We start from the raw sequence: 94,880 nt of genomic DNA on the forward strand, positions 1-94,880 counted from the left end.
TGGCTTATCTGTTCGTTCGCCTGCCAAGCTCCTTCTTGCCGGATGAAGACCAGGGGGTATTCCTGTCCATGGCTCAGCTACCTGCAGGTGCTACGCAAGAGCGTACCCAGAAGGTGCTGGACGAAATGACGGATTACTATCTGACCAAAGAAAAAGCGAACGTTGAATCGGTATTTGCCGTTAACGGCTTCGGTTTTGCGGGACGCGGTCAGAACACCGGTATTGCCTTCGTGTCGTTAAAAGACTGGAGCGAACGTCCGGGCGAAGAGAACAAAGTCGAGGCAATCACTGCTCGCGCGATGGGTGCGTTCTCGAAAATTAAAGATGCGATGGTCTTCGCCTTTAACCTGCCAGCGATTGTCGAACTGGGTACCGCAACTGGTTTTGACTTCCAGTTGATTGACCAGGGTGGCCTGGGCCATGACAAACTGACCCAGGCACGTAACCAGCTGTTTGGTGAAGTGGCCAAACATCCGGATCTGTTGGTCGGTGTTCGTCCTAACGGCCTGGAAGATACACCGCAGTTCAAGATCGATATCGATCAGGAAAAAGCGCAGGCGCTGGGCGTTTCTATTAGTGATATTAATACAACGCTAGGTGCAGCATGGGGCGGAAGCTACGTGAACGACTTCATCGACCGTGGTCGTGTGAAGAAAGTTTACGTCATGTCTGAAGCGAAATACCGTATGTTGCCGGAAGATATCGGAAACTGGTACGTCCGCGGTAGCGATGGACAAATGGTACCGTTCTCCGCCTTCTCTACCTCTCGTTGGGAATATGGTTCACCGCGTCTGGAACGCTATAACGGTCTGCCTTCCATGGAAATATTAGGCCAGGCCGCTCCGGGTAAAAGTACCGGTGAAGCCATGGCGATGATGGAGCAACTGGCAAGCAAACTGCCGTCCGGTATCGGCTATGACTGGACCGGGATGTCCTATCAGGAACGACTGTCCGGCAACCAGGCTCCTGCCCTGTATGCCATATCACTGATCGTCGTCTTCCTGTGTCTGGCAGCATTGTACGAGAGCTGGTCAATTCCGTTCTCCGTTATGCTGGTGGTTCCGTTGGGGGTTATCGGTGCGTTGCTGGCCGCGACGTTCCGCGGACTGACCAACGACGTTTACTTCCAGGTAGGCCTGCTCACAACCATTGGGTTGTCGGCGAAGAACGCGATACTGATCGTCGAATTCGCCAAAGACTTGATGGATAAAGAGGGTAAAGGTCTGATCGAAGCGACGCTGGACGCGGTGCGCATGCGTTTGCGTCCAATCCTGATGACCTCGCTGGCCTTTATTCTGGGCGTTATGCCGCTGGTTATCAGCTCCGGTGCAGGTAGTGGCGCGCAGAATGCCGTCGGTACCGGCGTAATGGGCGGGATGGTCACGGCAACCGTACTGGCAATCTTCTTTGTTCCAGTGTTCTTTGTGGTGGTTCGCCGCCGCTTTAGCCGCAAGAATGAAGATGTTGAGCACAGCCACCCGGTTGATCACCATTGATTCATCGCTAATGAAAAGGCCGCGCAAGCGGCCTTTTTTCTGTCAAAATCATAAAATACACTTATTGTGATAACGTTTATTTTCGGTTGGGTGAATAAGCGATATAATCCCTTTAGGCTTAAAGGCTATTCTTAAAATTCCTTGAGGTTTCTTATTTACTTTAATAAATATTAAGATTAATCCTAGCCACTCATCGACATTGTTAGAGGTTGTCTTTGATTACTAAAGCTAAACCCGTTAACCTGATGATTGCCCGAACAATAAGGAAGTTGTTCCATTTCGAATACCCACATTTATCAGGTAGAATGAAAAAAGGGTGCGGCATCATATTTTGGCACAATTGTAATTTTTCGTGATATGACGATGAAATCTTTTTTAGAGTAGATTATAGTTAAATCATCAAGCGTCACGGGCAAGTTCCAGGTAGTTTGTTGTATCCACCCCGAAGGTGTTCGGTTAGTTTAAACCACTAAGAAGGGGATGCGTTATGGACGAGTACTCACCCAAAAGACATGATATCGCACAGCTTAAATTTCTCTGTGAAACCCTGTATCATGACTGTCTTGCAAACCTTGAACAAAGCAACCATGGCTGGGTTAATGACCCAACCTCAGCAACCAGCCTGCAGCTCAACGAACTGATAGAGCATATTGCAACCTTCGCACTTAATTATAAAATTAAGTACAATGAGGACAATAAGCTGGTCGCACAGATTGATGAATACCTGGATGACACTTTTATGTTGTTCAGTAATTATGGTATTAATACGCAGGATTTGCAGAAATGGCGAAAGTCCGGAAATCGACTGTTTCGCTGTTTTGTCAATGCCACCAGGGCTAATCCTGTCAGTTTGTCTTGTTAAAAATTATTACAATCATAGGTAAGAGTTATGTCTGATAAACCATTAACTAAAACAGATTATTTGATGCGCCTGCGACGTTGCCAGACAATTGACACGCTTGAGCGTGTTATTGAGAAAAATAAATATGAATTGTCCGATAACGAACTGGCTGTATTTTACTCAGCAGCAGATCATCGCCTTGCTGAATTGACGATGAATAAACTCTACGACAAGATCCCAACTTCCGTTTGGAAATTTATTCGCTAATCGCTCACGAGGTTAAGTCAGGTATTGCAGTACATTTGTCTGACTGACCGCTTCCTCGTTTATACAACTATTATTTAATTCAAATCACGTGATTGCGATCACAACGAAGTGACGGGAACGGTCCCTTTATACGCATTACACTTTACTGTATTGCGATGAGTCATCCGCGAACCGCAAAAGCCGTAGTGGGCAGTAATCCTGCGCGGATCATCAAAACGCTACGCACTCAAATGTAACTGTTATGCTAAATTGTGGTTAATCTGTTACTTTTTTCAGGCACGGTCCCCTTTTAAAATAGGCCGATCCTACCTGAATATTGAAGACATCACGAAGGCAAGAGATGACAGAAATACAGCGCCTGCTCACCGAAACAATTGATGATTTAAATACTCGCGAGAAGCGTGATAACAGACCGCGTTTTAGCATTAGCTTCATTCGCAAGTATCCGGGGCTGTTTATCGGCATGTATGTCGCATGGTTTGCCACGCTGGCGGTCATGCTGCAATCAGAAACGCTGGTCGATTCGGTGTGGCTGTTGGTGGTACTGTTTGTCATCCTCAACGGTTTTTTCTTTTTTGACGTCGCGCCACGTTACCGTTTTGAAGATATTGACGTGCTGGACTTTAGAGTCTGCTATAACGGCGAATGGTACAACACGCGCTTTGTTCCTCCGAGCCTCATCGAAACCATACTGCATTCACCACAGGTGGAGAACGAACATAAAGCACAACTGCAAAAAATGATGGCACGTAAAGGCGAACTCTCTTTCTATGATGTCTTCACGCTAACCCGCGCAGAGGCCAGCCAGTAATCTCCCCGCCCGCGAATAAAAAAGTGCGTACCCTCTGGCACGCACTTGGCTCCCTGAAATGTTGGTAAAATAACTAACGCCTTTTCTTCCTACCCTGTACCGCTTTAAATCGCGGATTTGTTTTGCAGATAACATACAAACGCCCTTTGCGTTTGACTATCTGACAGTCAGGGTGGCGCTGTTTGGCGCTACGAAGTGAATTAAGAACCTGCATGTTAACCTCGCTTAGCGCCAATAAAACGACCAAAACGTTTCTGGAAGCGCGCTGCGCTGCCTTCGTTGTCGAACGTCTTTTGTTTTCCGGTGTAGTACGGGTGCGATTTAGAAGAGATATCAAGAGTCACGTACGGATACGTTTCTCCCTCAAACTCAATCTCACGTTCCGTTTTGATGGTTGAACCAACCTTAAAGTATTCATTGGCACTGGTGTCGTGGAACACCACTGTACGATAAAAGGGATGGATATCTGGCTTCATAGCAACCTCAATTGTTACAATATAACATAACACATAAGGTACACCACTCTCGCCCCTGTCTCAACCTGATTTATACTGTGGATAATTTATTCAGGAAATATCCCCCCTAAATATATGATGTCATTCGAATAGATTTTTCACTTTCGGATATACTTTCCCTACGCTGTGTAAATAAGGATATCACTGTGACAACACGACATTTGATAGGCCTGGTGACCGGAATATTGATTCTGTCTATCCTTGTGCCAGTAGGTTTAAGCCTGTGGCTGGCATATCGTCAGGTCGAAACCAAATTTTTTGCAGAGCTTGATTCTTACACCAGCCGGGTCGCTTTGCGCACGGAAAGAGTGGGCGAGCAGGCGAAAAAAGCATTACGCAAAATTGAAACCTTTCAGGGAGAACCTTGCGGGGAGGAACATTTGCTGGAAATGCGTCGATTGTCATACAGCTATCGCTATATTCAGGAAGTGCTGTACCTCAAGGGCAACGTTCCACAATGCTCCTCTCTTGAGAAAAAAAGTCGCGCTGTCGCCTTCCCTCCCCCAATGAAAATTACGCAGGATGGTTATCGTGCCTGGTTAACCACGGAAAACGATTTGGGGATCCAGCAGTTTATGGCTGCATTAGGCAGCGAACATTATGTGGTGATGGTCGATCCTGGCACGTTCATTGACGTTGTTCCGTTCGGTTCATGGCCGATTGATGTCGCCATTATTGGTGCCGACAAAAATAGGATCGTCACCAGTAGTGGTAGACTTCCCACAGATATTTTGCAGAATCTTCAACAAGATAATGACACTTTCCATTTGCAAAAGGAGGGGGTTATTTACAATGCCCGCCCCTTCCCTGAGTTAGGTATCACTGTCGTAAGCTGGGCATCAACACTACCGCTGCAAAAAATATGGCATCGCCAGGCGCTTATCTGGCTCCCGGCGGGAATTCTTATCGGTCTGCTGACCGCCGCCTTTGTTCTGCGTATTTTACGTCGTTTGCAGTCTCCCCATCATCAGTTGCAGGAAGCCATCCAACGCCGGGAAATTAAGGTGTACTATCAGCCGATCATTTCTCTTCGTACCGGGAAAGTGGTAGGCGCCGAAGCGCTCGCCCGTTGGCCACAATCCGATGGAAGTTTTCTCTCGCCAGAAATTTTCGTCGCGCTGGCACAGCAGACCGGACTGACAACGCCACTCACCCGCCTGATTATCGAAAGTGTATTTGACGATCTGGGCAAATGGCTGCATCACCATCCAGAGCAGCACATCTCGATCAATCTTGAAGCAGACAATCTGACGTCAGAAACGCTGCCGGGTCTGCTCAGCCGTAAGGTGAATCACTGGCAGATAAAACCGTCGCAAATTGCCCTCGAACTCACAGAGCGCGCCTTTGCCGATCCCAAAACAAGCGGTCCTTTCATCGCCAAATACCGTAAAGCAGGTCATTCTATTTATATTGATGATTTTGGCACCGGCTATTCCAGCCTCAGTTATTTACAGGACCTGGATGTCGACATTCTGAAGATCGACAAATCGTTCGTGGATGCGTTGGAATATAACAACGTGACGCCGCATATTATCGAGATCGCGAAAACGCTGAAGCTGGAAATGGTGGCTGAAGGTATCGAGACTAAAAATCAAGAAGACTGGCTACGACAGCACGGCGTGCAGTATGGTCAGGGCTGGCTATACAGCAAGGCATTGCCGAAGGCGGAGTTTATCCTGTGGTCGGAGAAACGACTGTAACTAATATCTAAAAATGTTGAGATGGCTGGCGGCACGCCGCACAGCCAGTCACATCAGTTATCCATAATGGGCGAGAATCCACCGTAGATCATGCGCTTGCCATCAAAGGGCATCGATTCGCCAAATTCCTTCATTCGGGGATCGGACATCATCTTTTGATTCGCCGCGTCACGGACTTCTTTTGAAGGATACTCAATCCAGCTGAATACCACTTCTTCATGATCCTGCGCTTTTACCGCCATGCGAAAATCGGTCAATTTGCCGTCAGGGACATCGTCTGCCCAGCATTCCACCACGCGCAATGCACCGAACTCCTTGAAAAGCGGCGCCGCTTTTGCCGCCATCGCGATATACGCCTCCTTGTTTTCAGCGGGTACCGCAACCACAAAACCATCGACATACTTCATGAGAAAAGCCTCCGAAGTTTACTGCGCGGCAAGCGGATTCCGGCCGCGTCAGTCGAGATTAAGTTTAGTCGTCAGCTCGCAATCATGCCGTAGGTTCATTCCGAACCCGAATGCGCGACTGCGGCTGATGCCGAAACCACGGCAGGCAAAACTGAATTAGCGGACCAATTGCCAGTGCATACAACACCGTACCAACACCCAGAGTTCCTCCAAGTAGCCAACCGATGAGCAACACCGACACTTCGATGGCAGTACGAATTCGCCTTACCGGCCAACCAGTACGCGCGTGAATACCGGTCATCAAACCGTCACGCGGGCCTGCGCCAAAACCCGCACCGATATACAGGCTGGTTGCTAAAGCATTCAGTACCACTGCAGACACTAACAGTCCGCTGCGGGCGAACAAGGATTCAAATCCTGGGATCACCATCAGAGCCACATCTGCCGCCAGCCCGATCATAATGACATTACTCAATGTGCCAAACCCCGGACGCTGGCGTAGCGGTATCCATGCCACCAAAACCAACACGCCCACAGCAATAATCACCAAGCCAATGTTCATCGACAACAGATTTGCCACGCCCAGATGAAAGACATTCCAGGGGTCAGCCCCTAAATCCGCACGCACAAACATCGCAGTCGACACGCCGTAAAGCGTCAGCCCGATAAACAATTGCAGTAAACGACGCAGCATGCTTTTTTCCTCTTCCCTTGCAGATAGCGTCCATATTCACCGCAATTGGCGCTATGATTAATGACCAGTTTCCAAAAAGTGGACTGCTATGTCATCTCGCCGTTACGGAAGTCAGTCTCTTCAACGCCTGCTAGGGCACTGGCAGGAGACCCCCTCACGCACCCCAATCTGGCGACAGCTGGCTGAAGCCCTGCGTCTGCTAATACTGGATGGTCGGCTGGCACTCGGTAGCCGACTGCCCGGCGAGCGCGAACTTGCTACGGTGTTAGAAGTCAGTCGAACAACCATCGCCAGCGCAATGGCGCGACTGCGTGAGGAGGGGTATCTGGAAAGCCGCCAGGGTAGTGGCTCACGGGTGATCCTGCCGGATCATATTCGCCATGTACCGACGCGTACCGGCACCGGTACCGCGCTCGATATGTCCACAGCCGCACTCAGCGCCGGTCCCGAAATTCATCAGGCTTACCAGCAGGCGCTACTTGCCATGCCGCAACATCTGTTAAGCTCCGGATATCTGCCTCAGGGGCTGCCGTCTTTGCGTGAATCCATTGCCCGGCATTATTGTGAACGCGGATTACCCACTCAGTCGGATGAGATAATGGTAGTGAATGGCGCAGTCAGCGGACTGGCGCTAATCCTACGATTACTTACCGGTCCTGGCGATCGCGTGGTAGTCGATCATCCCACTTACCCGCTCGCCATTGCGGCTATTCAGGGGGCCTCCTGTCGACCAGTGGGGGTGTCGCTGCCCGAGCAAGGGTGGGATACCGCAGGACTTGTCGCAACTATCGCGCAAACCGCCCCGCGCATGGCCTACCTGATGCCGGATTTTCACAATCCTACCGGACGCTGTATGGACGCCGCCACACGTCAGGTTGTAGCCGATATCGCCGCCAGGACACACACCACGCTGGTGGTGGACGAAACCATGGTCAACCTGTGGTATGACGCCCCTCCACCGCCACCGCTCGCCGCATTCAATCACGATGCGCCCATCATTATGTTGGGATCTGCCGGTAAAAGTTTCTGGGGAGGATTACGTCTGGGATGGGTGCGCGCGCCGTCACGGACCATTGCCGCGCTGGTACAAACCCGCGACACATTTGATTTAGGTTCCCCAGTGCTGGAACAGCTCGCTACCGGCTGGCTGTTGGATAACGCCATGCAGTTTCTCCCGGACAGAAGACAGTTACTCACCGCCAGACGTGACCAATGCAGCGCCCTGATGAAATCACATTTCCCGGAATGGCAATTTACCCAACCGCAGGGTGGGTTATCTTTCTGGGTTGAATTACCCGATACGCTGGCGACGCTGTTTGCCACTCGCGCCGAAAGTGCCGGTATTCAACTAGGTACCGGAACGCGCTTCGGTTTAGCGGGTGCATTCGATCGTTTCTTACGCATGCCCTTCGCACTGCCGGATGACACAATGCGCTCCGCGTTCAGAACATTGCAGCCAATTTGGGACAATCTGCGTTCACAGGCAAGTCATGGAAAAATACGCAAAATAATCTAAGTGACGAGTCACAGGACTCATCATTGATTGCCACAACTCTCGGGTGAATCCTGGCAATATTACTGCTGGCGAGGAACTGGGAATCCTTTCAGGGAAATAATAAAATTCTCGCCGTCTTTCTTAATTTTTGCTCCGGCATCACACCAGTCAGAAGCAATACGGAAGAACTCATCACTGCCGACATTCCAGCTCAGGCGCACATGCTTTACATAGCCGGAACGCAGTAATTCACAGGCTTCGCCATAATTACAGGCGGTTGAGAGCGGTTGTTGTTTCATTTTTTCTTCTTCAGTAATCTACGCAATGCTTTGATTTCTTTAGGAGTCAGCGCTTCAACTACGGATTCTTCCGTATGCTGGCTGTCAATCTCTTCTGCACAGGCTCCCGCCTCTTCAACTGCGGTAAATGCGATAAGCAGCAACTTTTGTGTGCTGATGCTTAGATTTTCATTATTTACTTCAGCGTAATGACGAAGTTTCTCTTTTAGCGTTTCATCTATTTTGACATTTAATACTGCGGTCGACATCGTGATAAATCCTTGTGGTCAGCCAAAGCACGCCAGACACAACACGCACGTCCAGGCGGCGCGAACAAGACAGTAGCAACGGCAAATAACATCCCAGAAACACATTGACAGCATTTGATGACAAAATAATGACAGTACGATGACAAGAAAACGAAGAGAAAGAGGAAGTGAAAGAGGAAGTGAAAGAGGAAGTGAAAGAGGAAGTGAAAGAGATTGCCAGACGGCAGAATTGGGTGGGGGCCCTGCCAGCTACATCCCGGCACACACGTCATCTGCCTTGGCTGCTTCCTTCCGGACCTGACCTGGTAAACAGAGTAGTGTTGCGGGAGAACCAACAGAGCCCCCATTGAGAGCGTTGTTAACCAACGCGCAGGCGCATTATCACTGCTGTACCCTGTAATTGCAACCCATCCAGCACCGGATGCTGTTTTCTTGTGCAATGCGGCTTCACTCACCCGCCATTCCAGATTATGCTGAAGGATTAGCGCAGGAATAAACGATGGATATACAAGACTCTTTTCCCCAACGCGTCTGGCAAATCGTCGCCGCCATCCCCGAAGGATTCGTGACCACCTATGGTGATGTCGCCAGGCTTGCCGGATCGCCACGTGCAGCACGCCAGGTCGGTGGCGTGCTCAAACGGCTTCCCGAAGGAAGTACCCTGCCCTGGTATCGTGTCGTCAATCGCCATGGTGCTATATCGCTGACCGGGCCGGATTTACAACGCCAGCGTCAGGCATTGCTGGCTGAAGGTGTGATGGTTTCGGGAAGTGGGCAAATCGATTTACAACGTTATCGCTGGGTGTATTAACCCTCCCCTGACGGAGAGGGTTATGCCAGCTTAGTACTGCGTAGGGGCAGGAACGGCTGAAGACGGATTCACCTGCGTGGGAGACGTTGACGGCACCGTAGTCACCGGGCCACCGCTGGTCTGAACCGGAACTTCCGTATGCTGAACAGGAACCAACGTCAGATCGGCCTTAGTACCGCCCTGGTTGATGACCGGCTGCACGGTATCCGTAATAAACACCAGTTTGTCATTCACCATAATGGCCGCACTCAACAAAATACGGGCGTTCGGCTGAATATCTGCCGGGTTAAATGGCAGCACGAAGCTGAATGGTGCCTGCTTACCTTCAGTACGAACCGCTTTTTGCGACAGGACTTTTGACGGGGCATCCGCCAGTGAAGCATCCGACAGCGTGACGGTCAGTACGGCATCCGGTGGCAGAGCTACTTTCTGGCGGATCCACACCGTACCAGAAACATTCGGCTGTTGAATTTTTGACTGTGTGTCAGCAATTGACGTATTAGGGCTTGGCGCAGGTGTCTGAATATCTGCACTTTTATCAGCACAAGCCGCCAGAGCGACCGCAACTGCTAAACCACTTACCATGTGCACGAGTTTCATTAAATTCTCCTTATCATCAATGCACCAGCGAGAACTTTCCTCGCCAGAAGAGTGGTTAACAAAAACATAACGTGATTAAGTGTGGCACAAACCACCTATTTTTGCCTGTATTCGACCGATTATTCAGACAATTGCACCCATCGGACCACTTTCAAAATTGCGTTATACTCTGCCTACTTTGCTGCGACATCGATCTTACCTGGAGAGCACCTATGAGTCTGGCACTAAAAAATCTGCTGACATTGTTGAATTTGGAAAAAATTGAAGAAGGACTCTTTCGCGGCCAAAGTGAAGACTTAGGGTTACGTCAGGTTTTTGGCGGGCAGGTCGTCGGACAGGCGCTGTATGCCGCTAAAGAAACCGTACCAGAAGAACGCCTGGTACACTCCTTTCACAGCTATTTTTTACGTCCCGGCGATAGCCAGAAACCGATAATCTACGATGTCGAAGTGCTGCGCGATGGTAATAGCTTCAGCGCACGTCGCATTGCGGCTATCCAGAATGGAAAACCCATTTTCTACATGACAGCCTCTTTTCAGGCGCCGGAAGAGGGCTTTGAACATCAGAAAAACATGCCACACGCGCCGGGACCTGATGAACTGAAATCCGAAACCGAAATTGCCCGCTCAGTAGCACATCTGCTGCCGCCGCTGTTGAAAGAGAAATTTATCAATGACCGTCCGCTGGAAGTACGTCCGGTGGAGTTTCATAACCCGCTCAAAGGCCATGTTGCAGACCCAACTCGCCAGGTGTGGATCCGCGCCAACGGTACAGTGCAGGACGATCTGCGCGTGTATCAGTATCTGCTGGGCTACGCCTCTGACCTGAACTTCCTGCCCGTGGCACTACAGCCGTATGGGATTGGTTTTCTGGAGAAAGGGATTCAGATAGCCACTATCGACCATTCGATGTGGTTCCATCGTCCTTTCAATATCAATGAGTGGTTGCTGTATAACGTGGAAAGCACCTCCGCCTCAGGCGCCCGGGGCTTTGTGCGCGGGGAGTTTTATACTCAGGACGGCGTGCTGGTTGCCTCTACCGTACAGGAAGGGGTGATGCGCAATCGCAACTGATGTCTTATCCGGCCTACAGACTACATCTGTCGTAGGCCGGATAAGCGTTTAGCGCCATCCGGCAGAGTGAAATATCAAGCGTTGTAGGCGTTTTCACCGTGGCTGTTAACATCCAGCCCTTCGCGCTCCTGTTCTTCCGGCACGCGCAGCCCTACCGTCATATCCGCCAGCTTATAGCCGATAAAGGCCACCACACCGGACCAGACAATGGTAATCGCCACGCTTTCCAACTGTACCAGCACCTGATGCCCCATGGTCACTCCCTCAGCAAAGCCCACGCCGCCCAGCGAACTGGCAGCGAACACCCCGGTCAGGATACAACCGATGATGCCGCAAACGCCGTGCACACCGAATACATCGCACGGATCATCAACACGCAGAAAACGTTTCAGCATCGTCACGCCCCACAGCCCCGCCAGACCAGCAATCGCGCCGATGATCAACGCCCCACCAACACCGATGTAACCACAGGCAGGTGTCACGCCAACCAGGCCCGCAATAGCACCTGAACATGCGCCCAGCAGCGACGGTTTGCCGCGCAGTGCCCACTCACCGAAGATCCAGCCGAGAATGGCCGCCGCGGTCGCCACTACGGTATTCACAAAGGCCAGCGCGGCGATTTCATTAGCCGTCCCTGCAGAACCGGCGTTAAAACCAAACCAGCCGATGTAGAGAATTGCAGTCCCGGTAAAGACCATCGGCAGGTTATGCGGCTTGAAAGCCTCTTTGCCAAAACCCACACGTTTGCCAATCAGATAAGCGCCCACCAGCCCGGCTATAGCGGCGTTGATATGCACCACCGTCCCGCCCGCGAAATCCAGCGCGCCATGGGAAGCCAGCAGACCACCGCCCCAGACCATATGAGCAATCGGAATATAGGACAGCGTCAGCCATACCACTACGAAAATCAGTACTGCAGAGAAGCGAATACGTTCAGCCAGCGCACCAACAATAAGTCCAACGGTGATGCAGGCAAACGACCCCTGAAACGCAACGTGAATGTACTGGTAGAAGCTCCCCGTTACCGCCGTCAGTGCAATATTTTTCAGCATCACCCAGTTGAAGTTGCCAAAGAAGCCATTCCCCTCGCCAAAGGCCAGCGAGTAGCCATACACCACCCATAAAATGCAGACCAGTGCGAACGTCACCGTGACCTGCGTCAGCATCGACAGGACGTTCTTGCCGCGAATCAAACCGCCGTAAAACAGCGCGATACCCGGAATCGTCATAAACAGCACCAGCGCGGTGCATATCATCATAAAGGCGTTATCGGCTTTATCCGCGACGGCTGGCGCTGCCATCGCCAGTCCCGGCAGCAGCGCCAGTGAAGCGATACCTGTTTTCATCGTTGCTATCTTCATTTTTTGGTTTCCTATCACTGTGTGCCAGAAGTTACAGTGCGGCTTCGTCGGCTTCGCCGGTACGAATACGAATCACACGTTGCAGCTCGGCGACAAAAATTTTGCCGTCGCCAATTTTTCCGGTGTAGGCCGACTTGCTGATGACATCGATCACCTCATCAAGTTGATCGTCGGCAATCGCCACATCAATCTTCACCTTCGGTAAAAAATTGACGCTATATTCGGCTCCCCGGTACAGCTCGGCATGGCCTTTCTGTCGACCAAAGCCCTTCACTTCGGTGACGGTCAGCCCCTGAATACCAATAGACGACAGTGCTTCACGGACGTCTTCCAGTTTGAACGGTTTGATTACCACGGTAACCAGCTTCATAGATCCCCTCCAGTCAGAATTCAGTAGTGGCTGCAGATACACAGGATGAATATTGCAAGGGATGTGCCAGGAATGAAAAACGCGGGATGATTCAGGCTCGCAGGGCGCGGCCGGAGTGGAAAAAGAAAAAACGCACTATAACGGTGCATAGTGCGTTACATTTTTGCACCAGATTGTTGATGCTTCTCATACCGATTTTGCCGTAGGCCGAATAAGCGCAGCACCATCAGGCAATAACGGAATCCTCATGTACGCTGGCCGCCAGCTCTTCACCCGCCAACTGCAGCTGATACATTTGCCAGTAACGCCCTTGCGCCGCCAGTAATTGCTGATGCGTACCGCGCTCAACGGCCTGCCCCCGGTGCAGCACCAGAATGGTGTCCGCGTCCACAATCGTGGAGAGTCGATGGGCAATCACCACCAGCGTAGTGTGTTCGCGCACAGCCGCCAGCGCCTGCTGAATGGCCTGCTCCGTGCCGGAGTCAATGCTGGCGGTAGCTTCATCCAGAATAAGTACCTGCGGCGTTTCGACCAGAACCCGCGCCAATGCCAGCAGCTGTTTCTGCCCCACGGACAAATTATTGCCCTGTTCGCCCAGTCGGGTATGAATACCATCGCTCAGGCCACGCGCCAGCTCAGCCAGCTGTACGGTCTCCAGCGCCTGCCAAACTCGCTCTTCAGAAATATCACGGCCCAGCGTGACGTTAGCCAGGAAAGTATCCGCCATCACCACCGGGTCCTGCTGCACCATCGCTACGCCCTGACGCAAGACACGATGGCTCAACGAGGAGAGCGGCCGCCCGTCGAGACGGATCTCCCCTTGCGTCAGCGGATAGTAGCCCATCATCAGGCTGGCGAGCGTACTCTTGCCACTACCGGTATGCCCAACCAACGCCACAAAACTGCGCGAAGGAATGGACAGGCTGATATTTTGCAACACCAAATTGTCATCGCGATAAGCAAACGACACGTTATCAACATCGATGCAGCCACTCTTCAGCGGTTGGTCATCGTCACCGTAATGTTGACGAGGCCCATCCATCAGCTCGAAGACGCGCTCACCAGCGACAACCGCCTGCTGCAGCATGGATTGTTGGGTCGTCAGCTCAATCAGCGGCTCGTTCAAACGCCCGAGATAACTAATAAACGCATACAGCACGCCAACCTCAATGGACGATCCAGACGTCACGCTAAACAACATCAGTAAACCGCAGAGGATCAGGGCAGAAAACAGGCTCAGCAACGGACGCAGCAAAAAACCGTCCAGCCGCAGGGTCTGCATGCGTGCCATGTAGTGCGAGCGGCTAGCTTCGCCCATTCGCTCACCAAAGCGCGCCTGTTGGCGGAACTGTTGGATCACACTCATACCGTTAATGACTTCGTTGAAGCCATCGTTAATATCGGCCAAATAGGTGCGAACACGGCGCACAATCGGGGTGCTGTAGCGCTGATAAATCACCATCACCACCATCACCGCCGGAAATATGGCCATCGCCACCAGCGCCATGCGCCATTCAAGGCTAAACATCGCCACCAGCATGGCGCCAATTAAGGCCGCACTGCGCAGCACTGTTGCCACCACTGTCACATACAGGTCACGGATCACTTCGGTGTCGTTGGTTACGCGAGAGATAAGCTGCCCGACAGGCTGGGTGTCAAATTCACTCAACGGCTGGCGCAGCGCAGCATCCATAACATCCGTGCGTAGCTGTTGCACCACACCGACAGCAGCCTGGTTAAATAACAACGACTGCGCATAGTGCAAGCCCGCCGCCAGCAATTGTAGACCGACATAAGCCGCAGCCAGACCGGCCACCATCGCCAGTGGAAGGTTATTTTTCGCCACCATATTATCGATAAAGTAGCTTATCAGCAGCGGGCCGCTGACTTCCGCAGCCGCCGCCACCCAGAGCATCACCACCGCGATGGCCAGCGGTTTTCGCCACGGTGAACCATAGCGCAGCAGCCGTTTCAGCGTCGGCCATAATTGCCCAAAACTACGCATTCGCCGCCTCCTCATTTAACGCAGGGGCATCAGACAGCGCCGCTTCCAGTTGCTGATAGCGATACATATCGCGATACCATCCCGATTCCTGGACCAGCGTGTCATGGTCGCCACGCTGGGCAATATGTCCGTGCTGCATCACGATAATCTCGCTGGCTTCTGTCAGCGCCGACAAGCGGTGGGCGCTGATAATAACCGTTCTTCCCTCGCCCCACTGGCGCAGGTTATGCAGGATCTGATGTTCGGTACGGCCGTCTACCGCCGACAGCGCATCGTCAAGAATCAGAATTTCCGCATTAAGCAGCAGCGCGCGCGCAATAGAAATTCGCTGTTTTTGCCCGCCCGAGAGCATCACACCGCGCTCGCCCACTTCGGTGTCATATCCCTGCGGCAAACGTAAAATATCCTCATGCACGCTGGCGAGGCGCGCCACATGTTCGATTTCGGCCTGCGTCGCCTGCGGGCGTCCAAGCGCAATGTTGTTGGCGACAGTGTCCGAAAACAGGAACGGCGTCTGGCTAACAACCGCCAGCCGGCTGCGCCAGCTATCAAGCTGCAAGCGTGTCAGCGGAATATCATGAAAGCGAACGTCGCCATAAGTAACATCAAAGTGGCGCTGGATCAGCGATAAAATGGTACTTTTCCCGGCACCGGTCGGCCCGCAAATGCCCAGCATCTGTCCAGGCTTAAGCTGAAAGTTGACGTTTTCCAGCGTCGGGTGCGCCGTCAGCGGGTAGCTGAATTCACGAATCACAACCGCCAGTTCCCCGCGTCCTTCCGGCACCGGCTCGGTGCCATCGTTGACCACGGGGGCTTCAGCCAGCATGGCGCGAATGCGGCTATAGGCAGCACTACCGCGTTCAACGATGTTAAACATCCACGCCAGCGCCAGCATTGGCCAAATCATCAGCCCGAGATACATCATAAAGCTGGTCAGCTGACCGAGCGTCAGCGAACCGTGAACCACCATCCAGCTTCCGCCGCCAATCGCTAACAGGTTCGCCATACCGATGGCGATATAGATTGTTGGGTCAAAACGGGCGTCAATGCGCGCGACGCGCATATTTTTCTTACCGGTATCTTCTGCATCTGCGGCAAATAAGGCTGACTGCCGGTCCTCCAGTCCAAAAGCTTTAATCATGCGAATACTGGTCAGACTCTCCTGGGTACGATTATTAAGGCCGGAGAACGCCGCCTGCGCCAGCTTAAAGCGGTTATGAAGACGATCGCCGTAACGTTTGATCATCAACGCCATCACCGGCATCGGTAGCAGGGCAAACAGCGTCAGCTGCCAGCTGATTTGTGTAGACATCACGATCAGCACCGCACAGCCCATCACCAGCGAGTCCACCAGGGTCAGCACGCCTTCCCCGGCGGCAAACACCACCCGGTCAACGTCGTTGGTGGCGCGCGCCATAAGATCACCCGTGCGATGACGCAGGTAAAATTCAGGATGTTGACGGCTCAGTTGGCGGTAATAATCTTCACGCAGCTCAACCGCCAGCTGATAGGATGCGCCAAACAGCAGTACGCGCCAGACGTAGCGTAGCAAATAGACCACCACTGCAATCAGGGCGATCGTGCCAACCCACATTAACAGGCGTTCGGTTGTGAAACGCTGAGCGGTGACGCCATCCACAATAATGCCGACCACTTTTGGCGGAATAAGTTGAAGGATAGCGATGATGATAAGCAGGGCCACAGCCCCGAGGTAGCGACGCCACTCCCGGCGAAAGTACCAGCTTAATTGAGCAAATAATCGCACGCGTTATGTCCTGACATGATTTCCGACAATGAGCGCCGGGAGAATTATTCAATAGGTAGAGCAGTTGTGTATTTAATCTGTTCCATCGCAAAGCTTGAAGTGACGTCCGACAGCCCCGGTACACTGTTCACCAATCGTTTGTAGAAGTCATCGTAGCGTTTCATATCCGCGACCTGAACCCGCATCAGGTAGTCATACTCCCCGGCCATGCGCCAGAACCCCAGAACTTCTGGCATCCCGGTAACTTCGGTCACAAAGCGACAGTACCATTCACTGCTGTGATGCTGCGTTTTGATCAGCACAAAGGCGGTTAGCCCCAGCCCAAGTTTTTCGGGGTCCAGCAGCGCGACTTTGCCAAGCAGAACGCCGTCATCCTCAAGCCGCTTGAGTCGTTTCCAGCAGGGGGTGGTTGTCAGATTAACGGCATCCGCGAGTGCCTGCAAAGAAAGGGTGCAATCCTGTTGCAGCAAGCCGAGCAGCTTGCGGTCAATTTTGTCTAACATATCCACTCCACAGAGAAGAATTTTCTCCCTACATTCTATTTTAAAGGCTAAATGGCAACAATTTTTTCCGTGCTTTTCGCTACTCTAGGCACAAAATGACAAATGGATATTAATGATGAATAGCTCCTGGGTTAAAAACGCCATCAATGAAATCAATGCGGATTATCAACGCTCCGCAGACACCCATCTTATCCGCCTGTCACTTCCGGCGTTCCCAGGTATTCAGCTGTACCTGAAAGATGAAAGTACACATCCGACCGGTAGCCTGAAACATCGACTGGCGCGTTCACTGTTCCTGTACGGACTGTGCAATGGCTGGATCAAAGAAGGCACCACCATCATTGAATCATCTTCCGGCTCTACGGCGGTTTCTGAAGCCTATTTCGCCCGCCTGCTGGGGCTGCCGTTTATCGCCGTCATGCCGTCTTGCACGGCAAAACGCAAAGTTGAACAGATTGAGTTTTACGGCGGTCGCTGCCATTTCGTGGAAAGCGCCTGCGAAATTTATGCCGCGTCTGAACAGCTGGCCCGTGAGCTCAACGGCCATTACATGGACCAGTTCACCTACGCCGAGCGCGCCACCGACTGGCGCGGCAATAACAATATTGCCGACAGTATCTTCCGCCAGATGTCATGTGAGCCACATCCCGTTCCCCGCCACATTGTGATGAGTGCCGGAACCGGCGGCACGTCAGCAACCATTGGGCGCTACATTCGCTGCCAGGGTTATGACACCAGGCTGATGGTAGTAGACCCGGAAAACTCTGTTTTTCTACCATACTGGCAGGCGCGTGATGCCACATTACGCAGCCCGGTGGGCAGTAAAATCGAAGGTATCGGTCGCCCGCGCGTCGAGCCGTCTTTCATTCCTGACGTGGTTGATGAAATGCTGCGCGTGCCGGATGCCGCCAGCGTCGCCACCGCACACTGGCTGGAAACACAGTTGGGTCGCAAAGTCGGCGCGTCAACCGGGACCAATATGTGGGGTACACTGCAACTTGCCGCTCGTATGCGTGAAGCCAGAGAAACGGGCTCGCTGGTAACACTGCTGTGCGACAGCGGCGAACGTTACCTTGAGACCTACTACAACCCAGAGTGGGTCAATGCGCATATTGGCGATTTGACACCATGGAAAGCGGAAATCTCCCGACTGCTGAATACCCAGTAATCCAGCAAAAAAAAAGCCAGACCTAATGGTCTGGCTTGCTGGAAGGGATCTCTCATTCGGGGGAATAAGGTAGATGCGGATTATCCAGCCAATGTGTTAAAAAGTGCGATACCGCCTGATTGCGACAATGTCCAATCACCGGTAAATCAGGAAGCTCAGCAATTAATTGCGGCATGGCGTTGCCCATAATCAAACCTCGCCCCACGCTGCCCAGCATCTCGCGATCGTTCATCGCGTCACCAAATGCCATACACTCGGCCATTGAAAAACCTAAATGGTCGCTCAGTACCGCCAGCGCAGAGCCTTTGTTACAACCCAACGGCAGCACTTCAAGACAGTCTACGGCGGAAAAACAGAGATTTGCCTGCTCACCCAGCGCCTCATTCAATTGAATGCGCAGGCGGATCAGGTCGTCATGATCGCCGCAGAAGCAGATCTTCGTCACTTGATGCGCGGGGATACGTTTCACATCCACGATCTGATAACGGAATCCGCTGTACACATGCGCCTTGAGGATCTCCGGGATCTCCTGCCTGGTGAACCAGCCATTGTCATTAAAGACATGCATGCTGGCCTGGGTATCCCACTTCTGATGCAGGACGGTATCTGCTGCCTCGGGTGCCAGATCCTGACGATGCAGTACGTCCCCTTCCAGCGAATGAATACGCGTCCCGTTACCCGTTATCAAAAATGCGTCCAGCGAGAGGGTCCCTAAGATATGACGCATCTCCAGCACATGGCGGCCAGTGGCAAACGTCAGCGTGATGTCACGTTCACGCAAGCGCGCCAGGGTAGAGAGCGTTTCATCACCTAAATGGTGATTCGGCATCAACAGGGTGCCATCCATATCAAATGCAGCCAGACGAGCCATTTCTTTCTCCACACTGTGACGCGGTTAACTTGTGGTTCAGTATCACCTGAGATATACGGAAGTAATAGTGAATAGATAAAACGAATTGTTCCGGGTTTATTTTGCCCGAAGGATGAAGTGCAAATGCGACTTTTGAATCGATTGAATCAGTACCAACGCCTCTGGCAGCCCTCAAACGGAGAGCCGCAGTCGGTCACCGTCGGCGAACTGGCTGAGCGCTGTTTTTGCAGCGAGCGCCATGTCCGTACGCTGCTGCGCCAGGCACAGGAAGCGGGTTGGCTGTTATGGGAAGCACGCTCAGGACGCGGGAAACGGGGGCAACTGCGCTTTTTGGTCACGCCCGACTCACTGCGCAATACGATGATGGAGCAGGCACTGCAAAAGGGAGAGCAGCGTAGCGTGCTTGAACTGGCGCAACTGGCCCCCGGAGAATTAAGAACGCTGCTGCAGCCGTTTATGGGCGGCCAGTGGCAAAACGATACGCCAACCCTACGTATTCCCTACTACCGCCCACTTGATCCCCTCCGCCCCGGCTTTCTCCCCGGCCGCGCCGAGCAGCATCTGGCCGGGCAAGTCTTCTCCGGACTGACCCGTTTTGACAGTACGACCCAACGCCCCTGCGGCGATTTGGCCCACCACTGGGATATCTCTGCCGATGGCCTGCGCTGGGATTTCTATATTCGCTCTACGCTGCACTGGCATAACGGCGACGCGCTAAGCACCACACAGCTACATCAACGCCTACAGCGACTACTGGACCTGCCCGCGCTCAATACGTTATTTATCAGCGTGAAGCATATTGAGGTGACACATCCTCAATGCCTGACGTTTATTTTACATCGACCCGACTTCTGGCTGGCACACCGTCTGGCCAGCTACAGCAGTCATCTGGCGCACCCGGAACAGCCGCTCGTCGGTACCGGCCCGTTTCGGCTGACGCAGTTTACCCCTGAACTGGTACGCATTGAGAGCCATGATCACTATCACCTTAGCCACCCGCTGCTGAAAGCCATTGAATTTTGGATAACACCGCAGCTTTTCGACCAAGATCTGGGTACCAGCTGCCGCCATCCGGTGCAAATTGCGATTGGCAAACCTGAGGAGCTACCGATGCTGAGCCAGGTCAGTAGCGGGATCAGCCTCGGATTTTGTTATTTAACACTCAGGAAAAGCGCACGACTGAACACGCTACAGGCGCGTAGGTTGGTCAATATAATTCACCGCTCTTCCCTGTTACAGACACTTGAGGTAGAAGAAAATCTCATTACCCCAAGCAATGCGCTGCTGCCAGGATGGACCATTCCAAAGTGGGATGAGCTGGATGAAGTTGCCCTGCCGGAAAAACTGACGCTGGTCTATCACCTACCGGTAGAACTGCACGCCATGGCTGAACAGCTTCGTCAGGCACTAGCGCTACTAGGATGCGAGTTAACGCTGATTTTTCACAATGCCAAAAACTGGGACGGCAACCATCCTCTGGCCCAGGCCGATCTGATGATGGGTGACAGGCTGATTGGCGAGGCGCCGGAATACACGCTTGAACAGTGGCTACGCTGCGATCAGCTCTGGCCGCATGTTCTGGATGCCCCGGCATTCTCTCATTTGCAGGCCACGCTGGATGCGCTGCAAATTCAGGCAGACGAGAACCATCGTCACGCGGCGTTACAGCAGGTTTTCGCCGGCCTGATGAATGACGCCACGCTGACGCCGCTGTTTAATTACCATTACCGCATTAGCGCCCCGCCGGGCGTTAATGGCGTACGGCTCAATCCCAGAGGCTGGTTTGAGTTCGCTGAAGCCTGGCTGCCACCACCTTCATCATGAAGAAGCTGGTCGACGGCACGTCCAAACGCTACCATAGAGTTTTCGTTATTTGTCAGGAAAAGCCATGAAACGTGCCGTTGTTGTATTTAGTGGAGGTCAGGACTCCACCACCTGTCTGGCGCAAGCGCTACATCAATATGATGAAGTGCACTGCGTGACCTTTGATTATGGTCAGCGCCATCGCGCTGAGATTGATGTCGCACGTGACCTGGCTTTAAAACTGGGCGCACGCGCGCACAAAGTTCTCGATGTCACTCTACTTAGCGAACTGGCAGTCAGCAGCCTGACCCGCGATAATATTCCGGTACCGGATTACGAGCCGGACGCAAACGGCATTCCCAATACCTTTGTGCCAGGACGTAATATTTTATTCTTAACGCTGACGGCGATTTACGCATATCAGGTGCAAGCGGAAGCGGTCATTACCGGCGTTTGCGAGACCGATTTCTCCGGTTACCCCGATTGTCGCGATGAGTTTGTCAAAGCGCTGAATCATGCCGTGAATTTGGGCATGGCAAAAGATATCCGCTTTGAAACCCCACTGATGTGGCTTGATAAAGCCGAAACATGGGCGCTGGCCGACTACTGGGGCAAGCTGGCTCTGGTTCGTGAAGAGACGCTAACCTGCTATAACGGCATTAAGGGCGACGGTTGCGGCCAGTGTGCTGCCTGTAACCTGCGGGCCAAGGGTCTGAACCATTACCTGGCGGATAAACCGTCAGTGATGGCGGCCATGAAGCAGAAAACCGGATTAAAGTAATTTGCCGCGGTGATAGTGCCGGATGGGACGTTAATGTGTCTTATCCGGCCTACAAATCCGCATCATTTGCAGGCCTGATAGTTTGCAGGCCCGGCAATCTTCCCTTACTGCACCATCTGCTCCAGCTTTTCGCGCAACTCCCCTTCCAGCGGCAGCGCCTTCTGCGTTTTTAAATCGATACAGACGAAGGTAATCAACGCATCGGCCACTACCTGCCCTTCCGGCTCTAACGTGATGGTCTGGTTTAATACGCCACTTTTGCCATTTAACTGTTGTACCTGGCTGGTGACGGTCAACAGGTCACTCAGCACGGCGGGACGACGGTAGTTGATGTTAATATTAACCACCACAAACGCGATGTTGTGCGCGGTCATCCACTGAAAGCTGTCACTGTTTTCCAGACCGTCCCAGCGGGCCTCTTCCAGAAACTCGAGGTAGCGGGCATTGTTAACATGCTGATAGACATCGAGATGAAAACCACGAACTTTGATTTGTGTTTGCATAACGCAGGAACCCTAATTTGTTTTTATAGGAATAGACTTCAGGATAAGGAGGTCATAACTGGTATGACCTCTACAGTCTGGCAAATTTTCAGCGCTCTGCAAGTTATTAAAGTGTTAAAACAGCCAGGTTACGCTCCACCAGTGAACTGCCCATTCCCGGTACCTGTTTTAAGTCATCGACAGTTTTAAACGGCCCGTACTCCTCCCGATAGCTCACTATCGCCTGCGCTTTCTTTAGCCCAACACCATTCATGACCCGCGCTAAATCCTCCGCCGACGCGGTATTGATGCTTACCCTGGTGCCTTCATCATCACTGCCTTTTGTTGGTGCCGTCGCTTTGCTATGCGCCGCGCCCGCGCCTTCTGCTTTGGTCTGGACCGCCTGGCTTTTGGCGCCCGGTTCGGCAGCCAGAGCGCTTTGGCTCACGCCTGCACAGGTTAATGAAAGGGTGATCAGCAGTGCTTTGATTCCATGTTTCATACTGTTTTCTCCTTGTTTGTTAACAGTGGAATCACGATAGCGAGCTGGAGAACGGCAGACAAATGGCAAAATTCAAAAATGGAAAAGGCCGCGAAAGCGGCCTTTGGTGTATACAACTTTTTGCAATTTTTTGCGAAGCGTCTCGATTATTGCTGCTGTTCCAGCGCGTCACCGACTTTAATTTTTGCCGCTTTACGCAGGTTGCTCATCAGCGCTTCGAAGACAATCTGTGCGTTGTTCTGAGTAATCCCCTGAACCATCGCTTTCTTCTGCTCTTCTGGCATTGAACCGGCTTTCACCGCGTCGAGTGCCAGCAAAACAACGTTGCCCTGCATATCGTTCGCTACGCCGTAGCTCGGCTTGTCTTTCGCCGGCAGCGCCAGACCAAATGCCGCCTGACTCAGCGGATCCTGACCAGTACGGCTCAGGGTTTTCGCTTCACCAAAACTCAGGCCAGCTGCTTTCATCGCTTCATCGCCTTTACCGGATTTCAGCTCAGCCAGCAATTTGTCGGCATCCAGCTTCGCTTGCTGCTCTGCTTTATTGTGCTTAACAAGCGCGGTTACTTGATCTTTCACCTCAGCCAGCGGCTTAACGGCTTCAGCTTTATGCTCTGCAATACGCAGCACAAACGCGCGATCGCCATCCACGGTGATGATGTCAGAGTTGCTGCCCGGAGTGCCATTCTCACCAACCAGACCACCATTGAAAATGATGTCTGAAACAGGTTTGAAATTCAGCTCTTCCGGCAGGCTGTCACGACTAAACCAGCCCGTTTCAACAGCTTTCATACCTGCAGCCTGCTCCGCACCCGCCAGGGATTCGTTGTCGTTGCTCGCCGCATCGCTGACTTTCTGCTGCAGGGCGTAGTATGCGTCCAGCGCTTTTTCCTGCTTCACTTTCGCCGCAATCTCGTCACGCGCTTCGCTCAGCGGTTTAACCTGCGCTGGCTGGACATCATCCAAACGTGCCACGAGGAAACCAACAGAAGACTTAATCACGCCTGACAGCTGGCCTTTTTCTTTCAGACCCGCATTCTTCAGCTCTTCTGGTGTGGTGGATTCTTCCAGCCATCCCATATCACCGCCGTTACGGGCAGAGATAATGTCGGCGGATTTTTCCTTCGCCAGGGCAGCAAAATCGCCACCTTTGTTCAGCGCATCCAGTATCGCTTTGGCTTCATCTTCCGTTTTGGTCTGAATGATGCTGTAACGGTTACGCTGCGGCTGAGTGAACTGATCCTGATGCTGGTCATAATAAGACTGAATATCCGCATCGCTGGCCGTTTCCTGCATGGCAGCAGCATCCAGCTTGATGTAGCTCACGCGGAACTGCTCGGGCATCATAAAGTGGTTTTTGTTCTGCTCGTAGTAGCTGGCAACTTCCTGCTCGGTCACCGACTGCTTTGCCGCAAGCGCGTTGACGTCAATGGTCGCTTCACGCACGATACGCTGCTGTGCGACCAGCGCCGCCAGCTCGTCCGTTTCACCCTTCAGCATAAAATCTGTCCCGGCGACACCGTTGATCAGTTGCTGAGTAGTCAGTTGGTTACGCAGCGCCTGAGCATACTGGTCCGCGGTCATTCCCATCTGATTAACAATCGCGTTATAGCGGTTGTTATCAAATTTACCGTCAACCTGGAATGCAGGCGTGGAGAAGATAGCCTGCTTAACCTGCTCATCGCTGATGTTGAGTTTCAGTTCGCGAGAGTATTGGTCCAACAGAGCTTCATCTACCAGACGATTCAGCACCTGCTGACGCAGCGTTTTCATGTAGCCTTCATTCGCCGCTAGCTCAGAATACTGGTCGCCCAGTTGCTGCTGCATGCGATTACGTTCACTGTTGAACGCATTTTCGAACTGCCCGCGGCTGATCTCCTGGCCATTCACTTTGGCGGCGTAGTTATTGCCCCCGCCAATCAGGTAACCACTCACGCCGGTCAAAATGAACGACACGATAATGATACCGAAAATAATCTTGAGCACGAGACTGTTAGCAGCCGTGCGTAAGCTGTCCATCATGGTGTAACCACACTCCGCTGTAGATGACTATACACATTATCCTTTAAGCTGCCTCCGCGTTGGCTACAACAACGGCGACAAGGAATTAGAGTATATATGCTTCACGCAGCATAGCGTTTCCTGAACGCTGCGCACAAAGGTCTATTGTGACAAGAAACAGGGGCGATTGTCAGCACACAACACGTAGAAAGTCCCGGAATCACAAATAAAAAAGGCACATCTGTTGATGCGCCCTTGTACTTAGTCACATCCCCATAGGGGGAATCGCTTAGTTTACCGCGTCTTTCAGTGCTTTACCTGCACGGAAACCCGGTACTTTAGCCGCGGCAATGGTGATCTCTTTACCAGTTTGCGGGTTGCGACCAGTACGGGCAGCACGCTCTTTAACGGCAAAAGTACCAAAACCTACCAGCGCTACGTCATCACCTTCTTTCAGGGATTCGGTAACAGAAGCAATAATTGCATCTAACGCACGTCCAGCCGCAGCTTTGGAGATATCAGCCCCTGCAGCAATTTTGTCGATCAGTTGAGATTTATTCACTCTTCTCTTCCTCTTTATAATTTATATCGCACCTGAATCCTTCAAAGTGCGAACGCGCAGCAGTTATATCAGGCCTGCCATGCCCTTACAACACCCGTTAATGATGGCAAGCCTAATCCGTCATCTAAATTAGCTATACAAAAAAAGGCTGGCAAGTCCGAAATGGCCTGCCAGCCCTGTTTTTATTAGTGCTCTTTGCGCGAGGTCACTATTTTGCCGTCACAACCTGCATTCCGGACGGTTCATTTTGCAGCGCCAGAGTCAGAACTTCCTCAATGCGTTTCACCGGATGGATGTCCAGATCGGCGAGAACGTTATCCGGCATCTCTTCCAGGTCACGTTTGTTTTCATCAGGAATTAAGACCGTTTTGATACCACCACGGTGTGCTGCCAACAGCTTTTCTTTCAAACCACCAATTGGCAGAACCTGACCCCGCAGGGTGATCTCGCCGGTCATGGCAACATCCGCACGAACCGGGTTACCGGTCAGACACGACACCAGCGCGGTACACATGGCAATACCTGCACTTGGGCCGTCTTTCGGCGTTGCCCCTTCCGGTACGTGAACGTGGATGTCACGTTTTTCATAAAAGTCCGGATTAATACCCAGTTTTTCCGCACGTGCGCGTACCACGGTCAGCGCTGCCTGAATAGATTCCTGCATCACCTCCCCCAGAGAACCGGTATAGGTCAGCTTGCCTTTACCCGGTACGCAGGCGGTTTCAATGGTCAGCAGATCGCCGCCCACTTCCGTCCACGCCAGACCGGTGACCTGACCCACGCGGTTTTCGCTGTCCGCACGGCCGTAGTCAAAGCGCTGCACACCCAGATAGTCGTGCAGGTTATCGCCATTAATATCAATATGTTTCAGTGATTTATCAAGCAATAGCTGCTTAACCGCTTTACGGCACAGTTTGGAGATTTCACGCTCCAGACTACGCACACCTGCTTCACGGGTGTAGTAACGAATAATGCCCACAATGGCGCTATCGTCGACCGTCAGTTCACCTTTTTTCAGCGCGTTACGCTCAATCTGTTTTGGCAACAGGTGACGTTTAGCTATGTTTAGCTTCTCGTCTTCGGTATAACCGGACAGACGGATCACTTCCATACGATCCAGCAACGGAGCCGGAATGTTCATGGAGTTTGAAGTCGCAACAAACATCACGTCACTGAGATCGTAGTCCACTTCCAGGTAGTGATCGCTGAACGCCACGTTCTGTTCGGGATCCAGCACTTCTAGCAGTGCGGAAGCCGGATCGCCACGCATGTCGGAAGACATTTTGTCGATCTCATCGAGCAGGAACAGCGGGTTTTTAACGCCCACTTTAGCCATTTTCTGGATCAATTTGCCCGGCATTGAACCGATATAGGTCCGGCGGTGACCACGGATTTCCGCTTCGTCACGTACGCCACCCAGCGCCATACGGATGTATTTACGCCCGGTCGCTTTGGCGATGGACTGCCCCAGAGAGGTTTTACCCACCCCCGGCGGCCCTACCAGACACAGGATCGGCCCCTTGATTTTGTTGACTCGGCTTTGAACCGCAAGATACTCAAGAATACGATCTTTCACGCGTTCCAGACCATAATGGTCGGTATCAAGGATCTCCTGCGCCTGACGCAGGTCTTTTTTGACCTTGCTACGCGCGTTCCAAGGTACCTGCACCATCCAGTCGATATAGCCACGTACCACGGTCGCTTCTGCCGACATCGGAGACATCATTTTCAGCTTCTGCAGTTCTGCTTCCGCTTTCTCTTTTGCCTCTTTCGGCATTTTCGCCGCGTCGATTTTACGCTTCAGCGCTTCGTTTTCATCCGGTGCGTCGTCCATCTCGCCGAGCTCTTTCTGAATGGCTTTCATTTGCTCATTCAGATAGTACTCACGCTGGGACTTCTCCATCTGCTTTTTCACACGGTTGCGAATACGCTTCTCGACCTGCAGCAGATCGATTTCAGATTCCATCATCGCCATCAGATATTCCAGACGTTCGTTAACGTCGGACATCTCCAGCACGGACTGCTTGTCCGCCAGTTTTAGCGGCATGTGCGCAGCGATGGTGTCCGCCAGACGTGCAGGATCGTCAATGCTATTAAGCGACGTCAGCACTTCTGGTGGGATTTTCTTGTTCAGCTTGATGTAGCCTTCGAACTGGCTGATTGCGGTACGCACCAGCACTTCCTGTTCGCGCTCATCAATGGCCGGCGAATCAAGGTACTCCGCTTTCGCAGAGAAATGCTCGCCGTTATCAGATAGCGCAGAAATACGCGCGCGCTGTAACCCCTCGACCAGCACCTTTACGGTGCCGTCAGGCAGTTTCAGCATCTGCAAAATAGAGGCCACGGTCCCGACGGTGAAAAGATCGTTTACACCCGGCTCATCCGTTGACGCTTCTTTCTGTGCGACCAGCATGATTTTCTTATCATGGTCCATGGCCGCTTCCAGACAACGGATAGATTTTTCCCGCCCTACAAATAAGGGTATGACCATGTGCGGATAAACCACCACATCGCGCAACGGCAATACGGGGATTTCAATGCGTTCAGAACGCTCAGGATTCATAGAGCTCTCTCTTAGTTTAGTGTCCGCCAGGTAATCAGATGGTATTGCTGTGCTTCTTCTTACCACCTTTAACATGTATGTCAGTATATGGGGATGTTTCCCACACATTCAACGCCATGTTTACGGAAAAATAAAAGGGGAGATAAAATCCCCCCTTTTTGATTAACCGATTGTATAAATTGGTTAATTATTCGCCAGATGCCTGCTGTGCTTCCGGCTTACCGTAAATCAATAATGGCTTACTCTGACCACCGATAACGGACTCGTCGATGACCACTTTTTCGACATCGTCCATAGAAGGCAGATCGTACATGGTATCGAGCAGTGCTGCTTCTACGATAGAACGCAGACCGCGCGCACCGGTTTTACGCGCCATCGCTTTTTTGGCGATAGCATCCAGCGCTTCGTCACGGAATTCCAGATCCACGCCTTCAAGATTGAACAGCGCCTGATACTGCTTGGTCAGGGCGTTTTTCGGCTCTTTCAGGATTTGGATCAGCGCGTCTTCGCTCAGTTCGGTCAGCGTTGCCACCACCGGCAGACGCCCGATGAATTCAGGGATTAGACCAAATTTGATCAGATCTTCCGGCTCAACTTGCGACAGCAGTTCACCTTCGCTGGCTTTATCGGACTGGGCTTTTACCGTCGCGCCAAAACCAATGCCTGAGCCGGTTTCAACACGGTTAGCAATCACCTTATCCAGACCGGCAAATGCGCCGCCACAGATAAACAAGATCTTAGAGGTATCAACCTGCAAGAACTCCTGCTGCGGATGTTTACGTCCGCCCTGCGGTGGCACAGCGGCAACCGTACCTTCTATCAGTTTCAACAGCGCTTGCTGTACGCCTTCGCCGGAAACATCACGCGTGATGGACGGGTTGTCTGATTTACGCGAGATCTTGTCGATCTCATCAATATAGACAATACCGCGCTGCGCTTTCTGTACGTCGTAATCGCACTTCTGCAACAATTTCTGAATGATGTTTTCAACGTCCTCACCCACATAACCCGCTTCAGTCAGGGTGGTGGCGTCAGCCATAGTGAACGGAACGTCCAGCAGGCGCGCCAGCGTTTCAGCCAGCAGCGTTTTACCGGAACCCGTAGGGCCGATCAGCAGGATGTTACTTTTGCCCAACTCGACGCCATTGCTGGTATCGCCGTTGCGCAGACGTTTGTAATGGTTGTATACCGCGACCGCCAGCACTTTCTTCGCCTGCTCCTGACCGATAACGTAATCGTCCAGGTGGTTGCGAATTTCATGTGGCGTCGGCAACGCACTGCGTTCACGATGCGGTGCGACTTCCTTAATCTCTTCGCGAATGATGTCATTACATAAATCAACACATTCGTCGCAGATATACACGGATGGTCCGGCAATCAGCTTGCGCACTTCATGCTGGCTTTTGCCGCAAAAAGAGCAGTACAACAATTTGCCCGAGCCATCTTTGCGTTTATCTGTCATGGGTCAAAACCTCTTCTTTGTTCTTTGTGCCGCACACGACGACGCAAATGCCATTCACAGGCGCAAGCCGCTTGTCAGCGTTGTGCCGCCCTTCATTAGTATATACACAAAATCATTCGAGCTACATCGAGGCGGCAACTAAGCGACTCCCCAGGCGCTTACATAAGTAAGTAACTGGGGGGAGCGCTGGCAGCCAACAAAGAGGTAGCGTTAAGGATGAAGTGTATAGCGACACACTTGCGTCCTGGGCATCAATTACGATGGGTCAAAATCGAGTCAACCAGACCGTACTCTACTGCTTCAGAAGCAGAGAGGAAGCGATCGCGCTCGGTGTCACGTTCAATCTGCTCAAGCGATTGACCCGTATGATGCGCCATGAGTTCATTCATGCGCCCTTTCACTTTAAGAATTTCACGGGCATGAATTTCAATATCCGTTGCCTGGCCCTGGTAACCGCCCAGAGGCTGGTGGATCATGACGCGAGAGTTAGGCAGGCAGAAACGTTTATCTTTTGCCCCTGCAGTCAACAGGAACGCACCCATTGAGCACGCCTGGCCCATACAAATGGTGCTGACATCAGGCTTAATAAACTGCATGGTGTCATAGATAGACATCCCTGCTGTAATTACCCCACCCGGGGAGTTGATGTACAGGTAGATATCTTTTTCCGGGTTTTCCGCTTCCAGGAACAGCATCTGCGCCACGATCAGGTTAGCCATATGGTCTTCGACCTGGCCGGTCAGAAAAATGACGCGTTCCTTAAGTAGACGAGAATAGATATCAAAAGAGCGCTCGCCACGTGAGGTCTGTTCAATGACCATCGGCACCAGCGCCATATGGGGTGCAAAGTTATCTCGTTCGCCGCTGTATGACATTTCCGTCTCCTGGATAAAATTTGAAAAAACCTGCTGTGCTGATTGTAACCTTATGGACGGATTATCAGCTAGTCCCTCAGTAATGGGTACGACATCGCCATAATTCAAGCATAACAATCTTTTGTTGTAACGCTAACACTGAAACGCTGTTTTCGCACCCTTCCCATGCAAAATGCGTGACAAAAAAAAACCCGCCACCGGAAGGTGACGGGCTTATGTGCGAATTTCGTGCTAAAAACGCGACGAATTACGCCTGCTGGTTCATCAGTTCGTTGAAGGTAGTGGCTTTTTCAGTCACTTTTGCCTTCGCCAGAACCGCTTCAACAGCCTGCTCTTCCAGAGCGACGTTACGCATGTTTTCCATCAGCTCTTTGTTCTTGCTGTAGAATTCAACCACTTCTTTCGGATCTTCGTAAGCAGAAGCCATCTCTTCGATCAGGCCTTTTACGCGTTCTTCGTCAGCTTTCAGCTCATTGGTACGAATCACTTCGCCCAGCAGCAGGCCAACAACAACGCGACGCTTAGCCTGTTCTTCGAACAGTTCACGCGGCAGTTCCAGAGCTTGTTTCTCGTTGCCACCGAAACGCTGTGCAGCCTGACGACGCAGAACGTCGATTTCGTTGTCAATCATGGCAACAGGAACGTCGATGTCATTCGCTTTTACCAGACCTTCGATCGCCTGAGACTTAACGCGGTTACGCACGGCGCCTTTCAGCTCGCGTTCCATGTTTTTACGCACTTCAGCACGCAGACCGGCAACAGAACCATCTTCCACGCCGAAACGCTTGATGAATTCTTCAGTCAGTTCCGGCAGTTCACGTTCTTCAACTTTCTTCAGGTTGATAACGAATTTAGCCGCTTTACCTTTCAGGTTTTCAGCGTGGTAGTCTTCCGGGAAGGTCACTTCGATAGTGAATTCTTCGCCAGCTTTATGACCTTTAACACCTTCTTCGAAGCCCGGGATCATACGACCCTGGCCCATCGCCAGTACGAAGTCAGACGCTTTGCCGCCTTCGAACTCTTCGCCGTCTACGGAACCGGTGAAGTCGATGGTGACACGGTCTTCTGCATCAGCAGCGCCGTCTTTATCTTTCCAGGTCGCCTGCTGCTTACGCAGAGTGTCCAGCATGACGTCAACGTCAGCGTCGGTGACTTCAACAACCGGTTTTTCAACTTCGATTGCGTCCAGACCCTTCAGCTCTACTTCCGGGTAAACTTCAAATTCTACCGCGTAAGTAAAATCTTCACCCAGTTTGTATTCGCCCGGAACGTAGTTCGGAGAACCAGCCGGATTAATTTTTTCTTTGATGATTGCATCAACGAAGTGACGGCTCATCAGGTCGCCCAGAACGTCCTGGCGAACAGAAGCGCCATAACGCTGAGCAACAACATTCATCGGTACTTTTCCCTTGCGAAAGCCGTCAATACGCACTTTCTTCGCTACGTTGACCAGCTCGCTTTTCACAGCGGTCTCGATGCTGTCAGCAGCGATAGTAATCGTTACACGGCGGCCAAGGCCTTGAGTGGTTTCAACTGAAACTTGCATCTTGTTACCTCAAAAAATCACAGTGCTCGGTCAACTCTTCTCCGCAAGCACAGGTTGTTGGCTTCGCGGAACCGGGATGTTCTCAAAATCAATCACATTCCCTGTCGTCAGAATCATCCCGAAGACATTCCGAAAAATAAGACGCGCATTATAGCGGCATCACTTTTATGAGTCGAGAACGGTTATCGCGCGTTGCTGCGGCTTTTTTCACAATTCCCGGCTAATTTTTGTCTGAATACTGTACGCCTGGCTCAGAATTCAGACAAAACAAAACGGCCCGCAGGCCGTTTTCACATAATCTGTAGCAACATACTGGAAAAGCGCCGGTTGTTGCAAATCCGTTTTTCTACGCGATGCTGCCCGCCCCACGACAAGGAGGCGATGCAAAAATCGTGTCTTGCAATGCGTCCCACTCCTTAACAGTGTAGGTATGCAGGGCTAAGGCATGTACAGTTGTGGAAAGTTCCGCCGTTAACGTACTGTAAATCATCCGATGACGATTAAGAAAACGTTCACCAGTAAAGCGATCGCTGACCAGCACAACCTTAAAGTGGCTTTCAGAACCTGCCGGAACATTGTGACGATAGCTTTCATCCACAACTTCGAGGAACACGGGTTGGAACGCTGCCCTTAATTTTTCTTCTATTTGCTCACGAATCATCATGAAATTTTTCCTCCGACAACGCTGAGATGTCACCCATCCCTTTAAATACTAGCCGCTTTTACCGTTTCCATTACACCTTAGCAACAAAAAATTAGCGTTTATCTGATTTTCTCAGCCAAACGAATGAAGTTCACTGATTCACCCGTTGGTTTTATTGCATAAAGTCCATTTATGGTCTCAACAAAGTAGATAAACGGACAACACGATGAATTAACATGCGTTACCCACTTCCCCTCGTCGCAGGCGATGTTATGATGGCGGGAATTTTCTCTAACCATAAAATGTAGATCCACTGAGAACCCTGGCATGTTTAAAAAAATCCTCTTTCCGTTAGTCGCGCTGTTTATGTTAGCTGGATGCGCAACGCCACCGACCACCATTGACGTTTCGCCAAAAATTACCCTTCCACAGCAGGATCCGAGCCTGATGGGTGTGACGGTGAGCATTAATGGAGCCGATCAGCGTCAGGATCAGGCACTGGCCAAAGTCACCCGCGACAACCAATTGGTGACTCTGACCGCATCCCGCGATCTGCGTTTCCTGCTGCAAGAAGTGCTGGAAAAACAGATGACCGCGCGCGGTTATATGATTGGTCCAAACGGTGCAGTTAACCTGCAAATCATTGTTAGCCAGCTGTTCGCTGACGTGTCTCAGGGTAGCGTACGCTATAACATCGCCACCAAAGCAGACATCGCCATTATTGCGACCGCAGCCAACGGCAACAAGATGACCAAAAACTACCGCGCAAGCTATTCTGTTGAAGGTGCACTGCAGGCCTCAAACAAAAATATTGCCGATGCCGTTAACAGCGTCCTGACCGACACCATCGCTGATATGTCTCAGGACACCAGCGTTCACGATTTCATCAAGCAGAACGCACGTTAATTTCTGCCCTTATGGCCCGGCGCACGTCGGGCCTAAAGACGCCATGTCCAGTCACTACTTACGTATTTTTCAGCAACCGAAGTCAGCAATTCTGCTGATGCTGGGTTTTGCTTCCGGTTTACCGCTCGCACTGACCTCCGGTACGCTTCAGGCGTGGATGACGGTCGAGAACATCGATCTTAAAACTATCGGCTTCTTTTCTCTGGTCGGTCAGGCCTACGTCTTTAAGTTCCTCTGGTCCCCAGTGATGGACCGCTACACACCGCCATTTTTGGGTCGACGTCGCGGCTGGCTGCTGACCACGCAGATTTTGCTGCTGATTTCTATTGCTGCAATGGGTTTTCTGGAGCCCGGCACTCAGTTGCGATGGATGGCAGCACTGGCGGTAGTCATCGCCTTTTGCTCAGCGTCGCAGGATATCGTCTTTGATGCCTGGAAAACGGATGTTTTACCCGCCGAAGAACGCGGCACCGGCGCGGCCATCAGCGTGCTCGGCTACCGCTTAGGGATGCTGGTTTCCGGTGGGCTGGCGCTGTGGATGGCCGATCGCTGGCTTGGCTGGCAGGGTATGTACTGGCTGATGGCGGCCCTGCTGATACCGTGTATTATCGCCACCCTGTTAGCGCCCGAACCCACAGATGCGATTCCGGTCCCTAAAACGCTGGAACAAGCTGTTGCCGCGCCACTGCGCGATTTCTTTGGCCGTAACAACGCCTGGTTAATCCTGCTGCTGATTGTGTTATATAAACTTGGCGATGCCTTCGCCATGAGCCTGACCACCACGTTTTTAATTCGCGGCGTCGGATTTGACGCCGGTGAAGTTGGGGTGGTCAATAAAACGCTGGGGCTGCTGGCGACAATTGTTGGCGCACTGTACGGCGGGATCCTGATGCAACGCCTGTCTCTGTTTCGCGCATTGCTGATTTTCGGCATTTTGCAGGGCGCATCGAACGCGGGTTACTGGTTGCTCTCCATTACCGACAAACATATGTTTAGCATGGGTGCGGCGGTATTCTTCGAAAACCTGTGCGGCGGCATGGGGACAGCAGCATTTGTCGCTCTGCTGATGACGCTGTGTAATAAATCCTTCTCCGCAACACAGTTTGCCCTGCTCTCCGCGCTTTCCGCGGTTGGACGCGTTTATGTCGGTCCGGTGGCAGGCTGGTTTGTCGAAGCACACGGTTGGCCCACGTTTTATCTGTTCTCCGTCTTTGCTGCGATCCCAGGCCTTATTCTGCTGCTGGTTTGTCGCCAGACGCTGGAACATAGCTGGCAAAACGAAAGCTTTATCCCACGCACAGAGTTTCGCGGTGCCTACAACCTGGCATTGATGACGCTGGTGGCGGGCTGTTGTTTGCTGGTGGTCTGGCTGTTACTGCTGACAATGAACGCCCTGGACTACACTCACTTCTCGTTCCTGCCGGAACTGCTTGAAGTTGCGGTCGTGGTCGCCGTCTGCGGTGTGGTATTCGGTGGATTGCTGGATTATCTGGCGCTGCGTAAAACGCGTCTGGCGTGATGTTGCATATTTATGCTCTAAATAATTCGAGTTACGGGACAAAAGGCGTGAGCGTTTTGAACAGCGCTTGTGCTGGCCCCGTAGGGGAGAGGCCGAAAGGCCGAATCACGCGGCGACGCAGCAAATCCCCAGGAGCTTACATAAGTAAGTGACTGGGGTGAGCGAGGACAAATTCGTCGGGAACGAATTTGAACGCTGTTCACAGCGCCCGTAAGGGTGAGGCCCAGGATGGGCCGAGTTATTGCCAACACACCCGTAGCTTGAAGTATGACGAGCATATTTGGCCGTTGTAATAACCCTGCGTAATTATAACGGCTAAATAAACAACACTTAGTAAAAATATTATTTGTTGTTTTGTGCGCCATAGATTTCGGAAATTATTGACGCCTTTTATAAATTCTATTTTCCTTACTCGATTCAGCCAGTACGATTCTATTTTTTGTTCTTTATTTGTCCTTTTATTGATAATCAATTGTTAATTAATTGTTTTATTTTTGCATTGGTTATACCAATTGACCTCCACACTGCCCCCGCGCGTCCGCTTTCGTTATAACGTGGTGTTGCAACAGGTTCTTAAAGTCAATGCGGCATATATTGCAACATATGTGACATGCACGGCAGAACCCAGTAACACAGATCCAATGATGTTTACAGTAATGTAACCTTCCCGTAAAATGCCCTCACACTTTAAACGCCACCCGGTCCCGTGGAATTGAGGTCGTTAAATGAGACTCAGGAAATACAATAAAAGTTTGGGATGGTTGTCATTAATTGCAGGCACTGCATTACTCAGTGGCTGTAATTCTGCGCTGCTTGACCCTAAAGGACAGATTGGCCTGGAGCAACGTTCATTGATACTGACGGCATTTGGCCTGATGTTGATCGTCGTTATTCCTGCCATCTTGATGGCTGTTGGTTTTGCCTGGAAGTACCGTGCAAGCAATAAAGATGCGAAGTACAGCCCGAACTGGTCACACTCCAATAAAGTGGAAGCTGTGGTCTGGACGGTGCCTATCTTAATCATCATTTTCCTTGCCGTGCTGACCTGGAAAACCACACACGCGCTTGAGCCAAGCAAGCCGCTGGCGCATGACGAGAAGCCCATTACCATCGAAGTGGTTTCCATGGACTGGAAATGGTTCTTCATCTATCCGGAACAGGGTATCGCTACCGTGAATGAAATCGCCTTCCCGGCGAACACTCCGGTTGAATTCAAAGTGACATCCAACTCCGTGATGAACTCCTTCTTCATCCCGCGTTTGGGTAGCCAGATTTATGCCATGGCCGGTATGCAGACTCGACTGCATCTGATCGCCAACGAAGCCGGTACTTATGATGGTATCTCCGCAAGCTACAGCGGACCAGGTTTCTCCGGCATGAAGTTCAAGGCTATTGCAACAAAGGACCGCGCCGAATTCGACCAATGGGTTGCTAAAGCTAAACAGTCCACGAACACCATGAGTGACATGGCTGCGTTCGAGAAAGTGGCTGTACCAAGCGAATACAACCAGGTGGAATATTTCTCCAACGTGAAACCGGATTTGTTTAAAGACGTTATTAACAAATTTATGGCTCACGGTAAGAGCATGGACATGGCCAAACCAGAAGGTGAGCACAGCGCACACGAAGGAATGGAAGGCATGGACATGAGCCACGCGGAATCCGCGAACTCAAGGGGCTGAGGAAGAATACGATGTTCGGAAAATTGACACTGGATGCAGTCCCGTTCCATGAACCAATCGTCATGGTTACGATCGCTGCCATTATCATCGGTGGGGCGGCCTTACTGGGCCTCATTACTTACTTCGGTAAGTGGACCTACCTGTGGAAAGAGTGGCTGACTTCGGTTGACCACAAACGCCTTGGCATCATGTATGTCATCGTCGCCATCGTCATGTTGATTCGTGGCTTTGCTGACGCCATCATGATGCGTAGTCAGCAGGCGCTGGCGTCAGCAGGTGAAGCGGGCTTCCTGCCTCCTCACCACTACGACCAGATCTTCACGGCTCACGGCGTGATCATGATCTTCTTCGTCGCCATGCCATTTGTTATCGGTCTGATGAACCTGGTGGTTCCGCTGCAGATCGGCGCACGTGACGTTGCCTTCCCCTTCCTGAACAACCTGAGCTTCTGGTTCACCGTTGTCGGCGTTATCCTGGTTAACCTGTCTCTGGGCGTAGGTGAATTCGCACAGACCGGCTGGCTGGCCTATCCGCCGCTCTCGGGAATAGAGTACAGCCCAAGCGTTGGGGTTGATTATTGGATATGGGCGGTGCAGTTGTCCGGTATAGGTACAACCTTAACCGGTATCAACTTCTTTGTGACCATCATCAAGATGCGTGCACCGGGTATGACGATGTTCAAGATGCCGGTATTTACCTGGGCATCTCTGTGCGCCAACATCCTGATTATCGCCTCTTTCCCAATCTTGACGGTTACCGTCGCGTTGCTAACCCTGGATCGCTATCTGGGCACCCATTTCTTTACCAACGATATGGGCGGCAACATGATGATGTACATCAACCTGATTTGGGCCTGGGGCCATCCGGAAGTGTACATTCTGATTCTGCCAGTCTTCGGGGTGTTCTCCGAAATCGCAGCGACCTTCTCGCGTAAACGCCTGTTTGGCTACACCTCGCTGGTGTGGGCAACCGTGTGTATCACCGTTCTGTCGTTCGTTGTTTGGCTGCACCACTTCTTCACTATGGGTGCAGGCGCTAACGTTAACGCCTTCTTCGGTATTACCACCATGATTATCGCCATCCCGACCGGGGTGAAGATCTTCAACTGGCTGTTCACCATGTATCAGGGCCGTATCGTATTCCACTCAGCGATGCTGTGGACGATTGGCTTCATCGTGACCTTCTCAGTCGGCGGTATGACCGGTGTACTGCTGGCGGTTCCGGGTGCAGACTTCGTACTACACAACAGCCTGTTCCTGATTGCGCACTTCCACAACGTTATCATCGGCGGCGTGGTATTTGGTTGCTTCGCTGGCATGACCTACTGGTGGCCAAAAGCGTTTGGCTACACGCTGAACGAAACCTGGGGCAAACGCGCATTCTGGTTGTGGATCATCGGCTTCTTCGTGGCATTTATGCCGCTGTACGTGCTGGGCTTTATGGGTATGACCCGTCGTCTCAGCCAGCAGATTGACCCGCAGTTCCATCCGATGCTGGTCGTTGCTGCCTGCGGTGCCGCGCTGATTGCACTGGGTATCCTGTGCCAGCTGATTCAGATCTACGTGTCTATTCGCGACCGCGAGCAGAACCGTGACCTGACCGGTGACCCGTGGGGTGGTCGTACGCTGGAGTGGGCAACCTCTTCCCCGCCTCCGTTCTACAACTTTGCCGTTGTGCCACACGTTCACGAGCGTGATGCCTTCTGGGAAATGAAAGAAAAAGGCGAAGCGTATAAGCAACCTACGCACTATGAAGAGATTCATATGCCGAAGAACAGCGGCGCCGGTATCGTCATTACCGCCTTCGCGACACTGTTTGGTTTCGCCATGATCTGGCATATCTGGTGGCTGGCAATTGCAAGCTTCGCAGGCATGATTATCAGCTGGATCGTGAAAAGCTTTGATGAAGACGTGGATTACTACGTGCCGGTCCCGGAAGTCGAAAAACTGGAAAATCAGCATTTCGATGAGATTACTAAGGCAGGGCTGAAAAATGGCAACTGATACTTTAGCGCACGCGAATGCCCACGCGCACGAACACGGGCACCACGATGCAGGTCAGAACAAAATCTTCGGATTTTGGGTCTACCTGATGAGCGACTGCATTCTGTTCTCTATTCTGTTTGCAACCTATGCCGTTCTGGTGAACGGCACCGCAGGTGGCCCAACAGGTAAGGACATTTTTGAGCTGCCGTTCGTACTGGTAGAGACCTTCCTGCTGTTATTCAGCTCCATTACTTACGGCATGGCGGCGATCGCCATGTACAAGAACAACAAGAGCCAGGTGATTTCCTGGCTGGCGTTGACCTTCTTGTTCGGTGCCGGATTCATCGGGATGGAAATCTATGAATTCCATCACCTGATTGTTAACGATATGGGCCCGGATCGTAGCGGCTTCCTGTCGGCGTTCTTCGCGCTGGTTGGTACGCACGGTCTGCACGTCACTTCCGGTCTTATCTGGATGGCGGTGCTGATGGTGCAAGTTGCCCGTCGCGGCCTGACCAGCACTAACCGTACCCGCATCATGTGCCTGAGCCTGTTCTGGCACTTCCTGGATGTGGTGTGGATCTGCGTGTTCACTGTTGTTTATCTGATGGGGGCGATGTAATGAGTCATTCAAACGTGAGCGGCGGCGCATCCCATGGCAGCGTAAAAACCTATATGACAGGTTTTATCCTGTCGGTAATCCTGACGGTTATTCCGTTCTGGATGGTGATGACAGGTTCTGCCTCTCCTGCCGTTATTCTGGGGACTATCCTCATTATGGCAGTGGTACAGATACTGGTTCACCTGGTGTGCTTCCTGCACATGAATAGCAAATCTGATGAAGGTTGGAACATGACGGCCTTTGTCTTTACTGTGCTAATCATCGCCATTCTGGTTGTGGGCTCCATCTGGATTATGTGGAACCTGAACTACAACATGATGATGCACTAAGAGCGGCGATTATGATGTTTAAGCAATACCTGCAAGTAACGAAACCAGGCATCATCTTTGGCAACCTGATCTCGGTGATTGGTGGATTCCTGCTGGCCTCTAAAGGCAGCATTGATTATCCCCTGTTTATCTACACGTTGGTTGGGGTGTCACTGGTTGTGGCGTCGGGTTGTGTATTTAACAACTACATCGACAGGGATATCGACAGGAAGATGGAGAGGACCAAAAACCGCGTGCTGGTTAAAGGTCTGATTTCTCCTGCGGTCTCGCTGGTATACGCCACCTTGCTGGGTATTGCTGGCTTTATGCTGCTGTGGTTTGGCGCGAACCCTCTGGCCTGCTGGCTGGGGGTGATGGGCTTCGTGGTCTATGTTGGCGTGTACAGCCTGTATATGAAACGCCACTCGGTCTACGGTACGCTGATTGGTTCACTCTCCGGCGCAGCGCCGCCGGTGATTGGCTACTGCGCCGTGACGGGAAGTTTTGACAGCGGTGCGCTGATTCTGCTGGCTATTTTCAGCCTGTGGCAGATGCCGCACTCTTACGCCATCGCGATTTTCCGTTTCAAGGATTATCAGGCTGCCAACATCCCGGTTTTACCGGTGGTGAAAGGTATTTCGGTCGCGAAAAACCATATCACGCTGTACATCGTAGCGTTTGCTATCGCCACGTTGATGCTAACCCTGGGCGGCTATGCAGGTTATAAATACCTGATTGTTGCTGCGGCGGTGAGCGTCTGGTGGTTGGGCATGGCGCTGCGCGGATATAAAGTGGAAGATGACAGAGTCTGGGCGCGCAAGCTGTTCGGTTTCTCCATCATCGCCATTACCGCGCTTTCCGTGATGATGTCCGTCGACTTTATGGTGCCAAACTCGCAGAACCTGCTGACTTACGTCTGGTAAAATCTGCTCATACTATAAAGGGTGCTTCGGCACCCTTTTTTATTTGTCGTGTTGCTATCCCCCCTCCCCTCACAACCACAACATTTGTTAATGAAGCGCATATTTACCCCGCCCGCATACCGCTTTACACTAGGCGCGAAATTAATACAGAGGTGGGAATGAACGATTATAAAATGACGCCCGGTGAGTTGCGCGCCACCTGGGGTTTAGGGACCGTATTCTCGTTGCGCATGCTTGGCATGTTTATGGTCCTGCCGGTTCTGACTACCTATGGCATGGCGCTGCAGGGCGCCAGCGAAGCGCTGATCGGGCTTGCCATCGGCATTTATGGTCTGGCACAGGCTGTCTTCCAGATCCCTTTCGGCTTGCTATCCGACCGCATCGGGCGCAAACCGCTTATCGTCGGCGGGCTGGCGATATTCGTTTTCGGTAGCGTGATCGCCGCGCTCTCGGACTCTATCTGGGGAATTATACTCGGACGTGCACTGCAGGGTTCCGGGGCGATTGCCGCCGCGGTGATGGCGCTGCTGTCTGACTTAACCCGCGAACAGAACCGCACAAAAGCGATGGCGTTTATTGGTGTCAGCTTTGGTATCACCTTCGCCATTGCCATGGTGCTTGGGCCGATCGTTACCCACGCGCTGGGATTACACGCGCTGTTCTGGATGATCGCCGCACTGGCAACCACCGGTATCGTACTGACCATTTGGGTGGTTCCCAATAGCACCACCCACGTGCTGAACCGCGAATCGGGCATGGTCAAAGGCAGCTTCAGTAAAGTCCTGGCGGAGCCTAAACTGCTGAAGCTCAATTTTGGCATCATGTGCCTGCATATTTTACTGATGTCCACTTTCGTCGCCCTGCCAGGCCAGCTGGCAAAAGCGGGCTTTCCCGCCGCCGAACACTGGAAGATTTATCTGGTGACGATGCTGCTGTCCTTTGTTTCCGTGGTGCCGTTCATCATCTATGCCGAAGTAAAACGCCGGATGAAGCGGGTATTCCTCTCGTGTGTGGTGCTGATCCTGGCTGCTGAGATTGTCCTGTGGAGCGCTAACATTCGTTTCTGGGGGCTGATTGCAGGCGTTCAGCTCTTCTTCCTCGCCTTTAACCTGATGGAAGCACTTCTCCCCTCGCTCATCAGCAAAGAATCTCCGGCGGGTTATAAAGGAACGGCGATGGGCGTTTACTCCACCAGCCAGTTCCTCGGTGTCGCCATCGGTGGTTCGCTGGGCGGTTGGGTGGTCGAAATGTTTGATGGTCAGGCGGTATTTTTGGCAGGCACATTGTTGGCTGCAATCTGGCTACTGGTGGCCAGCACTATGAAAGAACCGCCGTATGTCAGCAGCCTGCGCGTGGAGATCCCCCCTGAGATCGCCGCAGATGACACACTAAAACAGCGCCTGCAGGCAAAAGAGGGCGTGAGTGAGGTGTTAATTGTGGCAAAAGAGCATTCTGCCTATGTGAAAATCGACAGCAAAGTGACTAATCGATTTGAAATTGAGCAGGCGATAAGCCAGGCGTGAGGATTGCCGGATGGCGACTATCGCCTTATCCGGCCTACAAATAGCATGTGCGATCGGTAGGCCTGATAAGCGTAGCGCCATCAGGCAGAACGGCTTAGTCGCGGAAGTTCTTGAACTGGAACGGCTGGCCGAGATCGCCGCCTCGCACCAGCGCCATGACGGATTGCAAATCGTCACGCGCCTTGCCGGTCACTCGAATTTCTTCGCCCTGAATCTGCGCCTGCACCTTCAGTTTGCTGTCTTTAATCAGCTTGACGATTTTTTTCTGTACCGCACTTTCAATGCCCTGCTTCAGCTTCGCTTCCACAAACCAGGTTTTCCCGCTGTGGGTAAAAGTTTCCGGTACGTCGAGCGACGTCCCTTCAATCCCGCGCTTCAGCAGCTTGGCGCGCAAAATATCCAGCAACTGATTAACCTGGAAATCAGACTCACTCAGCACCTTAATGGTCTTATTTGCTTCGTTCAGCTCAAAAGTGGCCTCAACGCCACGAAAATCGAAGCGTGACTCCACTTCGCGGCTCGCATTATCGACCGCATTACGCGCTTCCTGAAGATCAACTTCAGAAACAATATCGAAAGATGGCATCTTTTCCTCTCCCTTCGTTTTTGATGCGAAGCATAATACCTGCAAAGTTACTCAACAGACAGCGCTATACTAGGCTGTATCCCCTAATTGTACGTGGCATTGGTAGCGGCGAACAATAAATGGGATGCAGACGATATGGATTAACACCTGGTGCTGTTGCAGGTGAGGAGGATGAATGAAAATTACCGTACTGGGATGCGGAGCCTTAGGGCAGCTTTGGCTTACAGCGCTGAGCAAACATGGACATGAGGTTCAAGGGTGGCTACGCGTGCCACAACCTTATTGCAGCGTTAATTTGATTGACACGGATGGATCGGTTTTTAATGAATCCCTGACGGCAAACGACCCCGATTTTTTGGCAAAAAGCGATCTGTTACTGGTGACACTGAAAGCCTGGCAGGTTTCTGATGCAGTAAAAAGTCTGGCAACAATCCTGCCTAAAACCTCCCCTATTCTGTTAATTCACAACGGAATGGGCACCGTTGATGAGCTGCAAAGCATTGCACAACCACTGTTGATAGGCACCACCACGCATGCTGCACGCCGTGATGGCAACGTCATTATCCATGTGGCGAAAGGAACAACACGCATCGGCCCGGCACGTGAACAGGATGGTGATTTCAGCTATCTGGCTGAGGACCTGCAAGAAGTGCTGCCTGACGTTGCCTGGCACGATAACATCCGTGCGGAACTGTGGCGTAAGCTGGCGGTCAATTGCGTCATTAACCCGCTTACCGCTCTGTGGAACTGCCAAAACGGCGAACTGCGCCAGCATCCTGAAAAAATAGCGCTCATCTGTCAGGAAGTGGCGGCGGTTATTGAACGCGAAGGCCACCATACATCCGTGGATGATTTACGCTATTATGTTGAGCAAGTAATTGACAGCACAGCAGAAAATATCTCATCCATGCTGCAGGACATCCGTGCTCTGCGCCATACTGAGATAGACTATATTACCGGTTATTTGTTGAAACGCGCGCGTGCGCACGGCATCGCCGTTCCGGAAAATGCCCAGTTATTTGAAATGGTGAAGCGAAAGGAGAGTGAGTATGAGCGCTCAAGCACTGGTTTGTCTCGCCCCTGGTAGTGAAGAGACCGAAGCGGTCACCACTATCGATCTGCTGGTTCGCGGCGGGATCCAGGTGACGACCGCCAGCGTCGCCAGCGATGGCAACCTGACGATTATTTGCTCACGCGGTGTCAAACTGCTGGCAGATGCGCCGCTGGTGGAAGTCGCCGACGGCGATTACGACATTATCGTGCTACCTGGTGGCATTAAAGGTGCGGAGTGTTTTCGCGACAGCCCGCTGCTAATTGAAACCGTAAAACAGTTTCACTGCTCCGGCCGCATTGTGGCGGCAATTTGTGCCGCTGCCGCTACCGTACTGGTACCGCATGATATTTTCCCACTCGGTAACATGACCGGCTTCCCGGCGCTGAAGGACAAAATCCCTGCCGATCAGTGGCAGGATAAGCGCGTCGTCTGGGACCCTCGCGTTAACCTGTTGACTAGCCAGGGACCAGGGACGTCTATCGATTTTGGTTTAAAAATAATTGATCTGCTGGTGGGGCGCGAAAAAGCCCACGAGGTGGCGTCACAACTGGTGATACCCGCAGGAATTTATAACTACTACGAGTAACGCGTCAGGCCACTCCTCTAAAAGGAACCGTTATGAAAGGATATCTGAGTGGAGTGGCTTTACTGCTCCTTTCCAGCACCACCGCCGCAACCCAGCTTGGGGTTAAGAGCCTTGAGTATCACTATCCCGGCAGCACAGAGATGCAGTATCGCGTGCCTTGGTTTTCCTCAGCGGATAATCCAAAGGTTGCAAAACGCATTAACGATTATATTTTCGCAAGCTTCATTAATCAGTTACCGGGTAATAATCCGCAGGCGACAGTGAATAAGTTTGCGAAATCAGAGATGAATGCCACCGCAAACCTTGACTATACGGTTGAGTATCGCGATGCCAAGGTTCTGACCCTTAACATGTTTATCGAAGGCTGCGGGGCCTATTGCGAGTCGTACAATGTGCCAATGAGCTTCGACTTAGCCAACGGCGCAGCAATTACCCTCAACGATCTCTTTTCCCGGCCCACAATCGCCGAATTAAACACGCGTATCAGAAAAGATATCCGCAGCCAAATCGATGTCTTTGTTGCGGCGCATAAATCGCGGACGCCGGAGCAAATAAAAGAAGAAAAAGGCGAGGATTTTAACTATGCCGACTTCTACGCCTCATGCGCCACCTGGACCGACGGTTTGTATTACATCGACAAATTCTCCCTGCAAAAAGAGCAGTTGCTCTTCCTGAACGGACGCTGTAGCAACCACGCCAGTCGTGCGCTCGACGAGTTGGGTGATTTCACCACGAAAATCCCGACCGCAGAACTGCAAAATCAGCTCACGCCGTATGGCCAGTATCTGACTGGCGCAAAGGGTACAACACCGGTTGAGCCCGCGCCCGGTATCGACGGCAAGGTGATGTACGGCACACTGGGAAAAAGCCTGCGTATCGTGCTGAAGGTGGACTGCAAATACGGTGATTCTTTTGAAGGGGCTTACTACTACCAGAAATTTGGCGCACCGATTGAATTAACCGGCAAGTGCGACACTGCAAACAATCAACATTATGAACTGAAGACGTCGGCTGCTGAACACGCGCAAGAGAAGATAACGCTGGAATTAAAAGATGGTGCCTATCAGGGCGTCTGGGAATCGAACGGGAAGACGCTCCCCGTTAGATTTGAATAACGCTTTCGCACAACATTGCCGGATGGCGGTGTAAACACCTTATCAGGCCTACAAAGACGTACAGCTTGTAGGCCTGATAAGCGCAGCGCCATCAGGCAAAAGTTACTACGGGCGATACACTTTCACGTTTTCAAAGCCCTGCTCGCGCAGATACAGCGCTTGCAGGCGGCTCATCACCCCACGTTCACACCACAGCAGCCAGGTTTTATTCTGGTCTAAATCGCCAAAGTGGGTGCTCAGCTTGTAGAACGGCAGGGGAACCACGTCCACGCCTTCCACTTTCAGCGGCTTATCATCCTGTTCATCCACAGAGCGAATGTCGAGAATCACGTCGTTGGGACCAAAACCGCTCACGGTTTCGACTTCCACCACGGTCTGCTCGGTCTGCTGAGCGATATCGCGGATATCGATATTGTTGGCTTCTTCCACCACTTTATCGAGGATGGCGAAGTCGAAGTTTTCTTCTTCGGCTTCAATCTTCGCTTTAATGGCTTTTACCGTCGGGCTTTTTGAGATCACACCGCAGTATTCCGGCATGGTACGGGCAAAATCTTCGGTACCGATTTCACGCGCCAGATTAATGATGTGTTCTTTATCGTGCGAGATCAGCGGACGCAGGATCAGGGTATCTGATACGTTATCGATCAAACGCAGGTTAGTCAGCGTCTGGCTGGAGACCTGCCCCAGCGCTTCACCGGTCACCAACGCCTGGACGCCGTAGCGCTCGGCCACCTTAGACGCCGCGCGAACCATCATGCGCTTGAGGACCACGCCCATCTGACCGTCGTCAACTTTCTCGAGGATTTCACCCACCACAGGTTCAAAGTTGATGGCGACAAAACGTACGCGATGCGAACTCCCGAAGCGGTTCCACAGATAATGCGCCACCTGACGAACACCGATTTCGTGCGCCGCACCGCCGAGGTTAAAGAAGCAGTAGTGCACACGACAGCCGCGACGCATCAGCATATAGCTGGAAACGCCGGAATCAAAACCGCCGGAAATCAGCGACAGAACGTCTTCCTGGGTGCCAATCGGATAGCCGCCAATTCCCTCGTAGCGACCTTTCACCAGCAGCAGTCGGTCGTTTTCGATTTCAAGATTGACGGTCACATCAGGCTTGGTCAGCTTCACACGCGCGGATTCAATGTGCTGATTCAGTCCACCGCCAACATAACGTTCCACTTCAATGGAGCTAAACTCATGCTTACCGCGGCGCTTCACGCGCACGCAGAAGGTTTTGCCTTCCAGCTGATCGCGGTACTGCACCAGCGCTTTCTCGAAAATATCGTGCATATCGGTAAACGGCACGTCTTCTACTTCGAGAATATGGTGAATACCCGGAATGCGGGTCAGCGCGTCACGAATATCCAGACGCTGGGTTTCATCTTTGGCGCGAACCTCAACGTGGTCCCAGTGGCGGACGACGGCAAGGTCTTCATCATAGTGTTTTAAAACGTTACGGATGTTCCCTGTCAGAATTTTTATAAAGCGCAAACGCACAGATTGGCTTTTGATGGTGATTTCTGGGAACAATTTAATGATAAACTTCATGGCGGCAATGGTTCTTTGGCAAGTCTGAACGACTTGTAATGGGAAAAATACAGCAGCCCATACCCTGCGGCTGCATCCAGGCGCGCAAGTATACCACCATCATGGTCATCCTGTGCACATCGCCTTACTATTGCGCGTTATTTGATAATTGCTCTAAGTCCGTTACCATGGCTTGGGCTGAAAATATTGAGAGTCAGACATTCATTATGCCGAAGAAAAATGAAGCGCCCGCCAGCTTTGAAACAGCGCTGAGCGAGCTGGAACAGATTGTTACCCGTCTGGAAAGTGGCGACCTGCCGCTGGAAGAGGCGCTGAACGAATTCGAACGTGGCGTACAGCTGGCGCGTCAGGGACAGGTTAAGTTGCAACAGGCTGAACAGCGCGTGCAAATCCTGCTGTCAGAAACTGAAGACGCCGCCCTCACGCCTTTTACACCGGATAATGAGTAAATGGATTTTACGCAGCAGCTACAGGCTTGCGTTGAGCAGGCCAACCAGGCACTGAGCCGTTTTATCGCGCCACTGCCCTTTCAGAACACTCCCGTGGTCGAAACCATGCAATATGGCGCATTATTAGGCGGTAAACGTCTGCGCCCGTTCCTGGTATACGCGACCGGTCAAATGTTTGGCGTCAGCCTGAGTACGCTCGACGCTCCCGCCGCGGCGGTTGAGTGCATCCACGCCTATTCGCTGATGCACGACGATTTACCCGCAATGGACGACGACGATCTGCGACGCGGCCTGCCGACCTGCCATGTTAAGTTTGGCGAGGCGAATGCAATTTTAGCCGGTGATGCGCTGCAAACGCTGGCGTTTTCCATAATCAGCGACGCGCCAATGCCCGAGGTTGCTGACCGTGATCGCATTGCCATGATCTCCGAGCTGGCCCGGGCCAGCGGAATCGCCGGTATGTGTGGCGGTCAGGCGCTGGATTTGGCGGCTGAAGGCTTCCAGGTTGAGCTGGACGCGCTGGAGAAAATCCATCGACATAAAACCGGGGCCTTGATTCGCGCCGCCGTTCGTCTGGGGGCGTTAAGTGCCGGAGATAGAGGGCGAAACGTCCTGCCGATACTCGACAAATACGCTGAAAGCATCGGTCTGGCGTTCCAGGTTCAGGATGACATACTGGATGTGGTAGGCGATACTGCAACATTGGGTAAACGTCAGGGTGCCGACCAGCAGCTTGGCAAAAGTACCTATCCTGCACTTCTGGGTCTTGAGCAAGCCCGGAATAAAGCCCGGGATTTAATCGAGGATGCCCGCCAGTCGCTCAGTCTGCTGGCCGCACAATCACTCGATACCTCGGCACTGGAAGCGCTAGCGGACTACATAATCCAGCGTGATAAATAAACCAACATATCCGATGAGCTTGCGATGAGTTTTGATATAGCCAAATACCCGACCCTGGCGCTGGTCGACTCCACTCAGGAGTTACGCCTGCTACCAAAAGAGAGCCTGCCCAAGCTTTGCGACGAACTGCGCCGCTATTTGCTCGACAGCGTGAGCCGTTCCAGCGGGCATTTCGCCTCCGGTCTGGGCACGGTTGAGCTGACCGTCGCGCTGCACTACGTCTACAACACTCCGTTTGACCAGTTAATCTGGGATGTGGGGCACCAGGCGTACCCGCACAAAATTCTGACGGGACGTCGCGATAAAATCGGCACCATCCGCCAGAAAGGCGGCCTGCATCCGTTCCCCTGGCGCGGCGAGAGCGAGTATGACGTTTTAAGCGTCGGACACTCCTCCACCTCCATCAGCGCCGGTATTGGCATTGCTGTTGCCGCCGAGAAAGAAGGCAAAGAGCGCCGTACCGTTTGCGTGATTGGCGACGGGGCCATCACTGCCGGCATGGCGTTTGAAGCCATGAACCACGCGGGTGATATTAAGCCCGATATGCTGGTTATCCTGAACGACAACGAAATGTCGATTTCAGAAAACGTCGGCGCGCTGAACAACCACCTGGCGCAGTTGCTCTCCGGCAAACTGTATTCCTCATTGCGTGAAGGCGGAAAGAAAGTCTTCTCCGGCGTACCGCCGATTAAAGAACTGCTTAAACGTACCGAAGAACACATTAAAGGCATGGTGGTGCCGGGCACGCTGTTTGAGGAATTGGGCTTTAACTACATTGGCCCGGTAGACGGTCACGACGTGCTGGGGCTTATCACTACGCTGAAGAACATGCGCGACCTTAAAGGCCCGCAGTTCCTGCACATCATGACCAAAAAAGGTCGTGGCTATGAGCCTGCAGAAAAAGACCCAATCACGTTCCATGCGGTACCCAAATTCGATCCTTCCAGCGGATGTCTGCCGAAAAGCAGCGGCGGCCTGCCGAGCTACTCCAAAATCTTCGGCGACTGGCTGTGCGAAACGGCGGCCAAAGACAACAAGCTGATGGCGATCACCCCGGCCATGCGCGAAGGCTCCGGTATGGTGGAGTTTTCACGTAAATTCCCGGACCGCTACTTCGACGTGGCGATTGCCGAGCAGCACGCGGTCACCTTTGCTGCCGGACTGGCAATTGGCGGCTATAAACCGGTGGTCGCTATTTATTCCACCTTCCTGCAACGCGCTTACGATCAGGTGCTGCATGATGTCGCCATTCAGAAACTGCCGGTCCTGTTCGCCGTGGATCGCGCGGGGATCGTGGGCGCAGATGGACAAACCCACCAGGGCGCGTTCGATCTCTCCTTCCTGCGCTGCATCCCGGAGATGGTCATTATGACCCCGAGCGATGAAAACGAATGCCGCCAGATGCTGTTTACCGGTTATCACTACGCTAACGGCCCGGCCGTGGTGCGCTACCCGCGCGGTAATGCGGTTGGTGTTGAGCTGACCCCGCTGGAAAAATTACCTATTGGTAAAGGCATCGTGAAGCGTCACGGGACAAAAGTGGCAATCCTTAACTTCGGCACCCTGATGCCTGAAGCCGCTCAGGTTGCGGAGTCGCTGAACGCCACGCTGGTCGATATGCGCTTTGTCAAACCACTGGACGAAACGTTGATTCTGGAGATGGCGGCCCGCCACGAGGTGCTGGTTACTCTTGAAGAAAACGCCATTATGGGCGGCGCGGGCAGCGGCGTAAACGAAGTGCTGATGGCGCATCGTAAACCGGTCCCGGTGCTTAACATTGGCCTGCCTGACTTCTTCATCCCGCAGGGGACGCAGGACGAAGCGCGCGCCGATCTCGGTCTTGATGCCGCCGGTATTGATGCCAAAATCAAGGCCTGGCTGGCATAATCCCCTCCCCGCTCCTGCTATGCTTAATGATTAACACGCTAAGCAGGAGCGGAATATGCAATACAACCTCTTAGGAAAAACTGACCTTCGGGTCTCTCGCCTTTGTCTGGGCTGCATGACGTTTGGCGAGCCCAATCGCGGCAACCACGCCTGGACGTTGCCGGAAGAAAGCAGTCGCCCAATAATTAAACACGCTCTTGAAGGTGGCATTAACTTTTTTGATACTGCCAACAGCTACTCCGCCGGCAGCAGTGAAGAAATTGTCGGTCGCGCCCTGCGTGACTTCGCTCGCCGCGACGAGGTGGTGGTCGCCACCAAAGTTTTTCATCAGGTAGAGGATTTAGCGGAAGGTTTATCCCGGGCGCAAATCCTGCGTTCTATCGACGATAGCCTGACTCGCCTTGGCATGGACTATGTCGATATCCTGCAAATTCATCGCTGGGATTACAACACGCCTGTGGAAGAAACTCTGGAAGCGCTTAATGACGTGGTGAAGTCCGGTAAAGCACGCTATATCGGCGCCTCCTCGATGCACGCCTCCCAGTTTGCGCAGGCGCTGGCCTTGCAGAAACAACACGGCTGGGCGCAATTTGTCAGCATGCAGGATCACTACAACCTTATCTATCGTGAAGAAGAACGCGAAATGCTGCCGCTGTGCTATCAGGAAGGCGTGGCGGTGATCCCATGGAGCCCGCTGGCACGGGGACGTCTGACGCGCCCCTGGGGAGAAACGACCGCGCGCGTTGTGTCGGATGAAGTCGGCAAAAATCTGTACCGCGAGAGCGATGAAAACGACGCGAGAATAGCGGAACGGTTAACCGGGGTGAGTGAGGAAATCGGCGCCTCGCGCGCACAAGTGGCGCTGGCGTGGCTGCTGAGCAAACCGGGCGTCGCCGCACCCATAATTGGTGCCTCGCGTGAAGAACAGCTGGACGAGTTGCTCAACGCAGTCGATTTAACGCTAAAACCGGAACAGATTGCCGAACTGGAAACGCCGTACAAACAGCATCCGGTGGTGGGATTTAAATAAATCTGGTATTGCCCGATAGCGCTGCGCTTATCGGGCCTACAACAGAAGCCTGGAAAGGGTTAAATAATGCCAAGCGGCCAGTGATGCCCAATAAAGTAGAGGATCCCTGCGGAAAGTATCCCCGCCACAATATCGTCGATCATAATCCCCGTACCGCCATGCACATTACGATCGAACCAGCGGATCGGCCAGGGCTTCCACATATCCAGAATGCGGAAAATCACAAATCCGGCGGCGACCCACTGCCAGTCGAGTGTCGGCAGGGCCATCAGGGTTATCCACATTCCGACAAACTCGTCCCAGACGATACTGCCATGATCGTGTACGCCCATATCTTTCGCCGTTTGATGGCACAGATAGACACCGATACAAATAGCCAGCATGACAACCAGTGAATACAGCTGCCACGGCAGAAACGTCATCACATACCAAAATGGGATCGCCGCCAGCGATCCCATCGTTCCGGGTATAATTGGACTTAATCCGCTGCCGAATCCGGTGGCCAACAGGTGCCACGGATTACGCATACTCAAACGGCTTTTTGCGACATCTTTTTTAAGGCGCAGCAAAATGGTCATATCCTTTCCAGTCAAACGTGACGGGCTTACCGTCACGCGTAAAGTGCATCCCTTCCACGTCCGCACTCATCTGCCCGATACAGGTAAATGATGCGCCAAGATGCCCCAGCGCGACGTCCAGTGCACCACGATTTATTTCCGGTACGGTAAAGCATAACTCATAATCTTCACCGCCCGAAAGCGCCCAGCGCAGCGCCTGCTCCGGCTCAACGTGTTGGGAAAATGCCGTGGAATACGGTAACGCATCGACATTAACGCGCGCGCCACAGCCGCTGGCATTGACGATATGCCCGAGATCGGAAATCAGACCGTCGGAAAGATCGATCGCCGCACTGGCCAGGTCGCGCAGGGCCTGCCCCTGCAAAATACGCGGCGTGGGGCGCAGGTGACGCTTAAGCAGATAGTCCGCGTCTTTGGCATCTGTTACCTGCAATCGGTTTTGCAGAATAGCCAAACCGGCAGCGCTGTCGCCCGGCGTACCGGTAACGTAAATCCAGTCACCCGGCTTCGCACCTGAGCGTTTTAAGGCCCGCCCGACCGGGACGTAGCCATGGATACCCAACGTCATCGACAATGGCCCACGCGTGGTATCACCGCCAATCAGCTGCATATCATAGTAATTGAGGAGTTCAAACAGGCTATCACTGAAGGCTTCAAGCCAGGATTCATCAACGTCAGGTAACGTGAGCGCCAGCGTCAGCCATGCCGGATCAGCCCCCATCGCCGCCAGATCGCTTAAATTAACCGCCAGCGCTTTCCAGGCCAGGTCCGTTGGATCAATATCAGGAAGGAAGTGATTGCCTGCCACCAGCGTATCGGTACTGATCGCCAGCGTTTGTTTTTCAGGGATATTCAGGAGTGCGCAATCGTCACCAATGCCGGTTTCGACGTCAAGACGAGAGCTTCTAACACGGTCAAAATAACGGGCAATCAGGGAGAATTCGCCGCATGCCATACGTTATGCCTCAGCAGGAAAAAAGAAAAGGCCGGCGACAGCGGAAAAAAATTCCGCCATCTTGCCGGCCTGGCGATCACTTTTTGTTGGGGCGAATCGCAGGTGCTGCTTTATCCAGTACGCCGTTGACGAACTTATGACTATCTTCGGCACCGAAGGTTTTCGCCAGTTCAATCGCTTCGTTGATGGCCACTTTATACGGCACATCACTACGTTTAGACAGTTCAAACAGTGCAATACGCAGTACGGCTTTCTCTACCTGACCCAGCTCTTCCAGCAGACGAGACAGGTAAGGCTTCATCAGTCCATCCAGGTACGCGCTGTTAGTCGCCACCCCGGACAGCAGTTCACGGAAATACAGAACGTCGACATCTTTCACGTCCTGTTCCGCCAGGAACTGGTATTCAACATCAGAGATGTCGTTCTGGGACAACTGCCAGGAATAGAGCGCCTGGACGGCACACTCACGGGCGCGGCGACGAGCAGCAGGTTTCACGGATTTCCCCTTACAAAAATCAGGCCTTAATGGCTTTCAATACATTAATCATTTCAAGCGCGGTCAGTGCAGCTTCTGCGCCTTTGTTACCGGCTTTCGTGCCAGCACGTTCGATGGCTTGTTCAATACTTTCGGTTGTCAGAACACCGAAGGCTACCGGAATACCACTGTCCTGAGCGACATGCGCCAGACCATTGCTAGCTCCGCCAGCCACATATTCGAAGTGAGCGGTACCGCCACGGATAACCGTACCCAGCGCAATCACCGCGTCATATTTACCGGTTTTCGCTAGTGCGTCAGCCGCCAACGGCAGCTCATACGCGCCTGGAACCCAAACGACGGTAATGTTTTCATCTTTAACCTGACCAATACGCTTCAGGGCGTCAATCGCACCTTCCAGCAGGCTGTCATTGATAAAGTTGTTGAAACGCGCGATGGTGATGGCGACGCGAGCGTCCGGAGTAGCAACGTTAGCTTCAATAATGTTCATATTCTTCCTTCGGATTCACTAGACCCCGCAGGGGGGCGGATTTTATCATAATAATCTGTGCGCTGCTTCCCTTTCGAACCGGGAGATCATGCGCTCACTAAATGCAGGCAAAGGTCCGGACCTACATGGCGTATCTCGTTGAATTTGAAATGGGGGACATCGGCCAGTTTCTCAAGGCCTGGCAGTACACATAATCCTCGCGCGTCACTGCCTAACAGTTTAGGCGCAACATAGACGATTAGCTCATCCACCACCCCAGCCTGCAATAATGCGCCCGCAAGCGTTGGACCAGCCTCAACCCAAATGCTGTTAATTTGCTGCTTGCCCAGTTGCATCATCAACACCACCAGATCCAGATTCCCGTTATGCTCCGGCACATTCAGCGTGCGAACGCTCTCCGGCCAGATACGCGAATCGTCGCTGCTGCGAGCAATCCAGGTTTCTCCCGGCTGCTGCACAATACTATGTTCAGGAGTGACCTGGTTTTGACGATCGAGAACAATGCGGATTGGCTGACGCAGGTTTTCCTGTGGATACAGCGCCTGGGTCGATTCATCAAGCTCCGCCCAACGGACGGTAAGCTTAGGGTCGTCAGCCAGCACCGTGGCGCTGCTGGTTAAAATAGCATGGCTTTGTGCACGCAGGCGCTGAACGTCGCGCCGCGCCTGTGGTGAGGTAATCCACTGGCTTTCACCGCTGGCCATCGCCGTACGACCGTCGAGCGATGCGCCGAGCTTAAGCTGTACATACGGAAATCCGGTACGCATCCGCTTGAGAAAGCCCTTATTCAGCTGTTCGACGTCGTTCATCATCATGCCGTGGCTGACGTCAATGCCCGCCTGCTGCAAACGATAAAGTCCGCGCCCCGCCACCTGCGGGTTAGGATCCTGCATCGCGGCAACAACACGCGTCACGCCCGCGGCAATCAGCGCGTCACAGCACGGCGGCGTACGCCCGTGATGGCTGCACGGCTCAAGCGTCACGTAAGCTGTAGCCCCCTGCGCTTTAATTCCGGCCATACGCAGCGCATGGACCTCGGCATGGGGCTCACCCGCACGGTGATGATATCCTTCACCGACGATTTCCCCGTCTTTAACAATGACACACCCAACATTAGGATTGGGGTGAGTGGTAAAGCGTCCGCGCGCAGCGAGCTTCAGCGCACGCGCCATGTATAACTCATCCTGCATGGCTTAATCCTGTAGGCGAGCGATCTCTTCGCCAAATTCTTTGATATCTTCGAAGCTCCGGTAGACCGAAGCAAAACGGATGTAGGCCACTTTATCGAGCTTTTTCAGTTGCTCCATCACCAGATTTCCGATCATTTTACTCGGAACCTCGCGCTCGCCCGTCCCACGCAGCTGTGATTTTATATGGTTTAGCGCCATTTCAACGTCATCTGCGCTAACCGGCCGTTTCTCAAGCGCTCTGAGCATGCCGCTGCGCAACTTCTCTTCATTAAAAGGCTCACGCACGTCGTTGCTTTTCACAACGCGTGGCATAACCAGCTCAGCCACTTCAAAAGTGGTAAAACGTTCATTACAGACCAGACACTGCCGGCGGCGGCGTACTGAAGAGCCCTCGCCGACAAGACGAGAGTCAATTACCTTAGTGTCTACGGCGAAACAGAATGGGCAATGCATACGGCGTCCTGTACCTCAGTGGTTAACTGATATCTATTTTACCCTGAACTGGCGTGACAACAAAGGCGGAGCGTTTTTGAGACAAAGGATCGATGCCTTCATGCTCTGTGCACACTACCATTATGCTATCGCGACAATGAAGGAAGTAATCACAATGACAAGACGTTACCTAAGAATTCTCCTGGTGGGAAGCCTCTTTAGCCTTAGTGCCTGCGCGCAGCAAGCCGAAGTACGTCAGATGCATCAAAGCGTTAACACACTGAGCAAAGAGATGACGCAGCTCAATCAGGAAACGGTAAAAATTACGCAACAAAATATGTTGAATGCGAAATCCACTCGTGGCGTCTACTTATTACCCGGTTCTAAAACCCCGGCCCGCCTGAATAGCCAGATTGGCACACTGCGCATGTCACTGGTAAATATTGCACCAAATGCAGACGGCACGCGCCTGACACTGCGTATTCAGGGGGAATCCGACACACCGTTACCGGCATTTAGCGCTACCGTAGAGTACGGACAAATTCAGGGAACCACGGACAACTACCAGGAAGTGAACGTGAAGAATGAATTGATCAATGCTCCGGCTAGTCTTCTGGCCCCCAGCGACGTAGACATTCCGCTGCAGCTTAATGGCTTGTCAGCCGATCAACTCGGTTTTGTACGCATCCATGACATCCAACCTGTGACCCAATAAACTTTTTCGCGGAACGTTTTGTGCGTTCCGCAACACCCTTCTCCGTTATTTTGTTACTTCACTTACATCACCGAGATCTTTGGTAAAACTTGGCAACATTCACCGGAGCCAGTACAATTCGCCGCCTAAAGTACGCAAACGTGAACGCAATCGATTACGTAAATGATAGAACTGTGAAACAAGACATATTTTTGTGAACAATGATTTTTATAATAGGCTCCGAAGAATTACGAAATATTTAGAAACGCAAATTGCGTCTTTTTCACTCCCGAAAGGGATTTCAAACAGTGGCATACATATGAAAAAAACATTACTTGCAGCCAGTGCAGTGCTGGCGCTCTCCTCGTCTTTCACTGCCAACGCAGCTGAAAATGACAAACCACAATACCTGTCCGACTGGTGGCACCAGAGTGTTAACGTCGTCGGTAGCTACCACACCCGTTTCGGACCGCAGATCCGTAACGATACCTACCTGGAATATGAAGCTTTCGCTAAAAAAGACTGGTTTGACTTCTATGGTTACATGGATGCGCCGGTATTCTTCGGTGGTAACACCGATGCGAAGGGTATCTGGAACCACGGCTCCCCGCTGTTTATGGAAATCGAACCGCGTTTCTCCATCGACAAACTGACCGGTACAGACCTGAGCTTTGGTCCGTTCAAAGAGTGGTATTTCGCGAACAACTACATCTACGACATGGGTCGTAACAAAGATGGTCGCCAGAGCACCTGGTATATGGGTCTGGGTACCGATATCGACACCGGCCTGCCGATGAGCCTGTCCATGAACGTGTACGCCAAGTACCAGTGGCAGAACTACGGTGCCGCGAACGAAAACGAATGGGACGGCTACCGTTTCAAAGTGAAATACTTTGTCCCGATTACCGAACTGTGGGGCGGTAACCTGAGCTATATCGGCTTCACCAACTTTGACTGGGGCTCCGATCTCGGTGACAAAGACTTCACTGATGTAAATGGCAAGAAAGCACGTACCAACGATTCGATCGCCTCCAGCCACATTCTGGCGCTGAACTACGATCATTGGCACTATTCTGTTGTTGCCCGTTACTGGCATAACGGCGGCCAGTGGAAAGATAACGCGGACGTGGTCTTTATGAACGAAAACATCCGTTCTACCGGTTGGGGTGGTTACTTTGTTGTAGGTTACAACTTCTAAATTGAGGTTGGTTGTCGCCGGATGGCGCTATGCTTATCCGGCCTACCTATACGCAAGTATGTAGATAGGTACCTGAACATTCGTCCTACACAAGCCAGCTTAATTGCTGGCTTTTTTATGCCTGGTCCACGTAAAGCTGCGGGCAACAGGCAAAAAAAATCCCGACCTTGCGATCGGGATTCCAGTGTAACGCTCTGCGTGGTTACGGCAGAATGGACGGCTGATCCGCCCCTTCTTTCTCAACTTTCTGCTGCAGCATGTGTTCACGCTTCATACCCAGCTTCAGCGCCAGCGCAGATGCCACGTAGATAGACGACGCGGTACCGATGGACACACCGATAAGCATGGTCAGCGAGAAGCCTTCTAACACCGGACCACCGAAGAGGTACAGCATCAGAATAACCATCAGCGTGGTACCGGAGGTAATCAACGTACGGTGCAACGTCTGGGTCAGCGACACGTTAAAGATTTCATAAGGCGTCCCGCGACGGATTTTGCGGAAGTTCTCACGAATACGGTCAGAAACCACGATGCTGTCGTTTAGCGAGTAACCGATGACCGACATCAATGATGCAACGATAGTCAGGTCAATCTCGATATGGAACAACGAGAGTATACCCGCAGTAATGATAACATCGTGCGCCAGCGAGATAACTACGCCCGCCGCCAGTCGCCACTCAAAGCGGAAACCGACGTACACCAAAATGGATAGCAACGCTACCATCAGCGCCATCGCGCCGGTTTGCGCCAGATCGGCACCTACGCTAGGCCCGACGAATTCGATACGCTTGACAGCAGCATTCTGGTCGGTGGCTTCGTTAATGACGCTCAACACCTTGCTACCCAGCACCTGCCCACCGTTTTCACCTTCGGTTGGCGGCATACGTACCATAATGTCGTGGCTGCTACCGAAGTTCTGCAGAAGCGGCTCAACAAAGCCCGCTTTCTCCAGCGCATCGCGCATCACGTCCATTTCTGCCGGTTTTTCCAGCGTGATTTCAATCACCGTACCACCGGTGAAATCAAGACCCCAGTTAAACCCGCGTACGCCCATCACCACGATGGCCGCAATCAGCAGGAAACCAGAGATGCCGAAAGCCCAGTAGTCCCAGCGCATAAAGTCGATGACTTTACGGCCGTGGTTCAATTGTTCAACAGTATATTCCTGTGCCACTTCGCACTCCTCAGATTGACAGCTTTTTGACGCGCTTGCCGCCATACAACAGGTTTACGATGGCACGTGTCCCGACGATCGCGGTAAACATCGACGTCGCCACACCAATACCGGTAGTAATCGCGAACCCTTTAATTGCCCCGGTACCGACTGCATACAGGATCAGAACTTTAATCAGCGTCGTAATGTTCGCATCGAAGATGGAACTGAATGCGCCCGCATAACCTTCGTTGATCGCCTGCTGAATCGAACGTCCGTTACTCAACTCTTCTTTAATACGTTCGTTGATCAGTACGTTAGCATCGACCGCTACGGCAAGGGTTAAGACGATCCCCGCGATACCCGGCATACTTAGCGTAGCGCCCGGCAGCAGCGACATGATACCGACAATCAGTACCAGGTTCGCAATCAGCGCGCTGGTCGCAATCAGACCAAACTTCTTGTAGAAGAAGATCATAAACAGAATAGAAACAGCCAGACCAGCCAGACACGCTTCCAGACCCTGCTTGATGTTCTGCATACCCAGAGTCGGGCCGATAGTGCGCTCTTCAACAATCTGAATCGGCGCAATCAACGCACCGGCACGCAGCAGCAGCGAAAGCTGACGCGCTTCGTTCGGGTTGTTGATACCGGTGATACGGAAGCTGTTGCCCAGACGAGACTGGATGTTAGCGATGTTAATCACTTCTTCCTGTTTCACCAGCACGGCACGACCGTTAGCATCTTTCTTACCGCTGTCTTTGTACTCCACGAACAAGGTCGCCATCGGCTTGCCGATGTTGTCCTTGGTGAAGTTGGACATGATGTTACCACCTGCGCTATCCAGCGAAATGTTAACCTGCGGCTGATTGTATTCGTCCTGGCTGGAAGTGGAGTCGGTGATATGGTCACCGGTCAGGATCACGCGTTTGTACAGTACAACCGGCTGTCCTTCGCGAGACTGTTTCACTTCCGAGTCACCCGGTACACGCCCGGATGCCGCCGCAGACTGGTCCACGTTGGTGTTTACCAGACGGAACTCCAGCGTCGCGGTTGCGCCAAGAATCTCTTTCGCACGCGCGGTGTCCTGAATCCCCGGCAGTTCGACCACAATGCGGTCGGCACCCTGACGTTGAACAACCGGCTCAGCCACACCCAGTTGGTTAACACGATTACGCAGAATATTGATGTTCTGCTGTACCGCGTACTCACGGGCTTCGCTCAGACGCGCATCGGTCATCACCGCACGCAGTGCATTGCTGCCCTGGCTGGAAATAACCAGATCCTGATGACGCTTGCTCAGATAAGAGATCGCGTCGTCACGCGCTTTACCATCACGGAAAGTGATGCTCAGACCGTAGTTGTCTTCTTTACGAACGGTAGTATAGGGGATGCCTTTTTCACGCAGGTCGCTGCGCAGGCTATCGATATTTTGTTCCTGCAGTTTACCCAGCGCGGTGTCCATATCCACTTCCATCAGGAAGTGAACGCCGCCACGCAGATCAAGACCGAGTTTCATCGGTTCTGCGTGAATAGCAGCCAGCCAGCGAGGTGTTGCCGGAGCAAGGTTAAGCGCCACGACGTATTGATCACCCAGCACGCCCAGCAGCACTTCACGCGCGCGCAATTGGGTATCGGTGGAGTCGAAGCGCGCAAGAATAGCGCCCTCTTCCAGAGCCACAGACTTAGGTGTGATTTTTTCTTCTTGTAACGTTTTCTGGACCTGGATCAGCGTTTGCTCACTGGCGGCGGCACCGCGCACGCCAGTGATTTGAACAGCCGGATCCTCACCATACAGGTTGGGAAGTGCGTAAAGCAGGCCGACGATAATCACGACGACCAGCATGATGTACTTCCACAAAGGATAACGGTTTAACACGGCAGTTCCCTTTGGGAAAACGAAAGATTACAGCGCCTTCATGGTGCCTTTCGGCAGAACGGCAGCTACGAAGTCACGTTTGATAACCACTTCAGTGGTGTCGTTCAGTGCGATAGAGATGTAGCCAGTTTCTGCTACTTTAGTCACACGACCAACCAGACCACCATTCGTCAGGACTTCATCACCTTTGGCAATGGAGCTCATCAGGTTTTTATGTTCTTTGGTACGCTTTTGCTGTGGACGCAGGATCATGAAATAGAAAATCAGACCAAACACCACCAGCATCAGAATCAGAGACATCGGGCTGCCCTGCGCCGGAGCACCTGTTGCCGCTACCGCATCAGAAATAAAAAAGCTCATTCAAATTCCCTCATTATTAAAATTAATCAACGTTCACAGGTGGAACAGGTCGACCCTGACGTTGGTAAAAATCGGCCACGAAGCTCTCTAATTTACCCTCTTCAATAGCCTTGCGTAAACCCGCCATCAAGCGTTGGTAGTAGCGAAGGTTATGAATGGTATTGAGTCGCGCGCCCAATATTTCGTTGCAACGGTCAAGATGATGCAAGTAAGCGCGTGAATAATTGCGACAGGTGTAACAATCGCACTCAGCATCGAGTGGACTGGTGTCGCTTTTATGTTTCGCGTTACGAATTTTTACCACGCCGTCAGTCACAAACAAATGGCCATTACGGGCATTTCGCGTTGGCATCACACAGTCAAACATATCGATACCACGACGTACGCCTTCAACCAGATCTTCCGGTTTGCCGACGCCCATCAGGTAGCGAGGTTTATCTGCCGGAATTTGCGGGCAAACATGTTCCAGAATACGGTGCATGTCTTCTTTCGGTTCGCCCACAGCCAAACCGCCGACAGCGTAGCCATCAAAGCCTATATCTACCAGACCTTTAACAGAGATATCACGTAAATCTTCGTAAACGCTGCCCTGAATGATGCCAAAAAGCGCATTTTTGTTGCCGAGGCTATCAAAACGGTCACGGCTACGCTGCGCCCAACGCAATGACATCTCCATAGAGCGTTTAGCATAGTCCCAGTCAGCCGGATACGGTGTACATTCGTCGAAAATCATCACGATATCGGAACCGAGATCGTATTGAATCTCCATCGATTTCTCAGGATCGAGGAAAATCGGATCGCCGTTGATCGGGTTGCGGAAATGCACACCCTGCTCGGTAATCTTACGGATATCGCCCAGGCTGAATACCTGGAAACCACCGGAATCGGTGAGGATCGGGCCTTTCCACTGCATGAAGTCATGCAAATCACCATGCAGCTTCATGATTTCCTGACCTGGGCGTAGCCACAGGTGGAAGGTGTTGCCGAGAATAATTTGTGCGCCGGTGGCTTCAACTTCTTCCGGCGTCATGCCTTTCACCGTACCGTAGGTACCGACAGGCATAAAAGCTGGCGTTTCCACTACGCCACGATCAAAAACCAGACGTCCGCGGCGAGCGCGACCGTCTGTGGTATCCAGTTCAAATTTCATCTTAACTCCTGCGTCAGAAAAACAGTCCGACGTAAAATACTCATGCCGGGAACTTACTCCCCGACACGCTCAGAAATAGCCTGCGGATTGTACGTGATAAACATCGCATCACCGTAACTAAAAAAGCGATATTCCGCTTTTACCGCTTCATGATAGGCGTTCATGGTGTTTTTATAACCCGCAAACGCCGAAACCAACATAATCAATGTCGATTCAGGGAGATGGAAGTTGGTTACCAGCGCATCGATGACGTTGTACTGATAGCCCGGGTAGATAAAGATTTGCGTATCCCCGAAGAACGGTTCAATCAGATCGTTTTTCGCCGCCTGCGCCGCGCTCTCCAGCGAACGAACTGAGGTCGTCCCTACCGCGATCACGCGATTACCACGCGCTTTCGCCGCCAGTACCGCATCGACCACGTCCTGCGGAACTTCCGCATATTCGGAATGCATGATGTGATCTTCAATGGTGTCTACGCGCACCGGCTGGAAAGTACCTGCGCCGACGTGCAGCGTCACAAACGCCATCTCAATGCCTTTTTCTCGTAGTTTTGCCAGCAACTGATCGTCAAAGTGCAGACCGGCGGTCGGTGCCGCCACGGCACCTGGTTTTTCGCTGTATACGGTCTGGTACAGTTCGCGGTCGGCGTCTTCATCCGGGCGGTCGATATACGGCGGCAGCGGCATATGGCCGATGGCGTTGAGGATATCCAGTACGCTGCGTTCATCATCAAACGCCACTTCAAACAGCGCGTCATGACGCGCAACCATGGTCGCTTTAATGCTTTCATCGTCGCCCAACAACAGCTCAGCACCCGGCTTCGGCGCTTTGGATGCGCGAATATGTGCCAGAATACGTTTGTCATCAAGCATGCGCTCAACCAGCACTTCAATCTTGCCGCCGCTGGCTTTACGCCCAAACAGACGGGCCGGGATCACGCGGGTATTGTTAAAGACCAGAAGATCTCCGGGGTTGAGCTTGTCGAGCAAATCGGTGAAAGTACCGTGCGTCAGCGCGCCCGTTGGCCCATCCAGTGACAGCAAGCGGCAGCTACTGCGCTCTGCTTGCGGATAGTGGGCAATCAGGGATTCAGGAAGTTCAAAGGTGAAATCGGTAACGCGCATGACACTGACTCAGACTAAAATAAGAGGCGGGTAGTCTAGTGCCGGGGCGCTTTCCCTGCAACCTTTACCCCGCTTTTGGACAGATAATCGATAATGAATTTTCTTGCACATTTACATCTGGCGCATTTAGCCGACAGCTCACTCTCCGGCAACCTGCTGGCGGATTTTGTTCGCGGAAACCCGGCATCCAGTTTTGCACCTGAAGTGGTGGACGGTATTTTCATGCACCGTCGAATTGATGTCATGACCGACAACCTGCCAGAAGTCAGTGAAGCCAAAGAGTGGTTTCGCAGCGAAACACGCCGTGTCGCGCCGATTACGCTCGACGTAATGTGGGATCACTTTTTATCTCGTCACTGGGCAGAAATCTCGCCGGATTTCCCGTTGACCGACTTTGTCCGCTACGCCCACACCCAGGTTGCCACTATCTTGCCAGAATCGCCGCCGCGCTTTGTCAATCTGAACAATTATATGTGGTCAGAGAAATGGCTGGAGCGCTATCAGTATATGGATTTTATCCAGGATGTGCTCAATGGCATGGCCAGCCGCCGTCCGCGCCTCGATGCCCTGCGCGACTCGTGGTATGACCTGGACAGGCATTATGATGCGCTGGAAGAACGTTTCTGGCGTTTTTACCCGCAGATGATGGAACAGGCCCGCCGTAAAGCACTTTGATCGCCCGACAACACTGGGCCGGATAAGGTGACGCCACCATCCGGCAAAACATTGATAGCCAAAACCTGTCTCATTGATTGTCAGCGCCTCTTTGTCTTATTCCCGAACACTCTCTATACTGGCCCGCGTTGCGTTCCACAAAACCCTTAACTTTGCAGGAGAATTATATGGTACTGGTAACTCGTCAGGCTCCGGATTTCACAGCAGCTGCGGTACTGGGTAGCGGTGAGATTGTTGATAACTTCAACTTCAAACAGCATACCAACGGTAAAACCACCGTTCTGTTCTTCTGGCCGATGGACTTCACCTTCGTTTGCCCGTCTGAACTGATTGCGTTCGACAAACGTTACGAAGAATTCCAGAAGCGCGGCGTTGAAGTGGTTGGCGTTTCTTTTGACTCTGAATTTGTCCATAACGCATGGCGTAACACCCCTGTCGACAAAGGCGGCATCGGTGCAGTGAAATACGCAATGGTTGCTGACATCAAGCGCGAAATCCAGAAAGCTTACGGCATCGAGCACCCGGAAGCGGGCGTTGCTCTGCGCGGTTCTTTCCTGATCGACGCGAACGGCGTTGTTCGCCACCAGGTGGTTAACGATCTGCCGCTGGGTCGTAACATCGACGAAATGCTGCGTATGGTTGACGCGCTGCAGTTCCACGAAGAGCACGGCGACGTTTGCCCTGCACAGTGGGAAAAAGGAAAAGAAGGTATGAACGCATCTCCGGACGGCGTGGCAAAATACCTGACCGAAAACGTCTCCAGCCTGTAATTGGCATGAATTGAACAAGGCCCGCAAACGCGGGCCTTTTTTTATCTCAATGGCCCGACCACACCGACGCTGAGATTGCAGGCAACGTCAGTACATCGCCCATGACCTGGCCTTTGCCCTCTTCGTGCCGCCACTGCGCGACATTGAGCAACGGCGACGACGGCAGCACCACTTCACAGGCGTGTCCCCGGTTAATCGCCACCAGTACGCGTTGCTGGTTAAGCACCCGAACAAATACCACCACGTTATCCTCGGCGTAAATTACCTGACAGCCGCCGTGGCGTAGCGCCTTGCTGTGATGACGTAATTTCGCCAACCGCTGGTACAACGCCAGCAGTTGGCCGTCCTGTTGATCCTTCTGCCACGGGAACGGTTTACGGCAGAACGGATCATTATTCCCATCCAGCCCCACTTCATCACCGTAGTAAATACACGGCACGCCAGGCCACGTAAACAGCCACACCACCGCCAGTGGCAGGCGCGCAACATCTTTGCCCAGTAAAGATTTAAAACGGGCGGTATCGTGGCTGTCGAGCTGGTTGAACATACGCAACTGCTGCTGATGCGACAATCCCGCACGGTAGTTATCCATCCACGCCATGCACGTTTGAGCATCAATAGACTGCGGATCGTAAGAGATGTCGGTGTTAGCGAGAAATCCCCAGAGCGGGAAGGTAAATCCACGGTAGTTCATGGCGGCATCTTCAGCATCGGCCTGCAGCCACTGGCGCGCATCGCCAAAGTGTTCACCGACCACATAGGCTTCTGGCTGCGTTTCTTTCGCCGCCCGGGTGATCCCGGCCACATGCTGCAGATTATTGCGCGCTCCACCAGCTTCTCCCAGCATGTGCACCACATCAAGCCGCCAGCCGTCCATGCTCCACGGCGCTTTTAACCAGTGACGGACAATGCTGTCCTCGCCGCGATAAATTTCATTCACCAGACTTTCCGAGGCAAAGTCCAGCTTCGGCAGGCTGGCGTAACCCAGCCAGTCCAGCGCGACGCCGTCGTCAGAGAAATGGTACCAGCTGCGCCAGGGCGAGTCCGGGTTATGACATGCCCCGTTAGTTCCCTGATGATGCCTGTCGAACCAGGCGTGCGAATCGCCGCTATGATTGAATACGCCATCCAACACCAGGCGCATTCCCTGTTGCTGCGTGTTATGCCGCAGGCGTAATAGCGCCCTGTCGCCACCAAACCGGGGGTCAACATGGCGATAATCTTCGGTATCGTATTTATGCACGCTCGGTGCGGTAAACACCGGGTTCAGATACAGTGCCGTTACCCCTAAGCTTTTCAGGTACGGCAGCTTCTCGCTGATCCCGTCCAAATCACCACCATAGAACGTCGAGCCTCCGGCCTGTGCGTTCAGCGGTTCGTCCCAGTCGCGCTGCACAATATCGTGCCCGGCCGCGTGGTGGTAATAGACGTTATCCTTTTCTGTGTCGCGCGACTGGCTGCGGGCAAAGCGGTCCGGGAAAATCTGATAGAAAACCTGGTCGGCCACCCATTGCGGGCCGTTGTCTGGCACATCCACAGCAAACTGTTCCAGCCGCGCGGGAGGAAATCGGCTGAACCCTTGCGGGGTAAACCACAGCTGGCGATCGAGCCACAGCAGCTTAAAGCTATAGCGTCGACGAGGCTGGCCGCTGGAGAGACAGATTGCCGCTCGCCACGCGGTCACGCCAGGCTGTGGCTGACTGCGCTGCTTATGCATGCAAAGCGAGATCTCTTCGTTATCATTTTCTGCGCGTAACGTGACCCGCTGGGGTGGATTGTCCCCTGACAGCCAGAGCGTAATCGTCAGATTATCGTTGTTTTGCTTAACAAATGGGGCAACCGGAAGGTGCCAGGCGTTCAACATCACGTATCCCCTTTGATGAAAATGAAGCCACCTTGCCATAGGAAAGTTAAGGATCACTCATCATCTTAACGTTTATTGGGGGAGGAGTTCGGGGGAGGAGAAAATGCCGGGAGGCGCAAGCCTTACCCGGCAAAAAAATTACTGTGCTTCAGCCAGTTGACGCTCGCGGCGGCGTTTGAACACCCACCCCAACAGCAGCAGGGCAATCCACGCAAAACCAACGTACAGTGAAATACGGGTATCTGGATGGTAGCCAATAAGCCCGATGATAAAGACCAGGAAAATCAGGCCAATCACCGTCGTGACCACACCGCCCGGCACTTTAAACGTCAGGGCTTTAACCTCTTCCGGCGGCAGACGACGACGGAAAGCAATCTGCGACAGCAGGATCATAATCCACACCCACACCGTAGCAAACGTCGCCAGTGAGGCGATGACCAGGAAGATATTCTCCGGCATGATGTAGTTGAGATACACCGCAAACAGCAGGGCAATGGTCATCACCATCACCGTCACCCACGGCACGCCGCGACGCGAGGTTTTGGCGAACATTTTCGGTGCACTTCCCTGCTCCGCCATGCCATGCAGCATACGGCCTACGCCAAATACGTCAGAGTTGATCGCCGACAGCGAGGCGGTCAGCACCACAAAGTTAAGAATACCCGCAGCAAAGGTAATACCCATATGCTGGAACGTCAGGACGAACGGGCTACCGTCGGTGCCCACCTGGTTCCACGGGTAAATAGACATAATGACAAACAGCGTGCCCACGTAAAAGACGAGGATTCGCATCGGCACGGAGTTAATCGCACGCGGGATGGACTCCTGCGGATTCTTCGCTTCACCGGCAGTAATACCGATGATTTCAATGCCACCATAGGCAAACATCACCATTTGCAGCGACATGATCATGCCCAGCCAGCCGTTACTGAAGAACCCACCGTTGCTCCACAAGTTATGGATGCCGGTTGGTTGCCCACCGTTGCCGATCCCCCAAATGATGATGCCGAAACCGGCGACAATCATAATGATGATGGTGGCAACCTTGAAGAAGGAGAACCAGAACTCAAGTTCACCGAACACCTTCACGCTCATCAGGTTGATGGCGCAGATGATCAACACTACGCTCAGGACCCAAATCCAGTGCGGAACCGCCGGGAACCAGACGCCCATGTAAATCCCGAAGGCAGTCACGTCGGCAATGGCGACAATCAGGATTTCAAAACAGTAGGTCCAGCCGGTAATGTAGCCAGCCAACGGCCCGAGGTTTTCCTGCGCATAGCGCGAGAATGAGCTAGCTGCCGGGTTATGAACGGACATTTCGCCCAGCGCGCGCATGATAATGTACGCCGCCGCGCCACCGATAATATAGGCCAGCAACACGCTCGGCCCTGCCATTTTGATGGCATCGGCTGAGCCATAGAACAGCCCGGTACCAATTGCCGAACCTAATGCCATAAAGCGGATGTGCCGGGTGCTCAGCCCACGCTTTAGCTTGTTATTACTTTCCATCGATTCCTAACCTGTTTACACAATAAAAAAACCACGGGGCCATATTAATAGCCCCGTGGTTAAAACTTATTGTCAGTGATATTAGTGTGCGCTGGAGGTCACTTGTCGACCTGCTGCACGGTCCCAAATAACGGCCAGGACTACCATCACGACTGTTGGCATCAACCACGCCAGCCCTTGCTCCGCCAGCGGTAAACGCTGGGTCCAGGCCGGTAAGACATCGCCAATTGCAGAAGCTTTAATGCCATCAAGGATACCAAAAATCAGGCTGATAAACATCGCAGGTGCAATGACGCGGGAAGAATTATGCCACCATGAGCGGGTAAAGCTTAATACAACCAGTGCGATACAGGGTGGATAGATAGCCGTCAGAACCGGAATCGAGATCTGAATCAGGTGGCTCAGACCCAAGTTTGACACCACCATCGAGAAGCCGCCGAGGATAAACACCAGCGTACGGTAGGACAGCGGAACATACTGCGCGAAGAATTCAGCGCACGCACAAGTCAGGCCAACCGCCGTCACCAGACAGGCGATGAAAATCAGTGCGGCCAGCAGCAGGCTACCAGCACCACCGAAGGTGTGCTGAACATACGCATGCAGAATTGCCGCGCCGTTAGCAGACTGATCGACCAGAACCGCACTGTCTGAACCCAGACGGAACAACGCGAGGTACAGCAGCGTTAAGCCGACACCGGCCATCAAACCCGCCCAAACGGTATAGCGCGTCAGCAGACGTGCTTCGGTGACGCCACGCGAACGAGCGGCGTTGACAATAACAATGCCAAAGACCATCGCGCCCAGCGTATCCATCGTCAGATACCCGTTCACGAAGCCGTTCGAAAACGCAGCGGTTTGATAGGCTTCCATCGCATTGCTGATCGGACCGGCAGGCCAGATAATCGCGGCAACAGACAGCACAACCAGCGCAAGGATTTTCAGCGGGGCAAGGAAATTCCCCACGGTATCCAGCAGTTTGCCCGGATAGAGCGACACCAGGATAACAATCGCGAAATAGACCACGCTGTAGATAAACAGCGGCAGCGCGGAATCACCGGTCAGCGGGGCAATTCCCACTTCAAAGGAGACAGTCGCGGTACGCGGAGTAGCAAATAACGGTCCGACGGCCAAATAGCAGACGGTAGCCAGCACTAAACCAGCCACTTTACCGATCGGGGTGCTCAAACTATCTACACCACCACCGACTTTCGCCAGAGCCACAACGGTCAGGACCGGCAGGCCAACAGCGGTAATCAGAAAGCCAAAAGCCGCAGTCCAGACGTGCTCGCCGGCCTGCAAGCCAACCATTGGAGGGAAAATAATATTACCTGCACCAACGAACAGTGCAAATGTCATAAATCCCAGTGCGATGATATCGCGTGATTTTAACTGATGGGTCATAAAGTCTTACTGCCTGTGGATGTGGTGTTGTAAACGTTTAATTTGTGCCTTTCCCTGAGGGACGATACAGCGGCATTTTTAATCAATTCCAGCGGGAAATTCTCCCGTCCTGGCGCGGCGAAGAATAGTTTTTCGATTTACCGCGTAAATGCAGTCGGTATGACAGCACATGGTGCGCAATTTAAACGCTTATAACGTTTTAAAGCAAGGTGGGATCTAAAAACCAGAACAATATAGCAATATGAAAAACACGGCCAGCACAAAACACCATTTCATGGAAAAAGGTATGGGTAATAATGCGAACAAAAAACAACCAGACGTCGTAAAATTCATGATGTCAGTATTGACCACAATGAAAAAGCCAGCTTTCGCTGGCTTTTGGAAAGATAATCTTACGAATACGCGTCAGTCGTTACTTTTGGCAACTAAACGTTCCGCCAGCACAAAGCTAAACCGCGTCCCTTTGCCTGGCGTACTCTCGATATTCAATCGGCTGTCGTGATGATTTAAAGCATGCTTCACAATCGCCAACCCGAGTCCACTACCGCCCGTTTGCCGCGATCGCGCTTTATCCACGCGATAAAAACGTTCGGTCAAACGAGGGATGTGCTCAGGTGCAATACCCGGCCCGTTATCTTCCACGCTGAATTCCGCCCCCGGAGTCGCCCGCTGCCAGCGCACGGTAATGTGCGTTCCTGCCGGCGTGTGGTTCACCGCGTTATAGATAAGATTCGAGATTGCGCTACGCAGTTGCTCTTCATTGCCCATCACGTTCAGGCGATTATCCACGTCAAAGGTAAACGTGTGTTTATTCTGACTCAGCGTTTGCGCCTCGTGTTCCACGACACGCAGTATCATCGGCACATCCACTTTTTCATTCTGCGGCAGCGTCGGTGCGGCCTCAATTCTCGACAGCGTCAGCAGTTGCTTCACCAGCCCTTCCATACGCTGCGTTTGCTCACGCATGGTATGCAGTGCTTTTTCTCGCGTCGCCCCTTCCAGCGGATGCTCCTGCATCATTTCAAGATAACCCTGCAGCACCGTTAGCGGCGTGCGCAACTCATGACTGGCATTAGCGAAGAAATTACGCCGCAACCCTTCAAGTTGGTGCATCTGAGTGACATCGCGCGCGACCATCAGCAGCTGCTTATCGGTATACGGCATGACCCTAATTTCCAGATGCCGTCCGGTATTAAGCACCAAATTGATCGGTCGGCTAAAGTCGCGTGTTTTCAGGTATAAGGTAAATTCCGGGTAGCGGAGCAGGTTAAGAATGTTTTGCCCGCTATCGTCCGGCCAACGTAATCCCAGGACCTGCTGCGCTAAGCCGTTACACCAGAAAATACCGCCTTCTTCAGTGGTCAGTACCACCGCATCGGGCAACGATTCTGCCCCGCTGCGAAAACGTTTAATCAGATTCCCCAGTTCACGGCGGCGTTTTTTGTTACGCAGCTGCATTTGATGCAGACCGTAGAGCAACGGTTCCCAACTGCCGCGCCCTGGCGGAGGCGTCATACTCCTGTCGACCCATAACCACCAGGACAAACGCAGTAAATTCCAGAAATGCCAGATAAGCAGACCCGTTACCGATGCCAGTAAAAACCACGGCAGGTAACCGAAAAAAGCACTAAGGATAAACGCCGGTATGCAGCAGAGTATCAGCTCCAGTACCAGCCTTTTCCATGACAGCCGTTCAAGCAAACGTCACACTCCATTTAGTACCAGACCCATTAGGCTATTTTACTTGCCATTTTGAACCTGGGCAGTGCTCGCAATCCTCACGTACTGCGTGTACGCTGCGGTTGCTGTGCGCTGTCCGCGTCCAAACTGGCGGCGACAACTACGCCTACTGGCCTGGCACTTATTTTGTCAGTCAGAAATTCTTGTTAATCAGAAGCGGGTTGAAAAACGGTATCCCGTTCCGCGTACCGTCTGCACCATGCGATCGTGTCCGCTGTGTTCCAGCGCCTTACGCAAGCGACGGATATGCACATCGACCGTCCGGTCTTCCACGTACACATTGGTGCCCCAGACATGATTGAGTAGTTGTTCGCGGCTATAGACGCGCTCAGGATGGGTCATAAAGAAATGCAGCAGTTTAAACTCGGTTGGCCCCATATCCAACGGAGCCTCGCCAGTCATCACACGGTGCGAGGTGGGATCAAGGCTCAGCCCCTGCATCTCAATGACTTCCTCAACCGCCATTGGCGAAATACGACGCAGCACGGCTTTAATACGCGCCACCAGTTCCTTGGGAGAAAACGGCTTGGTGATATAGTCATCCGCACCAGTTTCCAGCCCACGCACGCGGTCTTCCTCTTCGCCTCTTGCCGTCAGCATCATGACGGGGATGTCCCGCGTCATCGCCTCACGCTTGAGGTGTTTGATGAACTGCAGACCCGAGCCGCCGGGAAGCATCCAGTCAAGCAGGATCAGATCCGGCCAGGGTTCATTGAGTTGATTCACCGCACTGTCATAGTCTTCGGCTTCTACAGGTTGGAACCCGTTTTGCTCGAGCACGAAGCAGACCATTTCACGAATTGGAGCTTCATCTTCTACGACCAGAATACGTCTCGCCATGATTTGCCCTGTTTTTAATTAAATCGTTTAGCATCAATACGGTGCCATTATGCGTCAGATTTATGACAGTTTTATGAAAAAGATAGCCCAGGTTTAACGAAGGTTGTTGAATTATGACAGCCCGGAAACAAGATATTCGCACCGTTGCAAGGGTATAATCCTCCTCATTGCTTTTTCGTCATGGAACTCTTATGCGCATCCTTCACACCTCTGACTGGCATCTGGGCCAAAACTTCTACAGCAAGAGCCGCGCTGCCGAGCATCAGGCCTTCCTTGACTGGCTGCTGGAGACCGCACAATCCCATCAGGTGGATGCCATTATTGTGGCAGGCGATATTTTTGATACCGGCTCACCGCCGAGCTATGCCCGCGAGATTTACAACCGCTTTGTCGTCAACTTGCAGCAAACAGGCTGCCATCTGGTGGTGCTGGCAGGCAATCACGACTCCGTCGCCACGCTTAATGAATCGCGCGATATTTTGGCGTTTCTGAACACCACGGTGGTCGCCAGCGCCGGACATACGCCGCAAATACTAAAACGCCGCGACGGTTCGCCGGGCGCCGTACTGTGCCCGATTCCCTTTTTACGCCCGCGCGACATTATCACCAGTCAGGCGGGACTCACCGGCAGCGAAAAACAACAGCATCTGCTGGGGGCGATTACCGACTATTACCATCAGCAGTATCAGGACGCCTGTAAACTACGCGGCGAACTGAATCTGCCGATCATTGCAACCGGCCACCTGACGACCGTCGGCGCCAGTAAAAGTGACGCGGTGCGTGACATTTATATTGGCACGCTGGATGCTTTTCCAGCACAAAACTTCCCGCCCGCGGATTACATCGCGCTGGGACATATTCACCGGGCGCAGGTCATCGGCGGAACAGAACATATTCGCTACTGTGGCTCACCGATTGCGCTCAGCTTTGACGAGTGCGGCAAAAACAAATGCGTTCATCTGGTGAGCTTTGAAGAGGGCAAACTTCACGCCATCGACAACCTTAGCGTGCCGGTAACGCAACCACTGGCGGTATTAAAAGGTGATTTAGCCGCTATTACCGCCCAGCTTGAGCAGTGGCGCGGCGTAGAGCAGCAACCGCCCGTCTGGTTGGATATCGAAATCACCACCGACGATTACCTGCACGACATGCAGCGCAAGATCCAGGCACTGACGGAAGACCTGCCGGTAGAAGTCTTGCTGGTGCGCCGCAGTCGGGAACAGCGCGAGCGTATTATGGCCAATGAGCGGCGTGAAACGCTGAGCGAACTGAGCGTGACGGAAGTATTTGACCGACGCCTGGCGCTGGAAGAACTGGAAGAGCCGCAGCGTGAACGTCTTAATCAGCTGTTTAGTGAGACATTACAGACGCTTGCCGGGGAGGCTGACGCATGAAAATTCTTAGCCTGCGCCTGAAAAACCTGAACTCCCTGAAAGGGGAATGGAAAGTCGACTTCACGGCAGAACCTTTTGCCAGCAACGGTCTGTTCGCCATCACCGGGCCTACGGGTGCCGGAAAAACCACCCTGCTGGATGCGATTTGTCTTGCGCTGTACCACGAAACGCCGCGCCTGAATACCGTATCACAGTCGCAAAACGACCTGATGACCCGCGACACCGCCGAGTGTCTGGCAGAGGTCGAGTTCGAAGTTAAAGGCGAGGCCTACCGCGCGTTCTGGAGCCAGAACCGGGCACGCAATCAGCCGGACGGTAATTTGCAGGTCCCGCGCGTGGAGCTTGCCCGCTGCGCGGACGGAAAAATCCTCGCCGATAAAGTCAAAGACAAACTGGACATGACCGCCACGCTCACCGGGCTGGATTACGGACGGTTCACCCGTTCAATGCTGCTGTCGCAGGGGCAATTCGCCGCCTTTCTTAACGCCAAGCCGAAGGAACGCGCCGAGCTACTGGAAGAACTGACCGGCACCGAAATTTACGGACAGATTTCGGCAATGGTGTTTGAAAAACACAAAGCGGCGCGCACCGAACTGGATAAACTGCAGGCACAGGCCAGCGGTGTTTCGCTGTTGGCCACCGAACAGGTGCAATCCCTTACGGAACGTTTGCAGGTACTTACTGACGAAGAAAAACAACAGCTTGCCAGCCAACAAAATCAGCAACAGCACCTCAACTGGCTAACCCGGCAAAATGAGCTACAGGCAGAAATAAACCGTCATCAACAGGCGCTACAGGCCGCACAGCAGGCACAAGAACGCGCGCAGCCGCAGCTGGCAGCGCTCAGTCTGGCGCAACCTGCAAGGGCGTTACGTCCGCAGTGGGAGCGGATTCAAGAACAATCTACTACCCTGGCGCGTACACACCAGAAGATTGAAGAAGTGAATACTCGCTTACAAAGCAGCATAACGCTGCGTGGGCGCATCCGCCAGCAGGCACAAAAACAGTCTGCTATCATGCTTGCCGAGCAGCAGACGCTCAGTAGCTGGCTGAACAAACATGACCGTTTCCGCTTATGGAACAGTGAACTGGCAGGATGGCGCGCGTTATTGGCCCAACAATCAGACGCCAAAACCCAGCTACGCCAATGGCAGCAGTTGCGGGAGAACGACACGCATAAGCTGAACGCTCTTCCACATCCGTCGCTAACGCTTACCGCAGAAGAAGTAGCAGAAGCGCTGGCACAACACGCCCGACATCGCCCGTTACGCCAGCGTTTGAGCACCCTACATGGACATATTGCGCCGAAGCAAAAGCAGTTAGCTCAGTTGCACGTCACCCTCCTGCAACGCCAGAAGGAACAGACCCAGCGTAACGCTGCACTGGCAGAAAAACGTCAGCGCTATAAAGAAAAAAATCAGCAACTTGCCGATGTAAAAACGATTTGCGAGCAGGAAGCCCGTATCAAAGATCTGGAAAACCATCGGGCATTATTGCAATCAGGACAACCTTGCCCGCTATGCGGCTCCACCGCACATCCGGCAATTGAGCGCTATCAAACGCTGGAACTGAGCGTGAATCAGACGCGGCGTGAAGCACTGGAAAAAGAGGTCAAAACGCTGGCCGATGAGGGTTCAACGCTACGCGGGCAGCTTGAGGCGATAACGCAGCAGCTACAGCGCGAAGAGAGTGACGCGCAGAGGCTTTCTCAGGAGGAGCAAGCACTTACTCAAGAGTGGCAAACGGTGGCCGCCAGCCTCAACATTACGCTACAACCACAGGATGACATCACCCCCTGGCTTGCCGCTCAGGAAGAGCACGAGCAGCAACTTCACCAGTTGAGCCTGCGTCATGCCCTACAGGCACAAATCACCGCGCATACAGAACAGATTACTCAGATCCAGCAGCATATTGACCAGCGTCAGGCCACGCTAACCGCCGAGTTAACCCGTCATGGTCTGTCTCTTCCGGCCGAGGATGAAGTCGCCTCATGGCTGAGTGAACGGGCGAACGAAGCGCAAATGTGGCAACAGCGTCAGAACGAACTGACCGAGTTACAGGCCCGAATATCCCAGCTTGCGCCAGTGCTGGAAACGCTGCCAGAATCCGATGCGCTTTCTGAAAACATTGAGAATTTGTCGCTGGAAAACTGGCGGCAGGTGCACGACGATTGCCTCTCTTTACAGGGGCAATGGCAAACCCTACAGCAGCAGCAGGCGCAGGAGGTTCAGCGCGCCGCAGAAATTCAGGCGCAGTTTGATGCAGCGCTGCAGGTCAGCATCTTTGAGAATCGTGACGCTTTCCTTGCGGCCCTGCTGGATGAAGAGGCTTTCAACCGCCTTGAGCAGCTAAAACAGTTGCTGGAAAGTCAGTTGCAGCAGGCGCAAACGTTGCTGGACCAATCGACGCAAGCGCTGACGAGCCATCAGCAACAGCTGCCTGCCGGCGCAGATCTCACCCTGACTCCGGAACATCTTCGCGATGCGCTGGCACAACTGACACAACAACTGCGGGACAACACCACCCGTCAGGGAGAAATTCGCCAGCAACTCAGACAGGATGCCGAAAATCGCCAGCAGCAGCAGGCCCTGATGCAAGCGATCGAAACGGTCTCACAGCAAGTCGAAGACTGGGGCTATCTGAATGCGCTGATTGGCTCGAAAGAAGGGGATAAATTCCGCAAATTTGCCCAAGGGCTGACGCTGGATAACCTGGTATGGCTGGCTAACAACCAGCTGACCCGCCTGCACAGTCGCTATCTGCTGCAGCGAAAAGCCAGTGAAGCACTGGAACTGGAGGTGGTTGATACCTGGCAGGCCGACGCCGTTCGCGATACCCGCACGCTGTCCGGCGGCGAAAGCTTCCTGGTGAGTCTTGCGCTGGCGCTGGCGCTGTCCGATCTGGTCAGTCACAAAACTCGCATTGACTCCCTGTTCCTCGACGAGGGTTTTGGCACGCTGGACAGCGAAACGCTGGATACCGCGCTGGACGCTCTGGATGCGCTGAATGCTACCGGGAAAACCATTGGTGTGATAAGCCACGTCGAAGCCATGAAAGAGCGTATTCCGGTACAGATCAAGGTGAAGAAAATCAACGGGCTGGGTTATAGCAAGCTCGACAGGATGTTTGCGGTGGAATAGTCGAAGACGGATGCGGTTTCCCAGGACGGATACGTGTCAGCGCCATCCGGCTCCGTACTTAGCACGATAGTGTATAGACAAAGACGGATATGAAATGGCATTTCATTTCACTTATCCGCAAGCTATGTTTTTATTGGCGGCGATCGTTCGCCGCGGTGGCGCACATCCTGCGCCGTTATTGCTGGCAGGTAGTATGAAAAAAGTAATTTTCTCTTTAGCCCTCGGCACGTTTGGCCTGGGCATGGCCGAATTTGGCATCATGGGTGTGTTAACCGAGCTGGCGCGGGATGTGGGGATTTCAATTCCTGCGGCAGGCCACATGATTTCGTTTTACGCATTCGGCGTAGTGCTGGGTGCGCCGATTATTGCAATCTTTTCCAACCGCTTTTCGCTGAAGCATATTCTGCTGTTTCTGGTCACGTTGTGTGTAATAGGCAATGCCATCTTCACCCTATCCTCATCCTATTTTATGCTGGCGGTCGGCAGGCTGGTTTCCGGTTTTCCGCACGGAGCATTTTTTGGCGTCGGCGCCATTATTCTGACTAAACTCGCACGTCCAGGAAAAGTCACCGCCGCCGTTGCAGGAATGATCAGTGGGATGACCGTCGCCAACCTGATTGGCATTCCCGTTGGCACCTGGCTGAGCCAGACATTTAGCTGGCGCTACACTTTCCTGTTGATTGCCGTTTTTAATATCGCAGTTATCATGTCGATTGCCTTCTGGGTGCCCAACATCAGTGACGAAGCCAAAGGCAAACTGCGCGAACAATTTCACTTTCTGAAAAGCCCGGCTCCGTGGCTTATTTTCTCCGCTACGATGTTTGGCAACGCCGGAGTGTTTGCCTGGTTTAGCTATGTGAAGCCGTACATGATGTATATCTCCGGTTTTTCCGAAGCGCTGATGACCTTTATCATGATGCTGGCTGGATTGGGAATGGTGCTGGGCAACCTACTGAGCGGGCGGATCTCGGGCCGCTATACGCCGCTGCGTATCGCGGTAGTGACCGACTTCGTGATTGTGCTGGCTCTGTTGATGCTGTTTTTCGTCGGCGATATGAAAGCTGCGTCGCTGACCTTCGCGTTTATTTGCTGCGCGGGCCTGTTTGCACTGTCAGCCCCGCTACAAATTTTGCTGCTGCAAAATGCGAAAGGCGGCGAACTGCTGGGTGCCGCCGGTGGACAAATGGCCTTTAACCTCGGTAGCGCGGTTGGCGCATACTGCGGAGGCATGATGCTGACACTGGGTTTTTCCTACAACTACGTGACTCTTCCGGCGGCCCTGCTGTCGTTTTCCGCGATGTCGTCGCTGCTGCTGTATGGGCGTCTAATGCGAAAGCAAAGCACAACAGCCTCTTATCCGACCTACGGGCATGAATCGTAGGTCAGATAAGCGCCATTCCGCATAGCAATAATTACACCTGTGGCCACAGCCAGGCTGCACCGCGTACCCCGCTGGAGTCACCGTGCAGCGCTTTGCGAACAGGCGTTTCACACTCACCACCAAAGACAAACTGTTTAATCAATGACGGAACGGTCTGATACAACCTGTCGACATTGCTCATCCCACCGCCCAGCACGATGACATCCGGGTCAAGGATATTCACCACATGGGCCAACGATTTTGCCAGGCGTAATTCATAGCGCTGTAGCGCCTGCTCCGCCAGCGCATCCCCTTCGCTCACCAGACTAATAATTTCACTGCCCTTCAGCGGGTTACCGCTCAGGCGATGATAATCCGTGGCGAATCCCGTCCCGGAGATGAAGGTTTCAATGCAGCCTTGCTTTCCGCAATAGCAAGGTACTTCCTGCCGGTAACGCAACTCATCTTCATCCATCCACGGCAGCGGGTTATGTCCCCACTCACCCGCGGTACCGTTGCCGCCTGCATGTGCCCGACCATTGAACGCCACGCCGGAACCACAGCCGGTGCCGATAATCACCGCGAACACCGTTTGCGCGCCCGCAGCAGCGCCGTCTACCGCTTCAGAGACAGCCAGGCAGTTGGCGTCGTTGGCCAGACGAACTTCCCGGCTCAGACGCACGCTTAAGTCTTTGTCAAAAGGCTGACCGTTGAGCCAGGTCGAGTTGGCATTCTTCACCACGCCGGTGTAGGGGGAAATCGATCCGGGGATCCCCATACCAACGGTTCCGGTCTGTCCGGTGGCTTTTTCCGCCATCTCCACCAGTGCAGCAATGGTTTCTATAGTTTGCCGATAATCATCACGTGGCGTGGGCAGGCGATGACGAAAAAGTTGCTCCCCCGCATCACTAAGCGCGATAACCTCTGTTTTGGTGCCACCTAAATCGATTCCTATACGCACACGCTGGTCCTCATTTTTTGGGAATATCAACAGAGTAGAGGCGAGCATGGCGTTAGGCAATGCACGCCCGCCGACAATTCGTTATTATGCCCGCTGAATTTAACGACAAGGCCGTGGAAATTATCATGCTGTGGTTCAAAAATTTAATGGTTTACCGTCTTAGCCGCGATGTTTCTTTGCGCGCCGAAGAGATGGAAAAACAGCTTGCCTCAATGACGTTTACCCCTTGTGGTAGCCAGGATATGGCAAAAATGGGCTGGGTTCCGCCGATGGGATCGCACAGCGATGCATTGACGCACTCTAACAACGGCCAAATTATTATCTGCGCCCGCAAAGAAGAAAAAATTCTGCCGTCGCCGGTGATCAAGCAGGCACTGGAAGCCAAAATCTTCAAGCTGGAAGCCGAACAGGGTCGCAAACTCAAGAAGACCGAGAAAGACTCACTGAAAGATGAAGTGTTGCACTCATTGCTGCCGCGTGCCTTTAGCCGCTTTAGCCAGACAATGATGTGGATAGACACCGTTAATGATTTGATCATCGTCGACTGTGCGAGCGCCAAGAAAGCGGAAGATACGCTGGCGCTGCTGCGTAAAAGCCTCGGCTCACTGCCGGTGGTCCCGCTGACGCTGGAAAACCCGATAGAGCTCACGCTCACCGAATGGGTCCGTTCCGGCACCACGGCGCAGGGATTCCAGTTACTGGATGAAGCCGAACTGAAAGCCATGCTGGAAGACGGTGGCGTGATCCGGGCGAAGAAACAGGACCTGGTGAGTGATGAGATTGCCGTGCACATTGAGGCCGGAAAAGTCGTCACCAAGCTGGCTCTCGACTGGCAGCAGCGCATTCAGTTTCTGATGTGCGACGATGGCTCGATTAAGCGTCTGAAGTTCAGCGATGAGCTGCGCGACCAGAACGAAGATATCGACAGAGAAGATTACGGCCAGCGTTTTGATGCCGATTTCATCCTGATGACCGGTGAACTGGCGGCGTTGATTAAAAGCCTGGTGGAAGGTTTAGGCGGCGAAGCGCAGCGCTAAGCTATTCCGTAGTGCCGGATAGCGCCGCAAGCGGCTTATCCGGCACTCTACCATTACAGGTAACGGCAAAGATAGGATGTAGGCTCAGCTACTTGCAGATGAAACTCACTGTGCCCGGGCACGTTAAACACCTGCCCTGCAGCATACACTTTCCACTCAGTTTCGCCCGGCAGCAACACATTCAATGCCCCGCTAACCACCGTCATCTCTTCAGGTGCCGCAGTGCTAAAGGTATATTCGCCTTCCACCATCACGCCAACGCTGGCGCGGCCAGTACTACTGCTGGTAAAACCAATCGATTTTACTTTGCCGGAAAAGTATTCGTTACTTTGAAGCATACCGCTGGCCCTGTCTCGTTATTAAGTTAACAACCAATATAGGGGGCTGACGTTCCACCTGTCACGCAAAATTACGCCAGCAGTTCTGAAGCCAGTCTCGCTATCAGGACATTCGACAGCAGCACCGGAACATCGAGTGATTGTTGCAGTACATCACGATGACGCTGATTAAACCCTAAACAGTCGAGCATAATCACGTCGGCCCCTTGCTCAAGAAGTTGTTTCCCGGCATCAATCAGTTGTTGTTCAGAGCCGTCAATGGGATTCGCCAGCGCATAGACCGGCGGCGTTTGTAATACCTGCCATTTTTTCGACTGGGCTTCCAGCAATTCAGCCACCGGGACAATCACCCCAACCTGATGCCCGTCGACAATCGACGCCACCAGAGGGGGAATAATACGTAAGGGCTCCAGCAGGATGCCGTTTCGGATTGTCAGACGGGTGATGACCGCAGTGCTCATCAGTAAAATGACATCAAAACCCTGGTTGTCCAGCACCTCAACAATGCCTTGCAATGCACGTTCTACTTTCTGGCGCGAGACATGCGCCAGCTGATGGTCGCTAAGCAGAGTTAATAGTGCATCGTCGCCCGGTGAGACGGCGTACTCGGCCATCACCTCTTCCCGTCGCATCTGCCCCAGCAGGCTATGGTGGGTAATGTGTTGTTCATCGATATATTCCGTCAGGAGCGGTAATACCTCACGCATCGGCACAACGCCAATCGTGAGGATAGCCAACGACGTACTCATGTGTTGCTCCACCGTCTTCTTACTTTGCTGTAAATTCCCGGACAAATGCCAGGCACTGACCTGCGTTACGAATGCCCAAAAGCGTAGCAGTAGATAAGCAGCCCAGTGTGTAAAGATTCCAAATCATTCCAGTAGTTTATTGTTATCATTTACTTTTCAATTTTCGCGCCATCCGATGATGTGCGCAAAATGTGATGCAGACAGCGTCTGACCTCAGGTTTTCTGCGGGTCTTCATAGCGTTTTTTGGCATCCATCGCTTCCTGCGCAGATGGATGCTCGCTAATCAACGAATTCGGTTTGGGGTGGTCAGCGCGGAGTTGATACCAGGTTACTGTCTGGCCTGGCGTGCCTTTTTCAACAGTAACAATGGTCGCTTTTCGTGGATAAGGGGGTTTTGTCGGCATAGCGCGTCCTTTTGACTGGATGAGCGTTAAGTATAGACCCCACCCTGTAATCGCGGCGCCGAATGCGACATTATCGCCAGAATATCGGCCACAACCAGTGAGGGTTCAAGGGTTGCATCAACGATAAAGTGCGCTGCTGCGCGATACAGTTCGTCGCGCTGTTCAAGCACCTCTTGCACCTCTTCGGTTAACGGCTTACCGGTTAAGGTCGGGCGCAATCCCTCTTCAGGTGCCGCTTCCAGGCGATTCACCAGAACCGATACCGGTGCACTTAAATAAATAACCGTGCCGTTATTTCGCATGTAGTGACGATTATATTCAGTAAGAATAATGCCGCCGCCGGTCGCAATAACCGTTGAAGGGGCGGTCACGGCCTGCAGAGCGGTCGTTTCCTGAGCACGAAATCCTTCCCATCCTTCTCTCTCAACGATCTCGGCGACGGTCATTTGCACATGTGATTGCAGCCAGCGATCGGTATCAACAAACTGGAAGTCGATAGCTTTCGCCAGCGCCATACCGGTTGTTGTCTTACCACACCCCCGCGGGCCAACAAGAAAAAGAGGTTGCGTCATCGCAGAAATTCCCCAGAGAGCCGCCCACGAGCGGGATCTGATGCTGTTAAAGTTATAATCATACCATCAAACTAGTACATCACCAAAATGTAAAGAATAAATTCCACCCCAGACTTAAAAGCCCATTAAGCCTTACTATAACAAGATTTCACAACGATGAAAGTGTAAAAAATAAATTACATTTGTTATTTTCTGCGCTGAACTTCCAGCCACCACTTATCCAGTTCAGCGGCAAAATGCTGCCTGTCACGCGGAGAGAGCGTGTCCGGGCCTCCGGTCTGGATCCCACTGGCACGTAGCGTATCCATAAAATCGCGCATCGTCAGACGTTCACGGATGGTCGCTTCGGTATAGCGTTCGCCTCGCGGATTCAGCGCTGCAGCCCCTTTCTCGATGACTTCAGAGGCCAGAGGGATATCAGCCGTTATCACCAAATCACCAGCGCTACACTGGCGCACAATCTCGTTGTCGGCAACATCAAACCCGGCGGGGACACGTAATGTACGGATAAAACGCGAAGGTGGCACGCGCAAACTCTGATTGGCGACCAAAATCAGCGGCATCTGCATACGCTCAGAGGCCCGATACAAAATATCTTTAATCACATTCGGACACGCATCCGCATCCACCCATATTGTCATAACACCTCCAGGTTACTGTGCAATCGTGCATTGTCTCGTGCTTTTACTTTCCGGCAAAGTGCTGTTTCTCCTTCTGAACACATCCATTCCGCGCTAAGCTTAACCTTCCCAGGTATACCCTAAGTAATTCAAAAGTATGACGGGTATAAAACAATGAATATCACGCATAGGGAGTGACAAGATGGACAAGAAAATTGGTTTTATTGGCTGCGGCAATATGGGCAAAGCCATTCTTGGAGGTATGATCGCCAGCGGTCAGGTTCTCCCCGGACAAATCTGGGTCTATACCCCCTCTCCTGATAAAGTCGCCGCGCTGCACGACCAGTACGGTATTAATGCCGCACAGTCAGCGCAAGAAGTCGCCCAAATTGCCGATATCGTCTTCGGTGCCGTGAAACCTGGCATCATGGTTAAGGTGCTGAGTGAAATCACCTCCAGCCTGAACAAAGACTCATTGGTCGTCTCTATTGCCGCTGGCGTCACGCTCGATCAGCTTGCCCGCGCCCTGGGCCATGACCGTAAAATTATCCGCGCGATGCCCAATACGCCGTCGCTGGTCAATGCGGGCATGACCTCCGTAACGCCAAACGCGCTGGTGACGCCAGAAGATACGGCTGATGTTTTAAATATTTTCCGCTGCTTTGGCGAAGCCGAAGTGATTGCGGAATCGATGATTCACCCGGTCGTCGGTGTCAGCGGTTCCGCACCGGCATACGTGTTTATGTTTATCGAAGCCATGGCAGATGCGGCCGTACAAGGTGGAATGCCCCGCGCGCAGGCCTATAAATTCGCCGCGCAGGCGGTAATGGGATCAGCCAAAATGGTACTCGAAACGGGGAAACATCCCGGAGAGCTGAAGGATATGGTGTGCTCGCCTGGCGGAACAACCATTGAAGCGGTGCGTGTCCTGGAAGCGCGCGGTTTCCGTTCTTCAGTCATTGAAGCGATGGTTAAGTGCATGGAGCAATCAGAAAAACTCAGCAAATCCTGAGTGGGCAACCGGACGTCAGGCCGCCGCTTCAGTGCGGTTACGTCCGGAATTCTTTGCTTTGTAAAGGGCCATATCCGCTGATTTCAACCATTCTCGATAATGTTCCGTATCTGAGGTCAGGGACGCAACGCCAACGCTGATACGCAGTGCAACCTGCGGGGCGCAGGACAATCTCAACAGGCTGAGTCGTTCGTGGACACGAGACATGGCGGCGATAGCGCTGGCCGCAGGTGTACCGCACATAATCACAGCAAACTCATCACCACCAAAGCGCCCGATCACATCGCTGCCGCGCAGCGTCATCTGGAGCTGACGCGTCAGCGCCACAATAGCCTCATCGCCAACGTCATGGCCCCAGGTATCATTGATACTCTTGAAGTGGTCGATATCGATAATCAGTAACGTGGCTTCGCGCTGGTGACGACGACAATTATCAAATTCATTGCGCAGTAAAAGCTCCCAATGGCGTCGGTTATACACACCGGTCATACCATCCCGCGTGCTCATCACCTGCAACCGACGCTTGTGCTCGGCCAACTTGATGACCGTCTGGTAGCTCACCCAGGCAAACAGTATCGGATACAACACCAACACCGGCAGAGACAGTAGCACGCTCACCTGCGTACTGTTGAGCGCCACCGGGATGTCCGTCAGTTGCAGGGTGACCAGACATGAGACAATCGTCAACACCAGACCGGCGATGAATAACCGTATTCCGCCTGCACCCATCAGGTTGATACAGATAATCATCAGTAGAGCCGTCGACGGTAGCAGGTTTACTCCCATCAGCCCTATCCACATTCCCGAGAGAATCGCATCGGCTTTTAAGTTGGTGAATTCGCTATGCATCGGGTCATCTGCTTTGCCCGCCAGCTGCCATGCCAGATGCGGCCAGACAAAGGCCCATCCCACCAGTAAAAGCCACCAACCTCCGGTGATCGGCTGCGACACCAGGACCGACGCGATAGGGAAAAACATTCCGCCCAGTCCCACCGCGCGCGGCAGCCTGATCCGTCGGGCAAATCGCAGTCCGGAACGCTGATGGTCATTTTGATGAAGCGATAAAAAGGCTTCACTCGGGACGACCTTTTTTTGATAGAAATTTTCATCATTCATCGTATTTAGGAACATTCTGAAACAAATTTCCCAAATTATAGAAAGGGGGTCGTGCGCGGGAGTATGATATTTCGGGTGAGCGAATTTCGCTGCTCACCCTTATGTACTACGCAATTACGCTGATTTTTTCAGGCAGGCACTCATAAATTTATTGCGATCGTCGCCTTTCAGCGACTGCTCCGTTGCCTGAACATTACATTCACGCATCTTCTGTTGCTGTGGCGTCAGGCTCTTTTCCTCAGGGGCCGATTTACTGTTTTTCAGGCAATCGCTCATATAGGTCTTGCGCGCATCCCCTTTTAAGGTTTGCGCTGTCGCCTGCTGGTTGCAAGTGGTCATCCGTTGTTGTTGCGGGGTTAGCGTCTTCTCGGCAGCGCCGGCGGTAGTTAAAAAAAGCAGACCAAATAGCAACGTCATGACTAATGATATTTTCATAGCACCTTCCTTTTCTGAACGACGAGACACAGATAAGTCTGGCTGCTAACGACAAAAAAACCACCCGACAGCAAAAGTAATGCCACCGGGCGTGTGCTTATTTCAGCCCTAAGGCTGATTTCATGGTGTAGAACAGATCGGTCTGGTCAGTCAGACCAACCACATTCGCCGCATGCGGCCCATAGGCAGCAATACGCAGTTGGCTGCCCGTATGCTCCTGAGACTCCTCTTCGGAGTTGCCGTAGCTGATGACCATCACCGCGCCGTCTTTGGTATTCAGCGCCTGAGTCAGGCCGGGTGCTTTGGTATCCGGCGCCACAATCTGGCTGGCATGCGCGTGGTCAGCGGTCACCACCACCAGCGTATTACCCTCTTTCTTTGCAAAGGCCAGCGCTCGCTGTACGGCCTCATCCAGATCGACCGTTTCACCAATCTGCCCGCACGGATTAGCGGCGTGATCCTGTTTATCGATGGACGCGCCTTCCACCTGCAGGAAGAAGCCTTTTTCATTTTGGCTTAACAGCTCAATCGCTTTATCCGTCATCTGTGCCAGTGTCGGCACCGTGTCGTTACGTTTGGCGTTTGGCGTACAGGTCACAGTCGGCTTATCAATATTGCCATGATAAGAGGCTTTCGGTCCTTCCCAACGCACCGGCATGTTACCTTCAGAGAACAACCCCAGCAGCGGTTTATCCTGGCTGGCGTCAGTAATCGCCGCAAGCGATGCGGCGTCGCTCACCAACTGATAGCCGCGTATCTGCGCCTGCTCACGCAGCGTCTTACCCTGCCATTCACCTGCAGCAGCGGTTTCAGCAAACGTTTTTGCCCCGCCTCCTAGCGTAACGTCAGCACGAGCATTCAATAATTGTTCGGTGATTGACCCTTTGCCGCCGTTTTCCAGCGCATTAGTCGGGCATTTTTCACGGGTCACGCTCGGACCGTAGCATTTACGTGACGTCACATGCGCAACCAGCGCAGCTGGAGTGGCATCCTGTAATTCAGCGGTAGAAACATTGCCTGTCGCCAGGCCTGCAGCTTTTGCCATTTCCAGAATCGTGGTGTGATCTTTTTCATGGATATCAACGCCCAGCGCACCATTATAGGATTTAACCCCGGTGGTCCACGCCGTGGCAGAAGCCGCAGAATCGGTCACATAATCGGGTTTACCCGTTTTTTTATCCAGGGAATAGTGGGTGTATTGCCCGGTCAGGGGTAACGCATCAATCCCTTTAAAAAAGCCGCCCGCGCCTTCGGCATAATTTCGCGCTGCGGTAATTTCTGAGTCACCCATACCATCACCGATCAGCAAAATAATATTTTTAGCCGGTTTATCAATCAGTGAATCACGCAGAGCGGCCGTTTGATCGCTGGTTAATCGGCGAGCGCCACCCGGCGCTGTGATATCACCCTGAGCAGCACGATTATCCATCACCGGCACAGCAGATGATTCTGCATAAATAACCGGGGTAAACAGCAAAGGTAACAGGGCAATAGCAAGTGCGCTTTGTTTCACTTTATTTTCTCCATGTATAAATACGGTAAAATTAAAACAAAGCGACTATAAGTATTTGATGTGACACTTTTATGATGATTTATCGTCGTGCGGTCCCACAGAGACCTCAATACGCTTTTGGCACCCTCTCACCAACATCATGCAAGGTTGTTAAACAGGCTGGCATGCGGCTTACACCGGCCAGTGCGCCCTCAAGATGACGAATAAATATTTGCTGCTCATGCTTCGCCATCGTATGCATCATCTCCATGATGACGCGCTCTAAGGTTTCTACCTGAGCGGCGAGGTCCTGTGACTCTTCTTCTTTTTGGGCAAGTTTAAGTAACAACTCAGTGACGAGATTTTTCATTTGCGTATTCCCTTAACAAAATATGGGTCACGGTAGCATTATGGCTCTCAACTGCCTAGTGGATGAAAGTTGTATTTTTAACAGAAATAAAACGTTTTGCGAAAACAATCACACCACAAAATAAGATGAATTAGGTATTACGACAGAATTATTCAATATAAAAGAGTGAAGAGATTAATAATCACTCAAAAATATAATACAAACTTATGGATTAACACCACTGGCAATCAACGGTGTTAATCCGACATTCAACGTGCGCGACGCCGACGTCGCAATGCGACAGCCAACTGCCAGATGTTAATCAACACAATGCTCGCAGTCGCGATAAACACCCAGCGAAAACCGGCCATTGCCGACACAGTTGCTCCCATCAATGGTCCCGCGACATTGCCAAGATACATAAACGACTGGTTATAGCCAAAAATACGCCCGGTAATCTGGTCGCTGGAGTATTTCACCAACAGCGTCTGCACGGCGGGAAGCATCGCGCCATCGGCAAAGCCAAGCAGGAAACGCAATACTCCCAACTGCAACGGCGTTGTGACCCAGGACATGGCGAAAAACAGCACCACGGCAAAGATAAGCGTCGCCATGAGGATCCGTTCAGTTCCCACCCGATCGCCTAATTTGCCCAATCGAGGGGCTGAAATCAGCGCCGATATCCCAGGTACTGAGGCAATCAGCCCGCTGAGAAAGGCAATATTGCTGCTGTCTGGCACCATCGATTTGATAAACAACGCCAGAATGGGGCCAATAGAACCATTACACAACTGGATAACCATGGTGGTAAAGAACAGGCTAATCACCAGTGCCGGATAAGGGAGAGAGGCGAACACAGCTTTGCCGCTTAAACGTTCACTTTTTTTAATCGTCGGGCGCACGCCCTCTTTAATGAAGAACAGCGTGACCAGGAAACTGACCACCAGCAACCCGGCGGTAATACAGAATACCGCACGCAAGCCCACATGGTCGGCGATAAAACCACCCATCAGCGGTCCGCCAATCACCCCGCTAATCTGTGCCGTAGAGAGCGTACTCAGTGCCCAGCCGCTGCGCTCGCGTGGAACTTGCGACGCCACCAGCGCCATTGCATTGGGGATGTATCCCGACGTTAACCCCATCACACCGCGCAGCAGGAAAAGCTGCCAGACATTGGTGGCAAAGGCCTGCAATAAAATCGCAATCGCCATCCCGAGAGAAGCGCGCAGCAGCATTAGCTTACGCCCTTTACGATCGGCTAAACTGCCCCACATCGGCGAAACAATGGCAGAAATCAGAAACGTAACGCTAAACGTTAACCCGGACCACATCGACAGAGCTTCATGCGAGGTCACCCCGAGCTGGGAGACATAGAGTGGTAAAAAAGGCAGGATTTGGCTGATCGCCAGTCCGGTAAAAAAGCACCCGAACCAAACGGAAATAAGGTTAACTCTCCAGGATTCCATAGGGACTCATAACGATAAGTAGCTGAAAACTGCGAGCAGCTTAACAAATTACGTATCCGGACAAGCATCCAGAGGTGCGATACCTCACAGTTTAGTATTTTATCTCCCCGCTCATCATATTTGTGATATTCATCACACATAAGCCCTATTTATTACAGGGGAATATGCTTCGAGCATCCTCCACAGACTCGCTCATTTTCTTCCCTTCTATACGCGTGAAAACATTCTGCCAGAAGCCGAGGAATCCTGCGTTTTGTCGTGGTAATGTATGTGCTTTGCATTCAAGGAATGGGTTTTTAAGATGGCAAAGTTGCGGGTAGGAATCGTATTTGGTGGTAAATCGGCAGAACATGAAGTGTCATTGCAATCGGCAAAAAATATTGTCGATGCCATCGATAAGACTCGCTTTGATGTTGTGCTGTTAGGTATTGATAAACAAGGGCAATGGCACGTCAGCGATGCCGGTAGCTATCTGCTTAACGCCAACGACCCGGCGCGTATTGCGCTGCGTCCTTCGGCAACCAGCCTGGCGCAGGTACCAGGAAAGCAAGAACACCAGTTGATTGATGCGCACAACGGTCAGCCGCTGCCGACAGTCGATGTTATTTTCCCTATTGTGCACGGTACGCTGGGTGAAGATGGTTCCCTGCAAGGTATGCTGCGCGTGGCGAATCTACCGTTCGTCGGTTCCGACGTGCTGGGCTCAGCAGCATGCATGGATAAAGACGTGACTAAGCGTCTGTTGCGCGACGCCGGGTTAAACATCGCGCCATTTATTACGCTCACCCGCGCTAATCGTAATAGCATCACCTTCGCTGAAGTTGAATCGCGCCTGGGCTTGCCGCTGTTCGTTAAGCCGGCTAATCAGGGATCGTCCGTTGGCGTCAGTAAAGTCACCAATGAAGCCCAATACGATCAGGCCGTAGCGCTGGCATTTGAATTCGATCATAAAGTGGTAGTGGAACAAGGGATCGTCGGCCGTGAGATCGAATGTGCAGTGTTGGGGAACGATCATCCGCAGGCCAGTACCTGTGGCGAGATCGTTCTGAACAGTGATTTTTACGCCTATGACACCAAATACATTGACGATAACGGCGCCAAAGTAGTGGTTCCGGCAGCTATTTCACCGGAGATTAACGACAAGATCCGCGAGATAGCGATCCAGGCTTACCAGGCGCTGGGTTGTGCTGGCATGGCTCGTGTGGATGTGTTCTTAACCGCAGAAAATGACGTAGTGATCAATGAGATCAACACGCTGCCAGGCTTCACGAATATTAGTATGTATCCAAAACTGTGGCAGGCGAGCGGCTTAGGTTATACCGATCTGATCACCCGTCTTATCGAACTGGCGCTGGAGCGTCACGCGGCAAACAGCGCGCTGAAAACCAGTATGTAAAATCCGCCAGGATGCCCGATAGCTATCGGGCATCCTGCGTTTCATCATCTTCCACGCGACGACGAATAATCAGCCCGGCCAGCCAAAAGCTAATCACCCAGGTAACCAGCCCCACCGCATAGGTTTGCCACCCCTTTGCTTCAAATCCCAGTAAGCCCACCACACCATTGAGAATAAAGATAAGCCCAATGGCAAACGCGTAATAATGCCAGTCGCGGCGAAGTTTTACAGGCAGGTTCATAACAGCTCCGGAGGAATCACAACATCATAAAGACGCATCCTCGCACATTTATCTCTGGCGGTCTGTGCCGTATGCGGAATTTCTTAAATGTAATTAAATTTCACTTAAGGTTACACGTTTGTGACGAGGAACATAAAAGCAGAATCCAGGAATAATCCCTGGCCGAAATTACCATCATTCTGATATTGACAACCCCGAACACCTGTCAGACTCACTGTCAGTTACTGGCATTATGTCAAGAAAAGCAGGTTGTTTCTGGAGGTCTCTCATGGCTGATTTTACGCTCTCAAAATTCCCGTTTAAGGGCAAGCATCGGGATCCCTCCTCTCTGACCGGAAATATTATCTACGCCGTCTTCGTGCTGTTTTGCTTTTGGGTCGGGGCGCAGGTGTTAACCCTGCTGGCTCACGCGCCCGGCATTTATGAACAGCTGATGCAACTGCAAATGCAGGAAAGCGGACGCCCGCGGATCGAAATTGGTTTAGGCGTCGGAACGATTTTTGGTTTGATTCCCTTCCTGGGTGGCGGCCTGATCCTTGGTGCCATTGTGACCTTATTACGCTGGCGACAGCGCCATCATAAAGATGACTGACCCATACATTTCGCCCGCCGCTCATCCACCCGTTTCGCAAACCACGCGGTGGTCAAATTACGGGTGATCTTTGGACTCTCAAGCTGAATGCCCGGCAGCATTTCACGGGGTAACGTTTTACCTGTTTTTGCTTCCGCCAGCCTATACACATTCTCGTATAACGCCGTATCTTCAAATGCGAGGCTGTCACCTTTTTGCAACTGACGGTGGATATCACTCTCGCTCATCTCCAGCTTCCCGGCCAGCTTACGTACAGCCAGCTCTGTTTTCCCCGGATCATCGCTGTCGTAACGAATCAAATCACCGTCCAGCGCCAGCTTCACGCCGCTGGCTTTACTCACCGCATTCTGGAAGGCCGCATTACGACTGGCATACCAGCCCGCATTAAAATCAGCAAAGCGGAAGACAGGCGCGCTGTAATTCGCCGGATAATTCAGCAAATGATACGTTCCAAACCACAGCCCACCACGGCGGGTAAACACTTCCTGACGCACCGTCCCCGTCATTTTCCACGGATAGCCTGAGGCGTGCTGTTCAGCAAACGCGATACTGACCTGCATCGGACCGCCGGTATGCACCGGATTAAGCGATCCGAACAGCGTCTGCCCCATCGGCACCATGTTGATAAAATCATCAAAGATGGCGCTAAGCTGCTTTTCTGTCTTTACCGAATCCAGACGCTCGCTGTAGCTTTTCCCGGTCGGCGAGTTAATCTTCAACGCGGTATGCACCACAAACAGCGGAATATGCATGCGCTCAGCGCGGCGGTCGATCTCTTTCCAGGCAATTTTATTTAAACCAGGCACAGCTGGGTCCGCCTGATAGTTGGACTCCTGCTGCGCCACAGCCAGTACCGAACAGACATTCTCGACCGTCGGTGCCAGCTTCTGGCTTGCAAACGTCTTCGCCAGATCCTGCGCCCAGGCATCTCTGTCCTTCACGCTGGCAGGCATTTTCTGACGCACCACGCTCGCCACATCGACGGCTTTTTCCCCTTTTTTTAACGGCTGCGAAGGTTGGCTACTGCATCCCACCAGCACCAACGCCGCCAGACAAGACCAGGGGTAAAGACGGGAAACCGTCGACATAACATCACCTTTTGTTAGCTAAGAGTATGAGTCACTGGCTGAATCTCCTGACCATCCAGCTCTCTTTCGAAGCTGCGTAGACGCTTATAGATAGACATTAATTCAACTAACGTCGTCCAGGAGTTAATCAGATACTGGAACGATCCGCGCACCTGACCAAATACGTTAGTGATTTGCGTCATCAGACCGAGCGTAATCGTACCGGCAACAATTGACGGAAACAGCAGGAACAAACCGAAAACGTTATCCACCTGCAAGTACAGAATACGGGCGATATTAAAGTACATATAGTGAAAATAGAGGCGGAAATAATTCTGACGCACCGCGTGAAACAGCTCACGGACAGTCGGTGGCGTTGCGCGATTAGCATCATCTTCGCCGTAGACCAGTTCTTTACGGTAAGCGGCTTCCACGCGCTGGTTTTTGAACTCCAGTCCCGGGAGTTTGATCCCCACGACGGCCAGTAAGCCGGTCCCCATCAGTGACCAGACAATGGCCGCAATCACCAGACCATAAGGAATATGACCGACAATCGGCAAGTCAGGAACATGTGCAGACAGCGTGACCAGCACCGGCAAGAAGGCAATCAGCGTCATAATCGCGTTGATAAAACTAACGCCCATATCCTCCAGCGTGGAGGCAAAACGCATGGTATCTTCCTGCACACGCTGCGCGGCACCTTCGATGTGACGCAGATGCTGCCAGTGCGCCATATAATGTTCGTTCATCGCAGTACGCCAGCGGAACACATAATGGCTGACGAAGAAATTGTTCATCACGCCGATCACCACGGCAATCAACGCAATACCCAGGAAAATCCCCACTTCATGATAGAACTGCTCAATCTTCACCTTATGTGGGGCGCTCAGTGCAGTTTGAATCAGATCGTAGAATGGGGCATACCAGGCGTTGACGGCGACCCCGACTTCAACCAAAAACCAGGTCACGAAGATAATCAGCGACGTGCCCAGTATGGACCAATACTGCCAACGATGCGGACAGTAGATAAACCAGAACGCGGCGAACAGCCCGACGCAGAGAAGGTAATACGCATAAAAAATCAGGTAGTCCAGCGACCAGAATCGGGCGGCGCTGATAGGAACATCAGCCGATGCGCCGGTGATATGTGCAACCCAGGCTCCCCCACCTGCCTGCCAGAATACAACTGCGACCAGTGCCCAAATAAATGCCGAAATAAAGAACGGTCCCGGCTTTGGGAAAAAAGACTTAAACATAGTGCTCTCCTGCTAACTTCTTATCGTTATGACGACTGCTGTGCATTTGCCAGCGTGCAAACGATGGCAAGACGGCTAACGCCCAATAAACACATGCTGAAACCGACAATTGTGACCAGAACCGGCGTGCTTAGTTCGCTACCCGCTCAGAAGAATTGTTTCTATGGTTTTCATACCTGACAGCGTTCCGGCATGTTCAGATTATCGCAGCGTGAGATCACAAAAGCGAACATCCAATCCAGGGGAAAAGGTAACGTTTACTCATCGTTACGTTTTTCACACTATGATTGGCGTAATAGCACTTTGCAATATGCCGATGAGTAGTATAAATACGCATACGCACGTCATCCTTTTTTACTACCCCTAACTCATGGACACCACCGTTGAAACGTAGTCTGCTTTTTTCTGCCGCGCTGTGTGCGGCGTCATTGACATCTGTCCAGGCGGCACAGCCTATAACCGATCCGGTCTTCGCCTCTGATATTGTCGATCGTTATGCCGATCATATCTTCTACGGCAGCGGAGCTACGGGAATGGCGCTCGTGGTCATTGATGGTAATCAGCGCGTATTTCGTAGCTTTGGCGAAACACGCCCCGGCAATAATGTTCATCCGCAGCTGGATTCGGTGATCCGCATCGCCTCAATTACCAAATTAATGACCAGCGAAATGTTGGTGAAATTGCTCGATCAGGGCACGGTAAAACTGAACGATCCATTGAGTAAATATGCACCACCCGGTGCACGAGTCCCAACCTGGCAAGGAACACCTATCACGCTGGTGAATCTGGCGACTCATACCAGTGCTCTGCCCCGCGAACAGCCAGGCGGTGCGGCAAAACGCCCGGTATTTGTCTGGCCAACGCGCGAGCAGCGCTGGAGCTACCTCTCAACCGCCACACTGAAAGCTGCTCCCGGATCGCAGGCCTCCTACTCGAATCTGGCGTTCGATCTACTGGCCGATGCGCTGGCCGCCGCGTCCGGTAAGCCTTATCAACAGCTGTTTGAAGAGAAAATAACCCGACCGCTTGGGATGAAAGACACCACATTCACACCTTCACCCGATCAGTGTAAGCGCCTGATGGTCGCCGAAAAAGGGGCCAGCCCGTGTAACAATACGCTGGCGGCGATGGGTAGCGGCGGTGTCTATTCGACGCCTGGCGATATGATGCGCTGGATGCAGCAGTATCTCTCATCGGACTTTTATCATCGTAGCCAGCAGGCTGACCGAATGCAGACGCTGATTTACCAGCGTACACAGTTAACAAAAGTAATTGGCATGGACGTGCCAGGCAAAGCCGATGCGTTGGGCCTGGGCTGGGTTTATATGGCACCAAAAAATGGCCACCCGGGAATTATTCAAAAAACCGGTGGAGGTGGTGGATTCATTACCTATATGGCAATGATCCCACAGAAAAACGTGGGGGCCTTTATTGTCGTTACCCGTTCTCCGCTAACCCGATTTACCAATATGAGCGATGGTATCAACGATTTGGTGAGTGAATTGAGCGGAAACAAACCTCAGGTTATCCCCGCATCCTGATTTAATACTCAAAAGGCAAACGGTTAATATTCAACAGTTTGCCTTTATTCATTTCAATGTAGCCGCCTTTACGCAGTGCCGCGAGAACTTCTGCGACGACAGAGCGTGAAATACGTGTACGTTGGTGAATATAGTTCATAACTCCAACACGAGAACGCAGTAAGTCATCCCATTTCATCATGGATATCAGCGTGGCACGGATTTGATCGTAGGAGTTATTACCTATTAATTGCAGATCGCGTATTTCAAGCATGCTGTGCTGCCAGGCTAACCAGCTAAAGGCTTCGCGCCATAGCTGACATTGTTCAATTATGCTAATCGTTTTGGATGCCGGAAGATGGTAACCCGTACAATGACTTTCAGTTATTAATTTATATTTAACATCTGTTTTCATCACTACATCAGCAAGCCCCATAATAAACGGCGCCTGTGTGATGCCAACCAGTATATTATCTCCCCACATCAGAGAAATAACACCTTTTAAAATAACAAAAGTCTCATCTTTATTTACATCACCGGAGTATATTACTTGTTTTTCATTTTCATATTCAAAACGTTCACCATATTTTGACAAACATTTATCCAACTTACCAAATTCCAGAAAAGGCTTATCTACAGATAACATTTACGCATTCCTTGCATAAAAGCCCGTCAAATCCTTGACGGGCATACTTAGATTAAAATACCGGTTT

At 52.4% G+C, this 94,880-nt stretch carries 93 protein-coding genes and 1 other RNA gene (1 of these 94 only partly in view); 38 read left to right on the forward strand and 56 right to left on the reverse strand.

Annotation, left to right across the window (positions count from 1 at the left end):
• The 4 genes from acrB to IMQ48_RS06545 form a co-directional block, all read left to right on the forward strand.
• Window positions 1-1,496: the final stretch of an efflux RND transporter permease AcrB gene (gene acrB, locus IMQ48_RS06530; RefSeq protein WP_196208370.1), read on the forward strand. 1,654 nt of this gene lie to the left of the window's left edge; 1,496 of the gene's 3,150 nt are visible here — the last part of the coding sequence; the start codon falls outside the window, past its left edge; it ends in the stop codon at window positions 1,494-1,496.
• Between the two features lie 487 nt (window positions 1,497-1,983).
• Window positions 1,984-2,358, forward strand: coding sequence for an Hha toxicity modulator TomB (gene tomB / locus IMQ48_RS06535; RefSeq protein WP_196208371.1), 375 nt, complete (start codon window positions 1,984-1,986; stop codon window positions 2,356-2,358).
• 27 nt (window positions 2,359-2,385) lie between these two features.
• Window positions 2,386-2,604 carry an HHA domain-containing protein gene (locus IMQ48_RS06540; protein WP_002892050.1) on the forward strand — a complete coding sequence of 73 codons (219 nt, stop codon included), beginning with the start codon at window positions 2,386-2,388 and terminating at the stop codon, window positions 2,602-2,604.
• Between the two features lie 340 nt (window positions 2,605-2,944).
• Window positions 2,945-3,415, forward strand: a complete 471-nt coding sequence (locus IMQ48_RS06545; protein WP_196208372.1) for a YlaC family protein — start codon at window positions 2,945-2,947, stop codon at window positions 3,413-3,415.
• Window positions 3,416-3,488: 73 nt separating this feature from the next.
• Here the strand turns inward: IMQ48_RS06545 and ykgO are convergent, their stop codons facing one another.
• Complete coding sequence (gene ykgO, locus IMQ48_RS06550; RefSeq protein WP_005125190.1) at window positions 3,489-3,629, reverse strand: type B 50S ribosomal protein L36; 141 nt, start codon at window positions 3,627-3,629, stop codon at window positions 3,489-3,491.
• Between the two features lies 1 nt (window position 3,630).
• Window positions 3,631-3,891: a type B 50S ribosomal protein L31 gene (locus tag IMQ48_RS06555; protein WP_196208373.1), complete on the reverse strand. Its 261-nt coding sequence runs from the start codon at window positions 3,889-3,891 to the stop codon at window positions 3,631-3,633.
• 185 nt (window positions 3,892-4,076) lie between these two features.
• On the opposite strand from IMQ48_RS06555, the gene IMQ48_RS06560 reads away from it, so the two are divergent.
• Entirely contained in the window at window positions 4,077-5,630 is a 1,554-nt protein-coding gene (locus IMQ48_RS06560; RefSeq protein WP_196208374.1) for an EAL domain-containing protein, read from the forward strand.
• Between the two features lie 53 nt (window positions 5,631-5,683).
• Here IMQ48_RS06560 and IMQ48_RS06565 read toward each other — a convergent pair whose 3' ends face one another.
• Window positions 5,684-6,037, reverse strand: coding sequence for a DUF1428 domain-containing protein (locus IMQ48_RS06565; protein ID WP_196208375.1), 354 nt, complete (start codon window positions 6,035-6,037; stop codon window positions 5,684-5,686).
• A gap of 82 nt (window positions 6,038-6,119) precedes the next feature.
• A complete protein-coding gene (locus IMQ48_RS06570; protein ID WP_196208376.1) occupies window positions 6,120-6,731 on the reverse strand; it encodes a YitT family protein in 612 nt (203 codons plus the stop codon).
• 88 nt (window positions 6,732-6,819) lie between these two features.
• On the opposite strand from IMQ48_RS06570, the gene IMQ48_RS06575 reads away from it, so the two are divergent.
• A complete protein-coding gene (locus IMQ48_RS06575) occupies window positions 6,820-8,247 on the forward strand; it encodes a PLP-dependent aminotransferase family protein (protein ID WP_196208377.1) in 1,428 nt (475 codons plus the stop codon).
• A gap of 59 nt (window positions 8,248-8,306) precedes the next feature.
• Here IMQ48_RS06575 and IMQ48_RS06580 read toward each other — a convergent pair whose 3' ends face one another.
• The 3 genes from IMQ48_RS06580 to ffs all read right to left on the reverse strand — a co-directional run bounded on the left by IMQ48_RS06580 (window position 8,307) and on the right by ffs (window position 9,110).
• The gene (locus IMQ48_RS06580) at window positions 8,307-8,525 is read right to left on the reverse strand and encodes a hypothetical protein (protein ID WP_196208378.1); all 219 of its coding nucleotides are present in this window, start codon (window positions 8,523-8,525) and stop codon (window positions 8,307-8,309) included.
• Window positions 8,522-8,773 (reverse strand): hypothetical protein, encoded by a 252-nt coding sequence (locus IMQ48_RS06585; RefSeq protein WP_196208379.1) that lies wholly within the window; start codon window positions 8,771-8,773, stop codon window positions 8,522-8,524. Before IMQ48_RS06585 ends, IMQ48_RS06580 begins: the two co-directional genes overlap by 4 nt.
• 240 nt (window positions 8,774-9,013) lie before the next feature.
• Window positions 9,014-9,110, reverse strand: an RNA gene (gene ffs / locus IMQ48_RS06590) — signal recognition particle sRNA small type.
• A gap of 162 nt (window positions 9,111-9,272) precedes the next feature.
• On the opposite strand from ffs, the gene IMQ48_RS06595 reads away from it, so the two are divergent.
• On the forward strand, window positions 9,273-9,584 hold the full coding sequence (locus tag IMQ48_RS06595; RefSeq protein ID WP_196208380.1) for an MGMT family protein: 312 nt from the start codon (window positions 9,273-9,275) through the stop codon (window positions 9,582-9,584).
• Between the two features lie 30 nt (window positions 9,585-9,614).
• On the opposite strand, the gene IMQ48_RS06600 is transcribed toward IMQ48_RS06595, so the two are convergent.
• Window positions 9,615-10,184, reverse strand: coding sequence for a YbaY family lipoprotein (locus IMQ48_RS06600; RefSeq protein ID WP_196208381.1), 570 nt, complete (start codon window positions 10,182-10,184; stop codon window positions 9,615-9,617).
• A gap of 212 nt (window positions 10,185-10,396) precedes the next feature.
• On the opposite strand from IMQ48_RS06600, the gene tesB reads away from it, so the two are divergent.
• Window positions 10,397-11,257 (forward strand): acyl-CoA thioesterase II, encoded by an 861-nt coding sequence (gene tesB, locus IMQ48_RS06605; RefSeq protein WP_196208382.1) that lies wholly within the window; start codon window positions 10,397-10,399, stop codon window positions 11,255-11,257.
• A 74-nt stretch (window positions 11,258-11,331) separates the two neighbouring features.
• Here the strand turns inward: tesB and amtB are convergent, their stop codons facing one another.
• From amtB to decR, 5 genes are all read right to left on the reverse strand, one after another.
• Window positions 11,332-12,618 (reverse strand): ammonium transporter AmtB, encoded by a 1,287-nt coding sequence (gene amtB / locus IMQ48_RS06610; RefSeq protein ID WP_196208383.1) that lies wholly within the window; start codon window positions 12,616-12,618, stop codon window positions 11,332-11,334.
• A gap of 31 nt (window positions 12,619-12,649) precedes the next feature.
• A complete protein-coding gene (gene glnK / locus IMQ48_RS06615; RefSeq protein ID WP_096758051.1) occupies window positions 12,650-12,988 on the reverse strand; it encodes a P-II family nitrogen regulator in 339 nt (112 codons plus the stop codon).
• Window positions 12,989-13,214: 226 nt separating this feature from the next.
• Window positions 13,215-14,993, reverse strand: a complete 1,779-nt coding sequence (locus IMQ48_RS06620) for a SmdB family multidrug efflux ABC transporter permease/ATP-binding protein (protein WP_196208384.1) — start codon at window positions 14,991-14,993, stop codon at window positions 13,215-13,217.
• Window positions 14,986-16,758 carry a SmdA family multidrug ABC transporter permease/ATP-binding protein gene (locus tag IMQ48_RS06625; protein ID WP_196208385.1) on the reverse strand — a complete coding sequence of 591 codons (1,773 nt, stop codon included), beginning with the start codon at window positions 16,756-16,758 and terminating at the stop codon, window positions 14,986-14,988. The genes IMQ48_RS06620 and IMQ48_RS06625 overlap by 8 nt, the downstream gene beginning before the upstream one ends.
• 44 nt (window positions 16,759-16,802) lie before the next feature.
• A complete protein-coding gene (gene decR, locus IMQ48_RS06630; protein ID WP_045440577.1) occupies window positions 16,803-17,261 on the reverse strand; it encodes a DNA-binding transcriptional regulator DecR in 459 nt (152 codons plus the stop codon).
• Between the two features lie 112 nt (window positions 17,262-17,373).
• Here decR and IMQ48_RS06635 point away from each other — a divergent pair, with 112 nt between their 5' ends.
• Window positions 17,374-18,429, forward strand: coding sequence for a PLP-dependent cysteine synthase family protein (locus tag IMQ48_RS06635; RefSeq protein ID WP_230326301.1), 1,056 nt, complete (start codon window positions 17,374-17,376; stop codon window positions 18,427-18,429).
• A gap of 52 nt (window positions 18,430-18,481) precedes the next feature.
• On the opposite strand, the gene cof is transcribed toward IMQ48_RS06635, so the two are convergent.
• Window positions 18,482-19,300, reverse strand: a complete 819-nt coding sequence (gene cof, locus IMQ48_RS06640; RefSeq protein WP_196208386.1) for an HMP-PP phosphatase — start codon at window positions 19,298-19,300, stop codon at window positions 18,482-18,484.
• Window positions 19,301-19,423: 123 nt separating this feature from the next.
• Here cof and IMQ48_RS06645 point away from each other — a divergent pair, with 123 nt between their 5' ends.
• Together IMQ48_RS06645 and queC are read left to right on the forward strand one after the other, a co-directional pair.
• On the forward strand, window positions 19,424-21,124 hold the full coding sequence (locus IMQ48_RS06645) for an SgrR family transcriptional regulator (protein ID WP_196208387.1): 1,701 nt from the start codon (window positions 19,424-19,426) through the stop codon (window positions 21,122-21,124).
• A gap of 64 nt (window positions 21,125-21,188) precedes the next feature.
• Complete coding sequence (queC, locus tag IMQ48_RS06650; RefSeq protein ID WP_196208388.1) at window positions 21,189-21,884, forward strand: 7-cyano-7-deazaguanine synthase QueC; 696 nt, start codon at window positions 21,189-21,191, stop codon at window positions 21,882-21,884.
• Window positions 21,885-21,988: 104 nt separating this feature from the next.
• Here the strand turns inward: queC and IMQ48_RS06655 are convergent, their stop codons facing one another.
• The 9 genes from IMQ48_RS06655 to bolA form a co-directional block, all read right to left on the reverse strand.
• On the reverse strand, window positions 21,989-22,387 hold the full coding sequence (locus tag IMQ48_RS06655) for a YbgC/FadM family acyl-CoA thioesterase (protein ID WP_196208389.1): 399 nt from the start codon (window positions 22,385-22,387) through the stop codon (window positions 21,989-21,991).
• Between the two features lie 106 nt (window positions 22,388-22,493).
• Window positions 22,494-22,868 (reverse strand): helix-hairpin-helix domain-containing protein, encoded by a 375-nt coding sequence (locus IMQ48_RS06660; protein WP_196208390.1) that lies wholly within the window; start codon window positions 22,866-22,868, stop codon window positions 22,494-22,496.
• A gap of 146 nt (window positions 22,869-23,014) precedes the next feature.
• Window positions 23,015-24,889 (reverse strand): peptidylprolyl isomerase, encoded by a 1,875-nt coding sequence (gene ppiD / locus IMQ48_RS06665; RefSeq protein WP_196208391.1) that lies wholly within the window; start codon window positions 24,887-24,889, stop codon window positions 23,015-23,017.
• A gap of 268 nt (window positions 24,890-25,157) precedes the next feature.
• The gene (hupB, locus tag IMQ48_RS06670) at window positions 25,158-25,448 is read right to left on the reverse strand and encodes a nucleoid-associated protein HU-beta (RefSeq protein ID WP_219352570.1); all 291 of its coding nucleotides are present in this window, start codon (window positions 25,446-25,448) and stop codon (window positions 25,158-25,160) included.
• A gap of 190 nt (window positions 25,449-25,638) precedes the next feature.
• Window positions 25,639-27,993, reverse strand: a complete 2,355-nt coding sequence (gene lon / locus IMQ48_RS06675; protein WP_196208392.1) for an endopeptidase La — start codon at window positions 27,991-27,993, stop codon at window positions 25,639-25,641.
• A gap of 187 nt (window positions 27,994-28,180) precedes the next feature.
• Window positions 28,181-29,455 carry an ATP-dependent protease ATP-binding subunit ClpX gene (gene clpX, locus IMQ48_RS06680; RefSeq protein WP_196208393.1) on the reverse strand — a complete coding sequence of 425 codons (1,275 nt, stop codon included), beginning with the start codon at window positions 29,453-29,455 and terminating at the stop codon, window positions 28,181-28,183.
• A gap of 251 nt (window positions 29,456-29,706) precedes the next feature.
• A complete protein-coding gene (clpP, locus tag IMQ48_RS06685; RefSeq protein ID WP_096758064.1) occupies window positions 29,707-30,330 on the reverse strand; it encodes an ATP-dependent Clp endopeptidase proteolytic subunit ClpP in 624 nt (207 codons plus the stop codon).
• Between the two features lie 247 nt (window positions 30,331-30,577).
• A complete protein-coding gene (gene tig, locus IMQ48_RS06690) occupies window positions 30,578-31,876 on the reverse strand; it encodes a trigger factor (RefSeq protein ID WP_196208394.1) in 1,299 nt (432 codons plus the stop codon).
• Window positions 31,877-32,222: 346 nt separating this feature from the next.
• A complete protein-coding gene (bolA, locus tag IMQ48_RS06695; protein WP_196208395.1) occupies window positions 32,223-32,540 on the reverse strand; it encodes a transcriptional regulator BolA in 318 nt (105 codons plus the stop codon).
• 306 nt (window positions 32,541-32,846) lie between these two features.
• On the opposite strand from bolA, the gene IMQ48_RS06700 reads away from it, so the two are divergent.
• The 8 genes from IMQ48_RS06700 (at window position 32,847) to IMQ48_RS06735 (ending at window position 41,987) form a co-directional block, all read left to right on the forward strand.
• Window positions 32,847-33,425, forward strand: a complete 579-nt coding sequence (locus tag IMQ48_RS06700; protein ID WP_196208396.1) for a lipoprotein — start codon at window positions 32,847-32,849, stop codon at window positions 33,423-33,425.
• A 43-nt stretch (window positions 33,426-33,468) separates the two neighbouring features.
• Complete coding sequence (gene ampG / locus IMQ48_RS06705) at window positions 33,469-34,944, forward strand: muropeptide MFS transporter AmpG (RefSeq protein WP_196208397.1); 1,476 nt, start codon at window positions 33,469-33,471, stop codon at window positions 34,942-34,944.
• Between the two features lie 725 nt (window positions 34,945-35,669).
• Window positions 35,670-36,626 (forward strand): cytochrome o ubiquinol oxidase subunit II, encoded by a 957-nt coding sequence (cyoA, locus tag IMQ48_RS06710; protein WP_096758069.1) that lies wholly within the window; start codon window positions 35,670-35,672, stop codon window positions 36,624-36,626.
• Window positions 36,627-36,637: 11 nt separating this feature from the next.
• A complete protein-coding gene (gene cyoB, locus IMQ48_RS06715) occupies window positions 36,638-38,629 on the forward strand; it encodes a cytochrome o ubiquinol oxidase subunit I (protein WP_096758070.1) in 1,992 nt (663 codons plus the stop codon).
• The gene (locus IMQ48_RS06720) at window positions 38,619-39,233 is read left to right on the forward strand and encodes a cytochrome o ubiquinol oxidase subunit III (protein ID WP_096758071.1); all 615 of its coding nucleotides are present in this window, start codon (window positions 38,619-38,621) and stop codon (window positions 39,231-39,233) included. Before cyoB ends, IMQ48_RS06720 begins: the two co-directional genes overlap by 11 nt.
• A complete protein-coding gene (locus tag IMQ48_RS06725) occupies window positions 39,233-39,562 on the forward strand; it encodes a cytochrome o ubiquinol oxidase subunit IV (protein ID WP_196208398.1) in 330 nt (109 codons plus the stop codon). The genes IMQ48_RS06720 and IMQ48_RS06725 overlap by 1 nt, the downstream gene beginning before the upstream one ends.
• 11 nt (window positions 39,563-39,573) lie before the next feature.
• Window positions 39,574-40,464, forward strand: coding sequence for a heme o synthase (gene cyoE / locus IMQ48_RS06730; protein WP_181688417.1), 891 nt, complete (start codon window positions 39,574-39,576; stop codon window positions 40,462-40,464).
• A gap of 158 nt (window positions 40,465-40,622) precedes the next feature.
• Entirely contained in the window at window positions 40,623-41,987 is a 1,365-nt protein-coding gene (locus IMQ48_RS06735; RefSeq protein WP_196208399.1) for an MFS transporter, read from the forward strand.
• Window positions 41,988-42,081: 94 nt separating this feature from the next.
• Here IMQ48_RS06735 and IMQ48_RS06740 read toward each other — a convergent pair whose 3' ends face one another.
• A complete protein-coding gene (locus tag IMQ48_RS06740; protein WP_096758076.1) occupies window positions 42,082-42,573 on the reverse strand; it encodes a YajQ family cyclic di-GMP-binding protein in 492 nt (163 codons plus the stop codon).
• A 175-nt stretch (window positions 42,574-42,748) separates the two neighbouring features.
• On the opposite strand from IMQ48_RS06740, the gene panE reads away from it, so the two are divergent.
• Genes panE through IMQ48_RS06755 form a run of 3 tightly spaced genes read left to right on the forward strand, consistent with a single transcriptional unit; the run spans window position 42,749 to window position 45,328 of the window.
• Complete coding sequence (panE, locus tag IMQ48_RS06745) at window positions 42,749-43,660, forward strand: 2-dehydropantoate 2-reductase (RefSeq protein ID WP_196208400.1); 912 nt, start codon at window positions 42,749-42,751, stop codon at window positions 43,658-43,660.
• Complete coding sequence (yajL, locus tag IMQ48_RS06750; RefSeq protein WP_196208401.1) at window positions 43,623-44,213, forward strand: protein deglycase YajL; 591 nt, start codon at window positions 43,623-43,625, stop codon at window positions 44,211-44,213. Before panE ends, yajL begins: the two co-directional genes overlap by 38 nt.
• A 32-nt stretch (window positions 44,214-44,245) precedes the next feature.
• Window positions 44,246-45,328 (forward strand): hypothetical protein, encoded by a 1,083-nt coding sequence (locus IMQ48_RS06755; protein ID WP_196208402.1) that lies wholly within the window; start codon window positions 44,246-44,248, stop codon window positions 45,326-45,328.
• A 105-nt stretch (window positions 45,329-45,433) separates the two neighbouring features.
• Here the strand turns inward: IMQ48_RS06755 and thiI are convergent, their stop codons facing one another.
• A complete protein-coding gene (thiI, locus tag IMQ48_RS06760; protein WP_196208403.1) occupies window positions 45,434-46,882 on the reverse strand; it encodes a tRNA uracil 4-sulfurtransferase ThiI in 1,449 nt (482 codons plus the stop codon).
• 206 nt (window positions 46,883-47,088) lie between these two features.
• Here thiI and xseB point away from each other — a divergent pair, with 206 nt between their 5' ends.
• Genes xseB through IMQ48_RS06780 form a run of 4 tightly spaced genes read left to right on the forward strand, consistent with a single transcriptional unit; the run spans window position 47,089 to window position 51,148 of the window.
• Entirely contained in the window at window positions 47,089-47,331 is a 243-nt protein-coding gene (gene xseB / locus IMQ48_RS06765) for an exodeoxyribonuclease VII small subunit (RefSeq protein ID WP_096759458.1), read from the forward strand.
• Complete coding sequence (ispA, locus tag IMQ48_RS06770) at window positions 47,332-48,231, forward strand: (2E,6E)-farnesyl diphosphate synthase (protein WP_196208404.1); 900 nt, start codon at window positions 47,332-47,334, stop codon at window positions 48,229-48,231.
• Between the two features lie 24 nt (window positions 48,232-48,255).
• Window positions 48,256-50,118 carry a 1-deoxy-D-xylulose-5-phosphate synthase gene (dxs, locus tag IMQ48_RS06775; RefSeq protein ID WP_196208405.1) on the forward strand — a complete coding sequence of 621 codons (1,863 nt, stop codon included), beginning with the start codon at window positions 48,256-48,258 and terminating at the stop codon, window positions 50,116-50,118.
• A gap of 55 nt (window positions 50,119-50,173) precedes the next feature.
• Entirely contained in the window at window positions 50,174-51,148 is a 975-nt protein-coding gene (locus IMQ48_RS06780) for an aldo/keto reductase (RefSeq protein ID WP_196208406.1), read from the forward strand.
• A 59-nt stretch (window positions 51,149-51,207) separates the two neighbouring features.
• Here IMQ48_RS06780 and pgpA read toward each other — a convergent pair whose 3' ends face one another.
• From pgpA to nrdR, 6 genes are all read right to left on the reverse strand, one after another.
• The gene (gene pgpA, locus IMQ48_RS06785) at window positions 51,208-51,726 is read right to left on the reverse strand and encodes a phosphatidylglycerophosphatase A (protein ID WP_181625049.1); all 519 of its coding nucleotides are present in this window, start codon (window positions 51,724-51,726) and stop codon (window positions 51,208-51,210) included.
• Entirely contained in the window at window positions 51,704-52,681 is a 978-nt protein-coding gene (gene thiL / locus IMQ48_RS06790) for a thiamine-phosphate kinase (RefSeq protein WP_196208407.1), read from the reverse strand. Before thiL ends, pgpA begins: the two co-directional genes overlap by 23 nt.
• A gap of 76 nt (window positions 52,682-52,757) precedes the next feature.
• The gene (gene nusB, locus IMQ48_RS06795; protein ID WP_096758086.1) at window positions 52,758-53,177 is read right to left on the reverse strand and encodes a transcription antitermination factor NusB; all 420 of its coding nucleotides are present in this window, start codon (window positions 53,175-53,177) and stop codon (window positions 52,758-52,760) included.
• A gap of 19 nt (window positions 53,178-53,196) precedes the next feature.
• Window positions 53,197-53,667 carry a 6,7-dimethyl-8-ribityllumazine synthase gene (gene ribE, locus IMQ48_RS06800; protein WP_003021575.1) on the reverse strand — a complete coding sequence of 157 codons (471 nt, stop codon included), beginning with the start codon at window positions 53,665-53,667 and terminating at the stop codon, window positions 53,197-53,199.
• Window positions 53,668-53,753: 86 nt separating this feature from the next.
• A complete protein-coding gene (ribD, locus tag IMQ48_RS06805; protein ID WP_196208408.1) occupies window positions 53,754-54,857 on the reverse strand; it encodes a bifunctional diaminohydroxyphosphoribosylaminopyrimidine deaminase/5-amino-6-(5-phosphoribosylamino)uracil reductase RibD in 1,104 nt (367 codons plus the stop codon).
• Between the two features lie 3 nt (window positions 54,858-54,860).
• Window positions 54,861-55,310 carry a transcriptional regulator NrdR gene (gene nrdR / locus IMQ48_RS06810; protein WP_096758088.1) on the reverse strand — a complete coding sequence of 150 codons (450 nt, stop codon included), beginning with the start codon at window positions 55,308-55,310 and terminating at the stop codon, window positions 54,861-54,863.
• Between the two features lie 154 nt (window positions 55,311-55,464).
• Between nrdR and IMQ48_RS06815 the strand changes: the two genes are divergently transcribed.
• Together IMQ48_RS06815 and IMQ48_RS06820 are read left to right on the forward strand one after the other, a co-directional pair.
• The gene (locus IMQ48_RS06815; protein WP_196208409.1) at window positions 55,465-56,004 is read left to right on the forward strand and encodes a DUF3251 domain-containing protein; all 540 of its coding nucleotides are present in this window, start codon (window positions 55,465-55,467) and stop codon (window positions 56,002-56,004) included.
• Window positions 56,005-56,302: 298 nt separating this feature from the next.
• Entirely contained in the window at window positions 56,303-57,181 is an 879-nt protein-coding gene (locus IMQ48_RS06820) for a nucleoside-specific channel-forming protein Tsx (protein WP_196208410.1), read from the forward strand.
• 202 nt (window positions 57,182-57,383) lie between these two features.
• On the opposite strand, the gene secF is transcribed toward IMQ48_RS06820, so the two are convergent.
• Genes secF through queA form a run of 5 tightly spaced genes read right to left on the reverse strand, consistent with a single transcriptional unit; the run spans window position 57,384 to window position 62,847 of the window.
• Window positions 57,384-58,355: a protein translocase subunit SecF gene (gene secF / locus IMQ48_RS06825; RefSeq protein WP_196208411.1), complete on the reverse strand. Its 972-nt coding sequence runs from the start codon at window positions 58,353-58,355 to the stop codon at window positions 57,384-57,386.
• Between the two features lie 10 nt (window positions 58,356-58,365).
• The gene (secD, locus tag IMQ48_RS06830; protein WP_196208412.1) at window positions 58,366-60,213 is read right to left on the reverse strand and encodes a protein translocase subunit SecD; all 1,848 of its coding nucleotides are present in this window, start codon (window positions 60,211-60,213) and stop codon (window positions 58,366-58,368) included.
• Between the two features lie 27 nt (window positions 60,214-60,240).
• Window positions 60,241-60,573, reverse strand: coding sequence for a preprotein translocase subunit YajC (yajC, locus tag IMQ48_RS06835; RefSeq protein ID WP_052283894.1), 333 nt, complete (start codon window positions 60,571-60,573; stop codon window positions 60,241-60,243).
• Window positions 60,574-60,595: 22 nt separating this feature from the next.
• Complete coding sequence (tgt, locus tag IMQ48_RS06840; RefSeq protein WP_196208413.1) at window positions 60,596-61,723, reverse strand: tRNA guanosine(34) transglycosylase Tgt; 1,128 nt, start codon at window positions 61,721-61,723, stop codon at window positions 60,596-60,598.
• 53 nt (window positions 61,724-61,776) lie between these two features.
• Window positions 61,777-62,847, reverse strand: a complete 1,071-nt coding sequence (queA, locus tag IMQ48_RS06845; RefSeq protein ID WP_196208414.1) for a tRNA preQ1(34) S-adenosylmethionine ribosyltransferase-isomerase QueA — start codon at window positions 62,845-62,847, stop codon at window positions 61,777-61,779.
• 93 nt (window positions 62,848-62,940) lie between these two features.
• Between queA and acpH the strand changes: the two genes are divergently transcribed.
• A complete protein-coding gene (gene acpH / locus IMQ48_RS06850; RefSeq protein WP_196208415.1) occupies window positions 62,941-63,522 on the forward strand; it encodes an ACP phosphodiesterase in 582 nt (193 codons plus the stop codon).
• Window positions 63,523-63,689: 167 nt separating this feature from the next.
• A complete protein-coding gene (locus IMQ48_RS06855) occupies window positions 63,690-64,292 on the forward strand; it encodes a peroxiredoxin (protein WP_048212444.1) in 603 nt (200 codons plus the stop codon).
• A 46-nt stretch (window positions 64,293-64,338) separates the two neighbouring features.
• On the opposite strand, the gene malZ is transcribed toward IMQ48_RS06855, so the two are convergent.
• From malZ to phoB, 5 genes are all read right to left on the reverse strand, one after another.
• Window positions 64,339-66,156 (reverse strand): maltodextrin glucosidase, encoded by a 1,818-nt coding sequence (malZ, locus tag IMQ48_RS06860; RefSeq protein ID WP_196208416.1) that lies wholly within the window; start codon window positions 66,154-66,156, stop codon window positions 64,339-64,341.
• Window positions 66,157-66,294: 138 nt separating this feature from the next.
• Window positions 66,295-67,668: a proline-specific permease ProY gene (gene proY, locus IMQ48_RS06865; RefSeq protein ID WP_196208417.1), complete on the reverse strand. Its 1,374-nt coding sequence runs from the start codon at window positions 67,666-67,668 to the stop codon at window positions 66,295-66,297.
• An 81-nt stretch (window positions 67,669-67,749) separates the two neighbouring features.
• Window positions 67,750-69,069, reverse strand: coding sequence for a branched-chain amino acid transporter carrier protein BrnQ (brnQ, locus tag IMQ48_RS06870; protein ID WP_096758098.1), 1,320 nt, complete (start codon window positions 69,067-69,069; stop codon window positions 67,750-67,752).
• 405 nt (window positions 69,070-69,474) lie between these two features.
• Complete coding sequence (phoR, locus tag IMQ48_RS06875) at window positions 69,475-70,770, reverse strand: phosphate regulon sensor histidine kinase PhoR (protein ID WP_196208418.1); 1,296 nt, start codon at window positions 70,768-70,770, stop codon at window positions 69,475-69,477.
• 189 nt (window positions 70,771-70,959) lie between these two features.
• Window positions 70,960-71,649, reverse strand: a complete 690-nt coding sequence (gene phoB, locus IMQ48_RS06880; RefSeq protein ID WP_135322897.1) for a phosphate response regulator transcription factor PhoB — start codon at window positions 71,647-71,649, stop codon at window positions 70,960-70,962.
• Between the two features lie 191 nt (window positions 71,650-71,840).
• On the opposite strand from phoB, the gene sbcD reads away from it, so the two are divergent.
• The 3 genes from sbcD (at window position 71,841) to araJ (ending at window position 77,564) form a co-directional block, all read left to right on the forward strand.
• Entirely contained in the window at window positions 71,841-73,043 is a 1,203-nt protein-coding gene (gene sbcD / locus IMQ48_RS06885) for an exonuclease subunit SbcD (RefSeq protein WP_196208419.1), read from the forward strand.
• Entirely contained in the window at window positions 73,040-76,183 is a 3,144-nt protein-coding gene (sbcC, locus tag IMQ48_RS06890) for an exonuclease subunit SbcC (protein WP_196208420.1), read from the forward strand. The genes sbcD and sbcC overlap by 4 nt, the downstream gene beginning before the upstream one ends.
• Window positions 76,184-76,376: 193 nt before the next feature.
• On the forward strand, window positions 76,377-77,564 hold the full coding sequence (araJ, locus tag IMQ48_RS06895) for an MFS transporter AraJ (protein WP_196208442.1): 1,188 nt from the start codon (window positions 76,377-76,379) through the stop codon (window positions 77,562-77,564).
• A 31-nt stretch (window positions 77,565-77,595) separates the two neighbouring features.
• On the opposite strand, the gene mak is transcribed toward araJ, so the two are convergent.
• On the reverse strand, window positions 77,596-78,504 hold the full coding sequence (gene mak, locus IMQ48_RS06900) for a fructokinase (protein WP_196208421.1): 909 nt from the start codon (window positions 78,502-78,504) through the stop codon (window positions 77,596-77,598).
• Between the two features lie 125 nt (window positions 78,505-78,629).
• Here mak and rdgC point away from each other — a divergent pair, with 125 nt between their 5' ends.
• Entirely contained in the window at window positions 78,630-79,541 is a 912-nt protein-coding gene (gene rdgC / locus IMQ48_RS06905; RefSeq protein ID WP_196208422.1) for a recombination-associated protein RdgC, read from the forward strand.
• Between the two features lie 53 nt (window positions 79,542-79,594).
• On the opposite strand, the gene ppnP is transcribed toward rdgC, so the two are convergent.
• From ppnP to IMQ48_RS06930, 5 genes are all read right to left on the reverse strand, one after another.
• Window positions 79,595-79,879, reverse strand: a complete 285-nt coding sequence (gene ppnP / locus IMQ48_RS06910) for a pyrimidine/purine nucleoside phosphorylase (RefSeq protein WP_196208423.1) — start codon at window positions 79,877-79,879, stop codon at window positions 79,595-79,597.
• Window positions 79,880-79,950: 71 nt separating this feature from the next.
• Entirely contained in the window at window positions 79,951-80,628 is a 678-nt protein-coding gene (locus IMQ48_RS06915; protein ID WP_196208424.1) for an AroM family protein, read from the reverse strand.
• 213 nt (window positions 80,629-80,841) lie between these two features.
• Window positions 80,842-81,033 (reverse strand): protein YaiA, encoded by a 192-nt coding sequence (yaiA, locus tag IMQ48_RS06920; RefSeq protein ID WP_196208425.1) that lies wholly within the window; start codon window positions 81,031-81,033, stop codon window positions 80,842-80,844.
• A gap of 26 nt (window positions 81,034-81,059) precedes the next feature.
• A complete protein-coding gene (aroL, locus tag IMQ48_RS06925) occupies window positions 81,060-81,605 on the reverse strand; it encodes a shikimate kinase AroL (RefSeq protein WP_196208426.1) in 546 nt (181 codons plus the stop codon).
• Between the two features lie 185 nt (window positions 81,606-81,790).
• Window positions 81,791-82,246: a YaiI/YqxD family protein gene (locus IMQ48_RS06930; protein ID WP_196208427.1), complete on the reverse strand. Its 456-nt coding sequence runs from the start codon at window positions 82,244-82,246 to the stop codon at window positions 81,791-81,793.
• Between the two features lie 181 nt (window positions 82,247-82,427).
• On the opposite strand from IMQ48_RS06930, the gene proC reads away from it, so the two are divergent.
• Window positions 82,428-83,237: a pyrroline-5-carboxylate reductase gene (proC, locus tag IMQ48_RS06935; RefSeq protein WP_096758109.1), complete on the forward strand. Its 810-nt coding sequence runs from the start codon at window positions 82,428-82,430 to the stop codon at window positions 83,235-83,237.
• Between the two features lie 15 nt (window positions 83,238-83,252).
• On the opposite strand, the gene adrA is transcribed toward proC, so the two are convergent.
• The 5 genes from adrA to IMQ48_RS06960 all read right to left on the reverse strand — a co-directional run bounded on the left by adrA (window position 83,253) and on the right by IMQ48_RS06960 (window position 88,095).
• Window positions 83,253-84,368: a diguanylate cyclase AdrA gene (adrA, locus tag IMQ48_RS06940; protein WP_196208428.1), complete on the reverse strand. Its 1,116-nt coding sequence runs from the start codon at window positions 84,366-84,368 to the stop codon at window positions 83,253-83,255.
• A 99-nt stretch (window positions 84,369-84,467) separates the two neighbouring features.
• Window positions 84,468-84,788 (reverse strand): phosphate starvation-inducible protein PsiF, encoded by a 321-nt coding sequence (gene psiF, locus IMQ48_RS06945; protein WP_196208429.1) that lies wholly within the window; start codon window positions 84,786-84,788, stop codon window positions 84,468-84,470.
• Window positions 84,789-84,885: 97 nt separating this feature from the next.
• Entirely contained in the window at window positions 84,886-86,301 is a 1,416-nt protein-coding gene (gene phoA / locus IMQ48_RS06950; RefSeq protein ID WP_196208430.1) for an alkaline phosphatase, read from the reverse strand.
• Between the two features lie 106 nt (window positions 86,302-86,407).
• Window positions 86,408-86,650 carry a sigma-S stabilization anti-adapter protein IraP gene (locus IMQ48_RS06955; RefSeq protein WP_196208431.1) on the reverse strand — a complete coding sequence of 81 codons (243 nt, stop codon included), beginning with the start codon at window positions 86,648-86,650 and terminating at the stop codon, window positions 86,408-86,410.
• A 248-nt stretch (window positions 86,651-86,898) separates the two neighbouring features.
• Window positions 86,899-88,095 (reverse strand): multidrug efflux MFS transporter, encoded by a 1,197-nt coding sequence (locus IMQ48_RS06960; RefSeq protein WP_196208432.1) that lies wholly within the window; start codon window positions 88,093-88,095, stop codon window positions 86,899-86,901.
• A gap of 301 nt (window positions 88,096-88,396) precedes the next feature.
• Between IMQ48_RS06960 and ddlA the strand changes: the two genes are divergently transcribed.
• On the forward strand, window positions 88,397-89,491 hold the full coding sequence (gene ddlA / locus IMQ48_RS06965; protein WP_196208433.1) for a D-alanine--D-alanine ligase: 1,095 nt from the start codon (window positions 88,397-88,399) through the stop codon (window positions 89,489-89,491).
• Window positions 89,492-89,513: 22 nt separating this feature from the next.
• Here ddlA and IMQ48_RS06970 read toward each other — a convergent pair whose 3' ends face one another.
• Entirely contained in the window at window positions 89,514-89,732 is a 219-nt protein-coding gene (locus IMQ48_RS06970) for a DUF2754 domain-containing protein (RefSeq protein ID WP_196208434.1), read from the reverse strand.
• Between the two features lie 268 nt (window positions 89,733-90,000).
• Here IMQ48_RS06970 and IMQ48_RS06975 point away from each other — a divergent pair, with 268 nt between their 5' ends.
• A complete protein-coding gene (locus IMQ48_RS06975) occupies window positions 90,001-90,324 on the forward strand; it encodes a DUF2755 family protein (protein ID WP_196208435.1) in 324 nt (107 codons plus the stop codon).
• On the opposite strand, the gene IMQ48_RS06980 is transcribed toward IMQ48_RS06975, so the two are convergent.
• Both IMQ48_RS06980 and sbmA read right to left on the reverse strand, forming a co-directional pair.
• Window positions 90,309-91,412, reverse strand: coding sequence for a DUF1615 domain-containing protein (locus tag IMQ48_RS06980; protein ID WP_196208436.1), 1,104 nt, complete (start codon window positions 91,410-91,412; stop codon window positions 90,309-90,311). The two genes, IMQ48_RS06975 and IMQ48_RS06980, sit on opposite strands and share 16 nt — an antisense overlap.
• Window positions 91,413-91,426: 14 nt before the next feature.
• A complete protein-coding gene (gene sbmA / locus IMQ48_RS06985; RefSeq protein WP_196208437.1) occupies window positions 91,427-92,647 on the reverse strand; it encodes a peptide antibiotic transporter SbmA in 1,221 nt (406 codons plus the stop codon).
• A gap of 383 nt (window positions 92,648-93,030) precedes the next feature.
• On the opposite strand from sbmA, the gene ampH reads away from it, so the two are divergent.
• Complete coding sequence (gene ampH / locus IMQ48_RS06990; protein WP_196208438.1) at window positions 93,031-94,188, forward strand: D-alanyl-D-alanine-carboxypeptidase/endopeptidase AmpH; 1,158 nt, start codon at window positions 93,031-93,033, stop codon at window positions 94,186-94,188.
• Window position 94,189: 1 nt separating this feature from the next.
• Here ampH and iprA read toward each other — a convergent pair whose 3' ends face one another.
• Window positions 94,190-94,813: a hydrogen peroxide resistance inhibitor IprA gene (gene iprA, locus IMQ48_RS06995; RefSeq protein ID WP_196208439.1), complete on the reverse strand. Its 624-nt coding sequence runs from the start codon at window positions 94,811-94,813 to the stop codon at window positions 94,190-94,192.
• Between the last annotated feature and the right edge of the window lie 67 nt (window positions 94,814-94,880).

This window comes from Citrobacter sp. Res13-Sevr-PEB04-36, from assembly GCF_015672735.1.
In the GTDB taxonomy this organism is placed as follows: Bacteria; Pseudomonadota; Gammaproteobacteria; order Enterobacterales; family Enterobacteriaceae; genus Citrobacter.

Coding starts and splice junctions, on each gene's coding strand:
- dxs (WP_196208405.1), top strand. CDS start 48,256: ATGAGTTTTGATATAGCCAAATACCCGACCCTGGCGCTGGTCGACTCC.
- IMQ48_RS06600 (WP_196208381.1), bottom strand. CDS start 10,184: ATGAAACTCGTGCACATGGTAAGTGGTTTAGCAGTTGCGGTCGCTCTG.
- IMQ48_RS06930 (WP_196208427.1), bottom strand. CDS start 82,246: ATGACAATATGGGTGGATGCGGATGCGTGTCCGAATGTGATTAAAGAT.
- ppnP (WP_196208423.1), bottom strand. CDS start 79,879: ATGCTTCAAAGTAACGAATACTTTTCCGGCAAAGTAAAATCGATTGGT.
- IMQ48_RS06620 (WP_196208384.1), bottom strand. CDS start 14,993: ATGCGTAGTTTTGGGCAATTATGGCCGACGCTGAAACGGCTGCTGCGC.
- IMQ48_RS06700 (WP_196208396.1), top strand. CDS start 32,847: ATGTTTAAAAAAATCCTCTTTCCGTTAGTCGCGCTGTTTATGTTAGCT.
- ispA (WP_196208404.1), top strand. CDS start 47,332: ATGGATTTTACGCAGCAGCTACAGGCTTGCGTTGAGCAGGCCAACCAG.
- sbcC (WP_196208420.1), top strand. CDS start 73,040: ATGAAAATTCTTAGCCTGCGCCTGAAAAACCTGAACTCCCTGAAAGGG.
- IMQ48_RS06980 (WP_196208436.1), bottom strand. CDS start 91,412: ATGTCGACGGTTTCCCGTCTTTACCCCTGGTCTTGTCTGGCGGCGTTG.
- phoB (WP_135322897.1), bottom strand. CDS start 71,649: ATGGCGAGACGTATTCTGGTCGTAGAAGATGAAGCTCCAATTCGTGAA.
- xseB (WP_096759458.1), top strand. CDS start 47,089: ATGCCGAAGAAAAATGAAGCGCCCGCCAGCTTTGAAACAGCGCTGAGC.
- pgpA (WP_181625049.1), bottom strand. CDS start 51,726: ATGACCATTTTGCTGCGCCTTAAAAAAGATGTCGCAAAAAGCCGTTTG.
- IMQ48_RS06960 (WP_196208432.1), bottom strand. CDS start 88,095: ATGGAATCCTGGAGAGTTAACCTTATTTCCGTTTGGTTCGGGTGCTTT.
- IMQ48_RS06645 (WP_196208387.1), top strand. CDS start 19,424: ATGCGACTTTTGAATCGATTGAATCAGTACCAACGCCTCTGGCAGCCC.
- IMQ48_RS06735 (WP_196208399.1), top strand. CDS start 40,623: ATGAACGATTATAAAATGACGCCCGGTGAGTTGCGCGCCACCTGGGGT.
- malZ (WP_196208416.1), bottom strand. CDS start 66,156: ATGTTGAACGCCTGGCACCTTCCGGTTGCCCCATTTGTTAAGCAAAAC.
- tesB (WP_196208382.1), top strand. CDS start 10,397: ATGAGTCTGGCACTAAAAAATCTGCTGACATTGTTGAATTTGGAAAAA.
- adrA (WP_196208428.1), bottom strand. CDS start 84,368: ATGTTCCTAAATACGATGAATGATGAAAATTTCTATCAAAAAAAGGTC.
- cyoA (WP_096758069.1), top strand. CDS start 35,670: ATGAGACTCAGGAAATACAATAAAAGTTTGGGATGGTTGTCATTAATT.
- IMQ48_RS06815 (WP_196208409.1), top strand. CDS start 55,465: ATGACAAGACGTTACCTAAGAATTCTCCTGGTGGGAAGCCTCTTTAGC.
- cyoB (WP_096758070.1), top strand. CDS start 36,638: ATGTTCGGAAAATTGACACTGGATGCAGTCCCGTTCCATGAACCAATC.
- proC (WP_096758109.1), top strand. CDS start 82,428: ATGGACAAGAAAATTGGTTTTATTGGCTGCGGCAATATGGGCAAAGCC.
- IMQ48_RS06970 (WP_196208434.1), bottom strand. CDS start 89,732: ATGAACCTGCCTGTAAAACTTCGCCGCGACTGGCATTATTACGCGTTT.
- IMQ48_RS06565 (WP_196208375.1), bottom strand. CDS start 6,037: ATGAAGTATGTCGATGGTTTTGTGGTTGCGGTACCCGCTGAAAACAAG.
- thiL (WP_196208407.1), bottom strand. CDS start 52,681: ATGGCATGCGGCGAATTCTCCCTGATTGCCCGTTATTTTGACCGTGTT.
- yaiA (WP_196208425.1), bottom strand. CDS start 81,033: ATGCCGACAAAACCCCCTTATCCACGAAAAGCGACCATTGTTACTGTT.
- IMQ48_RS06555 (WP_196208373.1), bottom strand. CDS start 3,891: ATGAAGCCAGATATCCATCCCTTTTATCGTACAGTGGTGTTCCACGAC.
- araJ (WP_196208442.1), top strand. CDS start 76,377: ATGAAAAAAGTAATTTTCTCTTTAGCCCTCGGCACGTTTGGCCTGGGC.
- ykgO (WP_005125190.1), bottom strand. CDS start 3,629: ATGCAGGTTCTTAATTCACTTCGTAGCGCCAAACAGCGCCACCCTGAC.
- lon (WP_196208392.1), bottom strand. CDS start 27,993: ATGAATCCTGAGCGTTCTGAACGCATTGAAATCCCCGTATTGCCGTTG.
- acpH (WP_196208415.1), top strand. CDS start 62,941: ATGAATTTTCTTGCACATTTACATCTGGCGCATTTAGCCGACAGCTCA.
- IMQ48_RS06915 (WP_196208424.1), bottom strand. CDS start 80,628: ATGAGTACGTCGTTGGCTATCCTCACGATTGGCGTTGTGCCGATGCGT.
- IMQ48_RS06955 (WP_196208431.1), bottom strand. CDS start 86,650: ATGAAAAATCTCGTCACTGAGTTGTTACTTAAACTTGCCCAAAAAGAA.
- cyoE (WP_181688417.1), top strand. CDS start 39,574: ATGATGTTTAAGCAATACCTGCAAGTAACGAAACCAGGCATCATCTTT.
- amtB (WP_196208383.1), bottom strand. CDS start 12,618: ATGAAGATAGCAACGATGAAAACAGGTATCGCTTCACTGGCGCTGCTG.
- ribD (WP_196208408.1), bottom strand. CDS start 54,857: ATGCAGGATGAGTTATACATGGCGCGTGCGCTGAAGCTCGCTGCGCGC.
- tig (WP_196208394.1), bottom strand. CDS start 31,876: ATGCAAGTTTCAGTTGAAACCACTCAAGGCCTTGGCCGCCGTGTAACG.
- clpX (WP_196208393.1), bottom strand. CDS start 29,455: ATGACAGATAAACGCAAAGATGGCTCGGGCAAATTGTTGTACTGCTCT.
- thiI (WP_196208403.1), bottom strand. CDS start 46,882: ATGAAGTTTATCATTAAATTGTTCCCAGAAATCACCATCAAAAGCCAA.
- sbmA (WP_196208437.1), bottom strand. CDS start 92,647: ATGTTTAAGTCTTTTTTCCCAAAGCCGGGACCGTTCTTTATTTCGGCA.
- IMQ48_RS06975 (WP_196208435.1), top strand. CDS start 90,001: ATGGCTGATTTTACGCTCTCAAAATTCCCGTTTAAGGGCAAGCATCGG.
- IMQ48_RS06660 (WP_196208390.1), bottom strand. CDS start 22,868: ATGAAACATGGAATCAAAGCACTGCTGATCACCCTTTCATTAACCTGT.
- ddlA (WP_196208433.1), top strand. CDS start 88,397: ATGGCAAAGTTGCGGGTAGGAATCGTATTTGGTGGTAAATCGGCAGAA.
- IMQ48_RS06855 (WP_048212444.1), top strand. CDS start 63,690: ATGGTACTGGTAACTCGTCAGGCTCCGGATTTCACAGCAGCTGCGGTA.
- IMQ48_RS06570 (WP_196208376.1), bottom strand. CDS start 6,731: ATGCTGCGTCGTTTACTGCAATTGTTTATCGGGCTGACGCTTTACGGC.
- IMQ48_RS06540 (WP_002892050.1), top strand. CDS start 2,386: ATGTCTGATAAACCATTAACTAAAACAGATTATTTGATGCGCCTGCGA.
- ampG (WP_196208397.1), top strand. CDS start 33,469: ATGTCCAGTCACTACTTACGTATTTTTCAGCAACCGAAGTCAGCAATT.
- iprA (WP_196208439.1), bottom strand. CDS start 94,813: ATGTTATCTGTAGATAAGCCTTTTCTGGAATTTGGTAAGTTGGATAAA.
- queC (WP_196208388.1), top strand. CDS start 21,189: ATGAAACGTGCCGTTGTTGTATTTAGTGGAGGTCAGGACTCCACCACC.
- IMQ48_RS06655 (WP_196208389.1), bottom strand. CDS start 22,387: ATGCAAACACAAATCAAAGTTCGTGGTTTTCATCTCGATGTCTATCAG.
- IMQ48_RS06575 (WP_196208377.1), top strand. CDS start 6,820: ATGTCATCTCGCCGTTACGGAAGTCAGTCTCTTCAACGCCTGCTAGGG.
- IMQ48_RS06545 (WP_196208372.1), top strand. CDS start 2,945: ATGACAGAAATACAGCGCCTGCTCACCGAAACAATTGATGATTTAAAT.
- yajC (WP_052283894.1), bottom strand. CDS start 60,573: ATGAGCTTTTTTATTTCTGATGCGGTAGCGGCAACAGGTGCTCCGGCG.
- IMQ48_RS06780 (WP_196208406.1), top strand. CDS start 50,174: ATGCAATACAACCTCTTAGGAAAAACTGACCTTCGGGTCTCTCGCCTT.
- decR (WP_045440577.1), bottom strand. CDS start 17,261: ATGTTAGACAAAATTGACCGCAAGCTGCTCGGCTTGCTGCAACAGGAT.
- IMQ48_RS06720 (WP_096758071.1), top strand. CDS start 38,619: ATGGCAACTGATACTTTAGCGCACGCGAATGCCCACGCGCACGAACAC.
- ppiD (WP_196208391.1), bottom strand. CDS start 24,889: ATGATGGACAGCTTACGCACGGCTGCTAACAGTCTCGTGCTCAAGATT.
- IMQ48_RS06740 (WP_096758076.1), bottom strand. CDS start 42,573: ATGCCATCTTTCGATATTGTTTCTGAAGTTGATCTTCAGGAAGCGCGT.
- rdgC (WP_196208422.1), top strand. CDS start 78,630: ATGCTGTGGTTCAAAAATTTAATGGTTTACCGTCTTAGCCGCGATGTT.
- tgt (WP_196208413.1), bottom strand. CDS start 61,723: ATGAAATTTGAACTGGATACCACAGACGGTCGCGCTCGCCGCGGACGT.
- tomB (WP_196208371.1), top strand. CDS start 1,984: ATGGACGAGTACTCACCCAAAAGACATGATATCGCACAGCTTAAATTT.
- IMQ48_RS06820 (WP_196208410.1), top strand. CDS start 56,303: ATGAAAAAAACATTACTTGCAGCCAGTGCAGTGCTGGCGCTCTCCTCG.
- cof (WP_196208386.1), bottom strand. CDS start 19,300: ATGGCTCGTCTGGCTGCATTTGATATGGATGGCACCCTGTTGATGCCG.
- psiF (WP_196208429.1), bottom strand. CDS start 84,788: ATGAAAATATCATTAGTCATGACGTTGCTATTTGGTCTGCTTTTTTTA.
- proY (WP_196208417.1), bottom strand. CDS start 67,668: ATGGAAAGTAATAACAAGCTAAAGCGTGGGCTGAGCACCCGGCACATC.
- bolA (WP_196208395.1), bottom strand. CDS start 32,540: ATGATGATTCGTGAGCAAATAGAAGAAAAATTAAGGGCAGCGTTCCAA.
- IMQ48_RS06585 (WP_196208379.1), bottom strand. CDS start 8,773: ATGTCGACCGCAGTATTAAATGTCAAAATAGATGAAACGCTAAAAGAG.
- yajL (WP_196208401.1), top strand. CDS start 43,623: ATGAGCGCTCAAGCACTGGTTTGTCTCGCCCCTGGTAGTGAAGAGACC.
- queA (WP_196208414.1), bottom strand. CDS start 62,847: ATGCGCGTTACCGATTTCACCTTTGAACTTCCTGAATCCCTGATTGCC.
- aroL (WP_196208426.1), bottom strand. CDS start 81,605: ATGACGCAACCTCTTTTTCTTGTTGGCCCGCGGGGGTGTGGTAAGACA.
- IMQ48_RS06755 (WP_196208402.1), top strand. CDS start 44,246: ATGAAAGGATATCTGAGTGGAGTGGCTTTACTGCTCCTTTCCAGCACC.
- IMQ48_RS06635 (WP_230326301.1), top strand. CDS start 17,374: ATGATGAATAGCTCCTGGGTTAAAAACGCCATCAATGAAATCAATGCG.
- panE (WP_196208400.1), top strand. CDS start 42,749: ATGAAAATTACCGTACTGGGATGCGGAGCCTTAGGGCAGCTTTGGCTT.
- nrdR (WP_096758088.1), bottom strand. CDS start 55,310: ATGCATTGCCCATTCTGTTTCGCCGTAGACACTAAGGTAATTGACTCT.
- IMQ48_RS06725 (WP_196208398.1), top strand. CDS start 39,233: ATGAGTCATTCAAACGTGAGCGGCGGCGCATCCCATGGCAGCGTAAAA.
- IMQ48_RS06595 (WP_196208380.1), top strand. CDS start 9,273: ATGGATATACAAGACTCTTTTCCCCAACGCGTCTGGCAAATCGTCGCC.
- clpP (WP_096758064.1), bottom strand. CDS start 30,330: ATGTCATACAGCGGCGAACGAGATAACTTTGCACCCCATATGGCGCTG.
- ribE (WP_003021575.1), bottom strand. CDS start 53,667: ATGAACATTATTGAAGCTAACGTTGCTACTCCGGACGCTCGCGTCGCC.
- brnQ (WP_096758098.1), bottom strand. CDS start 69,069: ATGACCCATCAGTTAAAATCACGCGATATCATCGCACTGGGATTTATG.
- glnK (WP_096758051.1), bottom strand. CDS start 12,988: ATGAAGCTGGTTACCGTGGTAATCAAACCGTTCAAACTGGAAGACGTC.
- IMQ48_RS06580 (WP_196208378.1), bottom strand. CDS start 8,525: ATGAAACAACAACCGCTCTCAACCGCCTGTAATTATGGCGAAGCCTGT.
- sbcD (WP_196208419.1), top strand. CDS start 71,841: ATGCGCATCCTTCACACCTCTGACTGGCATCTGGGCCAAAACTTCTAC.